The sequence below is a fragment of the Nocardia sp. NPDC050378 genome (assembly GCF_040655675.1).
Lineage (GTDB): Bacteria > Actinomycetota > Actinomycetes > Mycobacteriales > Mycobacteriaceae > Nocardia > Nocardia coubleae.
Genome location: NZ_JBFAKI010000002.1, coordinates 283,038 through 398,380, shown reverse-complemented (window position 1 = coordinate 398,380; position 115,343 = coordinate 283,038). Strand labels below are relative to the sequence as shown.

Annotated in this window: 106 protein-coding genes and 1 pseudogene (2 of these 107 cut by a window edge); 73 read left to right on the top strand and 34 right to left on the bottom strand. The window is 69.2% G+C overall.

Translation table 11 applies throughout. The features are described from left to right. Positions 1–195: the 3' portion of a hypothetical protein gene (locus AB0I35_RS05790; RefSeq protein ID WP_067636177.1), read on the top strand. 306 nt of this gene lie to the left of the window's left edge; only the last 195 of its 501 coding nucleotides appear in the window; the start codon falls outside the window, past its left edge; it ends in the stop codon at positions 193–195. 51 nt (positions 196–246) lie between these two features. Here AB0I35_RS05790 and AB0I35_RS05785 read toward each other — a convergent pair whose 3' ends face one another. After that, positions 247–858, bottom strand: a complete 612-nt coding sequence (locus tag AB0I35_RS05785; RefSeq protein WP_357394601.1) for a hypothetical protein — start codon at positions 856–858, stop codon at positions 247–249. An 80-nt stretch (positions 859–938) separates the two neighbouring features. Between AB0I35_RS05785 and AB0I35_RS05780 the strand changes: the two genes are divergently transcribed. From AB0I35_RS05780 to AB0I35_RS05770, 3 genes are all read left to right on the top strand, one after another. Beyond that, positions 939–1,760 (top strand): acyl-CoA thioesterase II, encoded by an 822-nt coding sequence (locus tag AB0I35_RS05780; RefSeq protein WP_357394600.1) that lies wholly within the window; start codon positions 939–941, stop codon positions 1,758–1,760. Between the two features lie 38 nt (positions 1,761–1,798). Beyond that, positions 1,799–2,410 carry a pyridoxal 5'-phosphate synthase glutaminase subunit PdxT gene (gene pdxT, locus AB0I35_RS05775; protein ID WP_067492939.1) on the top strand — a complete coding sequence of 204 codons (612 nt, stop codon included), beginning with the start codon at positions 1,799–1,801 and terminating at the stop codon, positions 2,408–2,410. Positions 2,411–2,503: 93 nt separating this feature from the next. Then, on the top strand, positions 2,504–3,259 hold the full coding sequence (locus AB0I35_RS05770) for a YebC/PmpR family DNA-binding transcriptional regulator (protein ID WP_357394599.1): 756 nt from the start codon (positions 2,504–2,506) through the stop codon (positions 3,257–3,259). 52 nt (positions 3,260–3,311) lie between these two features. On the opposite strand, the gene AB0I35_RS05765 is transcribed toward AB0I35_RS05770, so the two are convergent. Then, positions 3,312–3,803: an SRPBCC domain-containing protein gene (locus tag AB0I35_RS05765; protein ID WP_357394598.1), complete on the bottom strand. Its 492-nt coding sequence runs from the start codon at positions 3,801–3,803 to the stop codon at positions 3,312–3,314. Positions 3,804–3,910: 107 nt separating this feature from the next. Between AB0I35_RS05765 and AB0I35_RS05760 the strand changes: the two genes are divergently transcribed. Continuing rightward, positions 3,911–4,426: an O-acetyl-ADP-ribose deacetylase gene (locus AB0I35_RS05760; RefSeq protein WP_357394597.1), complete on the top strand. Its 516-nt coding sequence runs from the start codon at positions 3,911–3,913 to the stop codon at positions 4,424–4,426. Between the two features lie 105 nt (positions 4,427–4,531). On the opposite strand, the gene AB0I35_RS05755 is transcribed toward AB0I35_RS05760, so the two are convergent. Continuing rightward, entirely contained in the window at positions 4,532–5,194 is a 663-nt protein-coding gene (locus tag AB0I35_RS05755; protein ID WP_357394595.1) for a TetR/AcrR family transcriptional regulator, read from the bottom strand. A gap of 63 nt (positions 5,195–5,257) precedes the next feature. On the opposite strand from AB0I35_RS05755, the gene AB0I35_RS05750 reads away from it, so the two are divergent. The 5 genes from AB0I35_RS05750 to AB0I35_RS05730 all read left to right on the top strand — a co-directional run bounded on the left by AB0I35_RS05750 (position 5,258) and on the right by AB0I35_RS05730 (position 8,655). Continuing rightward, positions 5,258–5,629 (top strand): nitroreductase/quinone reductase family protein, encoded by a 372-nt coding sequence (locus AB0I35_RS05750; protein ID WP_357394594.1) that lies wholly within the window; start codon positions 5,258–5,260, stop codon positions 5,627–5,629. 207 nt (positions 5,630–5,836) lie between these two features. Then, positions 5,837–6,406, top strand: a complete 570-nt coding sequence (gene ruvC / locus AB0I35_RS05745) for a crossover junction endodeoxyribonuclease RuvC (protein ID WP_357395004.1) — start codon at positions 5,837–5,839, stop codon at positions 6,404–6,406. Next, entirely contained in the window at positions 6,403–7,002 is a 600-nt protein-coding gene (ruvA, locus tag AB0I35_RS05740; RefSeq protein WP_357394593.1) for a Holliday junction branch migration protein RuvA, read from the top strand. The genes ruvC and ruvA overlap by 4 nt, the downstream gene beginning before the upstream one ends. Before the next feature lie 3 nt (positions 7,003–7,005). Next, on the top strand, positions 7,006–8,091 hold the full coding sequence (ruvB, locus tag AB0I35_RS05735) for a Holliday junction branch migration DNA helicase RuvB (protein WP_357394591.1): 1,086 nt from the start codon (positions 7,006–7,008) through the stop codon (positions 8,089–8,091). 51 nt (positions 8,092–8,142) lie between these two features. Beyond that, complete coding sequence (locus AB0I35_RS05730; protein ID WP_166655711.1) at positions 8,143–8,655, top strand: GtrA family protein; 513 nt, start codon at positions 8,143–8,145, stop codon at positions 8,653–8,655. Here the strand turns inward: AB0I35_RS05730 and AB0I35_RS05725 are convergent. Continuing rightward, positions 8,652–9,230 carry a DivIVA domain-containing protein gene (locus tag AB0I35_RS05725; protein WP_357394589.1) on the bottom strand — a complete coding sequence of 193 codons (579 nt, stop codon included), beginning with the start codon at positions 9,228–9,230 and terminating at the stop codon, positions 8,652–8,654. The genes AB0I35_RS05730 and AB0I35_RS05725 overlap by 4 nt on opposite strands. Before the next feature lie 137 nt (positions 9,231–9,367). Between AB0I35_RS05725 and AB0I35_RS05720 the strand changes: the two genes are divergently transcribed. From AB0I35_RS05720 to AB0I35_RS05695, 6 genes are all read left to right on the top strand, one after another. Beyond that, on the top strand, positions 9,368–10,858 hold the full coding sequence (locus AB0I35_RS05720; RefSeq protein ID WP_357394587.1) for an NAD(P)/FAD-dependent oxidoreductase: 1,491 nt from the start codon (positions 9,368–9,370) through the stop codon (positions 10,856–10,858). A gap of 110 nt (positions 10,859–10,968) precedes the next feature. Next, on the top strand, positions 10,969–11,313 hold the full coding sequence (yajC, locus tag AB0I35_RS05715) for a preprotein translocase subunit YajC (RefSeq protein ID WP_357394585.1): 345 nt from the start codon (positions 10,969–10,971) through the stop codon (positions 11,311–11,313). Between the two features lie 100 nt (positions 11,314–11,413). Further along, positions 11,414–13,138, top strand: coding sequence for a protein translocase subunit SecD (gene secD, locus AB0I35_RS05710; RefSeq protein ID WP_357394584.1), 1,725 nt, complete (start codon positions 11,414–11,416; stop codon positions 13,136–13,138). Further along, positions 13,135–14,313 (top strand): protein translocase subunit SecF, encoded by a 1,179-nt coding sequence (secF, locus tag AB0I35_RS05705; protein ID WP_357394582.1) that lies wholly within the window; start codon positions 13,135–13,137, stop codon positions 14,311–14,313. The genes secD and secF overlap by 4 nt, the downstream gene beginning before the upstream one ends. A gap of 22 nt (positions 14,314–14,335) precedes the next feature. Then, positions 14,336–16,048 (top strand): ABC transporter substrate-binding protein, encoded by a 1,713-nt coding sequence (locus AB0I35_RS05700; RefSeq protein WP_357394580.1) that lies wholly within the window; start codon positions 14,336–14,338, stop codon positions 16,046–16,048. Between the two features lie 26 nt (positions 16,049–16,074). Then, positions 16,075–16,647, top strand: a complete 573-nt coding sequence (locus AB0I35_RS05695) for an adenine phosphoribosyltransferase (protein WP_357394579.1) — start codon at positions 16,075–16,077, stop codon at positions 16,645–16,647. Here AB0I35_RS05695 and AB0I35_RS05690 read toward each other — a convergent pair. Beyond that, entirely contained in the window at positions 16,637–17,242 is a 606-nt protein-coding gene (locus tag AB0I35_RS05690; protein ID WP_357394577.1) for a GNAT family N-acetyltransferase, read from the bottom strand. The two genes, AB0I35_RS05695 and AB0I35_RS05690, sit on opposite strands and share 11 nt — an antisense overlap. Positions 17,243–17,314: 72 nt before the next feature. Next, entirely contained in the window at positions 17,315–18,421 is a 1,107-nt protein-coding gene (locus AB0I35_RS05685; RefSeq protein WP_357394576.1) for an FAD-dependent oxidoreductase, read from the bottom strand. Between the two features lie 238 nt (positions 18,422–18,659). Between AB0I35_RS05685 and AB0I35_RS05680 the strand changes: the two genes are divergently transcribed. Both AB0I35_RS05680 and AB0I35_RS05675 read left to right on the top strand, forming a co-directional pair. After that, positions 18,660–20,237 (top strand): ABC-F family ATP-binding cassette domain-containing protein, encoded by a 1,578-nt coding sequence (locus AB0I35_RS05680; protein WP_357394575.1) that lies wholly within the window; start codon positions 18,660–18,662, stop codon positions 20,235–20,237. Positions 20,238–20,305: 68 nt separating this feature from the next. Next, on the top strand, positions 20,306–20,926 hold the full coding sequence (locus AB0I35_RS05675) for an NUDIX hydrolase (RefSeq protein WP_357394574.1): 621 nt from the start codon (positions 20,306–20,308) through the stop codon (positions 20,924–20,926). 30 nt (positions 20,927–20,956) lie between these two features. Here the strand turns inward: AB0I35_RS05675 and AB0I35_RS05670 are convergent, their stop codons facing one another. Continuing rightward, positions 20,957–21,703 carry a metallophosphoesterase gene (locus AB0I35_RS05670; RefSeq protein ID WP_357394573.1) on the bottom strand — a complete coding sequence of 249 codons (747 nt, stop codon included), beginning with the start codon at positions 21,701–21,703 and terminating at the stop codon, positions 20,957–20,959. Positions 21,704–21,930: 227 nt separating this feature from the next. On the opposite strand from AB0I35_RS05670, the gene AB0I35_RS05665 reads away from it, so the two are divergent. From AB0I35_RS05665 to AB0I35_RS05585, 17 genes are all read left to right on the top strand, one after another. Further along, positions 21,931–24,300, top strand: coding sequence for a RelA/SpoT family protein (locus tag AB0I35_RS05665; protein ID WP_357394572.1), 2,370 nt, complete (start codon positions 21,931–21,933; stop codon positions 24,298–24,300). 349 nt (positions 24,301–24,649) lie between these two features. Further along, positions 24,650–26,248 (top strand): cutinase family protein, encoded by a 1,599-nt coding sequence (locus tag AB0I35_RS05660; RefSeq protein WP_357395002.1) that lies wholly within the window; start codon positions 24,650–24,652, stop codon positions 26,246–26,248. A 54-nt stretch (positions 26,249–26,302) separates the two neighbouring features. Continuing rightward, positions 26,303–27,610, top strand: a complete 1,308-nt coding sequence (locus AB0I35_RS05655) for a hypothetical protein (RefSeq protein WP_357394571.1) — start codon at positions 26,303–26,305, stop codon at positions 27,608–27,610. An 11-nt stretch (positions 27,611–27,621) separates the two neighbouring features. Further along, complete coding sequence (locus AB0I35_RS05650; RefSeq protein WP_357394570.1) at positions 27,622–28,476, top strand: hypothetical protein; 855 nt, start codon at positions 27,622–27,624, stop codon at positions 28,474–28,476. Continuing rightward, positions 28,473–29,123 carry a hypothetical protein gene (locus AB0I35_RS05645; protein ID WP_357394569.1) on the top strand — a complete coding sequence of 217 codons (651 nt, stop codon included), beginning with the start codon at positions 28,473–28,475 and terminating at the stop codon, positions 29,121–29,123. The genes AB0I35_RS05650 and AB0I35_RS05645 overlap by 4 nt, the downstream gene beginning before the upstream one ends. Before the next feature lie 94 nt (positions 29,124–29,217). Continuing rightward, positions 29,218–29,511 (top strand): hypothetical protein, encoded by a 294-nt coding sequence (locus AB0I35_RS05640; protein ID WP_067493819.1) that lies wholly within the window; start codon positions 29,218–29,220, stop codon positions 29,509–29,511. Further along, positions 29,511–29,765, top strand: a complete 255-nt coding sequence (locus AB0I35_RS05635) for a hypothetical protein (RefSeq protein WP_067493516.1) — start codon at positions 29,511–29,513, stop codon at positions 29,763–29,765. Before AB0I35_RS05640 ends, AB0I35_RS05635 begins: the two co-directional genes overlap by 1 nt. Before the next feature lie 25 nt (positions 29,766–29,790). Next, positions 29,791–30,396 carry a hypothetical protein gene (locus AB0I35_RS05630; protein ID WP_357394568.1) on the top strand — a complete coding sequence of 202 codons (606 nt, stop codon included), beginning with the start codon at positions 29,791–29,793 and terminating at the stop codon, positions 30,394–30,396. Then, positions 30,393–31,208: a hypothetical protein gene (locus tag AB0I35_RS05625; protein ID WP_225280594.1), complete on the top strand. Its 816-nt coding sequence runs from the start codon at positions 30,393–30,395 to the stop codon at positions 31,206–31,208. The genes AB0I35_RS05630 and AB0I35_RS05625 overlap by 4 nt, the downstream gene beginning before the upstream one ends. A 53-nt stretch (positions 31,209–31,261) precedes the next feature. Then, a complete protein-coding gene (locus AB0I35_RS05620) occupies positions 31,262–32,665 on the top strand; it encodes a hypothetical protein (RefSeq protein ID WP_357394567.1) in 1,404 nt (467 codons plus the stop codon). Beyond that, positions 32,662–34,158 (top strand): SCO6880 family protein, encoded by a 1,497-nt coding sequence (locus AB0I35_RS05615; protein WP_357394565.1) that lies wholly within the window; start codon positions 32,662–32,664, stop codon positions 34,156–34,158. The genes AB0I35_RS05620 and AB0I35_RS05615 overlap by 4 nt, the downstream gene beginning before the upstream one ends. 7 nt (positions 34,159–34,165) lie before the next feature. Continuing rightward, positions 34,166–36,589: a hypothetical protein gene (locus tag AB0I35_RS05610; protein ID WP_357394564.1), complete on the top strand. Its 2,424-nt coding sequence runs from the start codon at positions 34,166–34,168 to the stop codon at positions 36,587–36,589. Next, entirely contained in the window at positions 36,586–36,894 is a 309-nt protein-coding gene (locus AB0I35_RS05605; RefSeq protein WP_067493524.1) for a transposase, read from the top strand. Before AB0I35_RS05610 ends, AB0I35_RS05605 begins: the two co-directional genes overlap by 4 nt. 61 nt (positions 36,895–36,955) lie before the next feature. Further along, complete coding sequence (locus tag AB0I35_RS05600; RefSeq protein ID WP_357394563.1) at positions 36,956–38,605, top strand: peptidoglycan DD-metalloendopeptidase family protein; 1,650 nt, start codon at positions 36,956–36,958, stop codon at positions 38,603–38,605. Then, positions 38,602–39,183, top strand: a complete 582-nt coding sequence (locus AB0I35_RS05595) for a hypothetical protein (protein WP_243749687.1) — start codon at positions 38,602–38,604, stop codon at positions 39,181–39,183. The genes AB0I35_RS05600 and AB0I35_RS05595 overlap by 4 nt, the downstream gene beginning before the upstream one ends. A gap of 35 nt (positions 39,184–39,218) precedes the next feature. Continuing rightward, positions 39,219–41,057, top strand: coding sequence for a TraM recognition domain-containing protein (locus tag AB0I35_RS05590; RefSeq protein WP_357394561.1), 1,839 nt, complete (start codon positions 39,219–39,221; stop codon positions 41,055–41,057). After that, positions 41,054–41,473, top strand: coding sequence for a DUF4913 domain-containing protein (locus tag AB0I35_RS05585; RefSeq protein ID WP_225280601.1), 420 nt, complete (start codon positions 41,054–41,056; stop codon positions 41,471–41,473). Before AB0I35_RS05590 ends, AB0I35_RS05585 begins: the two co-directional genes overlap by 4 nt. Before the next feature lie 36 nt (positions 41,474–41,509). Here the strand turns inward: AB0I35_RS05585 and AB0I35_RS05580 are convergent, their stop codons facing one another. Both AB0I35_RS05580 and AB0I35_RS05575 read right to left on the bottom strand, forming a co-directional pair. Beyond that, the gene (locus AB0I35_RS05580) at positions 41,510–42,067 is read right to left on the bottom strand and encodes a hypothetical protein (protein ID WP_357394560.1); all 558 of its coding nucleotides are present in this window, start codon (positions 42,065–42,067) and stop codon (positions 41,510–41,512) included. A 107-nt stretch (positions 42,068–42,174) separates the two neighbouring features. After that, positions 42,175–43,071, bottom strand: coding sequence for a peptidylprolyl isomerase (locus AB0I35_RS05575; protein WP_357394559.1), 897 nt, complete (start codon positions 43,069–43,071; stop codon positions 42,175–42,177). Positions 43,072–43,156: 85 nt separating this feature from the next. Here AB0I35_RS05575 and hisS point away from each other — a divergent pair, with 85 nt between their 5' ends. Both hisS and AB0I35_RS05565 read left to right on the top strand, forming a co-directional pair. Then, the gene (gene hisS, locus AB0I35_RS05570) at positions 43,157–44,431 is read left to right on the top strand and encodes a histidine--tRNA ligase (RefSeq protein ID WP_357394558.1); all 1,275 of its coding nucleotides are present in this window, start codon (positions 43,157–43,159) and stop codon (positions 44,429–44,431) included. Positions 44,432–44,507: 76 nt separating this feature from the next. Then, on the top strand, positions 44,508–45,152 hold the full coding sequence (locus tag AB0I35_RS05565) for a hypothetical protein (protein ID WP_357394556.1): 645 nt from the start codon (positions 44,508–44,510) through the stop codon (positions 45,150–45,152). Positions 45,153–45,155: 3 nt separating this feature from the next. Here the strand turns inward: AB0I35_RS05565 and AB0I35_RS05560 are convergent, their stop codons facing one another. From AB0I35_RS05560 to AB0I35_RS05550, 3 genes are read right to left on the bottom strand one after another with little or no spacing between them, the layout of a single operon-like run. Beyond that, positions 45,156–46,223, bottom strand: a complete 1,068-nt coding sequence (locus AB0I35_RS05560) for an alpha/beta hydrolase family protein (RefSeq protein WP_357394555.1) — start codon at positions 46,221–46,223, stop codon at positions 45,156–45,158. 8 nt (positions 46,224–46,231) lie between these two features. Next, on the bottom strand, positions 46,232–47,794 hold the full coding sequence (locus tag AB0I35_RS05555; RefSeq protein ID WP_357394554.1) for a glycosyltransferase family 39 protein: 1,563 nt from the start codon (positions 47,792–47,794) through the stop codon (positions 46,232–46,234). Position 47,795: 1 nt separating this feature from the next. Further along, a complete protein-coding gene (locus tag AB0I35_RS05550; RefSeq protein WP_357394553.1) occupies positions 47,796–49,985 on the bottom strand; it encodes an MMPL family transporter in 2,190 nt (729 codons plus the stop codon). Between the two features lie 275 nt (positions 49,986–50,260). Between AB0I35_RS05550 and AB0I35_RS05545 the strand changes: the two genes are divergently transcribed. The 4 genes from AB0I35_RS05545 to AB0I35_RS05530 are packed head-to-tail and all read left to right on the top strand — an operon-like array spanning position 50,261 to position 60,250. Further along, positions 50,261–56,686: a type I polyketide synthase gene (locus AB0I35_RS05545; RefSeq protein ID WP_357394552.1), complete on the top strand. Its 6,426-nt coding sequence runs from the start codon at positions 50,261–50,263 to the stop codon at positions 56,684–56,686. Beyond that, complete coding sequence (locus AB0I35_RS05540) at positions 56,686–58,092, top strand: condensation domain-containing protein (RefSeq protein WP_357394551.1); 1,407 nt, start codon at positions 56,686–56,688, stop codon at positions 58,090–58,092. The genes AB0I35_RS05545 and AB0I35_RS05540 overlap by 1 nt, the downstream gene beginning before the upstream one ends. After that, positions 58,089–58,805, top strand: coding sequence for a hypothetical protein (locus tag AB0I35_RS05535; protein WP_357394550.1), 717 nt, complete (start codon positions 58,089–58,091; stop codon positions 58,803–58,805). Before AB0I35_RS05540 ends, AB0I35_RS05535 begins: the two co-directional genes overlap by 4 nt. Further along, positions 58,802–60,250, top strand: coding sequence for an MFS transporter (locus AB0I35_RS05530; protein ID WP_357394549.1), 1,449 nt, complete (start codon positions 58,802–58,804; stop codon positions 60,248–60,250). The genes AB0I35_RS05535 and AB0I35_RS05530 overlap by 4 nt, the downstream gene beginning before the upstream one ends. Positions 60,251–60,346: 96 nt before the next feature. Here AB0I35_RS05530 and AB0I35_RS05525 read toward each other — a convergent pair whose 3' ends face one another. Continuing rightward, the gene (locus tag AB0I35_RS05525) at positions 60,347–61,360 is read right to left on the bottom strand and encodes an Rv2578c family radical SAM protein (protein ID WP_357394548.1); all 1,014 of its coding nucleotides are present in this window, start codon (positions 61,358–61,360) and stop codon (positions 60,347–60,349) included. A 31-nt stretch (positions 61,361–61,391) separates the two neighbouring features. Then, the gene (locus tag AB0I35_RS05520) at positions 61,392–62,366 is read right to left on the bottom strand and encodes an NAD-dependent epimerase/dehydratase family protein (RefSeq protein ID WP_357394547.1); all 975 of its coding nucleotides are present in this window, start codon (positions 62,364–62,366) and stop codon (positions 61,392–61,394) included. 191 nt (positions 62,367–62,557) lie between these two features. Between AB0I35_RS05520 and AB0I35_RS05515 the strand changes: the two genes are divergently transcribed. Continuing rightward, on the top strand, positions 62,558–62,887 hold the full coding sequence (locus AB0I35_RS05515; protein WP_357394546.1) for a type VII secretion target: 330 nt from the start codon (positions 62,558–62,560) through the stop codon (positions 62,885–62,887). Next, positions 62,884–64,518: a hypothetical protein gene (locus tag AB0I35_RS05510; RefSeq protein ID WP_357394545.1), complete on the top strand. Its 1,635-nt coding sequence runs from the start codon at positions 62,884–62,886 to the stop codon at positions 64,516–64,518. The genes AB0I35_RS05515 and AB0I35_RS05510 overlap by 4 nt, the downstream gene beginning before the upstream one ends. 41 nt (positions 64,519–64,559) lie before the next feature. Here AB0I35_RS05510 and AB0I35_RS05505 read toward each other — a convergent pair whose 3' ends face one another. Together AB0I35_RS05505 and AB0I35_RS05500 are read right to left on the bottom strand one after the other, a co-directional pair. Further along, a complete protein-coding gene (locus AB0I35_RS05505; RefSeq protein ID WP_357394544.1) occupies positions 64,560–65,054 on the bottom strand; it encodes a hypothetical protein in 495 nt (164 codons plus the stop codon). Positions 65,055–65,099: 45 nt separating this feature from the next. Next, a complete protein-coding gene (locus tag AB0I35_RS05500) occupies positions 65,100–66,026 on the bottom strand; it encodes a neutral zinc metallopeptidase (protein WP_357394543.1) in 927 nt (308 codons plus the stop codon). Positions 66,027–66,222: 196 nt separating this feature from the next. Between AB0I35_RS05500 and aspS the strand changes: the two genes are divergently transcribed. Together aspS and AB0I35_RS05490 are read left to right on the top strand one after the other, a co-directional pair. Continuing rightward, positions 66,223–68,025, top strand: a complete 1,803-nt coding sequence (aspS, locus tag AB0I35_RS05495; RefSeq protein WP_357394542.1) for an aspartate--tRNA ligase — start codon at positions 66,223–66,225, stop codon at positions 68,023–68,025. Positions 68,026–68,093: 68 nt separating this feature from the next. Beyond that, positions 68,094–69,062 (top strand): DUF389 domain-containing protein, encoded by a 969-nt coding sequence (locus AB0I35_RS05490; protein WP_357394541.1) that lies wholly within the window; start codon positions 68,094–68,096, stop codon positions 69,060–69,062. Here the strand turns inward: AB0I35_RS05490 and AB0I35_RS05485 are convergent. Then, the gene (locus AB0I35_RS05485; RefSeq protein ID WP_357394540.1) at positions 69,059–70,078 is read right to left on the bottom strand and encodes a hypothetical protein; all 1,020 of its coding nucleotides are present in this window, start codon (positions 70,076–70,078) and stop codon (positions 69,059–69,061) included. The two genes, AB0I35_RS05490 and AB0I35_RS05485, sit on opposite strands and share 4 nt — an antisense overlap. A gap of 193 nt (positions 70,079–70,271) precedes the next feature. Between AB0I35_RS05485 and AB0I35_RS05480 the strand changes: the two genes are divergently transcribed. Together AB0I35_RS05480 and AB0I35_RS05475 are read left to right on the top strand one after the other, a co-directional pair. Beyond that, positions 70,272–71,441: a kinase gene (locus tag AB0I35_RS05480; protein ID WP_357394539.1), complete on the top strand. Its 1,170-nt coding sequence runs from the start codon at positions 70,272–70,274 to the stop codon at positions 71,439–71,441. A 69-nt stretch (positions 71,442–71,510) separates the two neighbouring features. Further along, on the top strand, positions 71,511–72,335 hold the full coding sequence (locus AB0I35_RS05475) for a siderophore-interacting protein (RefSeq protein ID WP_357394538.1): 825 nt from the start codon (positions 71,511–71,513) through the stop codon (positions 72,333–72,335). A 101-nt stretch (positions 72,336–72,436) separates the two neighbouring features. Here the strand turns inward: AB0I35_RS05475 and AB0I35_RS05470 are convergent, their stop codons facing one another. From AB0I35_RS05470 to AB0I35_RS05460, 3 genes are all read right to left on the bottom strand, one after another. After that, entirely contained in the window at positions 72,437–73,681 is a 1,245-nt protein-coding gene (locus AB0I35_RS05470; RefSeq protein WP_357394537.1) for a DUF6596 domain-containing protein, read from the bottom strand. Then, complete coding sequence (locus AB0I35_RS05465; protein ID WP_067493566.1) at positions 73,678–74,031, bottom strand: YciI family protein; 354 nt, start codon at positions 74,029–74,031, stop codon at positions 73,678–73,680. The genes AB0I35_RS05470 and AB0I35_RS05465 overlap by 4 nt, the downstream gene beginning before the upstream one ends. Positions 74,032–74,156: 125 nt before the next feature. After that, on the bottom strand, positions 74,157–75,827 hold the full coding sequence (locus AB0I35_RS05460) for an alkaline phosphatase D family protein (protein ID WP_357394536.1): 1,671 nt from the start codon (positions 75,825–75,827) through the stop codon (positions 74,157–74,159). Positions 75,828–75,913: 86 nt separating this feature from the next. On the opposite strand from AB0I35_RS05460, the gene AB0I35_RS05455 reads away from it, so the two are divergent. The 6 genes from AB0I35_RS05455 to AB0I35_RS05430 all read left to right on the top strand — a co-directional run bounded on the left by AB0I35_RS05455 (position 75,914) and on the right by AB0I35_RS05430 (position 83,368). Beyond that, positions 75,914–77,290, top strand: coding sequence for a replication-associated recombination protein A (locus AB0I35_RS05455; RefSeq protein ID WP_357395001.1), 1,377 nt, complete (start codon positions 75,914–75,916; stop codon positions 77,288–77,290). Positions 77,291–77,370: 80 nt separating this feature from the next. Further along, entirely contained in the window at positions 77,371–80,037 is a 2,667-nt protein-coding gene (alaS, locus tag AB0I35_RS05450) for an alanine--tRNA ligase (protein ID WP_357394535.1), read from the top strand. Then, entirely contained in the window at positions 80,037–80,579 is a 543-nt protein-coding gene (ruvX, locus tag AB0I35_RS05445) for a Holliday junction resolvase RuvX (RefSeq protein WP_225280628.1), read from the top strand. The genes alaS and ruvX overlap by 1 nt, the downstream gene beginning before the upstream one ends. Continuing rightward, positions 80,576–82,051: an endolytic transglycosylase MltG gene (gene mltG / locus AB0I35_RS05440; RefSeq protein ID WP_357394534.1), complete on the top strand. Its 1,476-nt coding sequence runs from the start codon at positions 80,576–80,578 to the stop codon at positions 82,049–82,051. Before ruvX ends, mltG begins: the two co-directional genes overlap by 4 nt. Next, positions 82,044–82,853, top strand: coding sequence for a shikimate dehydrogenase (locus tag AB0I35_RS05435; protein WP_357394533.1), 810 nt, complete (start codon positions 82,044–82,046; stop codon positions 82,851–82,853). The genes mltG and AB0I35_RS05435 overlap by 8 nt, the downstream gene beginning before the upstream one ends. 68 nt (positions 82,854–82,921) lie before the next feature. Further along, the gene (locus tag AB0I35_RS05430; protein WP_245655214.1) at positions 82,922–83,368 is read left to right on the top strand and encodes a B-4DMT family transporter; all 447 of its coding nucleotides are present in this window, start codon (positions 82,922–82,924) and stop codon (positions 83,366–83,368) included. Between the two features lie 168 nt (positions 83,369–83,536). Here the strand turns inward: AB0I35_RS05430 and aroB are convergent, their stop codons facing one another. Both aroB and AB0I35_RS05420 read right to left on the bottom strand, forming a co-directional pair. Next, entirely contained in the window at positions 83,537–84,652 is a 1,116-nt protein-coding gene (gene aroB, locus AB0I35_RS05425) for a 3-dehydroquinate synthase (protein ID WP_067493579.1), read from the bottom strand. A 668-nt stretch (positions 84,653–85,320) separates the two neighbouring features. Next, positions 85,321–85,950 (bottom strand): annotated as a pseudogene (locus AB0I35_RS05420) (shikimate kinase); the annotation flags it as partial. A 94-nt stretch (positions 85,951–86,044) separates the two neighbouring features. Between AB0I35_RS05420 and AB0I35_RS05415 the strand changes: the two are divergent. Beyond that, positions 86,045–86,356 (top strand): hypothetical protein, encoded by a 312-nt coding sequence (locus AB0I35_RS05415; RefSeq protein ID WP_357394532.1) that lies wholly within the window; start codon positions 86,045–86,047, stop codon positions 86,354–86,356. Here the strand turns inward: AB0I35_RS05415 and aroC are convergent. Then, positions 86,313–87,521, bottom strand: coding sequence for a chorismate synthase (gene aroC, locus AB0I35_RS05410; RefSeq protein ID WP_357394999.1), 1,209 nt, complete (start codon positions 87,519–87,521; stop codon positions 86,313–86,315). The two genes, AB0I35_RS05415 and aroC, sit on opposite strands and share 44 nt — an antisense overlap. 152 nt (positions 87,522–87,673) lie before the next feature. Beyond that, positions 87,674–88,147, bottom strand: coding sequence for an A24 family peptidase (locus AB0I35_RS05405; protein ID WP_357394531.1), 474 nt, complete (start codon positions 88,145–88,147; stop codon positions 87,674–87,676). A gap of 209 nt (positions 88,148–88,356) precedes the next feature. On the opposite strand from AB0I35_RS05405, the gene AB0I35_RS05400 reads away from it, so the two are divergent. From AB0I35_RS05400 to AB0I35_RS05385, 4 genes are read left to right on the top strand one after another with little or no spacing between them, the layout of a single operon-like run. Beyond that, entirely contained in the window at positions 88,357–89,478 is a 1,122-nt protein-coding gene (locus tag AB0I35_RS05400) for an aminopeptidase P family protein (RefSeq protein WP_357394530.1), read from the top strand. Between the two features lie 50 nt (positions 89,479–89,528). Beyond that, positions 89,529–90,092 carry an elongation factor P gene (gene efp, locus AB0I35_RS05395; RefSeq protein ID WP_067493585.1) on the top strand — a complete coding sequence of 188 codons (564 nt, stop codon included), beginning with the start codon at positions 89,529–89,531 and terminating at the stop codon, positions 90,090–90,092. 2 nt (positions 90,093–90,094) lie between these two features. After that, positions 90,095–90,604, top strand: coding sequence for a transcription antitermination factor NusB (gene nusB / locus AB0I35_RS05390; protein ID WP_357394529.1), 510 nt, complete (start codon positions 90,095–90,097; stop codon positions 90,602–90,604). Between the two features lie 2 nt (positions 90,605–90,606). Beyond that, a complete protein-coding gene (locus tag AB0I35_RS05385) occupies positions 90,607–90,870 on the top strand; it encodes a YciI family protein (RefSeq protein ID WP_225280634.1) in 264 nt (87 codons plus the stop codon). A gap of 193 nt (positions 90,871–91,063) precedes the next feature. Here AB0I35_RS05385 and AB0I35_RS05380 read toward each other — a convergent pair whose 3' ends face one another. From AB0I35_RS05380 to AB0I35_RS05365, 4 genes are all read right to left on the bottom strand, one after another. Beyond that, a complete protein-coding gene (locus tag AB0I35_RS05380) occupies positions 91,064–93,124 on the bottom strand; it encodes an NERD domain-containing protein (protein ID WP_357394527.1) in 2,061 nt (686 codons plus the stop codon). Between the two features lie 108 nt (positions 93,125–93,232). After that, positions 93,233–94,417 carry a serpin family protein gene (locus AB0I35_RS05375; protein ID WP_357394526.1) on the bottom strand — a complete coding sequence of 395 codons (1,185 nt, stop codon included), beginning with the start codon at positions 94,415–94,417 and terminating at the stop codon, positions 93,233–93,235. Positions 94,418–94,478: 61 nt separating this feature from the next. Further along, positions 94,479–96,452: a UvrD-helicase domain-containing protein gene (locus tag AB0I35_RS05370; protein ID WP_357394524.1), complete on the bottom strand. Its 1,974-nt coding sequence runs from the start codon at positions 96,450–96,452 to the stop codon at positions 94,479–94,481. Between the two features lie 131 nt (positions 96,453–96,583). Further along, complete coding sequence (locus AB0I35_RS05365; RefSeq protein ID WP_357394523.1) at positions 96,584–97,534, bottom strand: zinc-binding dehydrogenase; 951 nt, start codon at positions 97,532–97,534, stop codon at positions 96,584–96,586. Between the two features lie 121 nt (positions 97,535–97,655). On the opposite strand from AB0I35_RS05365, the gene AB0I35_RS05360 reads away from it, so the two are divergent. Beyond that, positions 97,656–98,234 (top strand): helix-turn-helix domain-containing protein, encoded by a 579-nt coding sequence (locus AB0I35_RS05360; RefSeq protein WP_357394522.1) that lies wholly within the window; start codon positions 97,656–97,658, stop codon positions 98,232–98,234. An 18-nt stretch (positions 98,235–98,252) separates the two neighbouring features. Here AB0I35_RS05360 and AB0I35_RS05355 read toward each other — a convergent pair whose 3' ends face one another. Both AB0I35_RS05355 and AB0I35_RS05350 read right to left on the bottom strand, forming a co-directional pair. Next, positions 98,253–98,876, bottom strand: a complete 624-nt coding sequence (locus AB0I35_RS05355; RefSeq protein WP_357394520.1) for an alpha-ketoglutarate-dependent dioxygenase AlkB — start codon at positions 98,874–98,876, stop codon at positions 98,253–98,255. A 69-nt stretch (positions 98,877–98,945) separates the two neighbouring features. Next, entirely contained in the window at positions 98,946–99,749 is an 804-nt protein-coding gene (locus AB0I35_RS05350; RefSeq protein WP_357394518.1) for an LLM class flavin-dependent oxidoreductase, read from the bottom strand. Between the two features lie 160 nt (positions 99,750–99,909). On the opposite strand from AB0I35_RS05350, the gene AB0I35_RS05345 reads away from it, so the two are divergent. Continuing rightward, positions 99,910–100,404, top strand: coding sequence for a VOC family protein (locus tag AB0I35_RS05345; protein ID WP_357394517.1), 495 nt, complete (start codon positions 99,910–99,912; stop codon positions 100,402–100,404). A 16-nt stretch (positions 100,405–100,420) separates the two neighbouring features. Further along, complete coding sequence (locus AB0I35_RS05340; RefSeq protein ID WP_357394515.1) at positions 100,421–101,212, top strand: MerR family transcriptional regulator; 792 nt, start codon at positions 100,421–100,423, stop codon at positions 101,210–101,212. Positions 101,213–101,241: 29 nt separating this feature from the next. Here the strand turns inward: AB0I35_RS05340 and AB0I35_RS05335 are convergent, their stop codons facing one another. The 3 genes from AB0I35_RS05335 to AB0I35_RS05325 all read right to left on the bottom strand — a co-directional run bounded on the left by AB0I35_RS05335 (position 101,242) and on the right by AB0I35_RS05325 (position 102,926). After that, positions 101,242–101,619 carry a hypothetical protein gene (locus tag AB0I35_RS05335; RefSeq protein ID WP_357394513.1) on the bottom strand — a complete coding sequence of 126 codons (378 nt, stop codon included), beginning with the start codon at positions 101,617–101,619 and terminating at the stop codon, positions 101,242–101,244. Between the two features lie 132 nt (positions 101,620–101,751). Continuing rightward, on the bottom strand, positions 101,752–102,315 hold the full coding sequence (locus AB0I35_RS05330) for a GNAT family N-acetyltransferase (RefSeq protein WP_357394512.1): 564 nt from the start codon (positions 102,313–102,315) through the stop codon (positions 101,752–101,754). A gap of 53 nt (positions 102,316–102,368) precedes the next feature. Next, positions 102,369–102,926, bottom strand: coding sequence for a helix-turn-helix domain-containing protein (locus AB0I35_RS05325; RefSeq protein ID WP_357394510.1), 558 nt, complete (start codon positions 102,924–102,926; stop codon positions 102,369–102,371). Between the two features lie 98 nt (positions 102,927–103,024). Here AB0I35_RS05325 and AB0I35_RS05320 point away from each other — a divergent pair, with 98 nt between their 5' ends. The 8 genes from AB0I35_RS05320 to pyrF all read left to right on the top strand — a co-directional run bounded on the left by AB0I35_RS05320 (position 103,025) and on the right by pyrF (position 112,864). Next, a complete protein-coding gene (locus AB0I35_RS05320; RefSeq protein ID WP_357394508.1) occupies positions 103,025–103,876 on the top strand; it encodes an SAM-dependent methyltransferase in 852 nt (283 codons plus the stop codon). A gap of 244 nt (positions 103,877–104,120) precedes the next feature. After that, positions 104,121–104,750, top strand: coding sequence for a bifunctional pyr operon transcriptional regulator/uracil phosphoribosyltransferase PyrR (pyrR, locus tag AB0I35_RS05315; RefSeq protein ID WP_357146009.1), 630 nt, complete (start codon positions 104,121–104,123; stop codon positions 104,748–104,750). After that, positions 104,747–105,700: an aspartate carbamoyltransferase catalytic subunit gene (locus AB0I35_RS05310; RefSeq protein WP_357394507.1), complete on the top strand. Its 954-nt coding sequence runs from the start codon at positions 104,747–104,749 to the stop codon at positions 105,698–105,700. Before pyrR ends, AB0I35_RS05310 begins: the two co-directional genes overlap by 4 nt. Further along, positions 105,697–106,995, top strand: coding sequence for a dihydroorotase (locus AB0I35_RS05305; protein ID WP_357394506.1), 1,299 nt, complete (start codon positions 105,697–105,699; stop codon positions 106,993–106,995). Before AB0I35_RS05310 ends, AB0I35_RS05305 begins: the two co-directional genes overlap by 4 nt. 12 nt (positions 106,996–107,007) lie before the next feature. Continuing rightward, positions 107,008–107,520 (top strand): transporter, encoded by a 513-nt coding sequence (locus tag AB0I35_RS05300; RefSeq protein WP_357394505.1) that lies wholly within the window; start codon positions 107,008–107,010, stop codon positions 107,518–107,520. After that, the gene (carA, locus tag AB0I35_RS05295) at positions 107,513–108,679 is read left to right on the top strand and encodes a glutamine-hydrolyzing carbamoyl-phosphate synthase small subunit (RefSeq protein ID WP_357394504.1); all 1,167 of its coding nucleotides are present in this window, start codon (positions 107,513–107,515) and stop codon (positions 108,677–108,679) included. Before AB0I35_RS05300 ends, carA begins: the two co-directional genes overlap by 8 nt. Further along, a complete protein-coding gene (carB, locus tag AB0I35_RS05290; protein ID WP_357394503.1) occupies positions 108,679–112,041 on the top strand; it encodes a carbamoyl-phosphate synthase large subunit in 3,363 nt (1,120 codons plus the stop codon). Before carA ends, carB begins: the two co-directional genes overlap by 1 nt. Before the next feature lies 1 nt (position 112,042). Then, positions 112,043–112,864 carry an orotidine-5'-phosphate decarboxylase gene (gene pyrF / locus AB0I35_RS05285; RefSeq protein WP_357394997.1) on the top strand — a complete coding sequence of 274 codons (822 nt, stop codon included), beginning with the start codon at positions 112,043–112,045 and terminating at the stop codon, positions 112,862–112,864. 131 nt (positions 112,865–112,995) lie between these two features. Here pyrF and AB0I35_RS05280 read toward each other — a convergent pair whose 3' ends face one another. Next, complete coding sequence (locus AB0I35_RS05280) at positions 112,996–113,340, bottom strand: DUF6463 family protein (protein ID WP_357394502.1); 345 nt, start codon at positions 113,338–113,340, stop codon at positions 112,996–112,998. A 30-nt stretch (positions 113,341–113,370) separates the two neighbouring features. On the opposite strand from AB0I35_RS05280, the gene AB0I35_RS05275 reads away from it, so the two are divergent. The 4 genes from AB0I35_RS05275 to rpoZ all read left to right on the top strand — a co-directional run. Continuing rightward, positions 113,371–113,961 carry a TetR/AcrR family transcriptional regulator gene (locus AB0I35_RS05275; RefSeq protein WP_357394500.1) on the top strand — a complete coding sequence of 197 codons (591 nt, stop codon included), beginning with the start codon at positions 113,371–113,373 and terminating at the stop codon, positions 113,959–113,961. Positions 113,962–114,309: 348 nt separating this feature from the next. Next, complete coding sequence (gene mihF, locus AB0I35_RS05270; RefSeq protein ID WP_030203531.1) at positions 114,310–114,630, top strand: integration host factor, actinobacterial type; 321 nt, start codon at positions 114,310–114,312, stop codon at positions 114,628–114,630. A 5-nt stretch (positions 114,631–114,635) separates the two neighbouring features. After that, entirely contained in the window at positions 114,636–115,223 is a 588-nt protein-coding gene (gene gmk, locus AB0I35_RS05265) for a guanylate kinase (RefSeq protein WP_174550285.1), read from the top strand. Between the two features lie 27 nt (positions 115,224–115,250). Further along, positions 115,251–115,343: the 5' portion of a DNA-directed RNA polymerase subunit omega gene (rpoZ, locus tag AB0I35_RS05260; RefSeq protein ID WP_067493623.1), read on the top strand. 186 nt of this gene lie beyond the right edge of the window; 93 of the gene's 279 nt are visible here — the first part of the coding sequence; it begins with the start codon at positions 115,251–115,253; its stop codon lies off the right edge, out of view.

Genomic DNA, 115,343 nt, shown 5'->3' with positions numbered 1-115,343 from the left:
GGTGCCCAGGTGCAGGTCACCGAGGTGACCTCCTTCGGTGACAGCGTGAACGCCAAGGCGAACTTCACCGTCAACGGCCAGACCAATGTGGTGGACGTGCCGTTCGTCGCCGAGGACGGCAAGTGGAAGGTCCAGAAGTCGTGGGCCTGCACCATGCTCACCAACCTGGGCCAGCAGTCGGTCGCCTGCGCCTGATAGCACCACGGGAAGCCCCGGTCGCGTTGCGGCCGGGGCTTTCGCCTGTTCTCAGCCGGTGCGCAGGGCCGCGCGGTCCGGATGATCCCAGCGCACCGTCCAGGTAGCGGTCTCGGGATGTTCGGCGTCGTGGTCGCGCAGCGCGGGCAGGGTCCACTGGTGCTCGGGTGGGGTGCGGCGCAGTGCCGCCTGCTCGCTGAGCTCGAGCCGTACCGACAGGTCGACGTCGAGTCCGCGGCCGAGCAGCATCGGGCCCGCCACGATCAGCACCAGATCGGCCGGAGCTGTCCGGATGCCCGCCCGCGCCGACCGGTCGCCCGCCTCGTCCCAGAGCGCGGGCAACCAGCGCCCCGCGGTCCGCAGCGGAACCAGAATCTCCCGGCGTATCGCGTCGTAGTCGAACCATGCTGTGCGATAGGACCATTCGTCCGTTCGGCCGTACTCCATCCGCAGCGATGCGGGCCGGACGAAGGCGTGCAGTGACACCACCTCGGCCGACCGGCCCTGCCCGTTCAGTGTGTCGGCGACCAATTGGGCGAAGGCGACCGGTTCGGCGGCATCGGCAGCGTCGACGGCGACCACCCGGCGACCGGGCAGCTCGGATACCCGCTCGGCGACCAGGCGGGCCAGGGTGGCGGGGGAGACGGCGGTGAACGACGGCACCAACCCATTTCAGCAAATTCCCGCCGCGCGCCGCCGAGCCGGACAAACCGCGCGGTCCGCCTAGCGATAATCTCGTCCGCATGGCGACAATCGAAGAGGCGCTCGAGGTCGAGCGGCTGGAACGCGACATCTTCCGTGGGGCGGCCACGGAATCCCAGCTGACGCGGACCTTCGGCGGTCAGGTCGCGGGCCGGGCGCTGGTCTCGGCGGTGCGCACCGTCGACTCCGCCTACCAGGTGCATTCGCTACACGGCTATTTCCTGCGCCCGGGCAACCCGGAAGCTCCCACCATCTACCAGGTGGAACGCATCCGCGACGGGCGCTCGTTCTGCACCCGCCGGGTCACCGGTGTGCAGGACGGTGAGGCGATCTTCACCATGGCCGCCTCCTTCCATCGCGGCGATGTCGGCCCGGAGCACCAGGACGTGATGCCGGTCATCGAGGGCCCGGAAAATCTGCCCGACGCCAAGACCACGCTGAGCCCGGAACGGTTGTGGGCCATGCGCGAATGGGAACACTGGGACATCCGCACGGTCCCGCAGGACCAGGTGGCCCGCCGGGAAGGCACCGTCTCCCCGCAGCAGGTGTGGTTCCGCTACCGGCACCCGTTGCCCGACGACCCGATGTTCCACGTCTGCACCCTCGCCTACATGAGCGATATGACGCTGCTCGGTTCGTCGAAGGTGACCCACCCCGGCGTGCCGACCCAGGACGCGTCCCTCGACCACGCCATGTGGTTCCTGCGCCCCTTCCGCGCCGACGAATGGCTGCTCTACGACCAGTCCTCGCCCTCGGCGGGTTTCGGCCGCGCCCTCACCGGCGGCCGGATCTGGGATCGCGAGGGCAACCTGGTCGCCGCCGTCGTGCAGGAAGGCCTCATCCGCACGCCGCGACAGGCGTGAGCGCGCCCACACCGGCCCGGCTCGTAAGCTCAGCGGCTGTGAACGCAACATCCACGCCGACGATCGGTGTCCTCGCGCTCCAGGGTGACGTGCGCGAACACGTTGCCGCGCTGCGCCACTGCGGCGCCGCACCGGTGCTGGTGCGCCGCGAGTCCGAGCTGGCCGCCGTCGACGGGCTGGTGCTGCCCGGCGGCGAGTCGACCGCCATCTCCAAGCTGCTGCAGGCCTTCGACCTGCTCGAACCCCTGCGTGCCCGGCTGCGCGACGGGCTGCCCGCGTTCGGTTCGTGCGCGGGCATGATCCTGCTGGCCTCCGAGGTGCTCGACACCCGGCCCGACGCCCAGCACCTGTCCGGCATCGATATGACGGTGCGCCGCAACGCTTTCGGTCGCCAGGTCGACTCGTTCGAGACCGACCTCGATTTCAGTGGCCTCGACACGCCCGTGCGCGCGGTGTTCATCCGCGCGCCGTGGGTGGAGCGGGTGGGCGACGGCGTCGAGGTGCTGGCGCGGGTGCCGCACGGTCCGGCACAGGGCCGGATCGTGGCCGCCAGGCAGGGCAATGTCGTGGCGACCTCGTTCCATCCCGAGGTCACGGGTGATCTTCGGGTGCACGAGCTGTTCGTCGACCTTGTGCGCAAGGCGGGGTGAGCCTCCGCGTCCACCGGCGTGGCGGGCACGAGTAGGCTGGTTCGAGCTTGTCCGTCCGGGCATCACGCGCAACCGACCTGAAGGAAGTAGGGCATGAGCGGCCACTCCAAATGGGCCACCACCAAGCACAAGAAGGCGGGAATCGACGCCAAGCGCGGCAAACTCTTCGCCAAGCTGATCAAGAACATCGAGGTGGCGGCTCGCACGGGTGGCAGTGACCCGGCGGGCAACCCGACGCTGTACGACGCCATCCAGAAGGCCAAGAAGTCGTCGGTTCCCAACGACAACATCGAGCGCGCTCGCAAGCGCGGCGGCGGCGAGGAAGCCGGCGGCGCCGACTGGCAGACCATCATGTACGAGGGCTACGGCCCCAACGGTGTCGCCGTGCTGATCGAGTGCCTCACCGACAACCGCAACCGCGCCGCCGGTGAGGTGCGCGTCGCGATGACCCGCAACGGCGGCAACATGGCCGACCCGGGTTCGGTGGCCTACCTGTTCGCCCGCAAGGGTGTGGTGACCCTCGAGAAGAACGGCCTCACCGAGGACGACGTTCTCGACGCGGTCCTCGACGCCGGCGCCGAAGAGGTCAACGACCACGGCGACGCCTTCGAGATCATCAGCGAGCCCGGCGATCTGATCGCTGTGCGAACCGCGCTGCAGGACAAGGGCATCGACTACGACTCGGCCGAGTCCGGTTTCCAGGCTTCGGTGTCGGTGGCGGTGGACGCCGAGGGTGCCCGCAAGGTGCTCAAGCTGGTCGACGCCCTCGAAGACAGCGACGACGTGCAGAACGTGTACACCAACGTCGACATCTCCGACGAGGTCGCCGCCGAACTCGACGACGAGTAGTTCCGCATCCTGAACCGCCCCGGTCGTGATTCGGCTGGGGCGGTTGGTGTTTCTACTCCCGGTAGTGCTCGGCCAGCGCCGGGTAGTAGTCGGCGAAGTCGGGTCGTTCGGTGTTGGTGCAGGCGGCGACGAACATGTCCGCGTAGTACTCCCAGCCCGGGCCGATCTGCGAGGTCTCGGCCAGCTGGTACTCCGAGGTGAGGTGGTGGACCAGCCGCACCTGGGTGGCGGTGCCGGTGTCGAGCAGGGTCACCTCCATGCGCCACAGCCCGATCTGGTCGGCCGAGGACACGGCCAGACGCACCGGCGGGGTGCAGTCGTCGATGCGCATCTCGGTCCATGGCTGCCCGTCCTCGAACCGCAACTGCACCTGGATCATGTTCCCGGCGCCGGGTTCCCCCTCCCAGGTGCCGTACCAGCCCGCGGTCAGGTCGGGATCGGTCAACCGTCCCCACACCTGTTCGATCGGTAACGCCAGTGACCGGGTGATCACCAGGTCGCGCCCGTCTTCGGTCGGTACGATCTCGCCGGTCGGCATCGGCATGACGCGGTTCTCCCTCGCTCGAACGCCTCGGACAACAGGTCGACCTCGACGGTACGCCGCCCCCGATCCGGTAGCGGGGATATCCGCGTGACCAGCACAATGTCGGTATGACCCGGATCGAGGCGGTACGCGCGGACATCACCGAACAGCACGTGGACGCGGTCGTGAACGCCGCGAACTCCTCGCTGCTCGGCGGTGGTGGAGTCGACGGCGCGATCCACCGCAAGGGCGGCCCCCAGATCCTGTCCGAATGCCGCGACCTACGCGCCGCGAAATACGGGAGAGGGCTGCCGACCGGCCAGGCTGTCGCCACCACCGCGGGCAACCTCCCCGCTCGGTGGGTGATCCACACCGTCGGCCCGGTCTGGTCGGCGACCGAGGACCGCTCGGCCCTGCTGGCCTCCTGCTACCGCGAATCCCTGCGAGTAGCAGACGAATTGGGTGCTCGCACCGTGGCGTTCCCGGCGATCTCCACCGGCATCTACGGCTGGCCGATGGACGACGGCGCCCGCATTGCCGTGGAAACAGTGCGCGCTGCCGACACGGCCGTCGAGGAGGTGCGCTTCGTGCTGTTCGACGACCGCGCCCTCACCGAATTCACCGCCGCGCTGTCGACCAGCTGAGCGTGTGCCTCGGCCGAGCATGCCGGCTGTTGCCGATGGCATCAGTGGGTACCGCCTTTATCCGGCCTGTCTGTGAAAGCTTTTGTGCCGCAGGCAGACTGATGGCTACCGCGTGACTCGACGTGATTCGAGGCCGTCGAGGATCAGGTCGAGGCCGTACTCGAATTCGGCGGTGTGGTCGTAACCGGGCTGCAGGGCGTGGTCGACGATCATCTCGGTGAGGTAGGGCAGTTCCGCGGTCGGCAATCGGTCGAGGATGCCGCCCGCCACCTCCTCCAGGTGGTCGGGGGTGTCGATCGGCAGATTCGCCTCCTGGAGGACATACCCGTTGACGTAGCTGTCGAGAAGCGAGATCGCATGGGCCGCCATCGGGAGCGAGAAGCCCGCTTGCCGCAGGACGCCGAGAATCGCGTCGTGGTGCCGCAGTGTCGCGGGGCCCGGGTTGCGGCGCGAATCCATGAGGCCGAGTGCCCAGCTGTGCCGGGACAGCACCGCGCGGGCGGAATTGGCGCGCGAACGGATCGCCGCTCGCCAATCCTCGAGGCCCTCGCTCGGTAGTTCGATCGCGGCGAAGACTGCGTCGACCACGCCGTCGAGAACCGCGTCCTTGTTCGGCAGGTGGTGATACAGCGACATCGCCTCCACCCCGAGTTCCTGTGCGATCCGGCGCATGGTGATCGCCTCGACGCCGCCTCGGTCGGCCACCCGGATCGCGCCTTCCAGTATCCGTTCGCGGCTCAGCGGTCGACGAGTGGCGGGAGTCGGCATATTGACAATCTTACAGCCGTAAGCCAGCCTTACATGTGTAAGAACGAGCGAAGGAGACCGCTGATGCCGATGCCGAGATGGTGGGGTCGGGTGAACAAGCGGGTGTTCAACCCGCGAGCACTCGCGAGCGGCAAATGGCCGGTACTCATCCACACCGGTCGCGTCTCCGGAGCCACCCACCACACCCCGCTCGACGCCCATCCGATCGAGGGCGGCTACCTGTTCGTCCTGGTCTACGGCTCCCGGTCGGACTGGGTCCGCAATGTCCTCGCCGCGGGCGGCGCTCGCCTGCGCGTCGACGGCACCGAAGTGGATCTCACCGCCCCGCGCGTGATCGGCCGCGAGGAAGCCGCCCGCGTCCTGCCGACGGATGTCACCCGGCCGCCTGCCGTTCTGCGCATCACCGAATTCCTGCGGATGGACCGCGCGGGCTGACGGTGGAACGTGTCGTACCCGAGCGGCATGCTCGACCTGACCGAGCCCGAACCTCTGCACGAACCGAGGCGCATCTGGGCCGAACGGTCGAGCCCGCATTGCTCGGCCTCCTGAGCGCGGCGACCGGGCCTCGTGTCGCTGGTCGGACGGTGTGCCGCAATGCTTTAGACTTTCGAACAACTGTTCGTGTCTTCGAAGGGGCTGCCGGTGCGGGTGATGGGCGTCGATCCCGGGCTCACCCGGTGCGGGCTCAGCATGGTGGACAGCGGTCCCGGCCGTAAGGTCGTCGCCCTCGACGTGGGCGTGGTGCGGACACCGCCGGAGGCCGAGCTGGCCCTGCGGTTGATGGCGGTGGCCGACGCCGCCGAGGAGTGGATGGACACCCATCGGCCCGAGGCGGTGGCGATCGAGCGGGTGTTCGCGCAGCACAACGTGCGCACCGCGATGGGTACCGCGCAGGCCGGTGGGGTGATCGCGCTGGCGGCGGCACGGCGGGGCATCCGGGTGGCGTTCCATACGCCCAGTGAGGTGAAAGCCGCTGTCACGGGCAACGGTTCGGCCGACAAGGCGCAGGTCACCGCCATGGTGACCAGAATCCTCGGCCTGCGGGTCGCACCGAAACCGGCCGATGCCGCCGATGCGCTCGCCCTGGCGATCTGTCATTGTTGGCGGGCGCCGCTGCTCGACCGGATGGCGGCCGCACAGGCGAAGGCCGACGAGGTGCGTCGCCGCTACGAACAACGGCTCGCCGAACAACGGAAGGTGGTACGCGGGTGATCGCGTCGGTACGCGGTGAGGTCCTCGAGATCGCGCTCGACCATGTGGTGATCGAAGCCGCGGGCGTCGGATACCGCCTCAACGCCACCCCCGCCACCCTCGGGGGCCTCACCCGAGGCGAGGAAACCCGCCTCTACACGGCCATGATCGTGCGCGAGGACTCGATGACGCTGTTCGGGTTCGCCGACACCGAAGCCCGCGACCTGTTCGGTCTCCTGCAGACCGTGTCCGGTGTCGGCCCACGCCTCGCCATGGCGGTCCTTGCCGTCCTCGAACCCGAGGCGCTGCGAAAAGCCTTGGCGGAGAGCAACGTCGCCGCCCTCACCCGGGTACCGGGCATCGGCAAACGCGGCGCCGAACGCATGGTCGTCGAACTGCGCGACAAGGTGAACCTGGTGCCTGTCCCGGCCGGACCGCCCGGCGCCGAAACCCCGGTCACCCCGGTACGCGAGCAGGTCGTCGAAGCGCTCATCGGCCTCGGCTTCCCGGCCAAGCAGGCCGAACAGGTCGTCGACACCGTCCTGGCCGACCAGCCCGCCGCCACCACCTCCGTGGCCCTGCGCGCCGCTCTCGGTCTGCTCGGTAAGAACAGGTAACCCATGGACGATGAGTTCGACACCGACGAATCCGTCCTCGCCGCCCGGTATCTCAGCACCGACGGCGACACCGAGACCGGCCTGCGCCCCACCTCGCTCGACGACTTCATCGGCCAGCCACGCGTGCGCGAACAGCTCGCCCTCGTCCTGCGCGGCGCCCGGCAACGCGGCGCCACCCCCGACCACGTCCTGCTGTCCGGCCCGCCCGGGCTCGGCAAGACCAGCATGGCGATGATCATCGCCGGCGAACTCGGCACCGCCCTGCGCATCACCTCCGGTCCCGCCCTGGAACGTGCGGGCGACCTGGCCGCCATGCTGTCGAACCTGGTCGAAGGCGATGTGCTGTTCATCGACGAGATCCACCGCATGGCGCGGCCCGCCGAGGAAATGCTGTACCTGGCCATGGAGGACTTCCGCGTCGACGTGGTGGTCGGCAAAGGTCCCGGCGCCACCTCCATCCCGCTCGACATCGCACCGTTCACCCTGGTCGGGGCGACCACCCGGTCGGGCGCGCTCACCGGCCCGCTGCGCGACCGGTTCGGCTTCACCGGCCACATGGACTTCTACGACCCCGACGAACTGCTGCAGATCCTGCTGCGCTCGGCCCGCATCCTCGGCGTCCACATCGAACACGACGCCGCCGCCGAGGTCGCGGGCCGCTCCCGAGGCACGCCGCGCATCGCCAACCGGCTGCTGCGCCGGGTACGCGACTTCGCCGAGGTCCGCGCCGACGGCCTCATCACCCGCGAGATCGCCCAGTCCGCGCTCGAGGTCTACGACGTCGACGTACTCGGCCTCGACCGGCTCGACCGGGCCGTGCTCGGCGCGCTGGTCCGCGGGTTCGGCGGCGGACCGGTCGGGGTGTCGACGCTGGCGGTCGCCGTCGGCGAGGAAGCCGCGACGGTGGAAGAGGTGTGCGAACCCTTCCTGGTGCGCGCCGGACTCGTCGCCCGCACCCCGCGCGGGCGGGTCGCCACCGCCGCCGCCTGGGAGCACCTGGGCCTGGTGCCACCACCGGATCTGGTGTTCGGCGCCATCGAAGTGCGTGGGCGCGAACCACAACCGAGCCTCGACCTGTTCGACCGGTAGCGGCGGCTACCGGACGGGCGCGTCGCCGATACGTCGTCTAATGTCGGCTGGGTGGCAGTCCATGCGGTGGTCCAACGCGTCCCCGAACCGTTACGCTCCCTGTTGCTTCAGCACCGGGAGCTGCTGAAGTTCGCCATGGTCGGCGCCGTCACCTGGTTCATCGACACCGGCGTGGTCTACGCGGTGAAACTCACCGTGCTCGGCGACAAGCCGCTCACCGCGCGTCTGCTCGGCGCGTTGATCGCGACCATCGCCTCCTACATCCTCAACCGCGAATGGTCCTTCCGTACCCGTGGCGGCAGACAGCGCAGCCACGAGGCGGCCCTGTTCTTCACGGTCAGCGCGCTGGGCATCGTGGTCACCATGATCCCGCAGGCGCTGTCGCTGTACGTGCTGAATCTGCGTGTGCCGCACGTGGATCCGATGGTGCAGATGGTCGCGAACTTCATCTCCGGCCAGATCCTCGGCGTGCTGCTGGCCATGGCTTTCCGGTTCTGGGCCTTCCGCCGCTACGTTTTCCCGGACGATCTGCGCGAAGCGGAACTGCACAGCATCCAGGGTTAATGTGACCGTTCGAGGTTTTCCAGGGCGGCGATGACCAGATCGACGAAGGCGTCGACCTCTTCGCGGGAGTAACCACGCGTGCCGAGACGGCTGTCGGTGAAGCGGACACCGCGCACGTCGGCGGAAGTGAGGCTGCCCGGCCCGTTGTGGGCAAGGGTGGCCGCGACCAGGTCGAGGAAGGCGTCGACCTCCTCCTCGTGATAGCCGCGGCGGCCGACCGCGGACTGGCTGAACCGCATGCGGTGCACGTCGTCGGGGGTGAGCATCGCGGCGATCTCCTCCCCGGGGCGAGGCGCTGGCACGGGGGAGGCGCCCTTCTGGCGATGTTCGAGCTCGGTCCTGACCCGGTCGAGAAAATCGTCGACCTGGTCGGCCTGGTAACCGCGACCCCCGAAACGGGGCGCGCCGAAATGGACATGGCGGACGTCGTCGGCGGTGAGACCACCGTGTCCGTGCAGGGTCGCCGACACCTTTTCCAGGAAAGCGTCGACCTCGTCGGCGTGGTAGCCACGATGGCCGAGGGTGGGCATGGCGAAGTGGGTGCGGCTCACATCGTCGGGCGTCACGGCGGTCATTGTGTCAGGATTGCCCTTCTATCCCAGAGGTTTTCGACGGCAGCGCATCGCGACTGTACACCGGCGAAGCGGCCGGTCGCGGGCCACAGAATTATGTGTCATGCTGTAACACATACATCGGTGTGTGGAGGTTCGACGTGGCGCCTCAGCGGGATGCGGTCATCATCGGGGCGGGTTTCGGCGGCATGGGTGCCGCCATCGAACTCGACCGGCTAGGGCTGCGCGATTTCGTGGTTCTCGAACGCGAGGACGACCTCGGCGGTACCTGGCATGTGAACCGGTATCCGGGCCTCGCGGTGGACATCGCCTCGGTGACCTACTCCTATTCGTTCGAACCCAATCCGTACTGGAGCCGGTTGTTCGCGCCGGGCGCCGAGCTGAAGAAGTACGCCGAGCACGTCGCCGACAAGTACGGGCTGCGTGGGCGGATGCGGTTCGGCACCGAGGTGGACAGCGCCCGCTGGGACGAGGAGAACGAACAATGGGTGGTGAGCATCGCCGGCGGTGAACCCCTCACCGCGCGGTACCTGATCACCGCCACCGGCTTCCTGTCCCAGCCCTACACGCCACCGTTCCCCGGCATCGAGTCCTTCGCGGGCAAGATCATCCACTCCACCGCCTGGGACGACGACTACGACCTCACCGACCGCCGCGCCGCCGTGATCGGCACCGGTGCCACGGCGGTGCAACTGGTCCCCGAGCTGGCCGCGAAGGTGGCGTCACTGACGGTCTTCCAGCGCACCCCCATCTGGGTGGTCCCCAAGATCGACGGCCCGATTCCCGCCGTGGTCCAGCGCGCGTTCGCGGCGGTCCCACTCACCCAGAAGGCCGCGCGACTGGCCAACACCGCCCTGCTCGAGGCGCTCATGCTGGTCGGGGTGCTGCACTACAAACAGGCCAAACCGCTCAACTCCGCCGCCGCCCTGCTGGCCAAAGCGCACCTGTTCGCCCAGGTTCGCGACGCGAGCACCCGAGCCAAGCTCACCCCGCATTACGACTTCGGCTGCAAACGGCCGACCTTCTCCAATGCCTACTTCGCGACCTTCAACCAGCCGCACGTGCGCCTGGAAACCGAGTCGATCGACCATGTCGAACCCGACGGCATCGTCACCGCCGACGGGCACAAGACGGCTGTCGACACGCTGGTCCTGGCGACCGGCTTCAACCTGTGGGACGCGAACTTCCCCGCCATCGAGGTGATCGGGCGCGACGGGCGAAATCTCGGAAAGTTCTGGCGTGACAATCGCTTTCAGGCCTACGAGGGCATCACGGTGCCGAAGTTCCCGAACTTCCTTTCGCTGAACAGCCCCTATTCCTACAGCGGGCTGTCGTACTTCACCACCATCGAGACCCAGATGAAGCACATGGGCAGGCTGTTCACCGAGCTGTTCCGGCGCGGGGAACACACCTTCGAGGTCACCGAGGAGGCCAACGCCCGCTTCCTCGACCGGGTGACCGCCGACCTCGATTCGTCGGTGTTCTACGGCGGCGACTGCTCCGGTGCGCGCAGCTACTACTTCAACCAGCACGGTGAGGCCGCGCTGCTGCGCCCCACCAGCACGCTGTCGGCGCACCGCGAGGCGGTCGGTTTCCCGCTCGACGACTACACCTACGGGCGCGGTGCGTGACCGGGGTTTCGCCGCGTGCGGCGGTGTCCGGTGTGTCGGCGCGGCGGGGAACTGGCAGACTGTCAGGCGTACCTGCACCGTCCACCACTGACTAGGGACTGACTTCGACGATGGACTTCCTGTTTCCGCTGCTGATCCTGGCCCTGCTCGTGCCGATGTTCTTCGGTATCCGCAAACAGAAGCGGGAGGCCGAGAAGGTCGCGAGCATGCAGGAGAGTCTGAAGGTCGGTGACCAGGTGATCACCACCTCCGGTCTGTACGGCACCGTTGTCGAGATCGACGATTCGACCGTCGACCTGGAGATCGCCGAGGACGTCGTCACCACCTGGCTGCGCCAGGCCATCCGTGAGGTGCGCAACGAGGAGCAGGTGGTCGCCGAGACCACAGAGGCGACCGACGCCCCCGTCGAAGAGGCCGTCGATCAGACCGAGACCCGGCTGACCAAGGACTCCTGAGCAGTTCCCTTCCCCCGCCGGGCGACGTACGAGCGCGCCCGGCCGGGCACCGTTGTGCCCACCGATTCGGCCTCGACTTCCGCCTAGGAGATGACCTGCTGTGCCACCTTCCCAAGGATCGGCGCATCCGTTCCGGTTGCTCGGCGTCTACGCCGCGCTGCTGGCCGTGATCTACGCGCTGGTGTTCTTCACCGGTGACCATTCGCCCACGCCCAAGCTCGGTATCGACCTGCAGGGCGGCACCCGCGTCACGCTGACCGCGCGTACCCCCGACGGCAACGAGCCGAGTCGCGAAAGCCTGCAGAAGGCGCAGGAGATCATCGAGAACCGTGTGAACGGTCTCGGCGTCTCGGGCTCCGAGGTGGTCATCGACGGCACCAACCTCGTGATCACGGTGCCGGGTGAGGAAAGCCAGCAGGCGCGCGCCCTGGCCACCACCGCCAAGCTCTACATCCGTCCGGTGCTCGGCGCGACCCAGCCGCAGACCGGTGGCGCCGCACCGCAGCAGCCGGTGCCCGGTGCCCCGTCCGCCGACCCGAACGCGCCCGCACCGGGTCAGGCTCCCGCGACCGGCGATCCGAACGCGCCCGCGACCGGCGACCCGGCGACCCCCGCACCCGAGGCGACCACCCCGGCGCCGCAGTCGCGGGTGTTCCCGGCCCAGGCTCCGCCGACGCCGACCCCGCCACCCGCCGATCTCACGCCCGCCCAGCAGCAGGCCAAGGAGATCGCCGACGCCAAGGCGCTGCGGCAGAGCACCGACCAGAACATGCAGCAAGTCGCGATCATGAGCATGGACTGCACCAAGCCCGATCCGCTCGCGGGCAACGACGACCCGGCTCTGCCGCTGGTCACCTGCTCGCAGGACGGCACCGAGGTGTTCCTGCTCGGCCCGAGCCGCATCGACGGCCAGGAGATCGCCGACGCCACCTCCGGCTTCAACGCCCAGCAGGCTCGCCACGAGGTGAACCTCGAGTTCCGGTCCACCGGAACGGACGCCTGGGCCGCGCTCACCGGCGAGTACGTCAACAAGCGGGTCGCGTTCGTGCTCGACTCGAAGGTCGTGAGCGCCCCGCAGGTGCAGCAGGGCCCGCAACTCGGCGGCAGCACCTCCATCTCGGGCAGCTTCACCGCCGACAGCGCGAGCGAGCTGGCCAACACCCTCAAGTACGGATCGCTGCCACTGTCGTTCACTACCTCCGAGGCGGAAACGGTGTCGGCCACGCTCGGTCTGGCCGCGCTCAAGGCCGGTCTGCTCGCCGGTGCGGTCGGTCTGCTCGCGGTGCTGCTGTACTGCCTGTTCGTGTACCGGATGCTCGGCTTCCTCGCCGGGTTCTCGCTGATCGCCGCCGGTTTCGCCGTGTACGGCATCATCGTGCTGCTCGGGCGCTGGATCGGGTTCACCCTCGACCTGGCCGGTATCGCCGGTCTGATCATCGGTATCGGTCTGACCGCCGACTCGTTCGTCGTGTTCTTCGAACGCATCAAGGACGAGATGCGCGAGGGCCGCAGCTTCCGTTCGGCCGTGCCGCGCGGCTGGGCCCGCGCCCAGCGGACCAACCTCTCGGGTAAGACGGTCAGCCTGATCGCCTCGGTCGTGCTGTACCTGCTCGCCGCCGGCCAGGTGAAGGGCTTCGCGTTCACCCTCGGTGTCACCACCGTGCTCGACGTGATCGTGCTCTACCTGGTCACCGCCCCGCTGCTGATGCTCGCCGCGCGCTCGCCGTTCTGGGCGAAACCGTCGGTGAACGGCTTGGGTTCGGTGCAGCAGATCGCCAGGGAACGTGGCGCGGGCCAGGTCCGGCCGAAGGAGATGTCACGATGAGAAATGCCGATCCGACGACCGAATCGCTGAACCTGGACAAGGCCGAGCCGACGGCATCGCCGCAGCACGGGTTCTTCGAGCGCCTCTACACCGGTACCGGTGGCTTCCCGATCGTCAGCAGGCGCAAGTTCTTCTACACGATGTCGGCGGTGCTGCTGCTGATCTCCATCCTGAGCATCGCGGTGCGCGGTTTCACCCTCGGTATCGACTTCGAGGGTGGCTCGCGGATCCAGGTGCCCGCCCTCGCGAACGTCAGCACCCAGGACGTGGAGGACACCTACGCACAGACCCTCGGCCACGGCCCGGTGACGGTGCAGGAGGTGGGTTCCGGTTCGGCCGCCACCATCCAGGTGCGCTCGGAGACCCTCGACGGGGACCAGACCGCCCAGCTGACGACCGCGCTGCGCGCGATGCTGGAGAAGGAGTCCAAGACCTCCGTCGGCCTCGACGCCATCAGCATCGCCGAGATCAGCGAGACCTGGGGTGGCCAGATCACCCAGAAGGCGCTGATCGCGCTCGCGGTGTTCGTGGCGCTGACGATGATCTACATCGCCATCCGCTTCGAACGAGACATGTCGATCGCGGCGATCGTCTCGCTGTTCTTCAACCTCATCGTCACGGCGGGTATCTATTCGCTGGTCGGGTTCGAGGTGACCCCGGCCGCGGTGATCGGTCTGCTCACGATCCTCGGTTACGTGCTCTACGACAACGTGGTCGTCTTCGACAAGGTCGAGGAGAACACCCGCGGCGTTCTGCACCTGCACAAGCGCACCTACGCCGAACAGGCCAACCTGGCCGCCAACCAGACCCTGATGCGCTCGATCAGCACCACCGTCATCGGCATTCTGCCGATCATCGGCATGCTGGTGATCGCGGTGTGGATGCTCGGTGTCGGCACGCTGAAGGACCTCGCGCTGGTGCAGCTGGTCGGCATGATCGTCGGCGCCTACTCCTCGATCTTCCTCGCCGTTCCGGTGCTGGTGTCGATCAAGGAACGCTGGGGCCCGGTCGCCGCGCATACCAAGAAGGTGCTCGACAAGCGCGCCGGTGTCGGCACCACACCCGTGCCGGTGACGGCGGGAGCCCGCGCGGCGCGCGGTCCCCGACCCACCGACGCGGGTGCGCCCAGGCCCGGCGCGCGGCCGAGCGGAAAGCGGAACAAGGGCAGGCACTGACGGCACGAGCAGGGGTCTCATCATGCGACGCAGCACGATTCGGCTGACAGCCGTCCTCGCCGCGGCAGGCGTCGGCGCCGGTCTGGTGACCGGGTGTTCGACCAAGAACCAGGTGCCCTCGATCGGTTACGCCGTCGACGCGGCGGTCGCCAGCTACAACGGCGGCAGCACCCTCGGCGCGAGCAGCGGCGCGGCGGCGGTGTTCGGCCGCGTGCTCACCGGGTTCTTCTACACCGGACCCGATGGTCAGCAGGTCGCCGACACCGACGCGGGCACCGCCAAGGAGGTGCCGGGCGAGACCCAGACCGTGCAGTACCGGCTCGATCCCGACGGGGTGTACTCCGACGGGGTCGCGACCTCCTGTGACGATCTGGTACTCGCCTGGTCGGCCCGGTCGGGCCGGTTCACCCGGCCGGGTGACCGCGGCCAGACACCGATGTTCGACGCCGCGAGCACCGACGGCTACGACGACATCGAGCGGGTGGACTGTGTGCCGGGCTCCAAGGACGCCACCGTGGTGTTCCGCCCCGGCAGGCACTACCTGCCGTGGCGCACCCTGTTCACCGCCGCCGAGTTGATGCCCGCCCACGTGGTGGCCCAGGCGGTCGGTGTACCGAACGTGGTCGACGCGCTGCAGTCCGGTGACGGTGCGGTGATCGGCCGGATCGCCGACTTCTGGAACTCGGGCTGGACCATGGCGCCGGGCGAACTGGATCTCACCAGGTTCCCGTCGTCGGGTCCGTACCGCATCGAATCCTTCACCGCCGACGACGGTTTGGTGCTCGTCGCCAACGAGAAGTGGTGGGGATCGGCACCCGAGACCAGTCGCATCGTGGTCTGGCCCAAGGGCACCGACTACGCGGCCAAGGCCAAGGAGAACGCGCTCGGCGTGGTCGACCTCGGCGCGGGCTCGGTGACCGACCTGGCCCTGGAGGGGTTCGACGAGCAGACCGTCCCCGGTCGCGGCGCCGAACAGCTCGTGCTCGGCACGGGCGGAGTGTTCGCCCGGGTGGAGACGCGGCGTGCCTTCGCCCAGTGCGTCCCGCGTCAGGCCCTGTTCGACACCCTGGGCAAAGCCGGTGAGGTGCCTCCGCGCGGCCTCGGCTCGGGGACCTTGAATTCGCGGGTGGTGCAACAGGATTCGCTGTACTACGGCGCCGTCTCCGGGTCCGGCGACCGCTATCGCGGCACCGATATCCCCGGCGCCACAGCGACACTCGCCTCGGCGGGCACCGCTCAACCGACCATCCGGATCGGCTACCTGACCCCCGATGCCCGCCGGGCGAAGACCGTGGCGATGATCGCGGAATCCTGCCGTGGGGCGGGCATCACCGTCGTCGACGCGGGCGCACCGGATTTCACGCCCGCCGAGCTCGGCCGGGGCGCGGTGGACGCGGTGCTCGGCAGTACGGCGGCGGTGCCGGGACCGGCCGGATCGACGACCGGTGTCGCCGCGTTCGCCGCTTTGCGGGCGGGTAACGGGCTCGATGCGGGAGGTTTCGGGAACGCTCGCTACGATGCCATCACCGATCAGCTTGCGGGCGAGACCGATTCGACCGCGACGCTGAATCTGCTGACCGAGGCCGAGAACCTGCTGTGGGCGCAGCTGCCGAGCATCCCGTTGTTCGCCACTCCGCGCACGATCGCGTTCGGTAACGGCATGCAGAACGGGATCCCCGGGCCGACGCAGGCGGGCACCGGGTGGAATATGGATCGCTGGGTGTTGCAGCGGTGAGTCGTGGACGTGAGACAGAGGTGGCGATGAGTAAGCACGCGGTGGTCGAATCCGCCGATCAGGTCGGGATGCGGACCGGTAAGGCCGCCGACGCGGTCGCCCGGCTCACCCGCTGGCACGACGACTTCCCCACCCCCGGCGTGCGTTTCGCCGATCTCACCCCCGTCTTCGCCGATGCCGAGGGCTTCCGCGCGGTCATCGACTGCTTCGCCGCCGTCGCCACCGACGTGGACCTGGTCGCCGGGGTGGACGCGCGCGGCTTCCTGCTCGGCGCCGGGGTGGCCGCCACCCTCGGCACCGGTGTGCTGGCCATCCGCAAGGGCGGCAAGCTGCCCCCGCCGGTCGTCTCGCGCGAGTACCAGCTCGAATACGGCAGTGCCGCACTGGAGATCCCCGCCGACGGGGTGGAGCTCGCGGGCAAGCGCATCCTGCTGCTCGACGACGTCCTCGCCACCGGCGGCACCCTCGCCGCGGCGGCCGGACTGTTCACCGAGGTCGGTGCCGAGGTGGTCGCGGCTGCGGTCGTGCTGGAACTGGAGTTCCTGAAGGGCCGTGAGCACCAGGGTGACTACCCGGTGACCTCGATCGTCAAGCTCTAGGTTCGCGCCACATCGGCCACACGGACGGCCCGTCGGGCAGGTGCAGTTCGCCGGTGACGACGAAGCCGAAGCGTTCGTAGTAGGCGATGTTGTCGAGGTTGCTGGATTCGAGGTAGGCGGCGGTGCCCTCGGCGTCGCAGCGGTCCAGGCGTGAGCGCAGCAGCGCCCCGCCGTAGCCGCCGCCACGCACGTCGGGGGCGGTGCCGATCACCGACAGGTACCAGTGCGGTCGGCTCGGATGGTGCTTCTTCAGCAGGTCGCCGACGGTCTTGCCCGCCAGGATCCGGCGGCCGAACGCCCGCCACAGCCCGGGCATGGCACGCAGGTCGGCGCCGAAGGAACCGTATGGTCCCGGCGGCGCCCACAGGGTCGCACCGCCGATGGTGCCGTCGGGTCGGGTCGCGAGTTCGCAGGCGCCGAGCGGAACGAAGTAGTGCCTGGCCATCGCACCGAAGAACCAGGGCAGGCCGGCCGCCCGGCGCTGCGGGTCCGGCAGGATCCAGCTCATCACCGGGTCGTGCTGGAACGCCGAGGCCAAGGTTTCGGCCAGCGCCCCCACGTCGGCCTGTTTCGCCGCGCGCACTGTGGTCAACACATCTGTCACCTTCCACTGACGGTGGGCGCTGCTCGCCCGCCGGTTATCGATCGCCCGCCGCCCGTCCGGTGTTCACCATGTCCAGCTCGTCCGCAGCGGCCCGAGCTGCCCACCGCGCAACGTCGCACGACAGACCTGTTCCTTCAGCAGTGCGGCCGTGCGGCCGGTGAGGACCGCGGAGAGCGGGCGGTCGGTGAGATCGGAGAACTGGATGAGCGCATCACGACGCCCCAGGCTCACGGACTGACCGATGTACTTGCGGCGCAAGGGTTTCGGCTCACGACCCGCGAGGACTCGCAGGACGGTCTCGGCGGCGTGCACACCGCAGGGCACCGCGGCCTGACAGCTCATCCGCAGCGGGTTCGTGCCGAGGGCGACCGCGTCACCGGCGCCGACGATGTTCGGACTCGTTGTGCTGACCAGCGTGTCGTCGACGAGCATGGCCCCGGCCGTATCCACTTCCAGCCCGCTCGACCGGGCCAGGTCCGAGGGTGCGAAGGCGGTGGTGGTGATCGCGAGGTCGGTGTCGAGGACGGTGCCGTCGGCGAGGGTGATCTTGTCCTGGGCGATCGCCGCGACCGCCACCTGGTCGACCACCGCCACCCCGAGCGCCGCCAACCCGGTACGCGCGCGGACACGCCCTCGTGCGGACAGGCTGTGGCCCAGCTCGCCGGTCACCAATCGCACCCGCACAGCACCGGTTTCGGCGAGTTCGGCGGCGGTTTCGATGCCGGTGAGGCCGCCACCGATCACCGTCACCGTGGCGCCGGCGGGCAGGTCGGCCAGGCGCAGGCGGGCGCGGTCGGCTTCGGCACGGGTGCCGAGCGAGACGGCGTGCTCGGCCGCACCGGCGATCCCGGTGTCGTCGGTGTGGCTGCCGGGGGCGTAGACGAGGTGGTCGTAGCCGATCTCGTCACCGGAATCGGTCCGCACGTGGTGGTGCCGGGCGTCGATGACCTGCGCGGTAGCGGTGACGATGCGTACGGCGTCGGGCAGGACGCCGCGCAGCGGCCGATGGGCTCGGTGTGTGCCCGCGAGGTACTGGTGCAACCGGATGCGTTCCACGAAGTCGGTGCCCGGATTCAGCAGCGTCACCTGGACGCCCGGGTGACGGGCCAGGCGCTTGGCGGCGCTGATCCCGGCGTACCCGCCGCCGAGGACGACCACGTCGGCCTTCATCTACGACCCCCTCTGTCCGCGTTCGTCTTTCACGATAGTGACCTGTCGCGCAGCGAGGGTATGCAGGTGAGCGGGCTCACGCGCGGAAAAAATAGGTGGCGTGGTGTGGGGGAGCGGTGTTATCAATGAAGGGTCTTGTTCCCGGCGATCGGAGTCATGCGTTGATTTCTTGAGGTAGCGCTTTCGGGCGGTCCGCACTGTGCGCACCGCGTATCCGTCGCACCTTGAGGTGGTCCGCATGTCAACGCTGTCTTTTTCCGATCTCACTTTCCACTGGCCCGACGGCACCGTCGTCTTCGACGGCCTCGATGCCACCATGGGGCCCGGCCAGATCGGTCTGGTCGGTGCCAACGGCGCCGGGAAGTCCACGCTGCTGCGGCTGATCGCCGGTGAACTGCGCCCGATGCGCGGATCGATCACCGTGCCGGGCGATCTCGGCTATCTGCGTCAAGATCTCGGCATGCGTACCGGTCAGCGTGTCGATGCCGTCCTCGGGATCGACACGCTGCGGGCGGCACTACACCGCATCGAGCACGGCACGGCCGATGCCGCCGACTTCGACACCGTCGGCAACCACTGGCAGGTGGAGGACGAGGCGGTCGCGCTGCTCGGCAAACTCGGCCTCGACTACGTGGCCGGATCCGTCGCCGACCTCGACCGCACCCTCGACACCCTCTCCGGCGGGGAGACGGTGCTGCTCGGGCTGGTCGCCGAACTGCTGCGCGAACCGGATGTGCTGCTGCTCGACGAACCGACCAACAACCTGGACTCGGTCGCGCGGGCACGGCTCTACACGGTGATCCGCCAGTTCACCGGCACGGTGATCGTGGTCAGCCACGACCGCGAACTGCTCGACCGGATGGACGGTATCGCCGAACTCCGGGCGGGCGGGATCCGGTCGTTCGGCGGCAATTTCACCGACTACGAACGCATCGTCGAGGCCGAACAACAGGCCGCGCTCGCCGCCGTGCGCGACGCGCGCAGCGACGTCCGCAAACAGGCACGTGAACTGGAAGCGGCCAGGATCAAACTCGACCGCCGAAAGCGCTACGGACAGAAGATGTCCGACACCAAGCGTGAGCCGAAGATCGTGATGGGCAACCGCAAACGCAGTGCCGAGGTGTCGGCGGGCAAGCTGCGCAACTCCCACATCGACAAACTCGACACCGCTCGCGAAACCCTCGACCAGGCCGAGGAGTCGGTGCGTGCCGACCGGGAGATCCGGATCGAACTGCCCGGCACCCGGCTGTACCCGGGACAGGACGTGATCGCCCTCGACCAGGTGCGCCTGGCCAACGGTCCCGTCGTCGACCTGCGGGTGAGCGGGCCGGAACGGATCGCGCTCACCGGACGCAACGGCGCGGGCAAGACCACCCTGCTGCGGCGGATCGTCGCGGCGGGTCCGAAGGTGGCGTGGCGGTTGCTGCCCCAGCGGCTCGACGTGTTCGACGACGCGCGAACGGTGTTCGAGAACGTGGCCGATGCCGCACCGCACGCTTCGGCCGAGCAGATCCGGGGACAGCTGGCGCGCTTCCTGTTTCGCGGTGCCGACGCCGACATCCCGGCGTCGGCGCTGTCGGGCGGGGAACGACTGCGGGCGGCGCTGGCGACGCTGCTGCTCGCCGAACCCGCGCCCAAGCTGCTGATGCTCGACGAACCGACCAACAATCTGGACCTGCCGAGCCTGGCGCATCTCACCCAGGCACTGGCAAGCTTCGAAGGTGCGCTGCTCGTGGTGAGCCACGATCAGCGGTTCCTGGACGACATCGGCGTCACCCGGACCCTCGAACTCACCCCCGACGGGCTGGTCGAATAGGCAGGGGCATGATCGGGGGCGACCGATACCCGCGGCGTTCGCCCGGGACGACGAACAGATGGGGTGACGTGGAGCAGTCCGTTGTGTCGATCGACGTGGTGACGTTGCGTTGCTGGGAGGGCGACACCGGCGTGCGCGTGGGCATCGCGGCCCGCGAATTCGAACCCTTCACCGGGCAGCTGGCCCTGCCGGGCGTCCTGCTCGGGCGGGGCGAGCGCCTGGTCGAGGCCGCCCGCCGCGCGGTCCTCGGCAAACTCGGCGTGCCCGATACCGCGATCGTCGCGGTCGGCCAGCTGCGCACCTTCGACGAACCACACCGCGACCCCCGTGGCCCCACCCTCGCGATCGCCATGTGGGCGGTCGTCGCCGAACACGAGGGCCCCGCCGAATGGGTCGATTTCGACGAGGTGCCCCCGCTGGCCTTCGACCACAACCACATCATCGACACCACCCGGCCGGCACTGGCCGCCCTCCTCTGGAAAGACCCCACCTTCACCCGCGCCCTGGCAGGTGCCGAATTCCCCGCCACCCGCGCGGTCGACCTGACCACCGCCCTGCACGGCACCCGCCCCGACCCCGCCAACCTCAACCGCACTCTCGCCACCATCCCCGGCCTGCACCGCACCGGCGAACGCCGCCGGGTCCGCGCCACCGGCCGCCCGGCTGTCGTGTGGGCCTTCGACAACTGATCCGCGCCACGGCGCCGCGCATGCGTGTGTTCAGCCGGCAGCGGCGGTGGTCGCCAAGTCGTAGAGTGCGTACGTGCGGCGCAGCACCGGATACGAAACATTGTGCACCGCGATGTTTCCCGTGGTCCGGCCGTCTTCGGCGCCCGCGTGTGCGTGTCCGTGCAGCGCGAGCGTAGCGCCCGCGACGTCGATCGCCTCGCCCAGCGCCTGACAACCGAGACCGGGGTAGATCGAGACCGGTTCGCCTGCCAGAGTGTCGACGGTCGGGGAGAAGTGGGTGAGGGCGATCCGCGTCGGCGTATCCAGCGCTTCGAGCGCCGCCCGTAGCCGCCGCGCGTCGACGGCCCCGCGACGCATCAGCGCCCGGTGCTCCTCGCTCCCGGAGTCCGGGTCGCCGGGATACGCCGGGAAGCCGCCGGAGCCGCCCATCACCCCGGCGATACCGACCCGGTGCCCGCGCACAGTGCAGACCGTCGCCTCGCCGTCGAGCACCCGCACCCCGATGCCCGCGAGCATGCCCGCGATCACATCGCCGGCGCCTGCGTCGTGATCGTGATTGCCCAGCACCGCCACGACCGGCACCGGCAGCCCTGCGAGTTCGGCGCAGAGCAGCTCGGCCTCGGCCACGGTGCCGCCGTCGGTGAGGTCACCGGCCAGCAACAGCAGATCGGCCTTGTTCCCCAGCTCGAGGAGGTCGGATCGGAATTTTCCCGCGACGGCCGGACGCATGTGCAGGTCGGCGGTAGCGGCGATACGGACTGGTGCTGTGTTCCCCACCCACCGAGATGGCCACAGTGGATCGCCGGTGTCAACAGCGCGATAGATCATCGCGAAAGGGCGCGTGGTGGGCGGTCGGATCGGTTCGTGTCGGAGCGTCGTACTACCGTCGCGTGTCTGTGACCCCGGGGAATCGAACACCAGGTCGGTGTGGGGACTAAAGTTGGTGGTCCGGGCGGTTGCAGCAGTCGGCTGACAAGGTCGAATGCGGCGTGAGAGGTGGTGGCATGACTCGACAACTCGGCGAGGCGAAGGTTGGGCAGGGGTCCACCGACGCCGCGCCAACCGGTGGTGCCCAGGGCAAGCCCGAACCCGCGAAGCAGTCGCCCACCGCCGCGGTGCCCAGTTCGGCATCACGGCGCGTGCGTGCCCGGCTGGCCAGGCGGATGACCGGTCAGCGCGGGATCGCGGCGGTCAAGCCCGTACTCGAACCCCTGGCGACGGTGCACCGGGAGCTGTACCCGAAGGCCAACCTCGCACTGTTGCAGCGTGCCTTCGACGTGGCCGACGAACGCCACGCCAAGCAGTTCCGCAAGTCGGGCGACCCGTACATCACCCACCCGCTCGCGGTCGCCAACATCCTCGCCGAACTCGGCATGGACACCACGACCCTGGTCGCGGCGCTGCTGCACGACACCGTCGAGGACACCGGCTACTCGCTGGACCAGCTCAAAGAGGAATTCGGCCAGGAAGTCGCCCACCTCGTCGACGGGGTGACCAAGCTCGACAAGGTCAACCTCGGCGCGGCCGCCGAGGCCGAGACCATCCGCAAGATGATCATCGCGATGGCCCGCGACCCGCGCGTGCTGGTGATCAAGGTGGCCGACCGGCTGCACAACATGCGGACCATGCGTTTCCTGCCGCCGGAGAAGCAGGCCAAGAAGGCCAAGGAAACCCTCGAAGTCATCGCGCCACTGGCGCATCGGCTCGGGATGGCCACGGTCAAGTGGGAGCTCGAGGACCTCGCGTTCGCGATCCTGCACCCCAAGAAGTACGACGAGATCGTCCGCCTGGTCGCGGACCGGGCGCCGTCGCGCGACACCTACCTGGCGAAGGTGCGTGCCGAGATCGTCAACACGCTGGCCGCGTCGCGGATCAACGCCGTCGTCGAGGGGCGGCCCAAGCACTACTGGTCGATCTATCAGAAGATGATCGTCAAGGGCAAAGACTTCGACGACATCCACGACCTGGTCGGCATGCGGATCCTGTGCGAGGAGGTCCGCGACTGCTACGCCGCCGTCGGCGTGGTGCACTCGCTGTGGCAGCCGATGGCGGGCCGGTTCAAGGACTACATCGCCCAGCCGCGCTACGGGGTCTACCAGTCGCTGCACACCACCGTCGTCGGTCCCGACGGCAAGCCACTCGAGGTGCAGATCCGCACCCACGACATGCACCGGACCGCCGAGTTCGGCATCGCCGCGCACTGGCGCTACAAGGAGACCAAGGGCAAACACTCCGGTGACGCCGCCGAGGTCGACGACATGGCGTGGATGCGTCAGCTGCTCGACTGGCAGCGCGAAGCCGCCGACCCGGCCGAATTCCTCGAGTCGCTGCGCTTCGACCTGAAGTCGCCGGAGATCTTCGTGTTCACCCCCAAGGGTGACGTGATCACGCTCCCGCAGAAGTCGACGCCGGTCGACTTCGCCTACGCGGTGCACACCGAGGTGGGCCACAAGTGCATCGGCGCCCGCGTCAACGGCAGGCTCGTCGCGCTGGAACGTCAGCTCGAGAACGGCGAGGTCGTCGAGGTCTTCACCTCCAAGGCGCAGAACGCCGGGCCCAGCCGCGACTGGCAGAACTTCGTGGTCTCGCCCCGCGCGAAGGCCAAGATTCGCCAGTGGTTTGCCAAGGAGCGGCGCGAGGAGGCGCTCGAGAGCGGCAAGGAGCAGATCTCCAAGGAGGTCCGCCGCGTCGGGCTGCCGCTGCAACGGCTGATGAGCGTCGACGCGATGACCGCGGTGGCGCACGAACTGCACTACACCGACATCTCCACCCTCTACACCGCCGTCGGCGAACACCAGGTGTCGGCGCACCACGTGGTGCAGCGGCTCATGGCCCAGCTCGGCGGCATCGGCGATGTGGAGAACGAGCTGGCCGAACGGTCCACGCCGTCGACCACGCCGAGCAGGCAGCGGGTCACCGGCGACGCGGGCGTGCTCATCCCCGGCGCCCCCGGCACCGTCGCCAAGCTCGCGAAATGCTGCACGCCCGTACCAGGTGACGAGATCATGGGCTTCGTGACCCGTGGCGGGGCGGTGAGTGTTCACCGCACCGACTGCACCAACGCGGGCTCGCTGCAGTCGCAGTCCGAACGGATCATCGACGTGGAGTGGGCGCCGTCGCCGTCGTCGGTGTTCCTCGTCGCCATCCAGATCGAGGCGCTGGATCGCACGCGGTTGCTCTCCGATGTCACCAAGGTGCTCGCCGACGAGAAGGTCAACATCCTGTCGGCCTCGGTTGCCACGCACGGCGACCGGGTGGCGATCAGCAAATTCACCTTCGAGATGGGCGACCCGAAACACCTGGGCCACCTACTCAATGTGGTGCGCAATGTGGAAGGCGTCTACGACGTCTACCGGGTGACCTCGGCCGCCTGACGTGACCAGCCCCGATGGGCTGGTCACGTCATGCCCGTACCGGGTGATCTCGCGAGCACATGGGTAACTCACCGGGTATGGGCTGATTCCTCATGCGCCCGAGTCTGGCCGCCGACGCGACGCAGTCCGCCCCTGAGTCTGGCCTGAAGTCGCGGGGAGGCGGATGGGTCGCCGGAAAGTTGCTGGCCGGAAAGGGTTTGCTGGGGGCAGTGAAAGGGCCGGTTAGGGCAGGGGTTCGGATACCCGGAATCTGTTACGGTTTACTGCGTTTCAACGTTCCACTGGTCAGCCGAAACGGACTGTGATGCGGATCGATATGGCTCGGTGCACGACACGACTCACGGTGACGATGATCGCGATCACCGTTGCCTCGGCGTCGGTGTCGGCGGGGGTGGCCGCCGCGGAAGAGGTCACCCCCGCCGCACCGTCGACTCGCGTGGCCATCGATGCCTGTCCTGCGTTGTACGCCTTGGGAATTCAGGGCACGGGGGAGTCCTCGCCCGATGCCGCGCCGAGCACCGACACCGGCATGTTGAGCACCGTCTTCCGGCCGTTGCTCGCCGCGGCCGCCGAACCGGGACTCGTCGACCGCGCCTACGTTCCCTACGAAGCGGGCTTCGGCGGTGCCGTTCCCGGCGGAGTCGTGCCCTACACCGAATCGGTCGACGGCGGCCTCGAGCGCCTGCGGTCGATGGCCACGCAGGTAGCTCAGCGGTGCCCGGACTCGCGCATCGCCGTGGTGGGGTATTCGCAAGGCGCCCACGTGGCTTCGCTGTTCGCGCAGGAGGTCGGTTCCGGCACCGGCGTGCTGCCCGCCGACAAGGTCGCCGCGGTCGCGCTGTTCGCCGATCCGACCCGGGGCGAGAACGCGCCGCTGTTCCCCGGCGCACCCGACCGCGCCACCCCGCTCGCCGCTCCCGGCACCGAGGGCTCCGCTGTCGACGACCTCGGCGAGGTTCGTCAGGCCCCGGCCCCCGGCGGCGGGCTCGGTTCCCGCTACGACCGGGCCGGTGACTACGGCAAACTCACAGGTCGCGTCGCAAGCTTCTGTGCCACAGGCGATCTCGCGTGCGACGCACCGCAGAACGCGCCACTCATGCGGGCGGTGACCAGCCTGGTGAGTCAGGTGAAACTCTCCGGCGGTGACCCCATCGGTTCGCTGGTCTCGATCGCGCAGGCGCTGGCGTTCACCTCGATCAAGACCGCCTCGACCGTGGTGAACGAGGACATCGCGGGCAGCACGCTGGCCGATGTGTCGCTCTCGCCGAAGAAGTCGATCTCCCAGCGTCTCGCCGACGCCGCCGACCCGCGCGCCACCCTCGACGTGAACGCCGCGTTCCAGGCGCTGCTGAAGGTGGGCATGATCGGCCTCAACTCCGTCGCGACCGTGGTGAAGACCGTGCTCACGCCGGCGAGCATCGCCGAACTGGCCACGGCGGCACTGTCGAACCCGCTGGCCGGGCTCACGCTGCTCGGGACGAAGCTCGTCGGCGCCGTCGCCCAACTGATCCCGCCGACCACCGGCGTACGCCTGGTGAACGAGGCCTTCACGGCGGTGGCGCAGAACATCACCGACAACCGGGAACTGCTGGACGTGAGCACCTGGGTGCGCTACTGGGATTCCATGCAGCGCCACGTCGCCTACTCCCAGATCGGGGTCGGCGCCCAGGGGGCGACGCCCACCCAGTACGTGGCCGACTGGTTCGCCGCGATCGCCCGCGACGCCGCGGCAACCTCCGGGCGCGGCGCGACACCGCTCGGCGGGCCCGACACGCCCGACCCCGGCCTGTTCACCAGCCGAACCGGCGAGCCTACGCCATCGAAACCCGGTCATGGGGGACAATTTCCGTTCGGGACAGGAGCCGATGGCGCCTCATCCGGCGGCGCGACGACTCCGCCTGCCGCGACACCCGAACCATCACCTACCAGCCTGTTCTCAGTGAACTGAGTACCGAGAGGTATCGATGCGAATCCATGTGCCCGGCGTAGCGGAAAGGGGGGAATGTTGAAGTCGTACAACGAACTGTCGCGCTGGTACTCGGCGCTGGAGCCGGAAACCGACACGGCCGACCCTGCGCGCCAGGACACCACCGAGCAGGTGGCGGGCGACGACGAGGCCCCCGCCCGATATTCGCAGCGCCCCGAGCGCATCCCGACGGCGGACCATCCGGCCACGCCCGTCGAGCGCTCCGGCCAGCCCTGGGCCAAGCCTGCCCCCGAAGTCGACGAAGCCTGCGCCGAGGACTTCACCGACCGCGACTTCACCAAACCGGACCCCGTTGCCGACCCGGCACCGCGCTCGGCGGAGCAGGAAACGCCGGTCCGTACCGAGACCCGACAGCAGGGGCAGGATCCCGATCCGGATCGGCACGCTGAGCACCATCCCGCCCCGATCGCCGAATTCCGGACGCGCGAGCGCGACCCGTTCGTCGCCGCCGATCGGGAGTGGGAGCGCTTCGCCGAGGACGATTCCGAATCGGTCGCGGACCACACGCCTCCCCGCGATGAACCGGCCGTCGACTACTACGCGCAGGAGCGCGAGCCGGCGCCGATCATGGAAACGCGGCCCTCCGTGCCCGAGCCCGTGCCGCTGGCCGAACACGCCGCGCGGCGGAGCGAATTCACCGGCGGCTGGTCGGACTGGGTGGAACACGCGCCAGGTCCCGACGACGACTACGACGCCGAACTCGTCCAGTTCCCGTGGGCCGACACCGCCGACGACTACGACGAAGCGCATGTGCTCGAACCCTCCGGCGCCCTGCGTGAGCGCCGTGCCCGGCAGCGCAACCGCTCATGGGTCGTGCTCGCGGTCGCCGTGCTGGTGCTGGTGGTCGCCGCGACCGGTGTGATGTTCCTGCTGTTCGGGCGAGGCAGCAGCCACGCCGCGCAACCGGCCACCCCGCTGCACTTCACGGCGGGCAACCTCACCGCCGACGCCGGTGGCGCCTGCCCGACCGAACGCACCGAGTTCGTGGTCCGCAGCGCCGAACCCGGCGGCACGGGTTCCGGCCCCGACGCGGTGCTCGCCTTCCAGCACGCCTACTACGTGACCCGGTCGGGCACCGAGGCACGCGCGGTGGTCACCCCCGACGCCGAGGTGTCCTCGGCCGCGGTGATCCAGCGCGGCATCGATTCCATCCCGGTCGGCACGACGCACTGCGTGCGGATCACCACCGTCGCCCCCGACCGGTACACCGTGGAGGTCACCGAATTCCGGCCCGCGGGGGCGCCGGCCACCTACACCAAGCAGTTGGTGCGAACGACGCGCGTCGGCGATCGCACGCTCATCGCGGGCATCGCGGCAGGGTAAGGAGCAAGGCGATGACAGACGACTGGAGCCGATGGCTCGACGAGGCCCCCGAGGGGGACCCGTCGGACGACCTCGCGCGTGACCCGGCTCCGGTGGTGCGGTTGCGGCGCAGGGGTGGCGCGCGTTCCGGCGGCGCACGCAGGCCGATCCTCGTCGTCGGCGGCTGCGGCGGCGCGGGCACCACGACAACCACTCTCGGCCTGGCCGCCGCCTCGGCGATCGACGGTGCGGTGACCGTCGCTGTCGACGCCACCGCCGCGGGCAGCGACCTCGCACTGCGCGGCGCCGACAAACACCTGCACCCGGTGAACCTGCAGTCGTGGGTCTACGGGCGCGGCGACGACGAACCGGCCCCGATCGAGGACTGCCTGTCGCGGTCCACCTCCGGGTTCGGGCTGCTCTGGCGCGACGCGACCCCGCTGCGGCGGCGCGCGACATATCTCACTGTCGCCAGGGCATTGGACGCCGGTGGCTACACCGCCGTCTACGACGGCGGCAATCCGATTGCCGGACGGCAACTGCGCCCCCTGCTCGACGACGCCGATATCGCGCTCGTCCTGACGATTCCGGCCCGGGTCGATGCCGCCAACCGGCTGCGGGTGACCCTGGAATGGCTCGACGACCACTACGGCGACGACGGCGCGGGAGTCGTGGCCGACACCACCATCGTTGTCTCCCACCAGTATTCGCAGGACGATTCGCGCGTTGCGGAGCATTTGCGCGAACACCTGTCGGGGTGGGTGCGTGAGGTCGTCGAGATCCCCTACGACCCGCATCTGGCGCGCGGCGAACTGGTTCGCCACAGCGAGCTCGCCGAGACGACGCGTGCGGCATATGGGAGCTTGCTCGCGGGAGTGGCATCATGACGGCAGCTATGAATCTACGTCGTCGTCGTGAACCGGACGCGCCCGCCGGTGTCGTCGCGCCGCCTGAATCGTTGCGCGCCAAGATCTGGGAGCGCCCGGTCCCCGGGGTGGGACGGGCGCCGCTGGTCTGGTTGCTCGGCGTGCACGGTGGGGCAGGCGCCACCACGCTCGCGCATGTCCTCGCGCCCGCCGCGGACGCCCGTGGCCGCTGGCCGGGGGTCTTCGATCGGGAATCGCCCTACGTGGTGCTCGTCGCGCGCGAGACCATCTCGGGACTCACCCGTGCCCACGATCTGCTGCGCCAGCATCACGCGGGGCTGGCCGGACCGTCGCTGGTGCTCGGCCTGATCACCGTCGCCGCACGGCCGGGGCGGATGCCCGCCGAGATCCGCCGCTACCGCGATGTGGTCGGTTCGCTGGCCGGGCACGTCTGGCAGGTGCCGTGGTTCGAGGAATGGACCCTCGTCGAATCCGAGGCACTGCCGGTGTGGTCCCCGGGCGACGAGGTGGTGGCCCGCAAGCGCAGGCCGGACCCGCTCGACGAGGTTCCGATCGAGATCGGTGAGCTGGGAACCGATCTGGTCGCCGCCATCAGGACGAGCCTCGGTTCGCCGATCTCGTCGGCGGCGCAGCGGGGTCGATCATGACGGCCGGGCGCGTCGGCCGTCTGTGGTGTACAAACGTGTGTCGGCGTCGAAGTGTTTGTGGCACAACACCTTTACAGTGGGAGAAAGGCACCCGATGAGCATGCTCCTCCTCGCCGTGCAGGACACGTACGGCACCGTGCTTGCCCAGGTCGGTAACCCGACCCCGGAAGCTCCTCCCGGCTCGGAGAAAATCCTGCAGCTGGTGCGATACCTCACCTGGTTCGTGCTGCTCTCGGGTATCTGCGGCATCACCTACGCGGGCGGCAAGTTCGCGTGGGAGCGCTGGACCGGCGGTGGCCTCGAGTCGCCGAAGATGGTCGCCGGCGCGATGATCGGTGGTGTCGTCGCCACCAGCGCGGGCACGATCATGAATGCGGTCATCGGTTAGTGATCGCCGTGCTCGCCTACAAACAGATCCCGGCCGACGTGCTCGCGCCGCTGATGCAGTTGCTCAACTGGCTGCTGTGGTTCGTGCTGCTGTCGTGCCTGGCCTGGATGATCCTGTCGGCGGGTCGGCTGTGGATCGCGTTCCGCAGCGACCTCGCCGTCAACGATGCCTCACACGGTGTGCTCATGAGCCTGATCGGCGCCGCGGTCGCCAGCACCGCGTCGGCGATCGCGCTGGCATTCCTGCCGGCGTGAGGCAGCGGACGACGAAGGCACGACCATGAATTCCACAGTGACACGACCGGTGCTGGTCGGTATCGCCCTGCTCACCGCCGCAGCGGGTTGCGGTGAGCAGGACGCGGGCCCCGACCTGTCCGCGGCACCGACCGGCGTGCGCTGGCAGCACTACCAGGGCATCGCCCTGCCCCACGCCGATCAGGGGCCCGCCCAGCTGCAGCAGGGCGCCGCAACCGGATTCGAGCACTCCCCGCGCGGGGCGGGGCTGGCCGCACTCACCCACACCATCCGGCTGTCGGTGGCACCCGACGACGACTGGGCCACCGTCGTCAACCGGGGCCTCGTGCCGGGACCGGCACGCGACGAATGGGCGATCAACCGGGTGCAGCTGTCGATCACCGGGCCCGCCGCGCCCGAGTACGCGCCGAAATTGTTGGGTTACAAAATCACCGAATACCGTGACGAGCAAGCCCGTGTGGACGTCTACACCGAGTACTCGGACCGTTCCCGCGCGGTGAACCACACCGCGGTGAACTGGTACGGACAAGACTGGCGACTGCGCTTACCCGACCCGGAGTCCACCACCCGACCCGTCGACGCGATCGACGAATTACCACCCGACATCGTGACATTGGAGGCACCGCAGTGAGCGAGAAGGAGGCGTCGACGCGCGACCGCGCGTCGTTCGGCATGATCGCCTCCGGTGCCCTGCTCGCCCTCATCCTCGTCGTCGGCGCGGTCGTGTACTTCACCAGCAGCGGTGAGGGGGAGATCGACGCCGGTCCGCCGCCACCGCAGGCGGCGGGCGGCACGGGCTTCGCCGAACCGGAGGTCGACCTGTTCGGCAGGCGCGTCGACATCCCCAACAACCCGGCCGGGCAACCGCTGGCCCAGGACCCGAGCGCGCGGCGCACACCCGACGACCCGGACTGGCTCACCGCCGCCCCGGCGGGCACCACGAAACCGCACGGGTGGCAACGGGTCTACGGCGCGTCGGTGCCGTTCTCCACCTCCGACGGGCCGTCGCGGATCGAGGCCGGACTGGCCGTCGGCTACGCGCACACCCCGCAGGGCGCCGCGCTGGCCGCCGCGCAGATCACCTACCGGCTCAACGCCAGGCCCGCCGACCGCGACCTGTACGTGACGCAGCTGCGGGTGAGCTCCACCCAGCTGGCCGCCTACGACTCGGCGCTGGCCGCCGACAAACTGCCCGAGCAGCAGCCGGAGAAGGTGACGCGCTACTTCGTCGCCTCCGACGCCTTCCGCATCGATGACTACGCCGACGACATGGCGATCGTGCGACTCGCCTCGCGCGGCCCGGTGGTCGACGGCAAACAGCTGTACGCGGCCATGCGGCTGATCGTGGTGTGGGACGACGGTGATTGGCGGCTGAAACCGTCGACCACCACCAACAACCGGACCGAATACGTGGAATCGCTGGCGGGGTGGACGACATGGTGACCAACCATCGAGGGGTGCCGACAATGCTGAGGCGAATCGTCACAATATTCGCGGTGATCTTCACCGTGATGATCGCGACCCCGACCGTGGCCTACGGTCAGACCTACGGCTTCGACGAGGCGTGCAACGAACTGCACGACACGCTCGACAGCGTCGCCATTCCCGGTGTCTCGCTGGGTGATGCCGCGTCGGCGGTCTGCAAGGCCGGCAATGCCGCCACGCATCCGGGCGACGCCGCGACGGCGGTCAAGGACAAGGCGTGGGACTCGACCTTCGGCAAGGTGGTCGACTCGCTGATGAAGGGTCTCGGTGAGGCGCTGATCCTTGCCCTGACCTTCTGGATGAAGGTGCCCAACGAGGCGGTGAGCGACTCGGGCGCGTTGTTCACCAAGATCAACGACTACACGTATCAGATCCAGATATTGCTGTTGATCGCCTCGGTCATCATCACCGGTGGCAGATTGGCCGAAGCCAGACGCGGGGCGGCCGTGAGCGAGGCCGCCGAGTCGTTCCGGCTGTTCGCCCGCGTGGTGTTCAGTTCGTGGATGCTCGGCGCGGTGATCGTGGCGGGAACGCGCGCCTCGGACAAGTTCTCCGAGTGGATCATCGCCGACGCCACCGGCGGCAACGCCAAGAACATGGCCGAGCTGATGGTGAAAACCTCGAAGCTGCAAGCATTTTCGCCGGGTCTGGTGCTGATCATCGCGATCGTCGGCCTGCTCGGCGCGCTCGCCCAGATCGTGCTCGCGATCGTGCGCCAAGGTCTGCTCGTGGTCGCGGCGGGTGTGCTGCCGCTGGCCGCGGCGGCGTCGGCGACCAGTACGGGCAAGCAGTCGTATCAGAAGCTGGTCGGCTGGATCATCGCGTTCATGCTGTTCAAACCGGTGGCGGCGATCGTGTACATGATCGCGTTCACCACGGCGGGGCATACCGACGAGACCACCGCCTCGGGTGGGCTGCCCAGCGGTGAGGACGCCCAGCGGATGCTGGTCGCGCTGGTGCTGCTGTGCAGCGTGGCGTTCGTGCTGCCCGCGCTGATGCGTCTGGTCGCGCCCGCCGTGGCCACCGTCGGTACCGGCGGCTCGGGTCTGATCGCCACCGGCGGTGTGGCGCTCGGCGCGATGGCGCTCGGCGCGGTCGGCACCAAGGCCGTGGCCGCCCGGCCGGTCGCGGCACCGGGCACGGCGGGCTACTTCGGCAACCAGGCAGGCGGGGCGGGTGGCGCGGCCGCCCAGCGCGGCGGCGCTCCGCGACCCACGCCGCCGCCACGCGGTGGCGGTTCCGCGCCGCCACCGGCCAGTTCGGGCTCGGTGCCCTCGGGCGCCGCCCGCAACATGGCCGCCGCCCGGGCCGCGGCGGCCACCACCGCCCGCGCCGACGAGCGGGCGGGCGACGTGGCCGGTGACCGCTGGGCCAACCGTTCACCCGACCTCGGCAGGAGCACGATTCCGCGATGAGCACCTCCGCGACCGACACCTACGAGCGCCGCTCCTACGGGCTGTGGCAGAAACCGCGCAGCGCCGGCCTTTTCGGCCTGCGCTGGGAAGAGACCGTCATCGGTTTCGTCGTGGTGATCACGGCACTGGTCTGTGCGATGGTCGGCGGATTCAAATGGGGTTTCATCGTCGGCGGCTTCGGCGCGCTGGTGATGGTGCCGTTGGTGTGGCGGACGGGGGGCCGTTCGGGCTATGAGACGGGACTGATGATGTTCAACTGGATGCGCTCGCGCCGCAACGGCGAGCACGTGTACCGCGGTGGCCGGTTCTCCCGGATCCCCGGCGGCGTCACGAAACTACCGGGGCTGCTCGCCCCGTCGAAGCTCTACGAGGGCATCGACGCGGGCGGCTACCACTTCGGGATGATCCACCTGCCCGCGTTCGCGCAGTACACGGTGGTGCTTCGTGCCTGGCCGCAGGGCCACGAGGCGGTCGACCAGCCGGTGATCGACCGCTGGGTCGCCGCCTGGGGCACCTTCCTGGCGTCGGTGGGCCAGACCAGCGACATCGTCGCGGTGGTCCCGGTCATCGACACCGTGCCCGAAACCGGTAACCGCCTGCTCAACGAGGTCTCCACGATCACCCGCCCCGAAGCCCCTGACCTGGCACAGCAGGTGATGTACGAGCTGGCCACCGAATTGCCGCAGGAGCGTGTGCAATTGCTGCCGCGCGTGGCGATCACGTTCAAGGCGACCACCGCCGAACGGCGCAAGAACCCGGCCGAGGAGGCCGTGGAGATCGGGCGACGGCTGCCCGGCATCTGCGCGGCGCTGGCCGAGGCGGGCGTGCGGGCACAGCCGATGTCGGCCGAGGAGGTCATCTCCTTCATCCGGCGCAGCTACGACCCGGCGGCCCAGGCCGATCTGGAGGTTGCCGCTGCCGATCCCGGCGGGCACGGCCTCGGCTGGGACGACGCGGGCCCGGTGTCCTACGACGAGAAGTGGGACCACTTCATCCACGACGGCGGCCGCTCGGTGACCTGGGAGATGGACGCCGCACCGGAAGGCGCGGTCGACGAGCGGGTGCTGCAGCGGTTGCTCGCGCCGAATCCCGAAGTGCCACGCAAGCGCATCGCGATCGTCTACCGGCCGCATTCGGCCGCCGACGCCGCCGAGATCGTCGACGACGACTTCAAGAACGCGCTCGTGGCCCAGCAGAGCGAACGCGGTGTGGTGTCGGCGGCGGCCACGCTGCGCGTCGGCGCCACCCAGCAGGCGCGCGAGGAACAGGCGCGCGGCCACGGTGTCACCCGCTTCGGTGCCCTGGTGACCATCACCGAACCGCTGCGCGGTGACCTGCCGCGCATCGAGGCCATCACGCGTGACCTGTCGACGCAGGCCCGCCTCAAGATCCGCCGGTGCTACCGGTACCAGTCCGCGGCGTTCGCGGCCTCTCTCGGTTGCGGTGTGATCCTGCCCGAACACGCGACCATTCCGAAGGCATTGGCGGGGTGAGGCGATCATGGGACGCGACTACGAACCCCCGGTGCGCGACCGCGACGACATCGCGTTGCGCCCGGTCCACCGGCCACCACGCATCCGCGGCGAACGCGAGCCACGCCCCGCGGGGAGCACGTCGCGCGTGAGCGACGACGTGCTCGGCCTCGACGAGCGCACCGACCGTGACGACCCGTCGCGGGGTTCCCGCGCGGGTGAGGAACGTTCGGCGGGGGAGCGCAGGTCGCGGGAAGACCCGTCGCGTTCCGACCGAGCCCGTGGCGCGGATCAGCGCCGGTCACGCCCGGACGACATACGCGGGCGGCGCGGTGACGACCCGCGTGGGCGCGGTGAGGATGTGCGTGGGCGCGGTGACGACCCGCGTGGCCGGGTCGACGACCCACGTGGGCGTGGCCGCGGTGAGGATGTGCGTGGCGCCGACGACATGCGCGGCGGCCGGGAGCGTGGGCAGCGGCGGGGCGCGGGGGAGCGGCGGGGGCGTGACCCGCGTCGTGACGTCGAACGGCGTCCGAGTGGCGGTCTGCGCGACGAGGATCACGGGCCGCGTCTGGATCACGCACGCGCCCAAGGGGATTCGCAGCGAAACGCGAAGAAGGCACCGCGCCTGACCAAGAAGCAGCGGCCGGCCAAGGTCGCGCGCCCCACCAAGGCAGCGCGTCCGATCCGCCCCGACGACGCCGCCGACCGGGCCATGGGCGCGGGGCGCTCGGCGCGGTCGAAGGCCAAACCCGAACGCCGCCAAGGTCCCCCGCTGCTCGACGACGCCACCCGCGCCCGCTACGAGATGATCGCGCGCGAACAGTCCGGTCTGCGCGCGGCCTGGGCCACCTTCCGCATCCACACCGACGACCTGCGCCGCAACAACGCCCAGGCTCGCACCGAGGCCGTCGTCAAGGACGGATTCGACCGTACCACCGCCGAATTGACCGACCGGGGCTACTCCGGCGCGGGCGGCGGCAAGATGAACGTGGTCGGCCGCCCCGTGGAGTACCGGGCGACCACCGCGCAGGTCGCGGGCCTGTGGCCGTGGTCCGTCGGCGCGGGCGCACCGTTGATCGGCACCCCGCTCGGTTCGCATCTGCACACCGGCGCGCCGGTGTGCTTCGACCCGATGAACTGGTTCATGCGCGGCAGTTTCATCACCGCGCCGAGCCTTTTCGTCTTGGGGCTCAACGGTTTCGGTAAGTCCTCGCTGGTGCGCCGGATCGTGCTCGGCGGCATCGCCCAGGGCATCACCCCGCTGATCCTGGCCGACGTGAAACCCGACTACCGCAAGATGGTCGAACTCGTCGGCGGGCAGGTCATCGACCTCGGCTACGGGCACGGCAAGCTCAACCCGCTCGCCGCCGGTGTGCTCGGCTCGGTGGTGCCGCGGCTCGAGGAATTCCCGGCGCTGCAACTGCAGGTGCTGCAGGATCTGCGCGCCCGGCAGGTCACCCTGATCGCGGGTCTCGTGGAACTGGTCCGCGGCGCCCGGGTGGCGGACTTCGAGGAAACCCTCATCGCCACCGCCCTACGCATCCTGTACCAGCCGGGCAGCGGCTACGCCCCCGACAAACCGCCGATCATGGAGAACCTCCTCGAGGTGATCGTCGCGGGCGGGCCGGAACTCATGCTCGACGCGGGCGCCGACGACGAGGACGAATACGCCCACGCCATCAAGCATCTGCGCCGCTCGCTGCGCGCGCTCACCCAGGGCCCCTTCGGCGCCATCTTCAACGGCCAGACCAGCGTGCCCATCGACACCGGCGCCGTCGCGGTGTGCATCGACGTGTCCCACATCCCGACCGGCGACAAGAAACTCAAAGCCGCCGTGATGCTGGCCTGCTGGGCCGACGGATTCGCCTCGGTGGAGGCGGCGCACGTGCTCGCCGACGCGAAACTCGGCCCGCAACGCTACTTCCAGGTGGTGATGGACGAGCTGTGGCAGGTGCTCGGGCTCGGCGACTTCATGGTCGACCGCGTCGACGAGCTGACCCGTCTGCAGCGCGGTCTGGCCACCGCGCTGATCATGATCAGCCACACCATCAAGGACCTGCAGGCGCTGGGTTCGGATGCCGCCATCGCCAAGGCCATCGGCTTCCTGGAACGCGCCCGCGCCAAGATCTTCGGCGCCCTGCCCGCCGAGGAGATCTCGCGACTGGATTCGACGGTGCCGTTCACGGCCGCCGAACAGGAGATGGTCACCGGATGGTCGGCGCCGCAGGCGCTCACCGGTGAGGCACTCAAACCGGGCCAGCAGCGGCCGTCGCCGCCGGGTACCGGCAAGTTCCTGCTGAAGATCGGTGAGGATCGCCGTCCCGGCATCCCCTTCCACATGGAGTTCACGGTGTCGGAGAAAGAAAGCGGAATCCACGACACGAACCAGCGGTTCAGCGAGTTCGGCGACCACCCGAGAGGCCAGGCACCGGAGGAGGACCAGTCATGATGCCGCACCGGTCCTACCGCCGCGTCTCGCCCGAGGTGCGCAATGCCGCCGTCGAACAGGTCATCGCGCTCACCGACAAGCTGCGCAGCGAGTCCGAGGCGTGCCGGGTGGTCGCCGAACAGATCGGCGTGCACGCGAACTCGGTGCGCAACTGGGTGCGCGCGGCCGAGGGACCGAGCCTGGACCGGATGGACGCCACCGCGTTGCGCCGCAAAGTGGTGCTGCTGCAACAACAGCTGGCCGCGGCCGCCGAGATGAACCGCACCCTCGCCGACACGCTCAACGAAACCCGGCGCCGCACGTGAACACCGCCGCGGCGGACGAGCCTGTCCTCGCCGCCCGGCACGCGATCCGGGGCGGTGGCCGATGAACGCCCGCTCGATGATCATCGGCGTCTTCGGCGCGGTCATCGGATTGGTGGCCATGGTGCTGGTGATCGTGTTGCCGTCCTCGGACGAGACCTGCGAGACCGGTGACGTGCTGGTCGGCTCCTCGGCGCCGACGCTGCCCGAACTCGGCGCCGACACCCGTGCGGGCGCCACCACCACGGCGACGACCACGAACGCGACCGTCACCGGCACACCGTCGCTGGCCGCCGGGGTCGGGCCGCTGCGGCGCACGCTGCCGATGGAGGTCGGCACCTTCACCATCTCCGATGTGTTCGGTTCACGCGGTGGCGGGCACAAGGGCATCGACATGGCCGCCGCCGACGGGACGACGATCTATTCGGTGTCCGACGGCCGGGTCGTCGCCGCCGGGCCCGCGTCCGGGTTCGGGAACTGGATCGTCGTCGACTCGGTCGACTACAACGGCCGCGCCTACTCCGCGGTCTACGGGCACATGTGGGATCACGGCGTGAAGGTGCGCACCGGTGACACCGTCACCGCCGGTCAGCCCATCGGTATGGTCGGTTCGGCGGGCGAATCGAGCGGTCCTCACCTGCATTTCGAGATCGTGCCCGGCGGTCGCTTCACCGGTGGTCGCCAGATCGACCCGATGCCGTGGCTCGACGGCGCGCCGACCCCCGATGTCGGCGGGGCACGCGCCTTTTCGAACGACCCGAGCTGTGTGCGTGGATTCGGTAGTGCGGGCGGCCTGCTCGCCGACGGGAAAGTTCCCGCCGAGCTGGAGATCTGGTACCGGCGCGCGGGCACCGTCTGCCCGGAGATCTCCTCCTCGCTGCTGGCCGCGCAGGCCAAGCAGGAGTCGGGTTTCCGGCGCGGGCTCACCTCCCCGGCGGGCGCGCAGGGCCTGGCCCAGTTCCTGCCCGGCACGGCGGTGAGTATCAATCCCGACGACGGGCAGCCCTACATCATCGACGCCGACGGCAACGGCACCGCCAGCGTGTGGGACGACGGCGACGCCATCATCGGCCAGGCCCGCTACATGTGCGCCATCGCCCACAAGATCGCGGGCTGGATCGCGCAGGGCAAGGTGTCCGGCGACCTGGCCGCCCTCACCCTGGCCGGCTACAACGCCGGTGAGGGCGCGGTGCTGGCCTCGGGCGGCATGCCGAATCGGTACGCGGCGCACTACTCCGAGACCCGGCCGTATGTCACCAACATCCTGGCGATGGAACCGCAGTACCGGGCACCGGGCGCGCAGGGCCGGTTCACCCGCGAACCCGGCGCCGAGGGACCACAGATCGCCGAGGCCGCCCACGACTGGCTCGGCGTGCCGTATGTGTGGGGTGGTGGTGGTCCGCAGGGGCCCAGCGGTGGCGGATTCGACGCCCCCGGTCTGACGGCCGCGGCGGTGTTCGCCGCGACGGCGGGGGAGGTGGACCTGCCGCGCACCGCCGAACAGCAGTGGGAGGCGGGCACGGAGGTGCCGCTCGGGCGAATCTCGGTGGGCGACCTGGTATTCAGTGATTTCGGTCCGCAAGGACCGGCGCAGGTGGGGATCTACGCCGGCAACGGTCAGGTGATCCAGGCGGTCGCGCCGAGCGGACGCAGTGGCGGCGGTGTCGTCGAGGTGGCGATGCCCGGTGACGCGCGGGCGAGGAGGGTTGTGTGACCACACGGGCGGCCCGACCAGGGATAACCTGGTGGAAGACAACACGAATCCGCACGACTCCGGCGGTGATGCTCGTGGCGTTTCTGAGTACGGCGCTCGTCGCCTGCGGTGGCGACGCCGATCCCGCGCGCCCACAGGCGAGTTCGACCACCCGGCTGCTCGAGGCCGCGGCCACCGTCGACCCGACCACTCCCGACGGGGTAGCGGTGGTGGCGTTGCGCGAGGTGTACACCTGGCACCCGGTCACCGAGGAGCCCGGTGATTCGCTGGCGCGTGCGCGAAAATGGCTGGGGCCGAGCATGTTACGTATGCTTGACGCGCCGACCGGCACGGCGGCACCGAAACCGTCGCTGCAGTGGGCCGATTGGGCGAAGGCGAAGGCGGAGGTGACGGCCTTCACCTTCGCCTCGGGGGAGAAGGCACCGCCGAGCGCCGACCCGGCCGTGACGCAGTTCAAGATCGGCATCGAGCAGACCGTCGTCTACCCGGACGGGCGCACCGAAGACCTACCGCCGAGCACGGTCATCGCGACCGTGGTGCAGACGCCGCAAGGCTGGCGCCTCGACGGGTTCCGCTGAGATCCATATCCGACAAGGTCCTCGAGGAGGCACACGTGGCGAAGAAAAAGGTGAAGGACCCGGCCGCGGTCGGGCCCGACACGACGCTCATCCTGATCGTGGTCGGCTTCGCGACGCTCGGCGTCCTCGCCGCTGCCCTGCACCTGGGCAACGCCCTGTCGGTGCAGCCGCAGAACGTGCCCGTCAACCCGATCGCCGTGGTCGCCGACCTCGCCCGGGGCAAACTGCACTGGCCGCGCGCGTCGACCGTGATCGTGCTGCTGGTGATCGCGGCGATCTTCGCGTACTTCTACATCCGCAAGCAGATGAAGAAGCGGGCGGTCGCGGGTCGGCTCTCGATCGACGACAAGGCCGACTACATGGGTAGTGGGAGCGCGATCGCCTCGATCACCGAGGAGGGGGTGCGGCAGAAGGCCAAGGACCTCGGGGTGCGGCTCGGCACCAACGACGCGCCCGGTGTGCCGATCGGTGTCGCCGTGGCCGACGGGACGCCGCTCTACGGTTCCTACGAAGACCTGCACCTCGACATCTGGGGTCCCCGCCAGGGCAAGTCGACGTCACGGGTGATCCCGGCGATCCTGTCCGCCATCGGCCCGGTACTCACCACGTCCAACAAACGTGACGTCGTGGACGCCACCCGCAATGTCCGCGAGGCCAAGGGCAGCGCCACCTTCGTGTTCGACCCGCAGGGCGTGGCCGGGGAGCGGCCGACCTGGTTCTGGGATCCGCTGGCCTGGGTCGATTTCCGGCGCGAAGGCTGCGAAATGCGGGCCGCCCGGCTGGCCGGGCACTTCGCCGACGCCGAATCCGGTGGCGCCGACACCGGTGACAACTTCTTCGACCCCGAGGCCGAAGATCTGCTGGCCGGGCTGTTCCTGGCCGCCGCGATCGCGGGCAGGCCGATCACCCAGGTGTGGGAATGGGTCACCGACTCGCAGAACAGCGAACCGATCCAACACCTGCGCGACGCGGGCCATGACTTCACCGCTGCCGGTCTCGCCATGCAGTACAACGCCGAACAGCGCACCAAGAGCGGCATTTTCGGCACGGCGAAGAAGATGATTCGCTGCCTGCAGCTGTCCAATGTGCACCCGTGGATCACCCGGGGCGGTAGCGACCGGATGCAGTTCGACGAGCTCGAGTTCATCGAACGCAACGGCACGCTGTACTGCCTCTCGCTCGAAGGTCGAGGATCGGCGGCGCCGCTGGTGAGCGCCCTCACCGAGGCCGTGATCGATGTGGCCATGCGCAAGGCGGCGATGTCGTCCGGCGGGCGGCTGCCGATCCCACTGCTCGCCGTCCTCGACGAAGCCGCCAACGTGGTGCGCTGGAAGGACCTGCCCAAGCAGTACAGCCACTTCGGTTCGCGCGGCATCGTGGTGATGACGGTGCTGCAGTCCTGGGCCCAGGGTGCGCGCTGCTGGGGTGCGGACGGGATGAACGCGCTGTGGTCGGCCGCCAACATCAAGGTGCTCGGCAGCGGTGTCGACGACATGGCGTTCCTGCGTGACCGGTCCGAGGCGATCGGCGAGTACGACTCCATCTCGGCGTCGGTGTCGCAGTCGGGCAACAGCAAGAGCTACTCGCGCTCGCTCAGCTCGTCGGTCACCTTCACCGCCCAGGGGTTGGCCACCTTGCCGCGTGGCCGGGCCGTGGTGTTCACCTCCGGTCAGCCCGCGGTGCTGGTGCGCACCGTTCCGTGGTGGGAATCGGAATACTCCGACGCGGTCCGCCGCTCGATCGAGGACAACGACCCGACCCGCAAGACCCGCATCGACGATCTGGTGCTCAGCGCTCAGGCCCCCACAACACTGTCGAAGAACAATCCGCCACCGGATGAGATCGGTGAAATCGAGGAGGTCAAGCCGCTGTGAACGACCAGGAATCGAATCCGGAGACGCAGGACTACGCCTACGCCGATCTGGTGTCGTTCGTGAACGAGTATCTCAGTGAGATCTATCGGCGGCAGGTCACCGATATCAGCGACACGGTGTGGTGCCCGGAATGGTGGCGCCACCCGGAGGCCGCCGTGCGTCTGCTCGCGCTGTGGCAGGCATGGGAGTTCTACCGGCAGAAGGGCGGCACGGGTCTGAGCGTGTGGTTCCTCGACCACGCCGACCCGCACATGACGAAACTGTTCGATCCGCGTGGGCCGTTCAAGTACTGCAGTGTCCGCAACGGGCACAAGGAAATGCTGAAATCGCTGCCCGTGGAGAACCCGACGGACGATCAACAATTCGCCCACGTTCCGCGCAGCGCGTGGGAGAAGGGCGACCCCTCCGCGTCGTGAACCGCGTCGACGGTCCGGGGCGGTGAGCGCCCCGGGTCAGCGGCCGCGCTCGATCCCGCGCGACTCGATCCCGCGCTCACGGGTCCCCACGTGGCGGGTCGGCACGTCGCGTATCCGCAGCGCTTCCTCGGGCGAAATGCCCTGGCTCATCTCCATGAGCATCCGTACCTGACTCAATTCCGGTGCCACACCGGCCCGCTGCAGATGCGCTGCGATGGCGGCACGGCGTTCGGTCGAGTCGTACCCGAGCTGCGGCGCCTCCACACTCTTGGTCGCTGTCGCGGCGGCCGAACTCGTCGCGAACGGTGAGGACGGGTCCTTCTGCAACGACAGGCCTTTCGCCTGCGTTTTGTTCTGACCAACCGTCATCATCTGCTTGAGCTCGATATTGCGCGGGTCCTTGGCCTTGAGGTCGCGCGCCTCGCGAATCTGCAGTTCGCGCGCTTCCTTCATCTTCGCCTCGATCGCCTTGGCGCGGGACTCGGCCTCTTTCTGACCGTGTTCGCGCGACTTGAGGGCGACCAGGGTTGCCATCTGCAGCATGGTGCGCATCATCGCCGCCGTTTCGCTGCCGATGTCGTCGAGTTCCGCCATGACTGCTCCCCGATGCCGCTGTGGAAGTGGACATCTGAGCCTACCCTGAAAACGACGAACGGGCCGGACACCCGAAGCGTCCGGCCCGTGTCGTGACAGCTGGGGTGTCAGCCCACCTTGACGGTGTTGAACGAGATCGGCATCGCCGGGCCGCCGTCCTGGGCGCCACCCTCGACGCCCGCGCCCGCGACCTTGTCCAAGGTGGCCAGGCCTGCCTCGTCGATGGTGCCGAGAATGGTGTACTTCGGCGGCAGTTCGGTGTCGCCGAAGACGAGGAAGAACTGGCTGCCGTTGGTGCCCTTGCCCTCGGGCGAGATACCCGCGTTGGCCATGGCGATCACGCCGCGCTTGTAGTTCACCGGCTGACTCAGTGCCGGGTCACCGTTCGGGTACAGATCGGTGGGGTACTCGTTGTCGAAGCTGTAGCCGGGGCCGCCCGAGCCGGTGGCCGTCGGGTCACCGCACTGCAGGATGCCGAAACCGGGGCTGGCCACGATGCGGTGGCAACTGGTCTTGTCGAAGTAGCCCTGCTGGGCCAGGCTCACGAGCGAATTGACCGAGCACGGCGCCTGTGCGCTGTTCAGTGACAGGCCGATCGGGCCCTGGGTGGAGTCGATCGACAGTTTCACCTCGGGACCACCGGTGGCCACCGAGGTCACCGCGGGCGCCGTCACCGGCTTGGCGGGCGGCTCGGCGTCGGCCGGGTACGAGCAGTCCACCGTCGCCGGCTTGGGGGCAGGCGGCGGCGGTGCGGGTAGGTCGAGCGGCGTGTTGACGAACGTGGTCGTCGGCACCGCCGACGACGACTCGGCGTTCGCCGAGGACGAGTCGTCGCCCTTGGTGAGGAAGTACACCCCGACGCCCGCGGCCGCGACCACGATCACGCCGAGTACCGACCCGGCGATCGTCAGGCGCTTGCGCTTCTTCTCCTGCTCGGCCCGTCGTGCCAGCTGGCGCTCCAGCTTGCGCTTGGCCGCCGCCCGTCGCTGTTCGTTACTCGGCACTACCGCGTTCCTCCCGTGTCGTCAGGTTCGCCTAGAGGGTAACCGGTTGGACGCGGAGGGCGCCCGTGGGGAAAACTGGGTGATCGTGACCAAGACCAGCAGCTTCAGTGCCCCGAAGGGGGTTCCGGATTACGTGCCGCCCGGTTCGGCCGAGTTCGTCGCCGTGCGCGACGGGCTGGTTCATGCCGCCCGACTGGCCGGGTACGGGCACATCGAGCTGCCGATATTCGAGCTGACCGCCCTGTTCGCGCGGGGTGTCGGCGAGTCGACCGACGTGGTCAGCAAGGAGATGTGGACCTTCGCCGACCGCAAAGGCGAAAGCTTCACCCTGCGTCCCGAGGGCACCGCGGGCGTGATGCGGGCGGTGATCGAGCACGGGCTCGACAAGAGCGGTCAGCTGCCGATCAAGCTGTGCTACGCGGGACCGTTCTTCCGGTACGAGCGACCGCAGGCCGGTCGGTACCGGCAGCTGCAGCAGGTGGGCATCGAGGCGATCGGCGTGGACGATCCGGCGCTCGACGCCGAGGTGATCGCCGTCGCCGACGCCGGTTTCCGGGCGCTCGGCCTGGACGGTTTCCGGTTGGAGATCACCTCGCTCGGTGACGAGACCTGCCGCCCGCAGTACCGGGAACTGTTGCAGCAGTTCCTGTTCGAGCTGCCGTTGGACGAGGAGACCCGCCGCCGCGCGGAGATCAACCCGCTGCGCGTGCTCGACGACAAGCGTCCGGAGGTTCGCGAGCTCACCGCCGACGCGCCGCTGATGATCGACCACCTGTCGGAATCGGCCAAGGCCCACTTCGAGCAGGTGCTCGCCCACCTCGACGCCCTCGGGGTGCCGTACGTGGTGAACCCCCGCATGGTTCGCGGCCTGGACTACTACACCAAGACCACCTTCGAGTTCGTGCACGACCAGCTCGGCGCCCAGTCGGGCATCGGTGGTGGCGGGCGCTACGACGGGCTGATGGCCGAGCTCGGCGGGCAGCCGCTGTCGGGTATCGGCTTCGGTATCGGTGTCGACCGAACCGTGCTCGCGCTGGCCGCCGAGGGCAAGTCGGCCGCCGATCCGGCGCGCTGCCAGGTCTACGGCGTCGCCCTCGGTGACGCGGCCAAGGCGCGGATGGTCACGCTGGCCGGTGAGCTGCGCGGCGCGGGTATCAGCGTCGACCTGGCCTACGGTGGGCGCGGCATGAAGGGTGCCATGAAGGGCGCCGACCGGTCCGGCGCGAAGTTCACGCTGGTCCTGGGCGACCGCGATCTCGAGACCAACGAGATCGGCGTCAAGGAGATGGCCACCGGCGACCAACGCCAGGTGCCGCTCGGCGAGGTCGTCGGGGTCCTGCGAGCGGGCCTCGGCCGCTAGCAGGCGGCGTGCACGGGGCGCGGTAATCTGACCGCGCCCCACGCCGGGCGGGCCGGCGGCGGTGAGAGGGACTGTGGTGAGCGGGGATTCCGGGCGACCGGCGACGGAACCGATCGGCATCGATCTGGTCGCACCCGAGGTGTTCGCCCCCATGCTGCGCAAACTCTCGCTCGGCGCGTTCGCCGTGGGTGTCGTGGTGACGCTGGTGACCTCGATCTGGTTGAGCTGGACCTACGCCGTCCTGCTCGGCCTGATCGTCGCGGTCCCCACGCTCGCGTACGCGATGGCGTTCAAGCGCAGGCGGATGTGGTTGGACGGCACCGTGATCCACGCTCATCGCCTCGTCGGTGAACGTCGGATCGATCTCGCCGACACCTCAGGTGCGCAACTGCTGGTGTTTCCCGGCCGGCTCAGCCGCATCGTGCTGCGCGTGACGGCGGGGCAGGAAACCCAGCTGGTGCCGCTGGCCATGTACACCGACGCGGGCACCGGCCGGGAGCTGCACCTGCTCGGCCTGCGCACACTGGCGGATGCTCTGGCCTCGGCGCCACTGGTGGCCGCGGTCGCCATCTCCGAAGTGCTGGTCGCCCAGTTGCGGGCCGAGGCGCGCGACGCCGGGCTCGACGAACGACCGCTGTATCGCGGCGTCCGCCTGGTCCGCGCCCAGGACGCCGTGTCGCCGGTGGTGTTGACGGATTCGCAAGTGGCCGAACTGATCTGAGCCCTACGGCGCGAGCAGCGGGGCGACGCGCTCCCAGTAGGTGTGCATGTCCTGTTCCCAGTAACCCCAGGAATGTGTGCCCGCCGGACGGAAGTCGAAGTCGGCGGGGATGCCGAGTGCGGCGAGCCGGTCACGCAGCAGCTTGGTGCACACCACGGTGATCCCGTCGAGCACGCCGCCGATCACCAGCTGGTCGATCAGTTTGAGGGGACTGTTCCCGATGCCCGGGCCGTCGAGGGTGTCCAGCGGGCCGGGCATGCCGTTGCCCGTGCTCACGTACACCCCCACCCCACGCAGCCGCTCGGCATTGAGTGCCACGTCGTTGGCGACCCAGGCCGGGTCGGTGGGCGGCCCCCACATGTTCAGCGGATTGCCGCGGCGCGCGGTGACGATCGAGGCGACCATCGCCTGGCCTGCCGGATTGCTGGTCTGCACGCACCCGCTGAAGGAGCCGACCATCCGGAAACGTCGCGGGGCTTCCTGTGCCATCCGGAACACCGCCGAACTGGCCATGGACAGCCCCGCGACGGCGTCGCGGCCGGTGCCGTGGAAGGCGGAGTCGATGATCGGTGGCAGTTCGGTGGTGAGGAAGGTGAGCCAGCGGTTGCGGCCGGTGCCGGGGTCGTCGGACTGCCAGTCGGTGTAGAAGGTGCCCGCGCCACCGATCGGCATCACGACGGTGGCCTGCTTGCCCACGAAGAAATCCAGGGCGTCGGTTTTGGTGAACCAGTTGCTGCCCTCGCGCCAGTCCGGGGTGTCGGTGCCGCCGTCGACACCGTTGATCAGATACAGCGCACCGGCGGGTGCTTCGGGATCGGCCGCCGGAATCACCGCGACGGTGATCGGGCGGTTCATGGCCGCCGAATGCACCGTCAGGTCGATCACCCGGCCCGGGCCGTTCGCCGCGGCGGCCACCGCGAACGAGCCGTTCGGGGCGGGGCGGGCCGCGTCCATGGCCCGGGCGGCTACGAGGTCCGGGGCGGCCTGTGCGGCCACGGCGACGGGGAGGCCCGCGGCGGCCAGCACCACCGACAGGACGAGCCGTCGCAGCATCGAATGCAGCACTGTCATCGCTCCGTTCATCGCGCGTGTCTTGTCGTTCCGTCGACCAGGCGCAGGTCTTCGGCGTCTGGCCACAGCACCGACCAGGCGCGGCTCGGTCCGGTGCACAACCACACCGCCACACCGCGGTTCACACCGGGAAAGCCCAGCGGTTCGTCGAGGCGGGTGAGTGGGATGCTGTGCGCGAAACCGGTGCGCAGACCCCCCTCCGGGCCGTCCACGCCGACGTACAGCACCGTGGTCGCGCTGTCCGGTGGTGCGCCGAAGTAGCCGTAGCCCCGATTGGGGCTGTACACCTCGGGCAGACCGGCCGCGGGTCCGTAGTGCTCGAGTGCCGCCGCCTGCCAGTAGTTCTGGGTCACGATCACCAGACCGGCGCGCTGTTGCGGCGTCAGTTGCTCGTAGGTTCGCCGCACCGAGCCGACCAGGTCGTCCCAGCCGCTCGGCCCGAACAGCACACTGCGCGAATGGATCTGGGCGTAGTTCTCGGTGGCCGTCCGCAGCGCCGATTCCGGTCGGGGCAGGGCGAGCACGAGTGCGACACAGACCGTCGTGGCCAGCCCGGCGATCGCCCCGCCGAACACCAGTCCCCGGCGAGACAGCCCCCGGTCCGCCAGATATACCGCGCCGGCGGCGAACAGGCCGGGAAAGGCCCCGGCCACGAAATAGGGGCGCAGGCCCGCGAGCACCACCCCGCTCAGCCCGATCGCGATCATCGGGATCAGAAACCGATAAGGCCGGAATCGTGGCGAGCGTAGCCCCGCCCACATCCCCGCGAGCAGCAGCAACCCACCCGCCCCGGTGACCTGGATCGTCGTCCAGGGCGCCGCGAGCACCCCGGCCGTAGCGAGCTGTTCGTCGCGCACGACCGCGCCCATGGCCAGCTGCGGCCAGCCATTGTTGTGCTGCCACCACAGAATCGGCACCGCCGAGCCGACCAACAGCGCCGAGCCGACCCAGTACGCGGGCCGCCGCAGCATCTCGCGCGGACCGAACACCGCGACACCGAACGCGAGCACCGCCCAGATGATCGGAATCAGCCACTTCACCTGGAAGTCGAGTGCCGCCACGACCCCCGCCGCGATCAACAGCCCGTCCGCGCGCGTGCGCACCCACCGGATCAGCAGCCACGCGAGCACCGCCGTGAGCGTGACGTCGAGGGCGAAGGTGCTCAGCATCGCCGACTGCATCACCGCCATCGGGGTGGTCGCATAAGCCAGCGCGGCGACGGTCTGGGGGAGTCGTCCGCCACCGAACTCCCGGACCATCACCGCGCTGAGGACGACGGCCGCCACCGTGAACAGCAACGCGGGCAAGCGCAATGCCACGACCGAACCCGGCGCCAGCTGATCCGACAGTGCGGCCAGCAACGGAACCAGCGGCCCCTGATCGGCGTAACTCACCGACGGATGCCGCCCGGCCGCGAGGAAATACAGTTCGTCACCGCCGATGCGATAGCGGTCGAGACGGATCAGGAACAGGGTCCCCGCCACGGCCGCGACCACCGACACCTCCCGCCAGGCGAAGGCAGGCAGTGCGCCGACGGGCGGCGCGGGTGCGTCGAGGCTGCGGAGATTCACGTCAGTCCCGTTCGCGGACGGCAACCGGTGCGGGAACGGATGTGGGAGAAGCGGATTCGAGCTGGGGTCGCTGCCGGACCAACCAGCGCGGCGCCCACCAGCAGGCGTCCCCGAGCAACCGCATGGACGCGGGCACCAGCACCAACCGCAGCACGGTCGCGTCGATCAGCAGCGCGGTGACCATCCCGAAGGCGATGTACTGCATCATCAGCAGTTCCGACAGCGCGAACGCGCCGGTCACCACCAGCAGGATCAGGGCGGCGGCGGTGATGATCCGCCCGGTTCCGGCGACCCCGGCCCGCACCGCCTCGGTGGTGGACGCGCCCGCCGCCCTGGCCTCGACGATGCGCGAGAGCAGGAACACCTCGTAATCGGTGGACAGGCCGTAGATCACCGACACGATGATCACCAGAACCAGCGCCATGACCGGTTGTGGCGTGAAACCGAACACGCCCGCACCGTGGCCCTCGACGAACACCCAGGTGAGGACACCGAGTGTGGCACCGAGCCCGAGCAGATTCAGCGCCGCGGCCTTCAACGGCAACACCACCGAGCCGAAGGTCAGCGCCAGCAGCAGCGTGCTGGCCAGGAAGACGAACGCGATCATCAGCGGCATCCGCGTCACCAGTGCGTCGATGCTGTCCTTCTCGACGGCGGGTTGACCACCCACCAGCAGCGTGGTGCCCGGCGGCAGCGGCATCGACCGCAGGTACTCGATCGTCGCCTCGGCGTCTGAGGATTCGGTCAGCACGGTGCCGGTGGTGAGCACCTGAGGCTGGAACGGTGACCGCATCGGCTCGGCGAACGGCGCGGCCAGGCCGGGGGCCCGGTTCGCATCGGCGCGCACGACATCGGCGGTTGCGGGATCGAAGGTGACGATCACGAGGTCGACCGGGTCGATCTGGCGCAGCGGGAACGCTTCGTCGAAATGCTGCTGGGCCAGCCGGGTGGGGTGGGTCGGCGGCAGGAACTTCTCGTTGACGGACCCGAAGGCCAGGTGCTGGATCGGGAAGATCAGCACCAGCAGACCGAGACAGACCGGAACCGCCACCGCGAGCGGGCGTCTCATCACCGCGGCGGCCAGCCTGCCCCAGGCATTGTCGGGGTCGCGGGCGACCGGCTTGCGGAACCAGTCGACACCGAACCGGTCGACCCGCCTGCCGAGCACCGCGAGCATCGCGGGCAGCAGCGAGATGGAGGTGAGCGCGGCCAGCGTGATGGTGATCATCGCGCCGTAGGCGAACGAGCGGAGCAGTCCCTGGGGGAACACCAGAATGCCCGCCGCCGCGACCACCACGATCAGCGCCGAGAACAGTACGGTGCGCCCCGCGGTGGACACACTGTTGCGCACCGCGTCCTCCACCGACCGGCCCTCGGCCAGTTCCTCCCGGAACCGGCTGAGCACGAACAGCCCGTAGTCGATGGCCAGGCCGAGCCCGATCATCGAGACCACTGGTGACACAAAGGAATTCACCTCGGTCACGGTGGTGAGCAGGCGTAGCAGACCCCAGGCGCCGAGCATGGTCAGCCCGCCGACGATCAGCGGCAGCGCGGCGGCGACGACACCACCGAACACGAAGAACAGCAACACCGCGACGACGGGGACGGCGAACAGCTCCACCCGCCGCTGATCTTCGACCATCGTGTCGTTCAACGCGGCGGCGACCGGCTGCCCGCCCGCCACCTCCATCCGGACTCCGGGAATCGTGAGCTCGTCGGCGATCTCCCGATAGTTGCGGCCCTGCTCGGTGGGGTCCAGGCCCGTGATCGCGATCGAGGCGAACGCCGTGTCGCGCGCCGGTGAGCCGAACACCTCGGGCAACGCCATCCCGGTATCGGTCGGCCAGTACGCGCCGTTGACCCGGTCGATCCGGTCGGGGAACCGTTGTGGCAGGTCGTTGAGCCCCGCCACGACGGTGGCGGCGAAGGCGGGGTCGTCGATGGTCGTCCCGTCCGGTGCGCGGAACACCAGTAGCAGATCCGAGCTGTGATCGCGCCCGAAGGCGTTGTCGCGCACGTGCGTCGCGCGCACCGCCTCCGAGGAAGGATCGTCGAATCCGCTCGAGCTCAGGTCGGCGCCCAGCCCCAGACCATAGGCTCCCAGCGCCAGCAATCCCGCGACCACCGTCACGATGACGGCGTACCTGCGCCGCACGACGGTATCGCCCCACTGCCTCAATTCGGCGTACACATCCGGCTCCCAACGACATTTCGCGATGGGGTCGAACTTGTCATTGTCGAGCGACTTTTCGGTCGGGAAACAGCGATATTGCGGTCGGTCACAATCGATCCCGGAATTTCGCTGTGAGCCGTGACCTCGCCTGCTGGGGCAGATCACAGGAGTACGCGCGCGTGTCAGTCAGAAATGTCAGACGTCGGTTATCGAACGATCGGCGCGGTGCCGGGCTTCTACGTTGACATCAAACGGTCAGTTGCCACAGACCGGTCGAAACCGGAGGAAATTGCGTGTCGGATATTGCCATTGTCGGAATCGGTTGCCGGTTCGCGGGCGGAATCGATTCGCCGGAATCGTTCTGGGACTTCGTCGTGGACAAGCGTGACGGTGTCGTCGAGGTGCCCGCCGATCGCTGGGATTGGCGCCGCTACTACGACCCCGAGCCGCGCACGCCGGGTCGCAGCTACACCAAGCACGGCGCCTTCATGACCATAGATCCCTGGCAGTTCGATCCCGACTTCTTCGGGATCTCACCGCGCGAGGCCACCGTGCTCGACCCGCAGCAGCGGTTGATGCTCGAGGTGACCTGGGAGGCGCTCGACGACGCGGGCATCGCCGGGCAGGTCGCGGGCGAGCGGGTCGGCGTGTACGTCGGCGGCTTCGTGGTCGACCAGTCGGTGATCGGCGTCGTGGGACCGGCGCTGTTCCACACCGACATGCACACCCCGGCCAGCGCCTCCTACACGATGCTGTCCAACCGCATCGCCTACGCGCTGAACCTGGTCGGCCCGGCGATCACGGTGGACACCGCGTGCTCGTCGTCGCTGGTCGCGCTGCACCTGGCCTGCCAGGCGCTCGACAACGACGACTGCCGGGTCGCTGTCGCGGGCGGGGTCAACGTGATGTTGCAGCCCGAGACCTTCGTCCTGATGTGCAAGGGCGGCTTCCTGGCCGCCGACGGCCGGTGCAAGTCCTTCGACGCCACCGCCGACGGCTACGGCCGAGGTGAGGGCGCGGGCATGGTGGTGCTCAAGAAACTCGACGACGCCGTGCGCGACGGTGACCGGGTGTACGCGGTCATCAAGGCGACGGGCTCGAACCAGGACGGGCGGACCACCGCGATCACCGTGCCCAATGTCGACTCCCAGGAGGCGCTGGCACGCACCGTGTGCGAACGCTCGGGCATCGCCCCCGACCGGATCACCTATCTGGAGGCGCACGGCACCGGAACCCTCGTCGGCGATCCGGTCGAATTGCGAGCGCTCGGCAGGGTTTTCGGCGCACCGTCGGGCCGCTCGGGCACCATCGGTGTCGGTTCGGTGAAGGCGACGATCGGCCACACCGAGGCCGCCGCGGGCGTGGCGAGTGTGATCAAAGCGGCGCTGGCCCTTCGCCATCGCACGCTGCCGCCGCAGGGCTGGCTCGAGAACCCCAACCCCGACATCCCCTTCGACGAACTCGGTCTGCACGTGCAGACCGAGGCACAGCCCCTGCCCGCCGACGCGGGACCGATGTCCGTGGCGGTCAACGGTTTCGGTTACGGCGGTACCAACGCGCACGCGATCCTGCAGGAGTTCCGCGCCCCGGCCCAGGCGCAGGCCGAACCTCCTCGACACCTCGGCATTCTGCCCATCTCGGCGCGCAGCACCGGCGCGGCGCGCGCCTTGGCAGGCCGGTTCGCCGACCTCATCACCTCGGGCGCCGACCCGCAGCGCCTGGCCGAGGCGGCCTGGACCCGCATGGCCCAGCACCCCTTCCGCACCGGTGTGCTGCTCGACGGCGACACCGGCGAGCTGGTTCGCGAACTGCACGAATACGCTTCGGGCGGCGGCCGCGACGCGACCCGCACGGTGTCCTCGGCCGCCGCCGAACCGGTGTTCGTGTTCTCCGGCATGGGACCGCAGCACTGGAAGATGGCCCGCGAACTGCTCGCCGCCGGCGGCGTGTTCGCCGAGACCGCCCGCGAGATCGACGCCGAGTTCCTGGCACTGTCCGGATGGTCGATCATCGAGGAGCTGAACAGGCCCGAGGACGAGTCGCGGGTCACCCGCACCGAGGTCGCCCAGCCCGCCAACTTCGTCGTCCAGGTCGGTCTGGTGCGTGAGCTGGCCGAATACGGCATCACCCCGGCCGCCATCGTCGGCCACAGTGTGGGCGAGGTGTCGGCGGCCTACGTCAGCGGCATGCTCTCGCTGAAAGACGCGGTGCGAGTGGCCTATCACCGCGCCCGTCTGCAGGCCACCACGGCGGGCACCGGCGGCATGCTGGCGGTCGGGCTGAGCACCGACCAGGTGACCGCGCTGATCGGCGACGACCCGAGCGTCGACATCGCCGCGATCAACAGCCCCACCTCGCTCACCCTGTCCGGCGATGTCGACCGGCTCGACGAGATCGCCGAGAAGCTCACCGAGGACGGGATCTTCGCCCGCAGGCTGCGGGTGGAGGTGCCCTACCACAGCCGCCTGATGGAGCCGATCCACGACGAACTGCGCGAGGTACTCGCCGACCTGGCCCCGCAGGCGCCCACCGTGCCGCTGTACTCGTCGGTGACCGGCGAACTCGTCACCGAGGGCGCCTGGAACGCCGAGTACTGGTGGTCCAATGTCCGTGAGCCCGTGCGGTTCCACGCCGCGATCGGCACGCTGCTCGCCGCGGGCAACCGGGTGTTCCTCGAGGTCGGCCCGCACCCGGTGCTGTCGGGCAATATCCGCGAGGCCATGGTCGACGCGGACGTCAACGGCACCACGGTGCCGACCCTCGACCGCGAACAGTCCGACTCGCACAGCCTCCGGCGCACCCTCATCGGCCTGCACGCGGCCGGTGTCCTCGACCGCGAACGGCTGTTCCCGGCTGTTCCCACCGCGCACGTGCCGCTGCCGCGCTACCCCTGGCAGCGCACCCGCCTGCACTCGGCGCTGCCGCTGTTCGAACAGGCCCGCCTCGGCACGCCCGGCACGTACGCCATGCTCGGTGACCCCGACGTCGAGGGCCGCCCCGAATGGCTGCTCCAGGTCGGCACCCAGTTGCTGCCCTGGCTGGCCGACCACGTGGTCAACGGCGTCAAGATCATGCCGGGTGCGGCCTATCTCGATGCCGCGCTCAGTGCCACCGCGCAGCGGATCGGCAGCAGGCAGGTCGCGCTGGAGGGGGTCCGGTTCGTCGCGCCGCTCGTGATGGGCGCCCCCGATGTGCCGTTGGTCGCGATGAGTGTGGAGGAGGCCAGCGGCCGGTTCCTGATCCGCTCCCGCAGCGCCACCGGAACGGCCTGGACGGTGCACTCGACCGGACGCACCCTGACCGGCGCGCACGAACAGACCGAGGTCGAACTGCCAACGATCGACGTCGGCGTCGATGTCGACCCGGCCATGTTCTACGCGGGACTCGCCTCGGCGGGTCTGCAGTACGGTCCGTCCTTCCAGCGGGTGACCTCGGTGCGCGTCGGCCGCGATGTCGTGCTGGCCACCGTCGACGGCGGCATCGCCGCCGACTCCGGGCACCTGGCGCATCCGGCCGTGGTCGACGCCGCCATGCAGTGTGCGGCCATGCTGTTCACCGACGAACGGATCAACGAGGGCGTCATGGTGCCCGTCGGGGTGACGGCGGTGCGCCTGCTCGCCGACCTGCCCGCGCGGATCACCGTCATCGCCCGTCGCGACTCGAAGGCCCGGCTGCGTGCCGATGTCGACCTGCTCGATGAGGACCGGAAGCTGGTGGCGCGCTTGACGGGACTGCAGATCGGCGCGCTCAAACCCGGCGACGACCCACTGCACCGGATGGCCGACTTCTACTACGCCGAGACGCTCGAGGAACGCGAGCCGCTCGACCCGGCGGCGCTGGCCGAGGCCGGGACGGTGTCCACGGTGGTCGTCGCGCTCGGTGAGAGCCCACGCCCGGCCCGGCTCGCCGCCGCCGTCCCCGGATCCCGGGTCTATGTCGTCGACCCGGCCGGCGAGCAGCTCGAAGCGGACCTGGTCGCGAATCTCACCGCGGCCGAGGCCGAGGGAACCGACCGCGTGCATGTCTGTGTGGTGGCGGGAGCGGGCGACGACGATGTCGCCGACCTGTGGACGCTCAAGCGCATCGCGGTCGCGATCTCGGAATACGTCACCCCCACCGTCGAAGGCGCCGCACCGCAGATCCACTTCGGCGACGGCACCGTGCACGCCACCCTGATCACCGAATCCGCCTTCGCCACGCCCGGCGGCGACGTCGCGCCCGACCCGAGACAGGCCGCGTTCGCCGGCGCGCGGCGCGTGTTGCTCAACGAACAGACCCCGCTGCGCTGGCGCCTGATCGACACCGAACCGGACACGCCGATCGCCGATCTGGTCACCGAACTCGGTGTGCCGGGGGCGTTCTCGCTCGACAACAGCGACGAGGTGCTGCTGCGCGGCGGAGTCCGTCTCGCCCCGGTGGTGACCAAACCGCTGCCCGAGCGCATCGAGGAACTCGAGACAGCGCACCCGCTCACCGACCCGCAGGCCAACTTCGAACTGGACATGCCGCGCACTCGCCTGCTGTCGCAGGTCGCGTGGCGGCAGTGCCCACGCGTGGCGCCGGGTGCCGGGGAGATCGAGGTCGCGATGGCGGTGATCGGGTTGAACTACAAGGACCCGCTCAAGATCATCGGTCTGCTCGGTGAGCGTGAGCTCGCCCCGACCTATTTCGGCACCGTGCCCGGTATGGAGGGCATGGGCACCGTCGTGCGCGTCGGTGCGGGCGTCACCGATGTGTCGGTGGGCGACAAGGTCGCGGTGGCTTCCAAGGGCATGATGCGCCGGTTCGCCACGGTCGACCGGGAACTGGCGGTGGTGGTTCCCCCCGACACCGATCCCGCCTACTGCACCAGCACCATCGCCTTCGGCACGGCCGAATACGCCCTGCACGACCTGGCCAGGCTGGAGCCGGGGGAGACGGTGCTGATCCACGGCGCCGCGGGCGGTGTCGGCACCGCGGCCATCCAGGTGGCCAAGGCGATCGGCGCCCGCATCATCGGCACGGCGAGCTCGCCCGAGCGCCGTGAGCATGTGCTGGCGATGGGTGCCGACTTCGCGGTGAACTCGCGTTCGCTCAACTTCGTCGACGACGTGCTCGCCTTGACCGGCGGCGCGGGCGCCGACGTGATCATCAGCAGTGCCCCCGGCGAGATCCTGCGCCAGAACTTCAATGCCGCGGCCGAATTCGGCCGCATCGTCGAGGTCGGCAAGGCCGACATCTACACCGGTGGGTTGCTGGAACTGGCCAACTTCGACAAGAACCTCGCCTACTACTCGATGGACCTGGACCGCCTGGTCGCGGTGCGCCCGCAACGTCTGTCGCGGCTGCTGCAGCGGGTGTTCGAGAAGGTCACCGAGGGCGTGTACACCCCGCTGCCGTATCAGCTGTTCGAGACGCACGAAGTGAGCCAGGCCTTCGAGGAGACACTGCGATCCTCGCGCGTGGGTCGTGTCGCGCTGCGCATGGACGACCCGCAACCACCCGTGCGCCCCTACCTGCCACCCCTCGAAATCGACGGGGACGCGAGCTATCTCATCACCGGCGGGTTCGGTGGGTTCGGGATGGCGATCGGCCGGTGGCTGGCCATGCGCGGTGCGCGCCGCCTCGTGCTGGTCGGGCGCAGTGGTGCGAGCACCGACACGGCCGAGCGTCAGCTCGCGGTGTGGCGCTCGATCGGCATCGAAGTGGTGGAGGAACTCGCCGACGTCACCGACGCGGGTGCCGTCGCGGCGATCATCGCCCGCGCGCACAGCGACGAGCACCCGTTGCGCGGGGTGTTCCACGCGGCGGGCGCGGTGGCCGACAACCGGCTGGCCAAGATGGAACTGGCCGAACTCGACCGCGTCTACCGCCCCAAGGTCCATGGCGCACAGGTGATCCACCAGGCGGTCGCGGACGCGGGTATCACCCTGGACATGTTCGTGCTGTGCTCCTCGGGCGGCTCGATGTACGGGATCTATGGGCAGTACAACTACTGCGCCGCCAATGTGGCGGTGGAAACCCTGGCCCGGCGCTGGGCGGCGGCGGGGGAGCGGGCCCTGTGCATCGGCTGGGGTCACCTGTCGGGTGCCTCGGGTGGTATGGCGTCGGACGAAACCGCCGAAAAGTACCTGGACCTGGTCGGTTTCGGCCCGATCGACATGGCCGACGCCACCGCCTACCTGGAACAGACCTTGCGTCTGGGCGCGTCCAACGCCGCGATCATCCCCACCGACTGGGTGAAGCTGACCGGCACCTTTCCCCAGCTGATCCGCACTGGCCGCACCGCCGGACTCGCGAAGTCCTCCGCCAAGGACACCTCCGAATTGGCCAGGCTCCGAGCCGAATTGGCCGCGATGGAGGAGGCCAAGCGTGGGCCCGCGATCGCCAGGAAGATGGCCGAGGAACTCGCGGTCGTCATGGGCGTGCCCGTGGAGTCGATCGACATGACCGTGCCGGTACCCGAACTCGGGCTGGATTCACTGATGGCGGTCGAGCTGGGCGCGCGCGTCACCAAGACGCTCGGCATCGACCTGATGTCGATGCAGATGGGCCGCTCGTTCAGCCTGGAGCAGGCCGGACCGAAGGTGGCCGAGTTGATCCTCGCCTCGGAACCCGCCGCCACACCGCCACTTCCGGATGTCGTGCCGGTACCAGGGGAGGACGCCGCGCCGACCGAGGTGCCGGAGCAGTGGACCGTCGACCGCGCGTCCGAGGTCTCGATGGCGGGATCGCACTGATGGTCGAGTTCGGTCTGATCGACGAGTGGCGGCCCGCGCCGGGACGACTCGTGACCTGGTTCGCCTCGGCGGACTCGGTCGCGCGCGCGGCGCGAGCCCCGGCCCACCCGGCGCCGCCGTCGCTGCAGCAGGAACAGTATCTGCGCCTCGCGGCCCGGCACGCGGGTGCGGATTTCCGCTTCTCGGGTCTGTGCCTGGTGACCGCGCGCATCCCTGCCACGGAACTGGATCGTGACGCCATCACCCGCGCGATCCACAAGTTCCTGCTGCGCCACGACACGTTCCGCACCTGGTTCACCGTCGAAGCGGGTGGCACGGTGCGCCGCCACCTCGTTCCCGAGGCCGAGGTGGAGTTCCTCCCGGTCGACTACGGCTACATCGACGACCCCGAGGCGATCTGCCGGCACGTCGAGAAGACCACGCCCGGTCCGTTCCAATGGGATTGCTTCACCTTCGGCGCCATCGAGCACGAGGACTCGACCACCGTCTACCTGGCCGTGGACCACCTGCACACCGACGGCCTCGGCCAGTACCTCTCGGCCGCCGACTTCGCCCAGCTCTACGCCGCCGAACTGTGGCCCGAGGCCGAACCGCTCGCCCCCGCGGCGAGCTACCTGGACTACTGCCGCAACGAACGGTTCCTCAGCGATCAGCAGACACTGGCCTCGGCCGGGGTCAAGAAGTGGCTGGCGTTGTTGCGCGGCAACGACAACCGGCTGCCGAGCTTCCCGCTCGACCTCGGCGAGAAGACCGACGGATACCACCGCAGCGCCCACCGCAGCATCGTGCTGCTCGACGAGGAACAGGGTGAGCGCTTCGAGGAGGTCTGCCGGGCCAACAGCGCCGACTTCGCCGGCGGGGTGTTCGCCGCGGCCGCGCTGGCCGAACGCGAACTGGTCGGGTCGGACTACTACTTCGGCATGACCCCGGTGAGCACCAGAACCTCGGCGGCGGAGAACAATTCGGTCGGCTGGTATGTGACGCTGGTTCCGGTCGCGTTCCCGCTCCCGCAACGGCTGACGATCGGGCGCGCGATCAGGACCGCCCAGCGCGCCTACGACAGCGGACTCCTGTTGGCGCCCACGTCGTTCCATCGCGTCCTCGAACTGCTACCCGCCGATTCGGAGATCAAGGCCGAACCGGGCTGGGTGACCCCGATGATCTCCTTCATCGACGCCAGGGACTTCCTCGGCAACGAGCTGTTCGACAGCCTGCACGCCGGCGTGTTCGCCAACCGCGCCGCATCCGAGGAAGCGCTGATCTGGATCAACCGGTTGCCGGGACAGACCTCGCTGAGCGTCATCTTCCCCGACACCGCGATCGCCCAGGAGAACGTGGGCCGCTACCTCGACACCATGAAGTCCGTGTTCGGAGCCATCATCGACAGCGCCGCGGAGATGCCGTGATCCGAGAAGAATTCGTCCCCTCCATCTTCTGTGACCCGTTCATCCCCGACGGCGAGAAGTCGACCTATCACGTCGGCATCACCGGACAGCCCGGCGGGATGGAGGTGTCCCAGGTGGTCGTGCACAACCGGGGCGGCTACCACACGACCCTCGAGGTCGGCCCCGCTCAGCGGCATCGTGAGGGGCGCGAGCCGGTGATGACGATCGAACAGCGCATCGGTCGCATCGATGGGCGCCTGCACGCGGAAACCTATCGCGCGCAGACCTTCTCGGGATCGACGCTGGTGTCACGGGAGGAGGCGAACTTCGTCGACACGGTGCACCTGCAACCCGGTGGCCTGCCCACGCCCTACCCGGCGAACGTGATGCCGATCGCCGCCGGGCTCACCCTGCTGCGCGGCCTGGAATTCGCCGAGGGGCTGATGGAGACCGTCGATGTGTGGTTGGCGTTCTCGGTGCACTGGCCATTGCTCGTGCGGGTGGAGAAACAGGTCGTGCTCACCGGGCCCGCCGGGGTGTTCTCCTGCTGGCAGGTCCGGTTGCGGCCGGGCTTCGAGCACGTGAACGGGATGCTCGACAAGATGGTCGGGTCCGTGGTGCCGCCGTTCCTCGCCCACTTCGAGGTGGCGGCGCCACACCGGCTGGTGCAGCTGAGTTTCCCGACACAGATGTCGATGTCGGCTCCGCGCGCGACGATGGAGTTGGTGTCGTGACCGTCACCGAACGATCGCGAACGCCCGAACTCGGTGCCTGGCTGGCGTTCGGTGCCTGCCTGATCGCGGTGTTCATGCAGATGATCGACGTGACGATCGTGAACACCGCCCTGCCGAATCTGACCGCCGACCTCGGTGCGTCGCGTTCGGCGCAGCTGCTGGTGATCTCCGGATACGCCCTGGCCTTCGCCTGCACCCTGCTCACCGCCGCCCGGATCGGGGCGATGGTCGGGCGGCGCACGATGTTCCTGGTGTCGGTCGCGGCCTTCACCGCGGCGTCGGTGTGGTGCGGACTGGCCGACGGCGCAGCGGAATTGGTGATCGCACGAGTGGCGCAGGGCGCGGCCGGGGCGGGGATGGCCGCGCAGACCATCGCGATACTCACCGCCGGATTCCCGCGCGAACGCCACCCGCTGGTCTTCGCGCTGTACGGCGGCGTGGCCGGGTTCGCCGGGATGCTCGGACCGATCGTCGGCGGTGTCCTGCTCACCCTCGACATCGGTGGCTGGGGCTGGCGGTCGGTGTTCCTGATCAACCTGCCGATCGGGCTGTTCGCGTTCGCGCTGGCCTGGAAGTTCCTCGACCGCAACAGACCCGAAGGGCGCCACCGCCTCGATCTGGTCGGTGCCGGTTTGTCCGGGCTCGGGCTGTTCGCCCTGATCGCGGGCATGGCGCAGATCCAGCAGCACGGCTGGCGCCTCCACCTGGTCGCGGTCGTCGGTGCCGGCGTGGCCCTCACGGTGGTGTTCCTCGCCCAGCAACGTCGACGGACCGCACGCGGTGCGTCACCACTCGTGCACCTGGAACTGTTCGGCAACACCGGTTTCCGGGTCGGCTCGGTGCTGGTCGGTGCCTTCTTCGGCCTGTTCACGGCGTTCGTGTTCGCCGCATCGATCACGATGCAGGACGTGCTCGGTTACTCGCCGCTGCTCACCGGCATGGTGATGACCCTGTTCGCCCTCGGCGCCGGTGCGGGTGCCATCGGCTCGCTGATCCTGGTGCCGCGCTTCGACATCTGGGCGCTCGCGGGTGGGATAGCGCTGTTCGGTGGGTGCATCGGCGCGGGCGGCGTGTACCTGTACCTGGTCGACGGCGTGGCCAGTGCGCTGCTGTGCGCGGGACCGGTGTTCGCGGCCGGCTTCGGTGTCGGGGTGTTCGGCGTGCAGCTGCAACCGATGATGCTGTCGGGGTTGGACGCCGACCGGATGGCCGAGGCGTCCGGGGTGCTGCCGACCATCGAACAGGTCGGCAATGCCGTCGGACTGGCGGTGCTGACCACGGTGTTCTTCAGCTCGCACAGCCTCGGCGGCGCCATCATGATGATGGGTGCCATCTGCGGTGTCGCCCTGCTTCTCGCCGCGCTGACATCGGCGATGCCGGGGCGAGAGCAGCGCGAGGCAGCCGCTGCCGACGCTTCCACCGCGGAGGTGCTCGGCGGCGCCTGACGATGTGAGCAGCTCGATACGCACCGCGACAGAGGGCGGCTCGGTCGACCAACCGACGCCGGTCCTGGAACGCGCGGTGCGTCTCACGCCGGGCGCTCAGCCGAACAGGGCGAGCTGCGGGTTCGTCGGCGTAGGTGTGGTGGTCGGCGGAGTCGTCGGGCCCTGCTCGCGGCGGAGCCCGTGGGCGGTGAGCAGGGGGTTCACCCGGTCGCGCAACCAGTCGCGGTAGGTAGGGGTGACATCGGCGCCCCGGTTGTAGAGCTGGCGGTAGCGACGCATCAGGGCGGGGTGTTCGGTGTCGAGCCAGGCCAGGAACCAGTCGCGGGTGGGGCCACGCAGGTGCATGGGGAAAGCCATGGCGCTGGTGGCGCCCGCGTCGGCGATCGCGGCGAACAGGGCGTCGAGATGGGCGCGGCTGTCGGTGAGATACGGAATGATCGGGGCCGCCATCACATGCACGGAGAAGCCCGCGTCGGCCAGCGCACGCACCAGGTCCAGGCGGGCACGCGGCTCCGGCGTGCCCGGTTCGAGACTGTGATGCAGGTCGGGATCGAGAATCGCGATCGACACCGCCACACTCACCTCCACCCGCCGCGCCGCCTCGGTGAGCAACGGCAGATCCCGGCGTAGCAGCGGACCTTTGGTGAGAATCGAAAACGGCGTCCCGGAATCGGTGAGCGCGCGAATGATCCCCGGCATCAACCGGTATCGCCCCTCGGCCCGCTGATACGGGTCGGTATTGGTACCGAGCGCCACCGCCTCGCGCTGCCACGACCGGCGCCCCAATTCCCGCCGCAACACCGCCGCCACATTGGTTTTCACCACGATCTCGGAATCGAAATCGCGCCCGGCGTCCAGCCCGAGATATTCGTGACTGCCGCGCGCGAAACAGTACCGGCACGCATGCGAACACCCGCGCATCGGATTGATGGTCCACCGGAACGGCAACGTGCTGCTCTCGGGCATCTTGTTCAGCGCGCTCTTGCACAACACCTCGTGGAAGGTGATGCCGTCGAACTCGGGCGTGCGGACGGTACGAACGAGCCCCGCCCGGCTCAAACCGGGCAGGGCACCGTCATCGGCATCGAGGGTCTGGGACTGCCACCGCACCCCCTGAGTCGAACATGCGTTCGATCAGGTGTCAAGCGTGCTGCGGGCCGAGCGCGAAGTCGACGAGGTCGTGGATACTCTCCTGGATCGGGCGCGGGTGGTAGCCCAGTTCGCGTTCGGCTTTGCCGTGGTCGACGACGGGAGCCGAGATGATCGCGCCGAGAGCGGCTTTGGAGATCACGTCCGAACCGAGGCGCTTGCCGATCGGTTCGAGTACCGGCATGAGCGCGCCGATGAGACCCGCCGGGATGGCGAAACGCGGGCCGGTGGCACCCGCGTGCCGGGCGGCGATCCGGCACAACTCGAGCAGGGTGATCATGTGCCCGCCCAGTAGATAGTTCTCGCCGGTGCGGCCCTTCTCGCCGGCCAGGATCAAACCGTGTGCCACATCGCGGACATCGACCATGTCGAAGCCGCCGCCGATCATCACGGGGACGCGACCGCGCGCGCAGTCCACCGTGGTGCGGTTGACGCGGGAGAGCTGGCGGAGGTTGTCGATCGGGCCGAACACGCCGGTCGGGTTGACGATCACCGCGTCCAGACCGCGTTCGATGGCGGGCCGCAGCGAGAGTTCGCCGGTCCATTTGGAACGGTCGTACACGGGCAGTTCGGGATCGTCGGAGCGCTGGGAGGTCTCATCGATGTGCCCGCCCGCGCGGTACTGGTCGAAAGCGTGGATGGAACTGGTGTGCACGAACCGGCGCGCGCCCACCTCGAGCGCGGCCTCGGCCGTGACCCGCACACCCTCGGTGTTCACGCGCCAGGCCAGATCGTTGTTCTTGGCCAACGTGATGAGGGCGACCAGGTGGTACACCACCTCGGCGCCGTCCAATGCCGTGCGCATCGACGCCGCGTCGAGCACGTCACCCTCCACCCAGGTGACGGCCGGGTCGGTGGTGGCGGGGGCGACGCGGTCGATGGCAACCACCTCGTGTCCGCGCTCCACGAGCTGGGGGATCAGGTTGGAACCGAGGTAGCCGGCTGCGCCGGTCACTGCGACCTTCATGGGGCCGAGGATATAGAACATGTTCTAGTTTTGCCATCGAATGCCGCAGATCGGGTCCGTCGCGAGTCGAAACCGCGCGGGGTATTCGGCTATATTTGGCGCACTGCGCAATCGGGCGGTCGCGTCGGGAGTTGCGCGGCTACCCGATCGTGGTCTCCAGACCGACTTTTCACGACGAGTGGGGGATTCGCATGACCGATCTCTCGGTGCAAACCGAAGGTGTCAACGCGTTCGCGACGACCAATGCCGGGGTGGCGGGGCAGATCGCGGCGGCGGGCAATTTCGACCTGGTCGCCAACGTCTCCGCGATGACACCCGTGTTCGGGCTCATCGGCGCCGACTACCTGGCGATGTTCGCGGCCGCGCAGGTGTTGCAGGCCAAGGACATCAATGAGTTGTCCGCCAAGTTCGGGTCGCTGTCGGACGCGGCGTTCCGCTCGTCGGTGACCTTCGACGCCACCGACATCGACAACGCGGCGCAGATCGCGCGCGAGGCCGCCGGGATCGGGGGCGCGGCATGAAGCCGCTGAGCGCGGACACCGGCGTGATCAGCCCGGAGGCGTCGCCGGCCACCGCCGAGACCGAGACACAGTCCGCGCTCGGCGCCGTGCCGCAGGAGCTGGCGGGTCAGGCCATCCTCGACGTGCCGCTGGTGCAGCTGCCCGAGGACGTCGAGGAACCGGTCTTCACCCTCGCCCAGAAGATCACCGAGGAAACCCAACAGGTCGGCATGCCCACCGGGCTGCCCGGCCTCTCCGGGCTCGGCGCGGGCACGGACGCCCAGGACATCCTGACCGGTATCGCCGACGACGCGTCCTCGGCGCTCACCGACGTGCAGGGCGCGCTGAGCCAGGCCACGATCGACCCGTTCGGCACCGCCGAGACCCTGGTGAACCAGGCCAAGAGCGCCGTCACCGGGGCGACGGGCGGCGCGGGTGGTGCCTCGAACACCGGTGCCGGTGGCAACTCGGCCGCTGCGACCACCCTCACCGAAGACCCGGTCGCGGCCCTGATGAACGGTCTGTCGCTGCCCGCGCTGCCCGGCATCGAGACGCTGTTCCAACCGTTTCTCGACCTGCTCAGCAGCTTCGGCACCGGAGTGTTCGGCTCGCTCGACCCCACTTCCATCCTGAGCAATTCCTCGGCCGTCATCGAACAGGCCATGACCCTGGCCCAGGGCGGCGTGAAAACGGTGCAGCAACTGTGGGAGGGCCAGGCCGCCGACGCCGCGACCACCGCCAGCCAGCAGGCGCAGGCCCAGGGGCAGGAGACCAGTCAGCGCGGCATCGACATCTCCGCGCTCACCCAGCAGGCGGCCGCGGTCGTGCAGACGGGCAACGCCCAGCTCACCTCGATCGCCACCACCTTCGCCGCGCAGGCGACGGCGCTCGCCCCGACGATCATGCTGCCGCCCACCCAGGCCACGCTGATCGGCCTGGCGACGACCCACCTGGGCGAGGCGGTCACGGTCGTCAACGCCACCCGCGGTCAATTGGCCGGGTACACCGGTGAACTCAGCGGTGTGGTCGGTCAGCTCGCGAGCCAGAGCGGGCTGCCCTCGCCGGAAGAGGTGCTCTCGGCGGCGTCGGAGAACATCGGCGAACCGCTGCTCACCCAGGCCGAGGACGCGCTGAGCAGCGCCACCGAGACCAGCGCGGCCAGCACCGGCGGCACCGGCGGAACCACCACGTCCCCGGCGGGCACCAGCCCGGCGGGCACCGGTGGCACGGGCGGCGGCGGTGGCTCGAGTGCCGCGCTCGGCGCCCTCGGTACCGCACGCGGTGGCGGTGGTGGCGGAGGCGGTGGCGGCGGCAGCTCGAGTGGCACCCCGAGCACCGGTTCGCCCAAGTCGACGGCACTGCCCGGCTCCGCGATACCCGCCGCCGGTCGCGTGATGGCGACGGGCCTCGGCACCGGCATGGGTGGTGCGAGCACCACGCCCGCGAGCGCGGGTTCCGGATTCATGGGCGGCAGCCCGGGTGCGGCGGGCGCAGGCCAGCGCGGCAACGACGAGGAACACGGCCGCACGGTGCAGCCCTACCAGAGCCGCACCGGCAACGAAGACCTCACCGGTCTCCTCGGCGAAGCCACGCCCGAGGTCATCGGTGCTGTCCACGAGGACGAACGCACCGCCGACGAAGACCGGTTCTGATCGAGGTTCGCCCGCGGCCGGGTGCCGCGGGCGAACCGGACTCACTTCTCGAAGGCGTCGACCAGCTTCTCGGTGAGGTCGGTGAAACGCTGACGCGCGGCCTGCTGCTCCGGGTTGAGGCCGTCGCTCGCTTCGGGGGAGTAGACGACCAGGTGGGCGTCCTCGGCCAGATCCTCGGTGAGCAGGTCGACGATCTGGGTGCCCTTGCCCTCACCGGCGGGGATGCCGAAGTCGATCTCCCGCAGCGCCTCGATCTCCTCGCGCGCGGCCGAGATCACATCGGCGGCAACCTTTCCCCGCTCCTCCTTCGGCGCGGTCTCGGCCTTGCGGTCCTTGCTGACCGCGTCGGGCCGGTAGACGGCGGTGCCGTCGTCGAACACCTGCAGCACCGGTCGCAGATCGGTGCGTGTCGACCACCCGGCGGGGATGGTGGTGACGCTGATCAGGGGTAGCGGCGCCGGTTCGGCATGGGCGAGCGCGCCCGCACCGGGCAGTGCGAGCGCGCAGACGAGCAGACCGATGATGGGCAGGCGCATGGTTTCCCCTCGATGAAAAACGCTGTGTCGGATCGGGTTCGAGGGTCAGCGTAACCCGGGGGGATTGTTCAGGTCGGTGGCGGAATAGGTATCGCAGGACTGCACCGAACCGCTGCGGTAGCCGGCGAGGAACCACTTCTGGCGTTGATCCGAGGACCCGTGCGTCCACGATTCCGGATTCACGCCACGGCCCGCAGCACGCTGGATGCGGTCGTCGCCCACGGCGTTGGCGGCCGACAGCGCGTCACGGATGTCGTTGTCCGACAGCGGCTTCAGGAACGGCTGTGTGCTACCCGGTGCGTTCTGCTTGTCGGCGAAATGCGCCCACATGCCCGCATAGCAGTCGGCCTGCAATTCGGTACGCACCGCACCGGATTCGGGTCCGCGCGGATCCTGCTGCGCGCGACCGATATCGCCGAGCTGGTTCTGGATGTGATGACCAACCTCGTGAGCGACCACGTACTCCTGGGCCAGCGGCCCGGCACTCGCGCCGAACCGGTCGACGAGTTCCTGGAAGAAGCTGGTGTCGAAGTAGGCGGTGCGATCGGCGGGGCAGTAGAACGGGCCGACATCGCTGGTCGCGTTACCGCACCCGGTGTTCACCGCCCCGGTGAACAGGACGAGTTCGGGCCGCACGTACCGCTGACCGGTCTGCTCGGGCAGCTCCGCACCCCACACCGCGTCCAGACTCTGCGCGGTGAGCACCACCCGGCAGTCGACGTACTTGTTCGCGTCGGCGCCGGTCTTGCAGTGTTCAGGCGTCCCGGCGGTGGCATCGCCGCCCTGGTACTGACCGCCGGACAGGCCGGTTCCGTTGCCTGACCCGGTCAGGTCGACGCCGAACAGCAGGCCGACCACCAGCAGGATCAGCCCACCCGCGCCACCACCGACGGCCAGCTTGCCGCCCATCCCCGGTCCGCCGCCCGAGGATGCCCGGCCCGGATCGATCTGCATACCCTCGTTGAAGGTCATCGCGGTACTCGCCTTCGCTCGATTGTCCACTGCCCTGCAGCACCATTGGCCACCGCGCGCGCAGCCGTCGCGCAGGGCGCGCGACAAGCTTGACACGGCGCGGAAGATATCGGTTTTCCCTCGCCCATCGTGTCTCACTACGATGGGCGTGCGCCGGGTGTTCTCCACGGTGCGAAAAATCGTCGAAAGGAATACCGTGCTGCGCACCCACTTGGCTGGTTCGCTGCGAAGCGAGCACGCCGGTCAGACCGTCACCCTCACCGGCTGGGTGGCCCGGCGGCGTGACCACGGTGGCGTGATCTTCATCGATCTGCGTGACGCCTCGGGAGTCGCGCAGGCGGTGTTCCGCGAAGGCGAGGCGGCCGAACAGGCCCACAAGCTGCGCGCGGAGTACTGCGTGCAGATCACCGGTGTGGTGGAGCAGCGTCCCGACGGCAACGAGAACCCCGAACTGCCGACCGGCCAGATCGAGGTCGACGTGCGCGAACTGGTCGTGCTCAACGAGAGCGCGCCGCTGCCGTTCCAGCTCGACGAGACCCCCGGCGACGAGGCCCGCCTCAAGTACCGCTACCTCGATCTGCGCCGCGAGGGCCCCGGCCACGCCATCCGCCTGCGGTCCAAGGTCAACGCCGCCGCCCGCGAGGTGCTCGGCGCCCACGAGTTCATCGAGGTCGAGACCCCGACGCTCACCCGGTCCACTCCGGAAGGCGCCCGCGACTTCCTGGTCCCCGCTCGCCTGCAGCCGGGCAGCTTCTACGCGCTGCCGCAGAGCCCGCAGCTGTTCAAGCAGCTGCTGATGGTCGGCGGTATCGAGCGTTACTACCAGATCGCGCGCTGCTACCGCGACGAGGACTTCCGCGCCGACCGTCAGCCGGAGTTCACCCAGCTCGACATCGAGATGAGCTTCGTGCGCCAGGAGGACGTGATCCTGCTGGCCGAGGACATCCTCGCCGCACTGTGGAAGCTGGTCGGCCACGACATCGTCACCCCGATTCCGCACATGACCTACGCGGAGGCGATGCGGCGCTTCGGTTCCGACAAGCCCGACCTGCGCTTCGGTGTGGAGATCACCGAGCTCACCGACTACTTCAAGGACACCCCGTTCCGGGTGTTCCAGTCCGAGTACGTCGGTGCGGTCGTGATGCCCGGTGGCGCGAGCCAGCCGCGCCGTCAGCTCGACGCCTGGCAGGAGTGGGCCAAGCAGCGCGGCGCCAAGGGTCTCGCGTACATCCTGATCAACGAGGACGGCACCCTCGGCGGCCCGGTGGCCAAGAACCTGTCCGACGCCGAGCGCGAGGGACTGGCCAAGCAGGTCGGCGCCGAACCGGGCGACTGCGTGTTCTTCGCGGCGGGCGCGACCAAGTCCAGCCGTGCCCTGCTCGGTGCCGCGCGCGGCGAGATCGCCCGCAAGTGCGATCTCATCGACCCGAACGCCTGGGCGTTCGTCTGGATCGTCGACGCACCGATGTTCGAACCGGCCGCCGAGGCCACCGCGAGCGGCGACGTGGCCCTGGGCCATTCGTCCTGGACCGCGGTGCACCACGCCTTCACCTCGCCCAAGCCGGAGTCGATGGACACCTTCGACACCGACCCGGGTTCGGCGCTGGCCTACGCCTACGACATCGTCTGCAACGGCAACGAGATCGGTGGCGGTTCCATCCGTATCCACCGCCGTGACGTGCAGGAACGGGTGTTCGCGGTGATGGGCATCGATAACGAGGAAGCCCAGGAGAAGTTCGGCTTCCTGCTCGACGCCTTCTCCTACGGCGCCCCGCCCATGGGTGGCATCGCCTTCGGCTGGGACCGCATCACCGCCCTGCTGGCCGGGGAGGACTCGATCCGTGAGGTGATCGCGTTCCCGAAGACCGGTGGCGGCGTCGACCCGCTCACCGACGCGCCCGCGCCGATCACCGCCCAGCAGCGCAAGGAAGCGGGTATCGACGCCAAGCCCGAGGTCAAGGGCGGCGACGCGCCGAAAGCTGTTGCGGCGCAGAAGTAGCGACCGGATACCAGCACCGGTAGCTTCTGGTGTGGTCCCGTGGGGGACCGGTGACCAGGAGGCTATCGGTGCTGCATCTGCGCATAATCAGTCCACCCGAGCAGACCGCTGAGCTGGTCCGCCTCCTCGAAGCCGATGCGGGCGTCACCCATCTGACGGTGGCGCCCGGTATCGCGGTCGATCCCGGCGGCGACCTCGTCCAGGCCGACATCGCCCGCGAGGCGGCCAACAAGATCCTCGACGATGTGAAGTCGCTCGGACTGGTACACACCGGTGGCGTCACGCTGGGACCGGTGGAAGCGGTGCTGTCCGACGCCGCCGATCGTGCGGTGCGGGCGGCGCCCGGCGACCCGAGCGACGCCGTGGTCTGGGAGCAGCTGCTCGTGGAGACCCACGAGGAGTCCTCGCTCAACTCCACCTTCCTCGCGTTCTTGACCATCGCCTGTCTGCTCGCCTCGATCGGGGTGGCGACGAATTCGCCCGTCACCATCGTCGGCGCGATGGTGGTCGGCCCGGAGTTCGGGCCGCTGGCCGCGCTGTCGGTCGCGCTCGTTCGCCGCAATTGGCGGTTGGCCCGGCGGTCGATGATCGCGCTGGCTGTGGCGTTCCCTGTCGCGATGACGATCACCCTGTTCGCCACCATGCTGTGGGAGCGGCTGGGCTGGATCACCGTCGAGGGCGTGATGGACGCGCACAATGTCGACTTCATCTACCAGGTCGGGCCGTTCTCCCTGGTCGTGGCCCTGCTGGCCGGGGCGGCGGGCATGCTGTCGCTGGTCACGGCGAAATCGGCGGCCCTGATCGGGGTGTTCATCTCGGTGACCACCGTGCCCGCGGCCGGTTACGCGGTGGTGGCCGCGACGCTCGGTCAGTGGCATCGGGCGTTCGAGTCGGCGGGTCAGCTCGCGGTGAACCTGATCGGCATCGTGGTGGCCGGCGTCCTCGTGCTGGAACTGCGCCCGCGCGCGGGCGACGAGTCAGGCCCGATCGGCCGCTTCAAACGGGCGATCGGCATGCGCACCCCGCTCGAGCACTAGACGCGGGCGACCGGTCCCGCGGTGAGCATCCGGTAGGCGTAGGTGACCGCGATGACGCACACCGGCCCCGCGACGAACAAGCCGATCCCGCAGGCGAGTACACCGACGAAGGTGACGAGCATGATGGTGAGGAACAGCAGCACCGAGGCCCACAGGTTGGCCAGCACCAGCATGCCGCTCGCCTTGATCGCCTCGACCGGTCCGTAGTCCTGGTCGATCACGAAGTGCAGCGAGAACATGCACAGGAAGCCGACGATCACCCCCGGCGCCAGGCACAGCGCGGACCCGAGCAGGGTCGCGCTGAACGCCAGCAGTGCCGTGAGCAACACGTTGCCCGCGTTCACGAAACGGAAGAACGACCCGAAAGCCGGTGGATATCCGTCCGTTTCGTACAGCGCGCCACGCACCATCGCCGCCTGCAGCAACCACAGCGCAACCAGTACGATCAGGAACAGGAACAGCACGCTCAACGGCGAGGTGGGGTTCACGATCTGGACGATCGCGAGCGCACCGAGATAGATGAGCACGCCCACGCCGATGATGCCGAGCCACGGCCCCGGGTTGGTGCGGAAGCGTTCCACGCCGTAGCTCAGGGACTGTCCGATATCGAGCGCCTGTGCTCCCGAATGGAGGTAACCCGACGGCTGCCCGGGCTGTCCCGGCGACACGCCACCGGCGGGGGTCGTGGCGAAACCCGAGGTTTCCGGTTTCTCCTGTGGCACCGCATAACCCGGGCCGGTGCCCGGCTGACCGTAGTGCGGCGCGCCCGTTCCCGATCCGGCAACCGACGGCGGGGGTTCGACCGGCTCGCTGCCGTACTGGGCGGCGCCCGGTCCTTCGAACTGCGGATAGCCTGCGCCACCGGCCATTCCGTGCCTGCCCGTTCCGGAGCCCGGTGCGGGTGGCCGACCGGGCCCTTCGTGGCGTCCGGTGCCGTGGGCGAATTGCCCGCTACCGCCGGGCGCAGGCGACCCACCCGGTGAATCGCTCGATGCGGCGGACGGTGTGTCGGTCACTGTGGTAGACCTTTCGACTCAACCGGTTTGCGGTGTGGCGCACTGCAGTTGACGTCGAGAAAACCCGACGAGCGACAGATGTGTCAAGCGAACAGGCACACTCGCGCAACCGCGGTGCCAACACGCCGGGCGACGCGGAAAGGTTGCGTAACCGCTCGCTAGAAGTGACCAGGTACGAGTAGCTTGAGAGGCGATGACCGCACTATTGGCCGAACGCGCCGCCGACGTCGTGTCCGCAGCACAAAAGTTGCTCACAAAGCGAATGGGTGCTGCGGTGAAGCTGAGTGATCCAGTGGAGCTCAGTGGTAGTGGCAGGACCACCGTCCTGCGGGTGCGTGTCGCGGAGAACGCTTTCTCGCTCCCGCGCACGCTGATCGTGAAGCAGGTGCGTGGCTCCGCGCAGGACCGCGTCACCGGCGGCATGGCACCGGGTGTCGCCAGCATCGACGCGGCATTCCTGCGCGAGGCGGTGTCGTATCAGTTCACCACCGCCCTGAGCCGCGAACAGCGCCCCGGCGCCTACCTCATCGCGCACAGCGTGCCCGACCGCATCCTCGTGCTGTCGGATCTCGGCGACAACGCGCTGCTCACCTCGGTGCTCGCCGCGCGCGCCGAACCGGGCACCCGCAACGCGCTGATGGCGTTCGCGCAGGCGCTCGGCCGCATGCACGCCGCGACCGTCGGCCGCGAACCGGACTTCATCGCGCTGATGCGCCGGGTCGACTCGGCGCACCGCGTGGACGGCATCGCCCAGCAGGCGCAGGCCGCGATCGCGGAGGTGCCGGGTCTGCTCGAGGCGGAGCTCGGCATCGAGGTCCCCGGTGAGATCGCCGAACGCATCGTGCACGGCAACCGGTTGTTCACCGCGGGCCGCTACCGCGCGTTCAGCCCCTCGGACCTGTGCCCGGACAACGTCATCATGAACGACGAGGGCGCCCGGTTCCTCGACTACGAGTGGGGCGGTTTCCGCGACGCGACCCTCGACATCGCATACGCCCTGGTGTCGTTCCCCGGGTGCCTGTGCGATTTCGAACTGTCGCGCGGCCGGGCCAGGGAGATGGTCGAGGCGTGGCGTTCGGCCGTGGTCGGCGTGTGGCCCTCACTGGCCGACGACACGGTGCTGTCCGAACGGATCCTCGAGGCCCGCCTGATCTGGGTGTGGCTGTCGACCTACTGGTTCCTGCCCGCCGACCACACCCGCATCGCCACGGCGCGCGAGCACGGGCTGTCCGTGCCGCGATCGGAAGCACTGATCAACCGCTGGTCGGCGCTGGCCGAGGATGCGCGGGTCACCGGCGACGACGCGGTCGGCGACTTCGCCGAACAGGTGTCGGCGATGCTCGAGGAACGCTGGTCTGAGTGAGAACGTAGCTCCCCACATGGTCCCCGACGCGGAGTAGCGTCGGCGGGGATCCGAGAGTTGGGAGCAGACGTGCCGCAGTCGATCACCGTCACCGTCGTCGGCAAACAGTGGCTGACACCGCACCTGGTGCGCGTCGTCGGCACTGTCGCCGACGGTGCGTTCACCCCGAACGCCTTCACCGACGCCTACGTGAAATTGATCTTCCCCGTGCCCGGCGTCGACTACCCCGAACCGTTCGATCTGGATACGGTGCGCGAGACGATGGACGCCGCCAGCCAGCCCGTATTGCGCACCTACACCGTGCGCTCCTACGACCCGTCACGCCGCGAGATCAGCATCGACTTCGTCGTCCACGGCGACGAGGGCATCGCGGGCCCGTGGGCGGCCGCGGTCGAACCGGGCGAAGAATTCCGCCTGTTCGGCCCCGGCGGTGCCTTCGCCCCCGACCCCGCCGCCGACTGGTATCTCCTGGTCGGCGACGAATCGGCGCTGCCCGCCATCGCCGCCGCCGTCGAGGCATTGCCCGCGGGCGCACCGGCCCAGGTGTTCGTCGAGGTCGGCGGCGCGGAGGACGAGATCTCGTTCGCCTCGGCCGCCGACGTCCAGGTGCACTGGGTGCATCGTGGCGTGTCCTCGGACGCTGTGCCCGACGAGCTCGCCGGCGCGAACGCTCCGCTGGTCGCCGCGGTGCGCGCGGCCGACTGGCTACCCGGCCAGGTCCAGGCATTCGTGCACGGAGAGGCGGACGCCGTCATGCGCAACCTTCGCCCCTACCTGCGCAAGGAACGCGGCGTCGCACCGAAATGGTTGTCCGTCTCGGGTTACTGGCGACGCGGCCGCACCGAGGAGGGCTTCCGCGAATGGAAGCGCGAGCTCGCCGCCGAGAACGCCTGAGCGCGAGCGTCGCCGGAAAAGCGACGATCGCGCCGTCGGGAACAGCGCGACCGCTACGTCCGGAATCGCCGTAGTGGTCCCCGCCTGACCAACCGGTCCGGTCATCCGGACAGCGCGGTCAGCTTGCCGCGCAGATGCGCTCGTTCCACCGCGTTGTCGGTGAGCAGCAGTGCGGCTTCGTAGGCGGCGACCGCCTCCTCGACCCGACCGAGCTCGGCGAGGAAGGCCGCCCGGGCGGCGTGCAGATAGCCGTATGTGGCCAGAGCCGGTTCCGCGCCGAGCGGACGCAGCAATTCCAGCGCCCGGGCCGGATCACCCGCCAAACCGACCGCGACGGCGTGATTGAGCCGGGCGACCGGTGACGGCCAGACCCGCAGCAACAACCGGTACAGGCCGATGATCTCGGGCCAATCGGTGTCGGCCCAGCTGGGCGCCTCGTCGTGGACGGCGGCGATCGCCGCCTGCAGGGTGTACCGATCGGTATGTGGCAGAGCCTGTTTCACCAGACTGATGCCCTCGGTGATCGCCGCGTGATCCCAGCGGGTGCGGTCCTGGTGTTCGAGCGTGCACAGCTCGCCCGCCGCGTCCACGCGGGCGGCGCGCCGGGCGTCGGTGAGCACGATGAGTGCCAGCAGGCCGGTCACCGACGGATCACCGGGAACCAGCGCGTGCATCATCCTGGCGAGCTGGAGAGCGCGGTCGACCAGATCCGCGCGGACGAGATCGTCACCGGCGGGCGCGGTGTGACCGGTGGTGAACAGCAGATGGATCACCGCGCAGATCGCGTCGAGCCGCTGCGGCAGCTCACGGATCGACGGAACCCGGTACGGGATGCCCGCCACGGCGATCTTCTTCTTCGCCCGGGTGATGCGCGCCGCCATGGTCGGCTCGCTCACCAGGAACGCCCGCGCCACCTCGGCGGTGGTGACCCCGCAGACCAACCGCAGGGTCAGGGCGACCTGAGCCTGCGGGGACAGCGCCGGATGGCAGCAGGTGCTGATCAGCCGGAGCCGGTCGTCCGGGATCACCGGGTCGTCCCACGCGGCCAGGGCCAGGTCGGCGGTGTCGGGCACGGGTTCGTCGACGACCAGCTCGGGCAGTGACCGGCGGAAGGTGGTGTCGCGGCGCATCAGGTCGAGGCCGCGCCGCCTGGCGACGGTCGTCAGCCAGGCGCCCGGCCGGGCCGGGACACCATCGGCCGCCCACGCGGTCAGCGCGGTCGCATAGGCGTCCTGCACGCATTCCTCGGCCAGATCGAAATCCCGGACCAGCCGCACCGTCGCGGCGAGCACGAAGGCCCATTCGCGACGGTGCGCCTGCTCGACGGCCGCGGCCGCCGTCGTCACGGCTGCGGGAAGACCTTGATCGGGCGCACTTCCACCCCACCCGTCGGGGCCGGGACCTGCGCGGCGATCGCGATGGCGGCGTCGAGATCGGGCGCCTCGATCAGGTAGTAGCCGCCGAGCGCCTCCTTCGCCTCGGCGAACGGGCCGTCTGTCACCACCACCTCACCCGACGCGTCGTGGCGGATCGATGTGGCGGTCGCGGTGGGCTGCAACGCGTGGCCGCCGAGGTTGGCCGCGCCGGTGAGCTGCTGGAAGGTGCGATGCGCGGTGAGCATGTCGTCGAGTTCGGCGGGGGACATGGCGGCATAGGTCGCCTCGTCGCCGTAGATCAGGACCAGGTACTGGCTCATGGGGGCTCCTTCGGATCGTGGTCGCCCGTTCGTCGGGTGGCCGTACTCATCCGACGAACGACCGCGGTGGTGATCGACAGCCGCTGGTGAGAATTCTGCGCCGATTTCCGAGAAGCCGCGCCCGATCAGTGCACCGGGGTGGTTCGTGGTTCGAGGCGGCCGCCGGAGCGTACGGCGAACGAGGTGCCGTGGCGGATGCCCGTGGCCGGGTCGGTGACGTCGAAGGCGTAGAACCAGTCCATCTGGGTCGCCTCGGGGGTGACGTCGAGGACGCCGAAACCGTGAGAGTCCAGTTCCACGTACCGCAGGTGGTGGTTGGCCGCCTTGATGGCTTCCTCGGCCGCGATCGAGGTGGTGCGCGGCGGAGTTTTCGTCATGTCGGTGACACTGGCCGAGGTGACCGACGGGATGACGAATTCCGCGCCGACCGTCGGTCCGCCCGGGTAGTTCGCGGCGTTCAGCGGCAGGTCGGCGGCCCAGGAGGTGTGGATGTCGCCGGTCAGGAACACGACATCGCCGACCTGATCGCTCGCGATGGTCTCGAACAGGGTGCGGCGGTCGGCGGTGTAGCCGTCCCACTGGTCCCCGTTGACGGTGATGCCGCCCTGCGGGATGCCGAGGGCGGCGGTGATGGCCTCGGTGGTCGCCGGTTCCAGTGGCGGGAACACCACCGGCGCGATCATCACCGAATTGCCGACGAGCTTCCACTGGGTCGGCGACGAGACCAATCCCGCTGTGAGCCAATCCATCTGGGCCCGGCCGGTGATGGTGCGCGCCGGGTCGTCGGCGTGCCGCCACCCCGCGACCGGCCCCGCCTCCTCGTCGCGGTAGCTGCGCAGGTCGAGCATCGACAACTCGGCCAGGGTGCCGAACCGCAGCCGCCGGTAGATCTGCACCGCCCCGTCGGTGCGGGTGGCGCGCACCGGCATCCACTCGAGGTAGGCCTTGGCCGAGGCCGCCCGACGGGCGGCCCAGTCGCCCTGGGTGGCGGGGTCGTGGTTCTCGGAGCCCTCGCGCCAGGAATTGTCGGCCGACTCGTGGTCGTCCCAGGTGCAGATGAAGGGCAGCACGGCGTGCAATGCCATCAGGTCCGGATCGGTCTTGTACTGGCCGTGGCGGATCCGGTAGTCGGCGAGGGTGACGATCTCGTGCGCCGGATCGTGCGCGCGCACCGCTCCGGCGCGGCCGACGTACTCCCCGCGACCGTATTCGTAGATGTAGTCGCCGAGGTGGACGATGGCGTCGAGGTCGCCGCGCGCGGCTAGGTGCCGGTAGGCGCCGAACCAGCCCGCTTCCCAGTTCGAACACGACACCAGGCCCAGGCGCAGCCGGTCGACGGAGCTGTCGGCCGCGGGCGCGGTGCTGGTGCGTCCGATCGGGGAGGTCTGGCCGAGCGCGTGGAAGCGGTAGCAGTAGCCGGTGCCCGCCGACAGGCCTTTCGCGTCGATCTTGACGGTGTGGTCGGTGTCGGCGGTCGCTGTGACGGTGCCGGAGGCGGCCACCTGCGTGAAGGTCTCGTCGGTGGCGATCTCCCAGCGCACCGAGGTCGCGTCGCCGAGGCCCGAGCCGGGGGTCGCGTCGTCGTCGACGCTCACGCGGGTCCACAGGATCACCGCGTCGGGCAGCGGATCGCCCGAGGCCACGCCGTGCCGGAACACCGCTCCGGTCGCGTGGGCCCGCGCCGAACCGATCAGGACCGCCGCGGCGGCCGCTGTGCTGCCTTTGAACAGGGTGCGACGGGCGAACAGCCCCGCGGGCACGACCTCGGTGTTTTCGACCACGATCAGCGATCTCATCCCAGCGCGGCCCGGCGCGCAAGTCGGACACACAGAATTTGGTCATCTGTTCAGGTTTGCGGCCCGTGCAGGGCGATCGACCGGATGTGTCCGAGGGTCTCGGTACCCTGCTCGACGTGAGTGATCAGCTGTTCGACGTGCCGGGCGAACCCGCCGACCCCGAGCGTGGACTCGACGCGGTGGTGCGGCGCGATCCCGGGGCGCCGCTGGCGGTCCGGATGCGGCCGCGCTCGCTGGACGAAGTGATCGGTCAGCAGCATCTGCTCGGCCCCGGTTCGCCGCTGCGCAGGCTCGTCGAGGGGTCCGGCGCCGCATCGGTGCTGCTCTACGGCCCACCCGGTACCGGGAAGACCACCCTCGCCTCGCTGTTGTCGCAGGCCACCGGGCGCCGGTTCGAGGCGTTGTCGGCACTGTCGGCGGGTGTCAAAGAGGTGCGCGCGGTCATCGACCTCGCGCGCAAACGGCTGGCCGTGGGCGAACAGACCGTGCTCTTCATCGACGAGGTGCACCGGTTCTCCAAGACCCAGCAGGACGCATTGCTCGCGGCGGTGGAGAACCGGATCGTGCTGCTCGTCGGCGCGACCACCGAGAACCCGTCGTTCTCGGTGGTGTCGCCCTTGCTGTCGCGCTCGCTGGTGCTGCAGTTGCAGTCGCTCACCACCGACGACATCCGGGCGGTGCTCGAACGCGCGATCGCCGACGAGCGTGGGCTGGCGGGGGAGTACACCGTCACCGAGGAGGCGCTCGACCACATCGTGCGGGTCGCCGGCGGGGATGCGCGCCGGGCACTCACCGCGCTCGAGGCCTCGGCCGAGTCGTCGCTCGACGGGACCGTCGACCTCGAACTGGTCGAGGCGAGCGTCGACAAGGCCGCCGTGCGCTATGACCGCGCGGGCGACCAGCACTACGACGTCATCAGCGCCTTCATCAAATCCATCCGCGGCTCCGATGTGGACGCGGCCCTGCACTATCTGGCCCGCATGCTCACCGCGGGCGAGGACCCGCGCTTCATCGCCCGGCGCCTGATGATCCACGCCAGTGAGGACGTCGGCATGGCCGATCCGATGGCGCTGCAGACCGCGACCGCCGCCGCCCAGGTCGTGCAGCTCGTCGGCTTGCCCGAAGCGAAACTGGCGCTGGCGCAGGCGACCATCCACCTGGCCACCGCGCCGAAATCCGGTGCGGTCACGTCGGCGCTGGCCGCGGCCATGTCCGATATCACCGCGGGCAAGGCGGGCGCGGTGCCACCGCACCTACGCGACGGGCATTACGCGGGTGCCAAGGCCCTGGGCAATGCCAAGGGCTACAAATTCCCGCACAACCACCGCGGCGGTGTGGTCGCTCAGCAATACCCGCCCGACGAGATCGTCGGCACCGACTACTACGAACCCACCGACCACGGCTTCGAACGCGAGGTCGGTTCCCGTGTGAGCAAGCTGCGCCGCATCATCCGCGGCAGCTGAGCAAGTCACGTCCGGATTGTCGCCGAGACCACCGACTCCGGAAGAAAAGCGGTGGATCGCAGACGGTAGGCTGGTCAGCTGTGCAGACCCACGAGATTAGACGGCGTTTCCTGGACCATTTCGTCCGTGCCGGACACACCGAGGTACCCAGTGCCTCGCTGATCCTGGCCGACCCCAACCTGCTGTTCGTCAATGCGGGCATGGTCCAGTTCAAGCCGTATTTCCTGGGTCAGGAAGCGGCGCCGTACGCGCGAGCTACCAGCGTGCAGAAGTGCGTGCGCACCGGTGACATCGACGAGGTCGGCGTCACCACCCGGCACAACACCTTCTTCCAGATGGCCGGCAACTTCTCCTTCGGCGACTACTTCAAGGAAGGCGCCATCACCCTGGCCTGGGAGCTGATCTCCAAGTCCCAGGAGGACGGCGGTTTCGGTTTCGACCCCGAACGCATCTGGGTCACCGCCTACGAGTCCGACCCGGAAGCCGCCGAGATCTGGGAGCGCGTCGCCGGAATCCCGAAGGAGCGCATCCAGTTCCGCGACGGCAAGGACAACTACTGGGACATGGGCGTGCCCGGTCCCGGCGGTCCCTGCTCGGAGATCTACTACGACCGCGGTCCCGCCTACGGCAAGGAAGGCGGCCCGGTCGCCGACGAGGACCGCTACCTGGAGATCTGGAACCTGGTGTTCATGCAGGACATCCGTGGTGAGGACAGCCCGAAGCTGGGCTTCCCGCCGGTCGGATCGCTGCCGCGCAAGAACATCGACACCGGCATGGGCGTCGAACGTGTCGCCATGCTGCTCCAAGGCGTGGAGAACGTCTACGAGACCGACCTGCTGCGCCCCATCATCGACAAGGCCGAGCAGCTCACCGGACGCTCCTACGGTGTCGAGCACGCCGACGACGTGCGCTTCCGCGTGATCGCCGATCACGTGCGCAGCTCGGCCATGCTCATCGCCGACGGCGTGAACCCCGGCAACGACGGCCGCGGCTACGTGCTGCGCCGGCTGCTGCGCCGCATCGTGCGCTCGGCCCGCCTGCTCGGCGCCGAGAAGCCGGTGATGGCCGAACTGATGAAGGTCGTCTCCGACCTGATGTCGCCGTCCTACCCGGAGCTGGCCACCGACTTCGCCCGCATCGAGACCGTCGCGGTCGGTGAGGAAACGGCCTTCCTCAAGACCCTGAACACCGGCGAGACCCTGTTCGAGAACGCCGCGTCGGCGGTGAAGTCCTCCGGCGGCAAGCAGATCGCCGGTTCGGACGCCTTCGCCCTGCACGATACCTACGGATTCCCGATCGACCTCACCCTCGAAATGGCCGCCGAGGCGGGCCTTTCCGTGGACGAGGCGGGTTTCCGTTCGCTGATGGCCGAGCAGCGTCAGCGCGCCAAGGACGACGCTCAGGCCCGCAAGCACGCCCACGCCGACCTGACCGTCTACAAGGAACTGGTCGACCGCGGCGCCACCGAGTTCACCGGCTTCGACGAACTCACCTCCGAGGCCAACGTGCTCGCCCTGATCTCCGGTGGTGTGCGGGTGCCCGCCGCCCAGGCCGGTGCGGACGTCGAGGTGATCCTCGACCGCAGCCCGATGTACGCCGAGTCGGGTGGTCAGATCGCCGACCGCGGCGCGATCACCGCTTCGGGGCTGAAGCTGCGCGTCAACGACGTGCAGAAGATCGCCAAGAAGCTGTGGGTGCACAAGGCCACCGTGGAGCAGGGCCAGATCACCGAGGGCGATGTGGTTCTCGCCCAGGCGGATCCGTCCTGGCGTCGCGGCGCTACCCAGGGCCACTCCGGCACGCACATGGTGCACGCCGCGCTGCGTCAGGTGCTCGGCCCCAACGCGGTACAGGCCGGTTCGCTGAACAAGCCCGGTTACCTGCGTTTCGACTTCAACTGGCAGGGCGCGCTGTCGGAGCAGCAGAAGGCCGATATCGAGGCCGTGTCCAACGACGCGGTCGGCGCCGACTTCCCGGTGAACACCTTCGTCACCGATCTGCCCAAGGCCAAGGCCATGGGCGCGATGGCGCTGTTCGGCGAGAACTACGGCGACGAGGTGCGTGTCGTCGAGATCGGCGGCCCGTTCTCGATGGAGCTGTGCGGTGGCACCCATGTGGAGCACTCCTCGCAGATCGGCCCGATCACCGTGCTCGGTGAGTCGTCGGTCGGTTCGGGTGTGCGGCGCGTGGAGGCGTTCGTCGGCCTGGATTCCTACAAGTACCTGGCCAAGGAACGTGCCCTGCTCGCCGGTGTCGCGTCCTCGCTGAAGGTGCCGTCGGAAGAGGTACCCGGCCGCGTCGAGCAGCTCGTGGAGCGGCTCAAGGTGGCCGAGAAGGAACTCGAGCGCACCAAGATCGCCGCCGTGCTCGCCTCGGCGGGCACGTTCGCCGAGCAGGCCGAGCGTGTCGGTGCCGTGCGTCTGGTCGCCGCCGCCGCGCCCGAGGGCGCCTCGGCCGGTGACCTGCGCACCCTGGCCACCGATATCCGCGGCCGCCTCGGCAGCGATCCGGCGATCGTCGTGCTGCTCGGCAACGTCGACGGCAAGGCGCCGTTCGTGGTGACCGTCAACAAGGCCGCCCAGGACCTCGGCTTCAAGGCGGGCGATCTCGTCGCCAGCTTCGGTCCGAGCATCGCCGGACGCGGCGGCGGCAAGCCGGAGATGGCGCAGGGCTCCGGCTCGGACCCGTCGGGTATCCCGAACGGTTTGACCTCGGTCCGCGCCCGGGTGGCCGAACTCACCGGCTGATGAGCACCCCCGCCTCGGACGAGGCCCCGGCCGATCGACCCGATCCGGCGACCGACCCCGGTCGCGGCCGCCGGATCGCGGTCGATGTCGGCAGTGTCCGCATCGGCGTGGCGTCCTGTGACCCCGATGGGGTGCTCGCCACGCCGGTGGAGACCGTCGCGCGCGCCAAATCCAGCCGTCAGGGCGGTCCACCCGCCGACATCGCAAGAATTGCCGAGATTGTGCGGGAGTACGAGGCCGTCGAGGTGATCGTCGGCCTGCCCCGGACGCTGCGCGGCGAAAACGGCACCGCCGCGGGCATCGCCCGCAAGTTTGCCAAGCAGTTGCGCCGGGTGATCGACCCGATTCCGGTGCGCCTTTCCGACGAACGTTTGACTACGGTGTCTGCTGCACGTGCGTTGCGCGAGAGTGGAGTTCGCGCACGTGGCCAGCGGCAGATGATCGACCAGGCGGCAGCAGTGTCGATTCTGCAAGGATGGTTGGACGAGCGGAGTTCGATGGTGAAGGACGCAGCAGACACAGCGGTCGGAGATGATGCATGACCGACCGATGGGCCAGGGCAGAGGAGCGGTACCGGGCGCGTGAGGCGGACCGGCGTTACCCGCGCCGCGACGACTGGGGCCTGGACCCCCGTGCGTCGCGCGAGGAGCCCGAGGTCCCCGAATGGGACGACTTCGACGACGATACGAACGTCATCCCGCGCTACGAGGACGAGTTCCCCGAGCCGGAGCCCGAGCCGGAGCCCGAACCGCCGCGCCGGGTGGGTCAGCGCCCACCGCGCGCCGCACCCGCCGGACGCGGCCGCGCCAGATCCGGTGCGGGACGCGGCAAACGGTCGCGGATCGCCTCCCGCAAGGCGGCCGAACGCAAGCGCCGCCGCCGCAACATGTGGGTGGTGGCCGCCGTCTTCGCGCTGCTGTTCGTCTCGGCGGCGGGCTTCGCGGGCTACAAACTGATGGGAAGCCTCGCTCCCGCCGAGGATTTCGCGGGCCCGGCAGGCAAACCCGTTGTCGTCCAGGTGCATCCGGGCGACACCGCCACCCAGATCGCCGAAGCGATGCACGAACGTGGCATCGTCGCCAGTTCCGAGGCCTTCTACGAGGCGGCCGTGCGCAACGCCGGGATGAACAGCGTGCAGCCCGGCTTCTACGCGATCGGTGAGCGCAGCCCCGCCGCCGACGCCGTCGCCGCGCTGGTCGGTGGTAAGGCCCGCGTAGGCAATGTGGTGGTGTCCGAGGGCAGGCTGCTGCACGACAAGCACGACGTGAGCACCGGTGGCCGCTACGACGGCATCTACCGCAAGATCGCCGACGCCAGCTGCGTTGGCCCCGAACGCAAGTGCGTGACCTACGAGCAGCTCGACGCGGCGGGTGCGAGCCTCGACCTGGCCGCACTCGGTGTGCCGCAGTGGGCGATGCAGGCGGTCAAGGACTGCCCCGACCGGGCCAGGCAACTCGAAGGACTCATCGCGGCCGGCACCTGGGACTTCGATCCCAGCGGCACACCGCAGCAGATCCTGAAGCAATTGATCAGCGCGAGCGTGCAGGCCTACGAGGCCACCGGACTGCTGCAGTCCGGGGCCGACACGAAACTGTCGCCCTACGAGATGTTGATCGCCGCGTCGCTGGTGGAACGTGAGGCCAAGCCGGAGGACATGGGCAAGGTGGCCCGGGTGATCGTGAACCGCCTCGAGGTCGGCCAGATGCTGCAGTTCGACTCCACGGTGAACTACACCCTCGAGACCACCGAGGTCGCCACGACCGACGCCGACCGCGCCGCCGTGACCGCCTGGAACACCTACGCGATGGAGGGCCTGCCCAAGACCCCGATCGCCGCACCGTCGGTGGCCGCGTTGCGGGCCGTCGAGAAGCCCGAGCCGGGACCGTGGCTGTACTTCGTCACCGTCGACAAGCAGGGCACGACGAAGTTCACCGACTCCTACCAGGAGCACCTGCGGCTGGTCACCCAGGCACAGCGCAGCGGCATCCTCGACAGCTCGCGGACCGGTGGCTGAGCCGCGCAAGGCGGCGGTGCTCGGGCAGCCGATCGGGCACTCACGATCGCCGCAACTGCACTCGGCCGCCTACCGTGCGCTCGGTCTGCCCTGGACCTACGAGCGCATCGAATGCTCCGCCGGGCAACTGCCGGGTCTGGTCGACGGACTCGGCCCCGAGTGGGTCGGACTGTCGGTGACGATGCCGGGCAAGGAAGCGGCGCTCGCGTACACGGACCGGCGCACCGACCGGGCGGAACTGGTCGGCTCGGCCAACACCCTGCTCCGCACCGACGACGGCTGGCTGGCCGACTGCACCGATGTCGACGGCGTGTTCGGCGCGCTGCGTGACGGCGGTGTCGAACGGGTGGAGGAGGCCGTGGTGCTCGGTGCGGGCGGTACCGCGCGGCCCGCTCTGCTCGCGCTGTCGCAGCTCGGTGCTCGATCGGTGACGATCGTCGTCCGCGACGCGGGCCGGGCGCGTGGTGCGCTCGACCTGGCCGAACGGCTCGGGATGTCGGCTGCCACCGCGTCGTTCGATGCCGACTCCCTCGCCACGATCTGCGCGCGGGCCTCCGCGGTGGTGAGCACGGTGCCCGCGGAGGCGGCGGGCGCGGTCGCGGGATCGGTGGCGACGGCGCCGGTGGTGCTCGACGCGATCTACAACCCGTGGCCGACACCGCTGGCGACAGCCGTCGGGGAGGCCGGGCACACGGTGGTCAGCGGGCTGCGGATGCTGCTGAACCAGGCCTACGGTCAGGTCGAGCTGTTCACCGGGCAGCCCGCTCCCCGCGCGGCGATGGCGGCGGCGCTCGACCTCTGATCGATCCGTTGCCGCGCTGATCCGCGAATTGGTACCGGTTCTAGTTTTGTCCGATTAGGGTGATGCCCATGACCACTTGGCTGTTGCGTGCCATCGCACTCGGGGCGACAGTGGTCGCCCTGCGGGTTCTGCTCGGATTCGCCATGGCGGCCCTGCCGACCTACGGCATCCTCTGGCGGGCTGCCTGCCTGATCGTGATCGTCGGCGCCGCCATCGCCTGGGGCGCGCGCGACGCCCGCTCCGCCGACGGCACCGACCTCACCGTCCGCTGGCTGCTGGCAGGCATGGTCGCCGGGCTCGGCAGTGGCGCGGTGTGCTGGATCCTCGACCAGATCCCGTCGGTCGAACTCGGCGACGCGGGCGCGCTGTTCGAACTCACCTCCGCAGCGTCGTTCATCATGCTGCTGGTGTTCCTGCCCGCGATGATCGGCGTGGGCTACGGCCGTGCCCGGGCGCGTAGATCAGCCGCGAAGCCCCAAGCCGCCCCGGAGCCGGTCCCCGCTTACGCGGGATAGGCGGACGGCGAAGAGCTGGAGGGGTGGTCCAGCGGTCGACGCCGCCTGTGCGCTGTGGGTTCGGCTGGGTCGACTCGCAGCGGGGCGTGCCGCCTGCCTACGTGGGGTAGGCAGGCGGCGTCTCCGAGCGCATCGCTCGTCCACGCGTGGTGGAGGTGCGGCCCGCGCTCAGAGCAGGATCGCGCCGCTCGTCGGTGTCTCGCGGGCGATGGCCGAGTAGGCCGCCGCGAGCAGGCTGGGGTCGGGGCCCTCGAGGCGGCCGGGCTTGGCCAGGCCGTCGAGCACCACGAAGCGGAGCACACCGGAGCGGGTCTTCTTGTCGGTCTGCATCGCGTCCATCAACTGCGGCAGCGCGTCGGCGTCGTAGCTCACCGGCAGGCCGACGCTTTCCAAGATGGTGCGGTGCCGGTCGGCGGTGGCGTCGTCCAGGCGGCCCGCGAGGCGGCCCAGTTCGGCGGCGAACACCAGGCCGACCGACACGGCCGCGCCATGACGCCAGCGGTACCGCTCGCGCCGCTCCACCGCATGTCCGAGGGTGTGGCCGTAGTTGAGGATCTCGCGCAGGCTCGATTCCTTGAGGTCGGCGGCGACCACGTCGGCCTTCACCTGGATGGCGCGGCGGACCAATTCGGGCAGCACCTCGCCGGTCGGGTCGAGCGCGGCCTCCGGATCGGCCTCGATGAGGTCGAGGATCACCGGGTCGGCGATGAAACCGGCCTTGATGATCTCGGCCATGCCCGCGACGATCTCGTTGCGCGGCACCGTTTCCAGGGTCACCAGGTCGACGAGGACGGCGCTCGGCTCGTGGAAGCTGCCGACGAGGTTCTTGCCCGCCTCGGTGTTGATGCCGGTCTTGCCGCCGACCGCGGCATCGACCATGGCCAGCAGTGTGGTCGGCACGTGCACGATGCGCACCCCGCGCATCCAGGTGGCCGCCACGAAGCCCGCGAGGTCGGTGGCCGCGCCGCCGCCCAGGCTCACCACGGCGTCGTTGCGGGTGAGCCCGATGCGGCCGAGTACCTCCCAGCAGAACCCGGCCACGGCCAGGTCCTTGCCGTCCTCGGCGTCGGGAATCTCGATGCGGTGCGCGTCGATCCCCGTGTCGGCCAGTGCCTTTCGCACCGCCTCGGCGGTCTCGGCCAGCGGCGGCTGGTGGAAGATCGCCACGGTTCGCACCGCATTGCCCGCGGTCACCGCCTCGACGAGGTCGCCGAGCAACCCGCGACCGATGATCACCGGGTAGGGATCGGCGGTACGGACCTGGATGGTGGTCGGCTCTGTCACGTGCGCTGCTCCGATTCTCTCGGGTCGTTGGTCATACGTCTTGTCGCTCGCCGTCGCGGTCGCGCCCGCCAGGAACCCGGCGCCGGTTCCCCCGGCGCTCGATCAGCAGGTTGCTGAGCCGCGCGCTGGTCGGTGGGGCCTGCGGGTGCTTCGGCACCGGGCTCGGTCGCCGAACTCCGGCGTCCACCCGCTGCTTGTCGCGTGCCACCACGCCTACCGCGTGTGCCACGTCTGCTGCGGTTGCCGGACGATTCCTTGCCGCCGGATCTGCGACCGGTGGTCGTCGGGGAGTCGTCGGTGCCGTCGGCAGGGGAGCCTTGGGCGGCGCCGGACCGCGTATTCGGCTGAGACTTGCGGCCGCGTCGATTCGGGCGGGTGGTCTTGGAGTTTTCGGCGGCCGGGTGGTCGGTGCGTGCTTCGTCGGCAGGTGAGGCCGCGTCGGCGGTCGGTTCGCCGGTGCGGGTGGGGTCGGTGGCGCTGCCGACGGCACGGGACCGGCTGCCGCGGCGGCGCAAGCGGTTGCGGCGCGAGCGCCTGCCCTCACCGGGCGGTGTTTCACCGGAGGCGGATCGTCCCGGCGCGGGTCGTGCTGCGGCGGAAGTGGTTCCGTCGTTGTCGGCCTGGCCCGTGGGTGCGGGAAGGATCTCGCCGCGCCGGGCGGCTGCTGCCCTCGCACGGGACCGTCTGCGCGCTTTGGAGCGGTTGCTGCCGGAGCCCGGTGTGGAAGGTGAAGGGGGAGTGGGCTTCGCGGTGTCGGCGGTACGCACGATGTCGGTGCGCACCGATTCGAGTCCCAACCGTGCCAGGATCATCCGCACCACCCGGCCAGGGCTGCGACCGTCGGTGCGCACACGCACCGTGGCCACCTCTCGGTAGAGAGGCCGCCGCTGCTTCATCAGCTCGCGGTACTTCGCGGCGGGGTCGGCACCGTTCAGCAGGGGACGGGCATTGCTCGACCCGGTGCGCCGAAGTCCTTCGCCCACACTGATTTCCAGATACACCACGGTGGCGCCGCGTAGCACCTCACGCGTGCGCGCCGACAGCACCGACCCACCGCCGAGCGACACCACACCCTCGTGCTCGAGCACAGCCCGCCGCACCACCTGCTCCTCGATGCGCCGGAACTCCGGTTCACCGTCGGTGGCGAAGATCTCGGGAATGCTTCGCCCGGTCTCGGCCTCGATCCCCGCATCGGTATCGAACAGCTCGACACCCAGTTCCCTGGCCAGCTTGCGCCCGATCGTCGACTTCCCCGAGCCGGGCGGACCGACCAGCACCACCCGAGCCCGCGCGCCGATTCCGGCCTCGTCACCGGAATCGGCGCCCGGTGACGCGGCCGCGTTGTCGCCGACCGTGTCCGCACCCGGTTGCGTGTGCACGTTGTCGCCAACCATGTCCGCACCTGCTGCGGGCGCGTTCTCGCCACTGGAGTCCGCACTCGGAGCAGTGTGCGCGATGTTCGCCCCGAGTTCCGCGCTGGCGGCCGTGGCGTCGTCCCCGGCCTCCGGCCCGGGTGTCGTGGTCGAGTCAGCGTCCCCCGACCTCGCACTGTGGTCGGGTGCCGTGCTCGGGTTGTCGCCGCTGGTCTCTGTGCCGGGTGCGGTCGTCGACGAGGGGCCCGCGTCGGTGTGGCGCGCGGTCCCCTCCTGGCCCGGCGTGGTCACGACGTGCGGCTGTCCGCGGGCACGTGGGGACGGCTGCTGATCCGCTTGCTGTAGCTGGTGATGTTGTCGACGGTCTCGGCCAGCGAATCGCCACCGAACTTCTCCAGCGCGGCCTGCGCCACGACCAGCGCCACCATCGATTCGGCGACGACGGCGGCGGCGGGCACCGCGCACACATCGGAGCGCTGGTGGATGGCGACAGCTTCCTCACCGGTGGACATGTCGACGGTCGACAGCGCACGCGGCACCGTCGAGATCGGCTTCATCGCCGCACGCACGCGCAGCGCCTCACCGTTGGTCATGCCGCCTTCCAGACCGCCCGCGCGGTTGGTCGAGCGCAGCACACCGTCGGGACCGGGACGCATCTCGTCGTGGGCCTGGCTGCCGCGTCGGCGCGCGGTCTCGAAACCGTCGCCGACCTCGACACCCTTGATGGCCTGAATACCCATGAGCGCGGCGGCGAGTCGCGAGTCGAGCCGCTGCTCACCACTGGTGAACGAGCCGAGTCCGATGGGCAACCCGTCGATGATCACCTCGACGACTCCACCGAGGGTGTCACCGTCCTTCTTGGCCGCCTCGATCTCGGCGATCATCGCCGCCTCGGCCTCGGCGTCGAACGCGCGCACCGGGCTGGCGTCGACGGCCTCGAGGTCCTGCGGACCGGGCACGACGCCGGTGGTGTTCGCGGCGGCACCGATCGACACGACGTGCGAGATCACCTCGACGCCGAAGGCCTGACGCAGGAAGTTACGGGCGACGGTGCCCGCCGCCACGCGAGCGGCGGTCTCCCGGGCGCTGGCCCGCTCGAGCACCGGGCGCGCGTCGTCGAAGCCGTACTTGAGCATCCCGGAGTAGTCGGCGTGCCCGGGGCGCGGACGGGTGAGGGGAGCGTTGCGCGCCATGCCTTCCAGCGCCGCCGCGTCGACGGGATCGGCCGACATCACCTCGGTCCACTTGGGCCACTCGGAATTGGCGACCTCGATCGCGACCGGACCACCCATGGTGCGCCCGTGGCGCACACCACCGACCAGGGTGACCTTGTCGGCCTCGAACTTCATCCGGGCGCCGCGCCCGTAGCCGAGCCGACGGCGCGCGAGCTGTGCGGAGACATCGTCCGATGTCACCTCGACTCCGGCGACCATCCCTTCCAGGAGGGCGACGAGAGCGGGACCATGGGATTCTCCGGCAGTTATCCAGCGCAACACGCCGACCATCTTCCCATGTCGACGCCCGTGGTCGGGCACGTGGTCCGCAGTGACGAGCGGCACGTCGGCGGTGTGCCCTGCTCGCACGCCCTCGGACCGTCTTGGCGGTGGGCGTGCGGACGGCCTCGCGATTCGGCGCGTCGGCGGCGTTGTCATGCCAGTGCCATCGCCGTCACCGTGGCCAGACACATCGCCGGACCGTGGGGTACCACCCTGCGTGCGCTCACCTGCCGCGCGCTCTCGACGGCGCGTCCCGATACCGACCGCAACCAGTGCCTACCCAGTACAACAGTCGCCGCCACTGCCGTGAGCAGCGGCGCCGCGACGGCCGCCCACGTCCACGCGGGTGGGCCGGCCAGTGCGGCCGCCGCGCCCAGCGCGATCGCCAGCTTCACATCACCGGCGCCCAGCGCGGCGGGCGCGATCAGATGGGTCACCAGGTAAGGAATGGTCAGCAGGGCGGCACCGATCAGCGCCGTGGTCAATTGCCCGGTGTACCAGGCGAACCCGAACACGGCGACCGCACCAGCGCCGGTGAGCACGTTGGGCAGGCGGCGGGCATGGACATCGATCACGCCGAGGAGCAGACACCAGGCGATGAGCAGGCAGAACGCGGCAGTAGTCATGTGTCGATCGTGCTGGCCCGAGCGGCGGCGATCGAGCCCTCTACGCCGAATGTGGACAACTTTCGCACATGTGGACAGCCCGATCTCCAGAACTCCTGTCGCACACGGACTCCGCCGAGGTCGGCGCGGGAAAACCCGGTGCCACGCCCGGAACCGAACATGACGCACTCGATGCCCACGTGTCCGTGGTTCGGCGGTAGCGTTGACTCATGTGTGCTGACTACACGGGTCCCGACCATGCGGCACGGCGTGGCGCCCTGCGGAGCCTGCTGGTGGAGAACGGCGTCGACGCGCTGCTCGTGACCGATCTGGTCAATATCCGCTATCTCACCGGCTTCACCGGCTCCAACGCCGTCCTGCTCGTGCACTCGTGGGACATGCGTGGCGCCGAGGACCGCACCGTCATCGGCACCGACGGCCGTTACGCCGCTCAGGTGGCCGAGCAGACCCCGGATCTCCGCGCCGAGATCTCGCGCGCCACCGCCCGACGCATCCTCGAGCTGGCAGGCGAGTGGCAACTCGGCCGCGTCGGCTTCGAAAGCCACGTGGTGACCGTCGCCGAGCACGAGTCGTACGGGGAGCTACGCACCGGGCTGCAGCTCGTGCCGACCTCCGGCCTGGTCGAGCAGCTGCGCATGGTCAAAGACGACTACGAGGTCGAGCAGTTGCGGGCCGCGTGCGCCGCCGCCGACGCCGGGCTGGCGTCCCTGCTCGAGCGGGGCCTGCTGCGGCCCGGGCGCACCGAGCGCCAGGTCGCGCGCGACCTCGAATGGGCGATGTTCGAGCACGGCGCCGAGGCCGTCTCGTTCGAGACCATCGTGGCCGCGGGCGTCAATTCGGCCGTGCCGCACCACCGGCCGACGGGCGCGGTCCTGGCCGAGGGCGACTTCGTGAAACTCGACTTCGGCGCGGTCGTCGACGGCTACCACTCCGACATGACGCGCACGCTCGTCCTCGGTGAACCGGCCGGTTGGCAGCGCGAGATCTACGAGCTGGTCGCCCGCTCCCAGCAGGCGGGACGCGAAGCGCTGAAACCGGGTGCCAAGACCGCCGAGGTCGATGCCGCCGCCCGCGTGGTCATCGAGGACGCGGGCTACGGCGCGCAGTTCGTACACGGCCTCGGGCACGGCGTCGGGCTGCGGATCCACGAAGCGCCCGGAGTGGCCAAAACGAGTACCGGTACACTGCTGGCAGGCGTGGCGGTGACCGTCGAACCAGGTGTGTACCTTCCCGGCCGCGGCGGGGTCCGGATCGAGGACACGCTCGTGGTGCGCGAAGGGGGCCCGGAACTGCTCACCCTCACCAGCAAGAACCTGACCGTCGTCGAGTGACGACGGCGCCCCCAGAGACACGCAGTAACGAACGAGGAGATCCGAAGACAGTGGCGGACACCAGCGACTTCAAGAACGGCCTTGTGCTGAAGATCGACGGTCAGCTTCAGCAGATCGTCGAATTCCAGCACGTGAAGCCGGGTAAGGGCCCCGCCTTCGTGCGGACCAAGCTGAAGAACGTCGTGTCCGGCAAGGTCGTCGACAAGACCTTCAACGCGGGTGTCAAGGTCGAGACCGCCACGGTCGACCGTCGCGACATGACCTACCTGTACCACGACGGCTCCGACTACATCTTCATGGACGGCGAGACCTACGACCAGATCTCCATCCCGGAGGCCACCATCGGTCAGGGTGCGCGTTTCCTGCTGGAGAACATGGGCGTGCAGGTCGCCGTGCACGAGGACGCGCCGCTGTTCGTGGAGCTCCCGGTGACCATCGAGCTGCTGGTGCAGCACACCGACATCGGTCTGCAGGGCGACCGCTCCACCGGCGGCACCAAGCCCGCCACCCTGGAAACCGGCGCCGAGGTGCAGGTCCCGCTGTTCATCAACACCGGTGACAAGCTGAAAATCGACTCGCGCGACGGCAGCTACCTCGGCCGCGTCAACGCCTGATCGTGGCGGACTCCCCGGCAGACAAGAAGGGCTCGTACAAGAAGCTCGGTGCGCGCCACAAGGCGCGTCGCCGTGCCGTGGACATGCTGTTCGAGGCGGAGGCGCGCGACGTCGACGTCTCCGATCTGCTGGCCGAGCGAGCCGAGCTCGCGACCCGCGATCAGAGCGTGGCCCCTGTGCACCCGTACACCAACACCCTGGTCGAGGGCGTCGCCGACGACCTCGACCGGGTGGACGGCACCATCGAGTCCTACCTGCAGGACTGGACCCTGACGCGGCTGCCCGCCGTGGACCGGGCCATCCTGCGGATCGCGGTGTGGGAGCTGTTCCATGCCACCGACGTGCCCCCGGTCGTGGCGGTCGACGAGGCGGTGGAGCTGGCCAAAGAGCTGTCCACCGATGATTCCCCGTCGTTCGTGAACGGTGTGCTCGGCCAGGTCGTGCAGGTGGCGCCGCAGGTGCGGGCCGCCGCTGCCGCCACACGGGCCCCTCGGCCGGAACCGGAGGCCTGAGCGTGGCCAAGTACCTGGTGATGGCCCGGCGCACGCCCGGGTTCGACGCCTCGGTCATCGAGCCACACCGCGAATTCCTGCGTGACCTGCTCGCGAAAGGGCAGCTGCAGGAGAGCGGTGGATTCAGCGACGGCACCGGCGGCGCCTATGTGGTGCTGGCCGAAAACCTCGACGCCGCAACCACAATCGTGCACTCCGATCCACTGCACACCATGGGTGCTTCGGAACTGACCATTCACGAATGGACGATCACCGTCTCCGCGTGATCCCGTTCCGCCGACAGCCGCGCGCTCGAAACGAGCGTGCGGCTGTTCGTCGTTCGGGCCGTGGTCCGACGGCCTCCGCCGGTGGGTGTACGAGGAAACCGGCGGAGGCGCGACCGCGCCGGGTAGCGCGGTGTCGGGTGTGCGTGGGCACCCGATCATCCTGCAACCTCGAGTGGGCTCGAGGTCAAGAGGGTCAGCGGCGGGCGTGGACGAGGGGTGCCAGGAAGCTTTCGATCTGTGCGCCCGACGGTTGACCGAGGCGTCTGCCCAGATAGTCGGGTGCGTCGCCCGCGGCGCGGCAGCGGTCGGGGTCGGTGTTGGCCGGGTCGTTGGAGTAGCGCTCGCCGAGCATGGTCGCCTTCGCGACTTCGCGCCCGGTGCGCAGCTCGTAAACGATCACCTCGTAGGTGGCGCGGAACAGGTTGACCGTGCGGCCCACCGGTGCGCCGGGCGAGGGCGCGTACTGGCAGGTCTGGACGAGGTCGCGCAGTTCCAGCTGCTTCATGCAGGCGATGAGCTGCACCGATGACGGGTCGGTCGGGCGCCACGCACTCGAATCCTCCGGCCGGACCATGCTCGTGAGATGGCCGGAGAGATAGATCGGCGCCACATCACCGCGCTGGTAGGGGGCGGCGTTCGGGAACGGCTTCTTGTCCGGCCCGCACATGCGGTCGTAGTCCGACATCTCGAACCGGCTCGCCTGCACCGCCGTGATGGCGAAGAACCCGGCCCCGAACAAGAAGATGAACAGGATCAAGCCGAGCCCCGCACCGATCTTCGGCAGACTCCTGCCGCGCTCCGCACGCTCGCGGACAGGGCGGTTCTGCCAGCGCTCACGCAGCGACGGTCCGCTCGGCCCGGTGCGCCGGCGCGATCCCGTGCGCCGCAAGTCGCGCCAGCGCCGGCGCAGTGAGGGACGCCGCGCGGGTTGCTCGTGGCCGACCCAATCGGTCCAGCTACCCGACTTCGACGAGTGCGTACTGGTGCTCGAGGGGGTGCTCCAGGAAGCGGCGGCCGCACCGGAGGACCAGCTTTCGCCGCGCGGCAGGTGGGAATCGGCCGTGCGGGAATCATCTTCTCGCTCATCAGGTTCCACGGCCGTGCTCGAATCGTGCATCGGCTCGGGCGCCGGAGGTGGACGCTGCGGTTCACCGCTGTCGCTCTTGCTCAGCGAGATGACGTGGCCGGTATCGCGATCGTCGACATCGTCGTCCCACCGCTCGTCAGCCGGATCCTCGGTTTCGCCGCGCAGTGGCGATGCACTGGTGTGTGCCGTGGTGTGGTCCGGGGACACCGGATCAGCCGATACCTCAGCCGAATTCGGCACCTGAGCGCTCGTCACCACCTCATCGGGTGGCCCCGCGCCCACCGGTGCCGATTCCTGTTCGGCAGGGCTGGTCCCTGTCGCAGCGGAGGTCGATGCAGGCGCGGACCGATGCGGGCGGTTCGCCAGCCGGTCGATCGCCGCCAAGAACGCGGGCGTCGGCGACTGACCCGCCCCCACCGGATCATGACGAGTCGCCTCAGCCCTCTCGTCCTCGGAATGCGTTGCCGCCGAGCCGGACAGTGGACCGAGTTCCGCCGGAGACGCGGGCGCCGCGGGCCTGCTGGTGGCTGCCGCTTCGAGTTCGTCCGGGAACCCCTGCGCCGTCAGGTCGTCGGTCGAGGGCAGCAGGTGGCCGAGATTGAGGGCCGTGAAAACCCGCGCGACGTCCTCGACGCTGAGCCGAACGGTTCGCCCGATCTCGGCCTCGAAATAGTCGTGCAACGCGGTGAAGTCGTCGCGGTCGACGATCACCGCGCGGTACCCGTCGGCGATGCGGGTTTCCTCGATGGTGATCTGGGCGCCCGGCTGGGGGACCAGTGCGATGACCGCGTTCACCCAGCCGAAGATCCCGGACTGCTGCAGCAGGCTTTTCGCCGCGAACACCTGCCTGCGTACCTGCACGAACGGGTTCGGCACGCGCGCGGCGTGATACAGCGCCGCCGGGGCGCCGTCGATGGTCCACGGTCCGTTCGGTGGGGTGGCGAGGGTGCCTTCCTGGCGGGTGGTGAAACCCTTGACCTCCAGGATGGTCACGGTCTGCGGGGTGCATACCAGCGCGTCGACCTCGACCGATCCGCCTCGGTTCTCCGGCACATGGCAACGGAAGACCGCGACGCCACCGGCCCGGAATGCCTCGTCGCGGAGCGCCGCACCGACGATCTGTTCCGCGCCTTCGAGTTCGGTCTCGTCCGCGACAACGACGATCACCACGACCCCCTGAACACCCGACTGCGGACTCCTACCAGGATACGGCCTCGCTGGGCCGTTCCGAATCCTGTTGCCGAGCAACACATTCGGTAAGAATGATTACCCATTTCACCACGGCGCGCTTCCGGGTGGCCGTGGGGCGTCGCCCGCCGGACGTTCCCAGGTGAGTGGGGGTGTGGTGACCTGGCCCGCGACGAGCACCAACCCGGTCGGCCGGTCGACGGCGAGGAACGCGAAGGGCCGATCGATGTTCACCGAGGTGATCGTCGCCCAGTCCAGTTGCGGAAGGCCGCCCAGGGCCACGGCGACCGCGGTCACCGCGGCCGCCTCGAAACCCGCGGCGTCGAACCGTGCGATCACATTCTGCGCCGCGGCTTCGACAGCGAGTGGGAACGAGCTGATGCCCGGGAAATGTCCTTGCGAAGAGTCACGGGCGGCGCGGAGGCCGAACAGCGCGGCGTGGTCGAGCAGATTGTGGTGTGCGGCGATGTCGAAGGGCGGCAGAGTCAGGACGACGGAGTCGCCGTCGGCGGTCTCACGCCGCTCGACGGTCAGACAAGGCGCAGTCGTTCCCACTGGGAGGTCAGACGTCGAGGGCAGGGATCCGTCGAGTGCCGCGATACCGGCCGCCACGGCATGGCGCGGGGCGGCACCGATCAGGAGATGAACGTCGAGCTCGCCACGACCGGCGACGATCACCCTGGTGACGTCCGAACCGAGAATCGACACACTGCCATCGGGGTAGTCGCTCCGGTACAGCCCGGTGCCGCGATGCCCCTGCCATGGACCGGTTTCGGGCATCCAAAGGATCTCGTCGAACGGCGTGACCCACTTGGTGCGCGCCAACAGCGCTGTGGCCAGCGCGAATACAGTCATCGGCGAGATCGGCACCGGGAATTCGGAGATCATTCCTCGGGTCTGTTCATACGCCCAGGCATCCAGTGCCGCAGGATCACCCAGCTCGCCGACGGTTCCGGCGGGCATACTCTCGATCCATTCCGGATGCACTGGCACACCCGCCTTCGCCCATGCGCCGATCGCCGTCGACACCTCCCGCGAATCGTCGAGGGATTTCAGCATCGCCAGCCCGGCCGCATGCGCCTCGTCGGCCGGAATCCCCAGGGCAGCGGCCAGTTCGGTCCTGGCCGGCCCCTGCGCCGCACCCGCGAGTACCGCGAGCAACGGCCACAGCCCGGCCGCCGACACCGCCGTGTTCGCGCCCCCGAAGGTGGTGCACCACCGCGCCGTGAGCTCGTTGGCCGAGCGGACGTGTGGCATCAGCAAACTCCCCATGGGCGCCGATCTTACGACCAACCACCGACAACTCGCCGTCTTCCCACGGCGGCGCAGCCGATCAGTCGCGCACAATCCCCAGCCAGACATAGTCCCTGGCCCGGGTCACCGCGACGAATTGCTGACGCATCAGCAGGTCGTAGCGTTCCTGCTCGGCATCGGTGCGCGGCGGTGGGGTGGGTTGGGTGAACGGGTGGATCACCGCCTGGAAGTCCAGGCCCTTCGCCCGGTACACGGTGCCGACCTTGACGCCGCTGTCGGTATCGGCGCAGCGGTAGTCGAGGAGTTCCTGTGCCGCGATGCCCCATTCGCGCAGCATGCGCAGGACAGCGTCGGCCTCGGCGTTGGTGATCGTGATGACGGCGGTGTCCGACAGCGAGATCCCCTCGGCGACAATGCGATCGAGCTGGCGCCGAAGATGGTCGGGCAGCTCGGCGCCGGTGCAGGTGATCTGTTCGGCGTGTCCGTCGGGCAGGGCGGCATCGGTGAGGTCGAGGCTGTGCCGGTCCGGGGTGTCGATATCGTCGACCGGGCAGGCGCCGTCCAGGCTCGCGGCCAGTTTCAGGATCGCGTGCCGGTTGCGGTAGTTCCTGGTGAGCTTCTCGCTGCGACCGACGATGTTGATGTCGGCGTCGATGAAACGCCAGCCGCCCGCGTAGATCTGCTGCTGGCGGTCGCCGACGAACAGCAGCGAGTTCGGTTCGTCGCCGGTGAGCGCGTGCACCAGGCGCACTCCCTGCAGGGTCATGTCCTGCATTTCGTCGACAACGACCATCGCGTACGGCCGCGGCAACGGATCGGTGCGCAGTTCGTCGAGCGCGGCGGTGATGATGTCGTTGCCGTCGTAGCACTGGCGTTCGGTGCGGATCCGCTCGTATTCCACGTACAGATTCCACACGTGTACGCGCTGGCTGGTGCGCAACGCGACGCGCCTGCCCCGGCGGTCCAGCCCGTCGTAGGCGTCGAAACCCGCCTCGGTGGGCGGTAGGCCACGGCCTTTGATCACCCGATCGATCTCCTCGCGCCAGTAGCGGGGATCGGGGGTGGCGTTGGTGAGCGGGCTCGAGCGGCCGACTTTGGCCCACGCGCGGTTGAACGCGGTCTCGGTGCGGCGCAGTTCCATCTTGCGGTGGATACCGCGTTCGGCGAGGAAATCCTGCGCCCAGGAGTGCAGGTTGGTGAATTCCGCGCGACCCACCGTCGGCAGCAGGCGGGCGAACGCGGACTCCTGGCACGGCGGCAGGTTCTTCACCAGTGTGGTGAACAGCAGCGGTCCCGTGCTGCGGCGCGCCCGGTGCGCCATCCGGTGCAGCGCCAGCACTGTTTTGCCGGATCCGGCCGGGCCGACGATGCGGGCAGGCCCGTTGTGGTTGCGGGTCACCAGGGCGAGCTGATCGGGATCGAGGAACGACAGCCAGGTCGGGAACGGTTTGCGCAGCGCACCGGTGAGATGGTCGGTGCGCAGCGACGCCACGTCGAGCAAGCCGTCGGCCTCGGTGGGTACCTGCTCCGATTCCACGCGGCGGACCGCCCGGTAGTCGGAGTTACGTCGCGCGGTGTGTTCGGCGAGCGCACCGGCGAGCCGGGCGGGCATCACGGGTTTGCGACTCAGCAACGACCGAACCGTGGCATCGGTGCACACCACGAACCGTCCGTCCGCGCCGGTGAGACGGCCAGGTGGCAGCACGAACACCAATTCGACGGTCTCGCGCACGAATTCGTTGCCGTTCGGACCGATCTTCACACCGGTGAACATCTGCTCGGCTTGGGCGCGCAACCGCCGGATCTGTGCCTCACCGGGCAGTTCGTCCACCACGTTGACCGCGAAAACCCCACTGGGCCCGACGACCACCGCATCACACCGCCCCGCGGGCGCGGGCTGCCGACGATGCAGCAGCAGCCGCCACCGGTGTCGCCCCGCCAGCAGTACCGACGTATAGACGCCACGCGACCGCCCCGGCATTTCCTCGACGGTCTCGGCGAGCGCCTCCTCGGCCCGCACCCGCAGAACCTCATGATCATTACTGGAAACCATCACGCCACCCCACTGTTCCGCGCACTCCAACGCCCCTCCAGTATCGTCCGATACCCAAGCAACAGAACGCATTTCGGTTCAAGAGGTGACCGCGGACCCACACCCGACCGGTCGGATTGCCGACCGCTGATTCACGGACGCAACAACACACTGCCCATCGCGACACGATCCTCGAGCATCCGATGCGCCTTCGCGGCGTCGGCCATCGGGAGTACCGCGTCCACCACCGGAACCAGCCGCCCCTGTGCCGCGGCTGCCAGCGCCGCCGCACCGTGTGCGGCCACCGTGCCCGACCACGCCGGCCCCGCGCACCCGGTGAGCGTGAGCCCACGCAGGATCAGGTCCGCGGCCGCCACCTGCGCCGGGGCTCCCGCGAGCCATCCGTAGCCGAGGATTCGGCCGCGCAGCGGGGTGACGAGGTCGAGCACGGGTGACAACGAGTCGCCGCCGATCGAATCGAAGACGACGTCGAGGGTGTCGTCGCGGAGCAGTGCCGGTAGTTGCCGCGCCCAGTCCGGTGCGTTGTGGTCGACGACCGCGTGCGCACCGTTCGCGCGGGCCAGTTCGGCTTTCGCGGGGCCACCAGCGGTGCCGATCACCCGCAGTCCTGCCGCGGCGCACAATCGGGTGAGGCTCGCACCCACTCCGGTCGCCGCTGCCTCGACGAGCACGGTCGCACCCGCGCGCGGCGCCGCGGTGTCGAACAGCGCGGTCGCCACCGACCCGGCCATCAGGATCGCCGCGGCGGCGTCCAGGTCGAGATCGGCCGGGACGGCATCGACCGAATCGGCCGGCACCGCGACATATTCGGCATACGACCCGTATCCGGGCGTGGACACGACGACCCGTGAGCCGACGAGCCCTGCATCGACGTCGGCACCGACCTCGACCACGGTGCCCGCTGCTTGGAACCCGAACACCGCGGGAAGTCGCGCGGGAAACGGGAAGGCTCCCGAGCGCATCAGGGTCTCCGGGTAGAGCACCGGGATGGACTCGGTTCGGACGAGTACCTCACCCGTCGCCGGTCGTGGGGTGTCGACTTCCTCGACGACCAGGACTTCGGGCGCGCCGACGGTGGTCATTACGATTGCTTGCAACGGAACTCCATAAGTTGACTGACGGTCCAGTTCTCCCGGTGAGAGACGATATGGACCGTCGGTCAACTTTGTCAACGGATCGGCATGTGCCGAGGAAATGAGTGCGATGGGCGAGGGCCGTCGGGTCGAACGAGCCGATGCCGCGCGCAACCGGCGGGCAATTCTCGAGGCGACCATGGCGCTGCTCGACGAACACGGCGCCGCCGGGGTGACCATGGATCGGGTCGCGGCGGCGGCGGGGGTCGGCAAGGGCACCATCTTCCATCGCTTCGGTAGCCGCTCCGGCCTGCTCTACGAACTCATCGCGGAGGGGGCGAGCGAGCTCATGACCCGAGTTCTCGACGGCCCGCCGCCGCTGGGGCCCGGCGCGCCCGCCGGTGATCGGTTGCTCGCGTTCTTCGATGCGATGACCTGCCTGGTGACCGATCATGTCGAGCTGATCGCCGCGTACCGCGCGATGCCGCCGCATCCGCGCACCGAGGAGTTCCACGCCTTCTGGGCCGAGCACATCAGCACCCTCCTCCGGGAGGTCAGGCCTGATCTCGACGCCGAAGTCGTTGGTGCGCTGTTGCTTTCGTCGATCGGTGGGGACCTCGCCCAGCAGATGGCCAGGGCGGGGGAGGTCGCGCGGCTCCGGGCGGCCGTTCAGGATATGGTCCGCTCGGTGCTGACCACGCCCCGGTGACGAGCCGTCGGTGGCGGTTCAGCGGACGCCGCGCGGGCGGAACTGGATGCTGATGCGTGGACCGACCGGACGTGTGGTCTTGGGAACGGCGTGTTCCCAGGTGCGCTGACACGCGCCGCCCATGACGAGCAGATCGCCGTGACCTGCGGTGAAGCGGACGCTGGCGCCGCCACCTCGGGGCCGTAGGAGTAGGGCGCGTGGCGCACCGACGGAGACGATCGCCACCATGGTGTCGTGGGTGGCGCCACGGCCGATGGTGTCGCCGTGCCAGGCGACACTGTCGCGACCGTCGCGGTAGAAGCACAGCCCCGCGGTCCGGAACGGTTCGCCCAGTTCGGGCAGATAGTGCTCGGTGAGGGCGTCGCGCGCCTCGACCAGCACCCGATCCGGCAGGGGATCGTGTTCGCCGAAGAAGGAGATCAGGCGCGGCACGTCGACCACCCGGTCGTACATCGGCCTGCGTTCGGCATGCCAGGGCACCCGCTCGGCGAGTCGATCGAACACCTCGCTCGCCCCGCTCAACCATCCGGGCGCCATATCGACCCAGGCGGTGGCGTCGAGCTGGGTCCGCCGGAGAGCGTCCAGTGAACCCAGCGCAATCGCCTCACCGTCGAACAGTGAACCTTGCAGGGGCATCGACATGACCGCCATTCTAGCGCGCGTTCGAACATATGTTCGTAGTAGTTCGGGTGATGGCACTCCCGCGAGGTCCTATGTTCCGGTGAGCGCGGCGACCACCGGGGCGAACCGTTCGGCGAAGTCGGCACCGACAACGATGTAGGAGAAACCGGCTTCCTCGCGGCGGCGGCGGATTTCGTCGATGGCGGCGGCGGGGTCGTCCGGGAGAACGGTCAGGGCGTCGGCGGCGCGGAGTGCGGCGGGATCGGTCGCGGGGTGGGCCATGTGCGGGGCGACGGTGTCACCGATCACCGGGACGGCAAGGGCCAGCTCGGGGCTGTTGCCGGTGCGGAATTCGCGGGTCAGCCGCTCGACCTGGTTCCGGGGGAGATCGCCGAGCGGGAAGGTCACCGTGTCGGCGATCTCGGCCGCCAGAGCCCGCGCCTTCGGGCCGTACACTGCCATCGCCACCGGGGTGCGCCGGTGCGGGCCGTCGAGTTCGCGCAGCCGGTCGACGGTTTCCCTGATGTGGGCCAGCCGTTCTCCCGGCGCGACGATCGGCAGACCCTTGTCGCGCAACTCGTCCTCGATGCCACCGCGTCCGGTGCCGATTCCCATCTCGAACCGGTCGTCCGTCAGGAGCGACAGCGAATGCGCTTCCCAGGCAGTCAGCCATGGCGGGCGCAAGGGAGAGGCGTACACCCAGGTCCCCACGCGCAGGTCTGTCAGCGCCGCGGCGGTGGCGAGCATGGGTGCCGGCGCCGGCTGCGTGAGCGGGAAATCAGCCACCAACAGGGTCGAATACCCGAGCCCAGCGATCCGCCGAACTCGCTCCCGCCACACCTGCGCCTCACTCCTGAGCGGAGCGACGACCCCGAACCGAAACTTCCTGACCATCGGCGAACACCTCTCTGTCGACAGCTGACGCATGTTCCGACGACGACCCCGTCCGAAATTCATCGCCTACTCGCTCGTGCGACCCTCCGACCGGGGACTTCGGTGCGCGCGACGCGGCAGACTTGACCCTCACGTAGCGTCAGGCTCGACGATCACTCGTATGAACTTTCCAGCTTTCGAGATGAGCCCGGTGCCCGTTCCCGGTCCCGATGCTGTCGCGCCGCAACCGTTCCGGGGTATCTACGGGATGCCCATGTTCGTGATCGTGCCGTGTGCCGAGATCGCGAAGTCGGTGGAATTCTGGGTGGAGGGGCTCGGGTTCTTCGAGTTCTTCACCGCGCCGGGGCAGGTGACGCATCTGCGGCGATGGGCGTTTCAGGATGTGCTTCTCGTGCCGGGGGCACCGGCGGACGGACCGGGTGGGCTCACGGTGAGTTTCTCCTGCGTGCTCGATGAGATCGACGGCATCGCCGAAGCGTGCGAGCGGGCGGTGCCGGGGTGCACGGTCGGCCCACGGGTGATGCCGTGGAATTCGATGGAACTCGAGGTGGTGACACCGGAGCACACGCGTGTGGTGATGACCGCCGCCCGCCCGTACGACCCGGACAGCCCGGCGGCCGAGCACCTGCGGTCGATGGGGATCGAGGGGCCCTGACGGCACAATGGTGGTCGTGACCACCTCGCCACGCACCGTCGGCGCCACGGCGCGGCTGCTCGGTGTCACCACCCGCACCCTGCATCACTGGGACGCGATCGGGTTGGTCTGCCCGTCGGAGCGCAGCCCCGGCGGGTACCGGCTCTACAGCGCGGCCGAGGTGGCGCGCGCCCACCGTGTGCTGACCTACCGCGAACTCGGCGTACCCCTCGACGACATCGCGGGCCTGCTGGACGCACCGACCGCCGACGCGCTCACCACCCTGCGCGAGCAGCGCGCCGAACTCGAGGCCCGCATCCATCGGCTACGCGGGATGGCCGACGCGGTGGATCGGCTGATCGAAGCACGCGAGACGGGCATCCTGCTCCCCGCGGAAGATCAGGTCGCGATCTTCGGCGACGGATGGGAACCGGCGTGGGTCGAGCAGGCCCGCGAACGCTGGGGCGAGACCCCGCAGTGGGCGCAGTACGCCGAACGCGTCGCCGACCGCACGCCCGAGGACTGGCGCAAGGTCTCCGACGACCTGTCCGCCCTGCACACCGACCTCGCCGCGGCGCTGCGCCACGGTGTCACACCGGGCAGCCCGGAAGCCGACACCCTCGCGGAACGCCACCGCGACTCCCTCGCGGTCTATTTCGACTGCACCCACGCCATGCACGTCTGCCTGGCCCGCACCTACCGCACCGATCCCGGCTACACCGCCTTCTACGACTCCCTCGCGCCTGGCCTCACCCAGTGGCTGTGCGCCGTCATCGACGCCAACGCCCGAGCCAACGGCATCGACCCCGCCACGGCCACCTGGAGTTGACTGCCGTCGTCGCAGGACGAGGGCGGCGTTCAATTCGCGAGGGCGACCAGACCGGCGCCGATCAGCGCCACGAGAGCGATCACGTCGGCACGCGCCACCCGAAGAGTTCGCGCATTGAGTTTGCCCGGCCCGATGACCGCGGTGAGGACGAGAAACGAAGCGGTGCTGACGATTCCGGCCGTGATCGTGACAGTCCTGGCGGCAGGGACCACGGCGCCGATGACCAACCCGAACCCCACCGTCGCGAGCAACACCGCGCGATGACGCAGGAGAAGCTCCAGATCCCTGTCCGTGACGTCGGTGCCATAGGCGGTGCTCACCCGTCGTGGCGACAACGCGACCACGCCCGGCACGATGTGCAGAATTCCGACGCCGACCAGCAGCGTCGCGACGATGCCTGCTCCCACCTTTGCGCTCCTCCGTTTGTGTACCTGAAGTCGTGCAAGCATGTCCGCTACAGGCGACGACCACTTCCGTAAACGTGTCGTATCCCGGCGGACGGATTCGGCGGCGGCCCGCGGTTGCCTCGAGAACGCGCGTCACGAGCCGTGTGCGGTAGTCGCCCAGACCTGATAGCGACCGGAATCCCCCGGAGCCTCGGCTGCACGCAATTCGGTCTCGACCAGGCGATAACCGAGCCTGCGAGGCACTGCCGCGCTGCGGACATTGGCCGCGTCGCACCGGATTTCGACGCGCTCGATGTGGGGGAGCGCGAGGGCGGCGGCGGTGAGCGCGCGCGCCGCCCGGGTGATCACGCCGCGACCGGTATGGGCGACGTGACACCAATACCCGATTTCCAGGTTGCCCGCCGCCACACGGTCGTGCAGCCCGATCCCACCGGCGACTTCGCCTGCCGCCGTGAAGATTCCGTACAGGTACCCGCCGTCCGGAGTCGGCCACCGCGTGCTCGAGATCTCGATGGAAAGTCGCTGATACTCGCGCGTGGGTGGTTCCGCTGCCCACGCCATCCACCGGTGCAGGTGCTCGTGCGAATCGGTGAGCGCGGCCAACCGGCTGTCCACGTCCGCCGGTCGCCACCGGCGCACGACCAGCTCGCCCAGGTCGATACGCGTCGGCGGCGTCGCCGCGATGTCGATTCCCATAGTCGATGGTCGCCGGACCCGAAGCGCCGCGTCAAAGCGTTTTCGCCGATCGGTCAGGAGAGGCGGTCGAGAATTCCGAGGGCGATTTCGGTGGCAGCGGCGGCCATCTGGTCGTCGGGCAGATCCAGGTCACCCATCATCGACACACTCCAGCTGATCGCCAGGAGCGCCTGCCGGGCGTAGTAGACATCGAGCGGTGCCCGTTCGGGGTCCGTCATGAGGTCGGCGAGCACACGGAATTGGTAGCGCAGGCCCGCGCCGAATCCGAGATCGCGGAACGCGGGCTGATTCTCGTGCCAGAACCGCACCATATCGCGCCCGAGACTGTGCAGCAGGGCGCTGTAACGGCGCAGAATCTGCTCGGCCCGCTCCTGGCCTGCCGGGGCTTGCTCGGCCCAGGTCACGATGTCGTCGATGCCGCGTCGCAAGTCGTCGGAGAGGCTGACGACGATGTCTTCCTTGGTTCGGAAGTGGTAATACAGTGCGGCTTTCGTGACACCGAGCCGCTCGGCGATCTCCCGCAGTGAGGTCTTCTCGTAGCCGCGCTCGGCGAACAACTCCATCGCCACAGCGCGGATGCGGTCCTTGGTGTCGCTACGACGTCCGTCCACGGGATTCCTTTTGCTTGACGACCGGCTAGGAGGAGCCTACCGTCGCTGCGTATCGGCGATTGCTAGCCGGTCGACAAGTTAGTTCGAAAGGTAGTGCGATGAGTGAAGTGAACGCACCTGTTGTCGGTGTGGCATTGAGCGCCCTCGGCGTAGCGCTGATCCGGGAAATGGAGTCGCGCCGGCCGGACCGGCTCTACGACGACGCGCTGGCCTCGGCTTTCGTCGCGGCCGCACGTGGCGACTTCAGCGGCACCGCTGTGGGTGCGGCGCGCTGGTCGCGGGTCGAGGCGCTGGCCGAGCAGTTCTTCCCGGGCCGCTCGGTCGGCGTGCGTCTCGTCGACGATCAGGTCGCCGACGCGGTCGCCGCCGGGTGCCGTCAGCTCGTCCTGCTCGGCGCCGGTCTGGACACCCGGGCCTATCGCCTGGGGCTGCCCGCCGACGTCACCGTGTACGAACTCGACCTTCCCGCGCTGTTCTCCTTCAAGGAACCTGTGCTGCGCGCGACGGGCGCCATGCCGACGACCCGCCGTCGGATCCTCCCGATCGACCTCCGCGAAGAGTGGGCATCACGGTTGCGGGACACAGGCTTTCGGCCCGACCAGCCGACAGTGTGGATCGATGAGGGCGCGCTTCCCTATCTTCCCGCGGCCGATCATCGGCGAGCCGTCGCGACGCTCACGGACCTCTCGGCACCGGGCAGCAGATTCGGTCTCGGCCGATTCACCGTCGACGCCGACGCACCGCACTACGTCGAACTGCGCAGACTCGTTTCCGGTGACGAGAACGCCGCGCCTCCGCTGTCCGACGGTGAGCGGCCCGGCCGGCAGTGGCTCGTCGACCACGGATGGCGAACCGAGTTCCGCGCCTGGGACGACATGATCGTTCCGCTCGGACGAGAGGTCGCGGTGCACGACCCCCGCGTCGGCGTCGTTCACGCCGTGCGCGAGTAGCGCTCCCGCGTGACAGGGATAACGGACCGGTCTGCGCCCCGGTCACACACCGCGAAACGCGCTCGCTCGCAGGGCTTTCGGCGCCGCTGTGATCGTCGGCGCAGCAGTGCGGCGCGGTGGCCGGTCGTGGCCGTGCTCACAGGCGGCCCTACCTGGTCAAAGGGGGCGGCGGGCGCTGATAAGCTGACGGGCGAGTGAGACATCCTTTAACGGACCGTCCGGTGAGGCGGGGAAGGAGGTCGGCATGGCTGTGCCCGAACGGGCGGCCAAAACCGGCGCCGGCGAAACATCGCAGCGGCACACCCCGGAATGGGTGGCGGCTGGGCGGGAACTGTTGTCGCCGTCGGATGTGCAACGCACCGTAGCGCGCATCGCGCACCAGATCATCGAGAAGACCGCCCTGGATTCCGGCGACGCCGACGCACCTCGGGTGGTTCTCATGGGAATCCCGACGCGCGGCACCACCCTGGCCAACCGGCTGGCGGACAAGATCGAGGAGTTCTCCGGCGTCCGGCCGGCGCTCGGCTCGCTCGACATCACCCTCTACCGCGACGACCTGCGCAGCCGCCCGCACCGTCCGCTGGAACGCACCTCGGTGCCCGACGGCGGCATCGAGAACTCCCTCGTCGTCCTCGTCGACGACGTGCTGTTCTCCGGGCGCACCGTGCGCAGCGCCCTCGACGGCCTGCGTGACCTCGGCCGCCCCCGCGCCGTGCAGCTGGCGGTCCTCGTCGACCGAGGCCACCGCGAACTGCCGATCCGCGCCGACTACGTGGGCAAGAACGTGCCGACCTCGCGCGCCGAGGACATCTCGGTCCTGCTCACCGAACACGACGGGCACGACGGCGTCTACCTGCACCAGGAGGCGAAATGAAGCACCTGCTGACCGTCGCCGACCTGGATCGCGCCGCCGCCACCGAACTGCTCGACGAAGCAGAACGCTTCGAACAGGCCCTGCTCGGCCGCGAAGTGAAGAAGCTGCCGACCCTGCGCGGGCGCACCGTGATGACGGTGTTCTACGAGAACTCCACCCGCACCCGCGTCTCCTTCGAGGTCGCCGGCAAGTGGATGAGCGCCGACGTGATCAACGTGAGCGCGTCGAGTTCGTCGGTCTCCAAGGGTGAATCGCTGCGCGACACCGCACTCACCCTGCACGCGGCGGGCGCCGACGCGCTGATCGTGCGCCACCCCGCCTCGGGTGCGGCGCACCAGATCGCGCGCTGGATGGAGCAGTGGGCGCGCGAGGAGCACCGGCAGGCCCCCTCGATCATCAACGCGGGCGACGGCACCCACCAGCACCCCACCCAGGCGCTGCTCGACGCGCTGACCCTGCGTCAGCGCCTCGGCGACATCGAGGGCAAGCGGGTGGTGCTGGTCGGCGACATCCTGCACAGCCGGGTCGCCCGGTCCAATGTCGTGCTGCTGAACACCCTCGGCGCCGAGGTGGTGCTGGTCGCGCCGCGCACGCTGCTGCCGGTCGGGGTCGACGCCTGGCCCTGCCGGGTCGCGACCTCCCTCGATGCCGAACTGCCCGGCGCCGACGCGGTGATGATGCTGCGCGTGCAGGCGGAGCGGATGAACGGCGGGTTCTTCCCGTCGGCCCGCGAATACTCGATCAACTACGGATTGTCCGAGCGCAGGCTCGCGCTGCTCGACGACGACGCGGTGGTGCTGCACCCCGGTCCGATGCTGCGCGGCATGGAAATCGCCTCGGCCGTCGCGGACTCGCCGAAAGCCGCTGTACTGCAGCAGGTTTCCAACGGCGTGCACATGCGGATGGCCGTGCTGTTCCGGCTGCTCGTCGGTCAGGAGGAAACGGTATGACTGAGCTGCTCATCAAGAACGTCAAGCCCTATGGTGAGGGCGAACCGGTCGACGTGCTCGTGCGCGGCACCGTCATCGCCGAGATCGGTTCCGGTCTCACGGCCGCCGACGACGCCGAGATCATCGAGGGCAACGGCCAGGTCCTGCTGCCCGGCTTCGTCGACCTGCACACCCACCTGCGCGAACCCGGCCGCGAAGACACCGAGACCATCGAAACCGGTTCCGCCGCAGCCGCTCTCGGCGGGTACACCGCCGTGTTCGCCATGGCCAACACCAGCCCGGTCGCGGATTCGCACGTCATCACCGATCACGTGTGGCGGCGCGGCCAGGAGGTCGGCCTGGTCGACGTGTTCCCCGTCGGCGCGGTGACAGTGGGTCTGGAAGGCAAGCAGCTCGCCGAGATGGGCACGATGGCCGCCGGTGTCGGCCAGGTCCGGATGTTCTCCGACGACGGGCACTGTGTCTACGACCCCCTCATCATGCGGCGCGCGCTTGAGTACGCGAATTCGCTCGGAGTCCTGATCGCCCAGCACGCGGAGGAACCGCGCCTGACCAAGGGCGCCGTCGCGCACGAGGGTCCGAACGCCGCCCGGCTCGGTCTGGCCGGCTGGCCGCGGGCCGCCGAGGAGTCGATCGTCGCGCGTGACGCACTGCTCGCCCGCGACGCCGGTGCCCGCGTGCACATCTGCCACGCCTCCACTGCGGGCACCGTCGAGCTAGTGAAATGGGCCAAGTCCCAGGGTATTTCGATCACCGCCGAGGTCACCCCGCACCACCTGCTGCTCGACGACTCGCGCCTCGAGACCTACGACGCGGTCAACAAGGTGAACCCGCCGCTGCGCGAGGCCTCCGACGCCGCCGCGCTGCGCCAGGCCCTGGCCGACGGGATCATCGACTGTGTCGCCACCGACCACGCGCCGCACGCCGAGCAGGACAAGTGCTGTGAGTTCGCGGTGGCCCGCCCCGGCATGCTCGGCCTCGAGACGGCCCTGTCGATCATCGTGCAGACGATGGTGCGGCCGGGTCTGCTCGACTGGCGCGGTGTCGCGAAGGTGATGAGCGAGAAGCCCGCGGCGATCGTCGGACTCGACGACCACGGCCGCCCGATCGCCGTCGGCGAACCCGCCAACCTCACGCTCGTCGACCCCGACGCCGAGTGGACGGTGCGCGGCGCCGAACTGGCGAGCATCTCGAACAACACGCCGTTCGAGGACATGACGTTCCCGGCCGAGGTCACAGCCACCGTGCTGCGCGGCCGGGTAACTGCCCGCGAGGGCAAGGCGGTCGGGATCTAGGGAGGCCAGGACGTGGAGAGAACGCTGTGGGTAGTCGGGCTGCTGGCGGTATTCGTACTGTGCCTGTGGCTGATGTACCGGGCCTGGCAGAAGAAAGCCGCGAGCCAGCAGTCGCGGATCGGCGAGTTGCCGACCGTGCCCGCCGAACTGGGTGCGCAACTGCTGGAACCGACCACCGGCCTGTATTTGGGCAGCACCTTCGCGCCCAGCTGGCAGAACCGGATCGCGGTCGGTGACCTGGGGTTCCGTGCGACCGCCGAACTGACGCGGTTCGAACGCGGGATCCTGCTCGAACGCGACGGAGCCACGCCGATCTGGATTCCCCAGGAATCCGTGACGGCCGTGCGCACCGAGCGCGGACACGCGGGCAAAGTGATGACGGACAATGGTGTGCTGGTAATTCGCTGGACACTGCCGACCGGAACCGAGATCGATACCGGATTCCGGGGCGACGACAAGACGGTGTACCCGGCATGGACCGCGGATGCGACCAGGGTGACGACGGGAGACGAGACGAATGAGTGACACAGCAGCGCGCAGCGATTCCGTGAGGGGTGGTGGTCGGGCGACGGGTCGGGCTAAAGCAGCCCTTGTGTTGGAGGACGGCCGCGTGTTCCGCGGTACGGCCTTCGGCGCCGAGGGGCAGACCCTGGGTGAGGCGGTGTTCTGCACCGCGATGACCGGATACCAGGAGACCCTCACCGACCCCAGCTACGACCGCCAGATCGTGGTGGCCACCGCCCCGCAGATCGGCAACACCGGCTGGAACGACGAGGACGACGAGTCCGGCAAGATCTGGGTCGCCGGCTACGCCGTGCGCGACCCCTCGACGATCTCGTCGAACTGGCGCGCCACCGGCACCCTGCAGGACCAGCTCGACAAGCAGAACGTGGTCGGCATCGCCGGCATCGACACCCGCGCGGTGGTTCGGCACCTGCGCACCCGCGGGTCGATGAAGGCGGGCATCTTCTCCGGCGCGGCCCTCGCCGGTGACGAGGAACTGCTCGCCCGCGTGACCGGCCAGCCGTCCATGCTCGGCGCGGACCTGGCCGAAGAGGTCAGCACCGACGGCATGTACACCATCGAGCCGGTGGGCGATCACCGCTTCACCGTCGTCGCGGTCGACCTCGGCATCAAGACCAACACCCCGCGCATGTTCGCCGAACGCGGTGTGCGCACCCACGTGGTGCCGTCGAACACCTCCCTCGACGACATCCTCGCGCTGAACCCCAACGGTGTGTTCCTCTCGAACGGCCCCGGCGACCCGGCCACCCAGACCGGCGCGATCGCGCTCACCCAGGGTGTGCTCGAGCGCGGGATCCCGCTGTTCGGCATCTGCTTCGGCAACCAGATCCTGGGCCGGGCACTGGGCCGCGAGACCTACAAGATGAAGTTCGGCCACCGGGGCATCAACATCCCGGTCGTCGAAGCGGGCACCGGCCGCATCTCCATCACCGCGCAGAACCACGGCTTCGCCCTGGAGGGCGAGCAGGGCGAGCAGTTCGACACGCCCTTCGGCAAGGCCGAGGTCTCCCACATCTGCGCCAACGACGGCACCGTCGAGGGTGTGCGACTGATCGACGGTCGCGCCTTCTCGGTGCAGTACCACCCCGAGGCCGCCGCAGGCCCGCACGACGCCGCATATCTGTTCGACCGTTTCGCCGGTCTCATGGAAGGAGCCTGATGCCTCGCCGCGAGGATCTGAAGCACATCCTGGTGATCGGCTCTGGCCCGATCGTGATCGGCCAGGCGTGCGAATTCGACTACTCCGGTACCCAGGCGTGCCGGGTGCTGCGGTCCGAGGGACTGCGCGTATCGCTGGTGAACTCCAACCCGGCGACCATCATGACCGACCCCGAGTTCGCCGACTCCACCTACGTGGAGCCGATCACCCCGGAATTCGTCGAGAAGGTCATCGAGAAGGAACGCCCCGACGCGATCCTGGCCACCCTCGGCGGGCAGACCGCGCTCAACACCGCGGTCGCGCTGCACGAGAACGGGGTGCTCGCCAAGTACAACGTCGAGCTGATCGGCGCCGACTTCGACGCCATCCAGCGCGGTGAGGACCGGCAGAAGTTCAAGGACATCGTCGCCAAGGTCGGCGGTGAGAGCGCCCGCAGCGCCGTCTGTTACACGATGGACGAGGTGCGCGCCACCGTCGCCGAACTCGGCTACCCGGTGGTCGTTCGGCCCTCCTTCACCATGGGTGGCCTCGGCTCGGGCATGGCCTACAACGAGGAAGACCTCGACCGCATCGCCGGCGGCGGCCTGTCCGCCTCGCCCACCGCGAACGTCCTGATCGAGGAGTCCATCCTCGGCTGGAAGGAATTCGAGCTCGAGCTCATGCGCGACGGCCGCGACAACGTGGTCATCGTCTGCTCCATCGAGAACGTCGACCCGATGGGCGTGCACACCGGCGACTCGATGACCGTCGCCCCCGCGATGACGCTCACCGACCGCGAATACCAGAAGATGCGCGACCTCGGCATCGCCATCCTGCGTGAGGTCGGCGTCGACACCGGCGGCTGCAACATCCAGTTCGCGGTGGACCCGAAGGACGGTCGCCTGATCGTCATCGAGATGAACCCGCGCGTCTCGCGGTCCTCGGCGCTGGCCTCGAAGGCCACCGGCTTCCCGATCGCCAAGATCGCCGCCAAGCTGGCCATCGGCTACACCCTCGACGAGATCGTCAACGACATCACCGGCGAGACCCCGGCCTGCTTCGAGCCGACGCTGGACTACGTCGTCGTGAAGGCGCCGCGGTTCGCGTTCGAGAAGTTCCCCGGCGCCGACGCCACGCTGACCACCACCATGAAGTCGGTGGGCGAGGCGATGTCGATGGGCCGCAACTTCTCCGAGGCCCTCGGCAAGGTGCTGCGCTCGCTCGAGACCAAGGCGGCCAGCTTCTGGACCGCCGAGGACGGGCAGTGGGCGCCCAAGGATCCCAGCGATCCGGCGTCGGTGCGCGAGGCGATCGACGCCATCCTCGCCGACCTGCGCGTGCCGACCGAAGGCCGCATCTACCAGGTGGAACGGGCGCTGCGCTACGGCGCCTCGATCGAGGAAGTGGCGAAGGCTTCCGGTGTGGACCCGTGGTTCGTCGCCGAGGTCGCCGGGCTGGTCGAGCTGCGCCAGGAGGTGCTCGACGCGCCCGTCCTGGACGAAGACCTGCTGCGTCAGGCCAAGCACTACGGTCTGTCGGACCGTCAGCTCGCCGCCCTGCGGCCCGAGCTGGCCGGTGAGGCGGGCGTGCGCTCGCTGCGTCACCGCCTGGGTGTGCGCCCGGTGTACAAGACCGTCGACACCTGCGCCGCCGAATTCGAGGCGAAGACGCCGTATCACTACAGCTCCTACGAGCTGGATCCCGGCGCGGAGTCCGAGGTCGCGCCGCAGCGTGAGCGCGAGAAGGTCATCATCCTCGGTTCCGGGCCGAACCGTATCGGTCAGGGCATCGAGTTCGACTACTCGTGTGTCCATGCGGCGCAGACACTCTCGGCCGCCGGGTACGAGACCGTGATGGTCAACTGCAACCCCGAGACCGTCTCCACCGACTACGACACCGCCGACCGCCTCTACTTCGAGCCGCTGACCTTCGAAGACGTGCTCGAGGTGTACCACGCGGAGTCGGAGTCGGGCACCGTCACCGGTGTCATCGTGCAGCTCGGTGGCCAGACCCCCCTCGGTCTGGCGCAGCGGCTCACCGACGCCGGTGTCCCCGTGGTCGGCACCTCCGCCGCCGCGATCGACCTGGCCGAGGACCGCGGCGAATTCGGTGACGTGCTCGTGGCCGCCGGCCTGCCCGCCCCCAAGTACGGCACCGCCATCACGGTCGAGCAGGCCAAGAAGATCGCCGCCGAGATCGGCTACCCGGTGCTGGTCCGCCCGTCCTACGTGCTGGGCGGGCGCGGCATGGAGATCGTCTACGACGAGAAGTCGCTCGAGGGCTACATCTCCCGCGCCACCGAACTCAACCCGGACCACCCGGTGCTCGTCGACCGGTTCCTGGAAGACGCCATCGAGATCGACGTCGACGCCCTGTGCGACGGCGAGGAGGTCTACCTCGGCGGCGTGATGGAACACATCGAGGAAGCCGGCATCCACTCCGGTGACTCCGCCTGCGCGCTGCCCCCGATCACCCTGGGCCGCAGCGACATCGAGGCCGTGCGCCGCTCCACCATCGCGCTGGCCAAGGGCATCGGCGTGAAGGGCCTGCTCAACGTGCAGTACGCCCTCAAGGACGACGTGCTCTACGTCCTCGAGGCCAACCCGCGCGCCAGCCGGACTGTCCCGTTCGTCTCCAAGGCCACCGCGGTGCCGCTGGCCAAGGCGTGCGCCCGGGTGATGCTCGGCGCCACCATCGCCGAGCTGCGCAAGGAAGGCATGCTGCCGCCCGAGGGCGACGGCGGTCACGTGCCGCTCGACGCGCCGGTCGCGGTGAAGGAAGCCGTGCTGCCCTTCCACCGGTTCCGCCGCGCCGACGGCTCCGGCGTGGACTCGCTGCTCTCCCCGGAGATGAAGTCCACCGGCGAGGTCATGGGCATCGACGCCGACTTCGGCACCGCCTTCGCCAAGAGCCAGGCCGCCGCCTACGGCTCGCTGCCCACCGAGGGCACGGTGTTCGTGTCGGTCGCCAACCGCGACAAGCGCGCCATGGTGTTCCCGATCAAGCGCCTGCACGACTTCGGCTTCCGTATCCTCGCCACGGCGGGCACCGCGGAAACCCTGCGCCGCAACGGCATTCCGTGCGAACAGGTGCGCAAGCACTCCGACCCGGCGACCACCGATCCGGCCACCGGAATGCCGGAGGCCTCCATCGTCGAGCAGATCCGCGACGGCGAGATCGACATCGTGTTCAACACCCCCTACGGCAACTCGGGCCCCCGCGTGGACGGCTACGAGATCCGCACCGCCGCGGTGGGCGCGAACATTCCGTGCATCACCACCGTGCAGGGCGCGGCGGCCGCGGTGCAGGGCATCGAGGCGGGCATCAACGGTGGTCTCGGGGTGCGTTCGCTGCAGGAACTGCACTCGAAACTGCGTGGCTGACATGACATTCGGTCACCGGTTGCAGCACGCCATGCGGCAGTTCGGTCCGGTGTGCGTCGGCATCGACCCCCACCCCGCCCTGCTGCGGGCGTGGGGGCTCGGCGAAGACGTCGACGGGCTGGAGGCGTTCGCCGAGATCTGTGTCGAGGCCTTCGACGGTCGCGTCGCCCTGGTGAAGCCGCAGGTCGCCTTCTTCGAGACCTACGGTTCCGGTGGCATCGCGGTCCTGGAACGCACCATCTCGGTGCTGCGCGCCTCGGGCACCCTGGTGCTGGCCGACGCCAAGCGCGGCGACATCGGCTCCACCATGGACGCCTACGCGCACGCCTGGCTCGGTGACGGGCCGCTCGGTTCCGACGCCGTGACGGTCTCGCCGTATCTCGGTTTCGGGTCGCTCGATCCGGCGCTGAACCTGGCCGAGGCCAATGGTCGTGGTGTGTTCGTCCTGGCGGCGACCTCCAATCCCGAGGGGGCGCAGCTGCAGCGGATCACGGCGGCCGACGGGCGAACGATCGCGCAGACGATGGTCGACGAGGCCGCCGCACGCAACACCGGCGACGGATTCGGCTCCGTCGGTGTGGTCGTCGGCGCGACGCTCACCGAGGCGCCCGACCTGTCGAAGCTCAACGGGCCCATCCTCATGCCGGGAGTGGGCGCCCAGGGTGGGGGAGCGGACTCGATCCGCGCGCTCGTCCCCGAGGCAAACCTGTCGGCGGTGGTCCCGAATGTGTCGCGTGAGGTGCTCAACGCGGGCCCGTCGGTGACGGCCTTGTGCGACAAGACGGCTCAGCTGCAGGAGGAGTTCGCCTTCCTGCAGGCCTGATATCTGCTGTGACGGAGCCGGAGTGGCGTGCGAGCCGCTCCGGCTCCGTTGTCGTACCCCCGTAAGGGTGCCGAAATGGCCTCTGGCGCAATTGTTTTCGAATTCCGGATGGGAGGGGTGGATCGACGCGTTCAGGCGGCGACGAGGGCGTTCCTGGCACGCCACCAACCGAATGCGCCGACTCCGACCGGAACGAGCAAGGTGACGAACCCCGACAGCGGTTGGTAGATCAGCCCGCACGCCGTCACCAGCGCCAGCGTGCCGAGCACCGGCGCGGGCACGAACCCGCGCGCCCGTTCCAGGTCGATCATGGCCAAGCCGAGACCGACGCCGACCACGCCGAACAGGGTGAACCAGAACGACAGCTCCGTGTCCTGATCGCTCGCCGCCAGCAGTGCGATGCCCATGACCGTGTGCACGCTCGCGATGAAGACCAACGACGCTCCGGCGAGCGGAAAACGAGTTTTTGAATTCATATTCATAAACTGTGCCACTAGGCTGACGCGGTGGCAAGACCCCGCCTCTTCACCGACGATCAGGTGCTCGACGCCGCCCGTGACCTGCTCGCCGACCCGGCCGTCGCCCGGCCGTCGATCGCCGCGATCGGCAAGGCCGCGGGCGTGCACTCCGGCTCCATCTACGTGCGCTTCGCCTCACGTGACGAACTCCTCGCCCAGCTGTGGCTGCGCTCGATCCGGCGCTTCCACGAGGGTTTCGTCGCCGCGCTGCGCGGGCCGGAGCCGCTGCTGTCGGCCGCCGTCTTCCTGCCCCGCTATTGCCGTGAGCACCCCACCGAGGCCAGGGCGATGAAGATGTTCCATCAGGAACAGTTGCTCGATGTGGGGCCCGAGGAGCTGCGCACCGCGATCGCCGGCGTCAACGACGAGATGCAGGCCGCGCTGCTGGCCGCCGTAGCGACCGAATTCGGGGCCGTCGACGACGAATCCCGCGCGGTCGCCGAGGCGGCGGTGAAGGCGATTCCGTACGGATTGGTCCGCGACTACATCGCCCGCGCCGCCCCGATTCCGGGCTGGATCGATGACGTGACCGCGACCGCCGCGGGGGCGGTACTCGACCGATTTCGTACCCGAAACTGACGACACGCGGTACGAAAACGCGCGACACGCGGATAAATTCGGGAAAGTCGCTGGTCGCGCCGCACCGGGTTTGCCGGACCGGCCGACCGCGCTCACGCTACCGGGTGGCTAACATCGCCCAAAACGGTATAACCGCAGGTCCAGATGTGTTTCCGGAATTCGGCGGTACGATCGGATGGCGGGAATCCGACCTCGCCGCATCATGCCCGCGCGCGCCATACGGCATCCGTAATCCGCCCCTGACCTGGGGGTCGGGTTCGCAATCGGCGGGCACCGTGGGTACGGTCGCACAGACCGTCCGGGTAACCGGCGGTAGATCTAGCAATGAACGATGAGACGGAGGAACCCGTGGCCCTTCCCCAGCTGACTGACGAGCAGCGCGCCGCTGCTCTGGAGAAGGCGGCTGCCGCTCGCCGCGCTCGGGCAGAGCTCAAGGAGCGCCTGAAGCGAGGCGGCACCAACCTGAAGCAGGTCCTCACCGACGCCGAATCCGACGAGATCCTCGGCAAGATGAAGGTGTCGGCGCTGCTCGAGGCTCTGCCGAAGGTGGGCAAGGTCAAGGCCGCCGAGATCATGACCGAGCTGGAGATCGCCCCCACCCGGCGTCTCCGTGGCCTGGGCGACCGTCAGCGCAAGGCGCTGCTGGCTCGCTTCGACTTCGACTCCTGATCCAGGTGGTCGAACAACACACGCGGAAGGGCCGACTGGTTGTACTGGTCGGCCCCTCGGCCGTCGGCAAGTCCACGGTCGTGCGGTGCGTGCGGGAACGTCTGCCCGAGCTGGTCTTCAGCGTCTCGGCCACCACCAGGGCCCCCCGGCCCGGCGAGGTCGACGGACGCGACTACCGCTTCGTTTCCCGAGCCGATTTCGACGCCATGATCGAGGCGGACGAATTGCTCGAATGGGCGGACATCCATGGGGGGTTGCAGCGATCGGGCACCCCCGCGGCGCCGGTGCGTGAGGCACTGGACGCCGGACGATCGGTACTGCTCGAAGTCGACCTGGCCGGTGCGCGGTCGGTCCGGCAGGCGATGCCGGAAGCGCTGCTGGTGTTTCTCGCCCCGCCGAGCTGGGAAGAACTGGTCTCGCGGCTGCGTTCACGCGGTACCGAGACCCCCGAGGTGATCGAGCGCAGGCTCGAGACCGCCCGGGTCGAATTGGCCGCACGTGACGAGTTCGACACGGTCATTGTGAACGCCGAGGTGACGACCGCCTGCGAGCAGTTGGTATCCTTGTTCGTTAGCACAAATTCGAGTTCTTGACCCACTAAACCGCAGGAGCCTCCCCTAGTGAGCACGGACATCACCGCTGCACCCGCGTACGACACTCCCATCGGCCTGACCAACCCGCCGATCGATGAGCTGCTCGAGCGCACCTCGTCC

Coding starts and splice junctions, on each gene's coding strand:
- AB0I35_RS05360 (WP_357394522.1), top strand. CDS start 97,656: ATGGGCGAGGGCCGTCGGGTCGAACGAGCCGATGCCGCGCGCAACCGG.
- AB0I35_RS05345 (WP_357394517.1), top strand. CDS start 99,910: ATGAACTTTCCAGCTTTCGAGATGAGCCCGGTGCCCGTTCCCGGTCCC.
- AB0I35_RS05600 (WP_357394563.1), top strand. CDS start 36,956: ATGAACGCCCGCTCGATGATCATCGGCGTCTTCGGCGCGGTCATCGGA.
- AB0I35_RS05685 (WP_357394576.1), bottom strand. CDS start 18,421: ATGAAGGCCGACGTGGTCGTCCTCGGCGGCGGGTACGCCGGGATCAGC.
- AB0I35_RS05415 (WP_357394532.1), top strand. CDS start 86,045: ATGTCCGCACCTGCTGCGGGCGCGTTCTCGCCACTGGAGTCCGCACTC.
- AB0I35_RS05695 (WP_357394579.1), top strand. CDS start 16,075: ATGAGTAAGCACGCGGTGGTCGAATCCGCCGATCAGGTCGGGATGCGG.
- ruvB (WP_357394591.1), top strand. CDS start 7,006: ATGGACGATGAGTTCGACACCGACGAATCCGTCCTCGCCGCCCGGTAT.
- AB0I35_RS05350 (WP_357394518.1), bottom strand. CDS start 99,749: ATGGTCAGGAAGTTTCGGTTCGGGGTCGTCGCTCCGCTCAGGAGTGAG.
- pyrF (WP_357394997.1), top strand. CDS start 112,043: ATGACATTCGGTCACCGGTTGCAGCACGCCATGCGGCAGTTCGGTCCG.
- AB0I35_RS05540 (WP_357394551.1), top strand. CDS start 56,686: ATGGTCGAGTTCGGTCTGATCGACGAGTGGCGGCCCGCGCCGGGACGA.
- AB0I35_RS05355 (WP_357394520.1), bottom strand. CDS start 98,876: ATGTCGATGCCCCTGCAAGGTTCACTGTTCGACGGTGAGGCGATTGCG.
- AB0I35_RS05700 (WP_357394580.1), top strand. CDS start 14,336: ATGCGACGCAGCACGATTCGGCTGACAGCCGTCCTCGCCGCGGCAGGC.
- AB0I35_RS05510 (WP_357394545.1), top strand. CDS start 62,884: ATGAAGCCGCTGAGCGCGGACACCGGCGTGATCAGCCCGGAGGCGTCG.
- yajC (WP_357394585.1), top strand. CDS start 10,969: ATGGACTTCCTGTTTCCGCTGCTGATCCTGGCCCTGCTCGTGCCGATG.
- AB0I35_RS05370 (WP_357394524.1), bottom strand. CDS start 96,452: ATGGTTTCCAGTAATGATCATGAGGTTCTGCGGGTGCGGGCCGAGGAG.
- AB0I35_RS05605 (WP_067493524.1), top strand. CDS start 36,586: ATGATGCCGCACCGGTCCTACCGCCGCGTCTCGCCCGAGGTGCGCAAT.
- AB0I35_RS05680 (WP_357394575.1), top strand. CDS start 18,660: ATGTCAACGCTGTCTTTTTCCGATCTCACTTTCCACTGGCCCGACGGC.
- AB0I35_RS05430 (WP_245655214.1), top strand. CDS start 82,922: ATGACCACTTGGCTGTTGCGTGCCATCGCACTCGGGGCGACAGTGGTC.
- AB0I35_RS05630 (WP_357394568.1), top strand. CDS start 29,791: ATGAATTCCACAGTGACACGACCGGTGCTGGTCGGTATCGCCCTGCTC.
- AB0I35_RS05460 (WP_357394536.1), bottom strand. CDS start 75,827: ATGAGATCGCTGATCGTGGTCGAAAACACCGAGGTCGTGCCCGCGGGG.
- AB0I35_RS05560 (WP_357394555.1), bottom strand. CDS start 46,223: ATGACAGTGCTGCATTCGATGCTGCGACGGCTCGTCCTGTCGGTGGTG.
- pyrR (WP_357146009.1), top strand. CDS start 104,121: ATGGCTGTGCCCGAACGGGCGGCCAAAACCGGCGCCGGCGAAACATCG.
- ruvX (WP_225280628.1), top strand. CDS start 80,037: ATGAGCACCCCCGCCTCGGACGAGGCCCCGGCCGATCGACCCGATCCG.
- AB0I35_RS05725 (WP_357394589.1), bottom strand. CDS start 9,230: ATGACCGCCGTGACGCCCGACGATGTGAGCCGCACCCACTTCGCCATG.
- AB0I35_RS05330 (WP_357394512.1), bottom strand. CDS start 102,315: ATGGGAATCGACATCGCGGCGACGCCGCCGACGCGTATCGACCTGGGC.
- AB0I35_RS05645 (WP_357394569.1), top strand. CDS start 28,473: ATGACGGCAGCTATGAATCTACGTCGTCGTCGTGAACCGGACGCGCCC.
- AB0I35_RS05500 (WP_357394543.1), bottom strand. CDS start 66,026: ATGACCTTCAACGAGGGTATGCAGATCGATCCGGGCCGGGCATCCTCG.
- AB0I35_RS05770 (WP_357394599.1), top strand. CDS start 2,504: ATGAGCGGCCACTCCAAATGGGCCACCACCAAGCACAAGAAGGCGGGA.
- AB0I35_RS05405 (WP_357394531.1), bottom strand. CDS start 88,147: ATGACTACTGCCGCGTTCTGCCTGCTCATCGCCTGGTGTCTGCTCCTC.
- AB0I35_RS05655 (WP_357394571.1), top strand. CDS start 26,303: ATGTTGAAGTCGTACAACGAACTGTCGCGCTGGTACTCGGCGCTGGAG.
- AB0I35_RS05660 (WP_357395002.1), top strand. CDS start 24,650: ATGATCGCGATCACCGTTGCCTCGGCGTCGGTGTCGGCGGGGGTGGCC.
- AB0I35_RS05665 (WP_357394572.1), top strand. CDS start 21,931: ATGACTCGACAACTCGGCGAGGCGAAGGTTGGGCAGGGGTCCACCGAC.
- AB0I35_RS05365 (WP_357394523.1), bottom strand. CDS start 97,534: ATGACCACCGTCGGCGCGCCCGAAGTCCTGGTCGTCGAGGAAGTCGAC.
- AB0I35_RS05465 (WP_067493566.1), bottom strand. CDS start 74,031: ATGAGCCAGTACCTGGTCCTGATCTACGGCGACGAGGCGACCTATGCC.
- AB0I35_RS05310 (WP_357394507.1), top strand. CDS start 104,747: ATGAAGCACCTGCTGACCGTCGCCGACCTGGATCGCGCCGCCGCCACC.
- AB0I35_RS05515 (WP_357394546.1), top strand. CDS start 62,558: ATGACCGATCTCTCGGTGCAAACCGAAGGTGTCAACGCGTTCGCGACG.
- AB0I35_RS05480 (WP_357394539.1), top strand. CDS start 70,272: ATGACCGCACTATTGGCCGAACGCGCCGCCGACGTCGTGTCCGCAGCA.
- AB0I35_RS05765 (WP_357394598.1), bottom strand. CDS start 3,803: ATGCCGATGCCGACCGGCGAGATCGTACCGACCGAAGACGGGCGCGAC.
- carB (WP_357394503.1), top strand. CDS start 108,679: ATGCCTCGCCGCGAGGATCTGAAGCACATCCTGGTGATCGGCTCTGGC.
- AB0I35_RS05520 (WP_357394547.1), bottom strand. CDS start 62,366: ATGAAGGTCGCAGTGACCGGCGCAGCCGGCTACCTCGGTTCCAACCTG.
- secF (WP_357394582.1), top strand. CDS start 13,135: ATGAGAAATGCCGATCCGACGACCGAATCGCTGAACCTGGACAAGGCC.
- AB0I35_RS05640 (WP_067493819.1), top strand. CDS start 29,218: ATGAGCATGCTCCTCCTCGCCGTGCAGGACACGTACGGCACCGTGCTT.
- AB0I35_RS05375 (WP_357394526.1), bottom strand. CDS start 94,417: ATGGGGAGTTTGCTGATGCCACACGTCCGCTCGGCCAACGAGCTCACG.
- AB0I35_RS05505 (WP_357394544.1), bottom strand. CDS start 65,054: ATGCGCCTGCCCATCATCGGTCTGCTCGTCTGCGCGCTCGCACTGCCC.
- AB0I35_RS05320 (WP_357394508.1), top strand. CDS start 103,025: ATGAGTGAAGTGAACGCACCTGTTGTCGGTGTGGCATTGAGCGCCCTC.
- AB0I35_RS05755 (WP_357394595.1), bottom strand. CDS start 5,194: ATGCCGACTCCCGCCACTCGTCGACCGCTGAGCCGCGAACGGATACTG.
- AB0I35_RS05305 (WP_357394506.1), top strand. CDS start 105,697: ATGACTGAGCTGCTCATCAAGAACGTCAAGCCCTATGGTGAGGGCGAA.
- AB0I35_RS05400 (WP_357394530.1), top strand. CDS start 88,357: ATGTGTGCTGACTACACGGGTCCCGACCATGCGGCACGGCGTGGCGCC.
- AB0I35_RS05280 (WP_357394502.1), bottom strand. CDS start 113,340: ATGAATTCAAAAACTCGTTTTCCGCTCGCCGGAGCGTCGTTGGTCTTC.
- AB0I35_RS05580 (WP_357394560.1), bottom strand. CDS start 42,067: ATGGCGGAACTCGACGACATCGGCAGCGAAACGGCGGCGATGATGCGC.
- AB0I35_RS05650 (WP_357394570.1), top strand. CDS start 27,622: ATGACAGACGACTGGAGCCGATGGCTCGACGAGGCCCCCGAGGGGGAC.
- mltG (WP_357394534.1), top strand. CDS start 80,576: ATGACCGACCGATGGGCCAGGGCAGAGGAGCGGTACCGGGCGCGTGAG.
- AB0I35_RS05780 (WP_357394600.1), top strand. CDS start 939: ATGGCGACAATCGAAGAGGCGCTCGAGGTCGAGCGGCTGGAACGCGAC.
- AB0I35_RS05750 (WP_357394594.1), top strand. CDS start 5,258: ATGCCGATGCCGAGATGGTGGGGTCGGGTGAACAAGCGGGTGTTCAAC.
- AB0I35_RS05760 (WP_357394597.1), top strand. CDS start 3,911: ATGACCCGGATCGAGGCGGTACGCGCGGACATCACCGAACAGCACGTG.
- AB0I35_RS05615 (WP_357394565.1), top strand. CDS start 32,662: ATGAGCACCTCCGCGACCGACACCTACGAGCGCCGCTCCTACGGGCTG.
- carA (WP_357394504.1), top strand. CDS start 107,513: ATGAGTGACACAGCAGCGCGCAGCGATTCCGTGAGGGGTGGTGGTCGG.
- AB0I35_RS05610 (WP_357394564.1), top strand. CDS start 34,166: ATGGGACGCGACTACGAACCCCCGGTGCGCGACCGCGACGACATCGCG.